This is a genomic window from Variovorax endophyticus, assembly GCF_025376855.1.
GTDB lineage: Bacteria > Pseudomonadota > Gammaproteobacteria > Burkholderiales > Burkholderiaceae_C > Variovorax.
In genome coordinates this window covers 1-110,664 of the sequence record NZ_JAHUTH010000028.1, presented here as the reverse complement: position 1 = coordinate 110,664, position 110,664 = coordinate 1, and the positions used below count along the sequence as shown (strand labels likewise).

General features: G+C 70.0%; 107 protein-coding genes and 3 pseudogenes (1 of these 110 only partly in view). 81 read left to right on the top strand and 29 right to left on the bottom strand.

Annotated features, from left to right (window positions below):
* The 13 genes from KV106_RS30245 to KV106_RS30185 all read left to right on the top strand — a co-directional run.
* On the top strand, nt 1–754 hold the 3' portion of the coding sequence (locus KV106_RS30245) for a 5-oxoprolinase subunit C family protein (RefSeq protein ID WP_261214699.1). The gene continues 239 nt to the left of window position 1, outside the view; 754 of the gene's 993 nt are visible here — the last part of the coding sequence; its start codon lies beyond the left edge, outside the window; it ends in the stop codon at nt 752–754.
* A gap of 5 nt (nt 755–759) precedes the next feature.
* Nucleotides 760–1,545, top strand: coding sequence for a LamB/YcsF family protein (locus KV106_RS30240; RefSeq protein ID WP_261214698.1), 786 nt, complete (start codon nt 760–762; stop codon nt 1,543–1,545).
* 11 nt (nt 1,546–1,556) lie between these two features.
* Complete coding sequence (accB, locus tag KV106_RS30235) at nt 1,557–2,021, top strand: acetyl-CoA carboxylase biotin carboxyl carrier protein (protein WP_261214696.1); 465 nt, start codon at nt 1,557–1,559, stop codon at nt 2,019–2,021.
* Nucleotides 2,014–3,378: an acetyl-CoA carboxylase biotin carboxylase subunit gene (accC, locus tag KV106_RS30230; RefSeq protein ID WP_261214694.1), complete on the top strand. Its 1,365-nt coding sequence runs from the start codon at nt 2,014–2,016 to the stop codon at nt 3,376–3,378. The genes accB and accC overlap by 8 nt, the downstream gene beginning before the upstream one ends.
* The gene (locus KV106_RS30225) at nt 3,375–3,782 is read left to right on the top strand and encodes a hypothetical protein (RefSeq protein ID WP_261214692.1); all 408 of its coding nucleotides are present in this window, start codon (nt 3,375–3,377) and stop codon (nt 3,780–3,782) included. The genes accC and KV106_RS30225 overlap by 4 nt, the downstream gene beginning before the upstream one ends.
* A gap of 104 nt (nt 3,783–3,886) precedes the next feature.
* Nucleotides 3,887–5,176 (top strand): aminotransferase class I/II-fold pyridoxal phosphate-dependent enzyme, encoded by a 1,290-nt coding sequence (locus KV106_RS30220; RefSeq protein ID WP_261214691.1) that lies wholly within the window; start codon nt 3,887–3,889, stop codon nt 5,174–5,176.
* Nucleotides 5,177–5,213: 37 nt separating this feature from the next.
* Nucleotides 5,214–6,134: an amino acid ABC transporter substrate-binding protein gene (locus KV106_RS30215; RefSeq protein ID WP_261214690.1), complete on the top strand. Its 921-nt coding sequence runs from the start codon at nt 5,214–5,216 to the stop codon at nt 6,132–6,134.
* Between the two features lie 117 nt (nt 6,135–6,251).
* Nucleotides 6,252–7,730, top strand: a complete 1,479-nt coding sequence (locus tag KV106_RS30210; RefSeq protein ID WP_261214688.1) for an aldehyde dehydrogenase — start codon at nt 6,252–6,254, stop codon at nt 7,728–7,730.
* A gap of 45 nt (nt 7,731–7,775) precedes the next feature.
* Entirely contained in the window at nt 7,776–8,294 is a 519-nt protein-coding gene (locus tag KV106_RS30205) for a thiamine pyrophosphate-binding protein (RefSeq protein WP_261214686.1), read from the top strand.
* A gap of 8 nt (nt 8,295–8,302) precedes the next feature.
* Nucleotides 8,303–8,908 carry a thiamine pyrophosphate-dependent enzyme gene (locus KV106_RS30200; protein WP_057590186.1) on the top strand — a complete coding sequence of 202 codons (606 nt, stop codon included), beginning with the start codon at nt 8,303–8,305 and terminating at the stop codon, nt 8,906–8,908.
* 22 nt (nt 8,909–8,930) lie between these two features.
* The gene (can, locus tag KV106_RS30195) at nt 8,931–9,623 is read left to right on the top strand and encodes a carbonate dehydratase (protein WP_057590185.1); all 693 of its coding nucleotides are present in this window, start codon (nt 8,931–8,933) and stop codon (nt 9,621–9,623) included.
* Between the two features lie 91 nt (nt 9,624–9,714).
* On the top strand, nt 9,715–10,719 hold the full coding sequence (locus KV106_RS30190; protein ID WP_261214675.1) for a Bug family tripartite tricarboxylate transporter substrate binding protein: 1,005 nt from the start codon (nt 9,715–9,717) through the stop codon (nt 10,717–10,719).
* Nucleotides 10,720–10,738: 19 nt separating this feature from the next.
* Entirely contained in the window at nt 10,739–12,151 is a 1,413-nt protein-coding gene (locus KV106_RS30185; RefSeq protein ID WP_261214673.1) for an FAD-binding oxidoreductase, read from the top strand.
* Nucleotides 12,152–12,170: 19 nt separating this feature from the next.
* On the opposite strand, the gene KV106_RS30180 is transcribed toward KV106_RS30185, so the two are convergent.
* From KV106_RS30180 to KV106_RS30165, 4 genes are read right to left on the bottom strand one after another with little or no spacing between them, the layout of a single operon-like run.
* Nucleotides 12,171–12,803, bottom strand: coding sequence for a Rossmann-fold NAD(P)-binding domain-containing protein (locus KV106_RS30180; RefSeq protein ID WP_261214671.1), 633 nt, complete (start codon nt 12,801–12,803; stop codon nt 12,171–12,173).
* A gap of 45 nt (nt 12,804–12,848) precedes the next feature.
* Nucleotides 12,849–15,869: a bifunctional diguanylate cyclase/phosphodiesterase gene (locus tag KV106_RS30175; protein ID WP_057590117.1), complete on the bottom strand. Its 3,021-nt coding sequence runs from the start codon at nt 15,867–15,869 to the stop codon at nt 12,849–12,851.
* A complete protein-coding gene (locus tag KV106_RS30170) occupies nt 15,866–16,927 on the bottom strand; it encodes a TRAP transporter substrate-binding protein (RefSeq protein WP_261214669.1) in 1,062 nt (353 codons plus the stop codon). Before KV106_RS30170 ends, KV106_RS30175 begins: the two co-directional genes overlap by 4 nt.
* Nucleotides 16,927–18,816 carry a diguanylate cyclase gene (locus tag KV106_RS30165; protein ID WP_261214659.1) on the bottom strand — a complete coding sequence of 630 codons (1,890 nt, stop codon included), beginning with the start codon at nt 18,814–18,816 and terminating at the stop codon, nt 16,927–16,929. Before KV106_RS30165 ends, KV106_RS30170 begins: the two co-directional genes overlap by 1 nt.
* A gap of 217 nt (nt 18,817–19,033) precedes the next feature.
* Here KV106_RS30165 and KV106_RS30160 point away from each other — a divergent pair, with 217 nt between their 5' ends.
* Complete coding sequence (locus KV106_RS30160; protein ID WP_057590115.1) at nt 19,034–19,501, top strand: helix-turn-helix domain-containing protein; 468 nt, start codon at nt 19,034–19,036, stop codon at nt 19,499–19,501.
* Nucleotides 19,498–20,073, top strand: a complete 576-nt coding sequence (locus KV106_RS30155; RefSeq protein ID WP_057590114.1) for a PIN domain-containing protein — start codon at nt 19,498–19,500, stop codon at nt 20,071–20,073. The genes KV106_RS30160 and KV106_RS30155 overlap by 4 nt, the downstream gene beginning before the upstream one ends.
* A gap of 93 nt (nt 20,074–20,166) precedes the next feature.
* On the opposite strand, the gene KV106_RS30150 is transcribed toward KV106_RS30155, so the two are convergent.
* The 7 genes from KV106_RS30150 to KV106_RS30120 are packed head-to-tail and all read right to left on the bottom strand — an operon-like array spanning nt 20,167 to nt 27,837.
* Nucleotides 20,167–20,940, bottom strand: a complete 774-nt coding sequence (locus KV106_RS30150) for an SDR family NAD(P)-dependent oxidoreductase (protein WP_261214655.1) — start codon at nt 20,938–20,940, stop codon at nt 20,167–20,169.
* The gene (locus KV106_RS30145) at nt 20,937–21,731 is read right to left on the bottom strand and encodes an SDR family oxidoreductase (protein ID WP_261214654.1); all 795 of its coding nucleotides are present in this window, start codon (nt 21,729–21,731) and stop codon (nt 20,937–20,939) included. The genes KV106_RS30150 and KV106_RS30145 overlap by 4 nt, the downstream gene beginning before the upstream one ends.
* Nucleotides 21,728–23,119: a transaminase gene (locus KV106_RS30140; RefSeq protein WP_261214652.1), complete on the bottom strand. Its 1,392-nt coding sequence runs from the start codon at nt 23,117–23,119 to the stop codon at nt 21,728–21,730. Before KV106_RS30140 ends, KV106_RS30145 begins: the two co-directional genes overlap by 4 nt.
* Nucleotides 23,116–23,790 (bottom strand): HAD-IA family hydrolase, encoded by a 675-nt coding sequence (locus tag KV106_RS30135; RefSeq protein ID WP_261214646.1) that lies wholly within the window; start codon nt 23,788–23,790, stop codon nt 23,116–23,118. Before KV106_RS30135 ends, KV106_RS30140 begins: the two co-directional genes overlap by 4 nt.
* The gene (locus KV106_RS30130) at nt 23,787–25,031 is read right to left on the bottom strand and encodes a Tm-1-like ATP-binding domain-containing protein (RefSeq protein ID WP_261214644.1); all 1,245 of its coding nucleotides are present in this window, start codon (nt 25,029–25,031) and stop codon (nt 23,787–23,789) included. Before KV106_RS30130 ends, KV106_RS30135 begins: the two co-directional genes overlap by 4 nt.
* On the bottom strand, nt 25,028–26,398 hold the full coding sequence (locus KV106_RS30125; protein WP_261214642.1) for an aminotransferase class III-fold pyridoxal phosphate-dependent enzyme: 1,371 nt from the start codon (nt 26,396–26,398) through the stop codon (nt 25,028–25,030). Before KV106_RS30125 ends, KV106_RS30130 begins: the two co-directional genes overlap by 4 nt.
* A complete protein-coding gene (locus tag KV106_RS30120) occupies nt 26,395–27,837 on the bottom strand; it encodes an NAD-dependent succinate-semialdehyde dehydrogenase (protein ID WP_261214640.1) in 1,443 nt (480 codons plus the stop codon). Before KV106_RS30120 ends, KV106_RS30125 begins: the two co-directional genes overlap by 4 nt.
* Nucleotides 27,838–27,962: 125 nt before the next feature.
* Here KV106_RS30120 and KV106_RS30115 point away from each other — a divergent pair, with 125 nt between their 5' ends.
* Nucleotides 27,963–28,460, top strand: coding sequence for a MarR family winged helix-turn-helix transcriptional regulator (locus KV106_RS30115; RefSeq protein WP_261214638.1), 498 nt, complete (start codon nt 27,963–27,965; stop codon nt 28,458–28,460).
* A gap of 5 nt (nt 28,461–28,465) precedes the next feature.
* Here the strand turns inward: KV106_RS30115 and KV106_RS30110 are convergent, their stop codons facing one another.
* Nucleotides 28,466–28,945, bottom strand: a complete 480-nt coding sequence (locus KV106_RS30110) for an SRPBCC family protein (protein WP_261214636.1) — start codon at nt 28,943–28,945, stop codon at nt 28,466–28,468.
* A 175-nt stretch (nt 28,946–29,120) separates the two neighbouring features.
* Between KV106_RS30110 and KV106_RS30105 the strand changes: the two genes are divergently transcribed.
* The 9 genes from KV106_RS30105 (at nt 29,121) to KV106_RS30065 (ending at nt 38,575) form a co-directional block, all read left to right on the top strand.
* Entirely contained in the window at nt 29,121–30,104 is a 984-nt protein-coding gene (locus KV106_RS30105; protein ID WP_057590106.1) for a helix-turn-helix domain-containing protein, read from the top strand.
* A gap of 104 nt (nt 30,105–30,208) precedes the next feature.
* The gene (locus KV106_RS30100) at nt 30,209–31,666 is read left to right on the top strand and encodes an amidase (RefSeq protein ID WP_261214633.1); all 1,458 of its coding nucleotides are present in this window, start codon (nt 30,209–30,211) and stop codon (nt 31,664–31,666) included.
* A gap of 41 nt (nt 31,667–31,707) precedes the next feature.
* Nucleotides 31,708–32,691: a Bug family tripartite tricarboxylate transporter substrate binding protein gene (locus KV106_RS30095; RefSeq protein WP_057598043.1), complete on the top strand. Its 984-nt coding sequence runs from the start codon at nt 31,708–31,710 to the stop codon at nt 32,689–32,691.
* 104 nt (nt 32,692–32,795) lie between these two features.
* Entirely contained in the window at nt 32,796–34,103 is a 1,308-nt protein-coding gene (locus KV106_RS30090) for an ABC transporter substrate-binding protein (protein WP_261214625.1), read from the top strand.
* Nucleotides 34,104–34,114: 11 nt separating this feature from the next.
* Entirely contained in the window at nt 34,115–34,864 is a 750-nt protein-coding gene (locus KV106_RS30085; RefSeq protein WP_057590103.1) for an ABC transporter ATP-binding protein, read from the top strand.
* Nucleotides 34,851–35,549 (top strand): ABC transporter ATP-binding protein, encoded by a 699-nt coding sequence (locus KV106_RS30080; RefSeq protein WP_261214622.1) that lies wholly within the window; start codon nt 34,851–34,853, stop codon nt 35,547–35,549. Before KV106_RS30085 ends, KV106_RS30080 begins: the two co-directional genes overlap by 14 nt.
* 10 nt (nt 35,550–35,559) lie before the next feature.
* Nucleotides 35,560–36,426 carry a branched-chain amino acid ABC transporter permease gene (locus KV106_RS30075; RefSeq protein ID WP_057590101.1) on the top strand — a complete coding sequence of 289 codons (867 nt, stop codon included), beginning with the start codon at nt 35,560–35,562 and terminating at the stop codon, nt 36,424–36,426.
* Nucleotides 36,427–36,432: 6 nt separating this feature from the next.
* Nucleotides 36,433–37,491: a branched-chain amino acid ABC transporter permease gene (locus KV106_RS30070; RefSeq protein WP_057590100.1), complete on the top strand. Its 1,059-nt coding sequence runs from the start codon at nt 36,433–36,435 to the stop codon at nt 37,489–37,491.
* Nucleotides 37,463–38,575, top strand: a complete 1,113-nt coding sequence (locus KV106_RS30065; protein ID WP_261214618.1) for a class II histone deacetylase — start codon at nt 37,463–37,465, stop codon at nt 38,573–38,575. Before KV106_RS30070 ends, KV106_RS30065 begins: the two co-directional genes overlap by 29 nt.
* 34 nt (nt 38,576–38,609) lie before the next feature.
* Here KV106_RS30065 and KV106_RS30060 read toward each other — a convergent pair.
* Nucleotides 38,610–39,171 (bottom strand): annotated as a pseudogene (locus tag KV106_RS30060) (helix-turn-helix domain-containing protein); the annotation flags it as partial.
* 288 nt (nt 39,172–39,459) lie between these two features.
* Nucleotides 39,460–39,768 (bottom strand): annotated as a pseudogene (locus tag KV106_RS30055) (molybdopterin cofactor-binding domain-containing protein); the annotation flags it as partial.
* Nucleotides 39,769–40,007: 239 nt separating this feature from the next.
* Here KV106_RS30055 and KV106_RS30050 point away from each other — a divergent pair.
* From KV106_RS30050 to KV106_RS30010, 9 genes are all read left to right on the top strand, one after another.
* The gene (locus KV106_RS30050; protein WP_057590097.1) at nt 40,008–41,066 is read left to right on the top strand and encodes a porin; all 1,059 of its coding nucleotides are present in this window, start codon (nt 40,008–40,010) and stop codon (nt 41,064–41,066) included.
* 210 nt (nt 41,067–41,276) lie between these two features.
* A complete protein-coding gene (locus tag KV106_RS30045) occupies nt 41,277–42,518 on the top strand; it encodes an MFS transporter (protein ID WP_057590096.1) in 1,242 nt (413 codons plus the stop codon).
* Complete coding sequence (locus KV106_RS30040; protein ID WP_261214615.1) at nt 42,515–43,426, top strand: dihydroorotate dehydrogenase electron transfer subunit; 912 nt, start codon at nt 42,515–42,517, stop codon at nt 43,424–43,426. The genes KV106_RS30045 and KV106_RS30040 overlap by 4 nt, the downstream gene beginning before the upstream one ends.
* Nucleotides 43,419–44,369, top strand: a complete 951-nt coding sequence (locus tag KV106_RS30035; RefSeq protein WP_057590095.1) for a dihydroorotate dehydrogenase — start codon at nt 43,419–43,421, stop codon at nt 44,367–44,369. Before KV106_RS30040 ends, KV106_RS30035 begins: the two co-directional genes overlap by 8 nt.
* Before the next feature lie 14 nt (nt 44,370–44,383).
* Nucleotides 44,384–45,640, top strand: coding sequence for a hydantoinase/carbamoylase family amidase (locus KV106_RS30030; protein ID WP_057590094.1), 1,257 nt, complete (start codon nt 44,384–44,386; stop codon nt 45,638–45,640).
* A gap of 8 nt (nt 45,641–45,648) precedes the next feature.
* The gene (pyrC, locus tag KV106_RS30025) at nt 45,649–46,719 is read left to right on the top strand and encodes a dihydroorotase (protein ID WP_057590093.1); all 1,071 of its coding nucleotides are present in this window, start codon (nt 45,649–45,651) and stop codon (nt 46,717–46,719) included.
* Between the two features lie 89 nt (nt 46,720–46,808).
* The gene (locus tag KV106_RS30020; protein ID WP_057590092.1) at nt 46,809–47,714 is read left to right on the top strand and encodes a helix-turn-helix domain-containing protein; all 906 of its coding nucleotides are present in this window, start codon (nt 46,809–46,811) and stop codon (nt 47,712–47,714) included.
* 17 nt (nt 47,715–47,731) lie between these two features.
* Nucleotides 47,732–48,424, top strand: coding sequence for an orotate phosphoribosyltransferase (locus KV106_RS30015; protein WP_057590091.1), 693 nt, complete (start codon nt 47,732–47,734; stop codon nt 48,422–48,424).
* Complete coding sequence (locus KV106_RS30010; protein WP_057590090.1) at nt 48,421–48,747, top strand: hypothetical protein; 327 nt, start codon at nt 48,421–48,423, stop codon at nt 48,745–48,747. The genes KV106_RS30015 and KV106_RS30010 overlap by 4 nt, the downstream gene beginning before the upstream one ends.
* A gap of 47 nt (nt 48,748–48,794) precedes the next feature.
* Here the strand turns inward: KV106_RS30010 and KV106_RS30005 are convergent, their stop codons facing one another.
* Nucleotides 48,795–49,745, bottom strand: coding sequence for a PDR/VanB family oxidoreductase (locus KV106_RS30005; protein ID WP_057590089.1), 951 nt, complete (start codon nt 49,743–49,745; stop codon nt 48,795–48,797).
* Between the two features lie 37 nt (nt 49,746–49,782).
* Entirely contained in the window at nt 49,783–52,146 is a 2,364-nt protein-coding gene (locus KV106_RS30000) for a molybdopterin-containing oxidoreductase family protein (RefSeq protein WP_261214613.1), read from the bottom strand.
* A gap of 93 nt (nt 52,147–52,239) precedes the next feature.
* Between KV106_RS30000 and KV106_RS29995 the strand changes: the two genes are divergently transcribed.
* The 9 genes from KV106_RS29995 (at nt 52,240) to KV106_RS29955 (ending at nt 61,540) form a co-directional block, all read left to right on the top strand.
* Entirely contained in the window at nt 52,240–52,905 is a 666-nt protein-coding gene (locus KV106_RS29995) for a GntR family transcriptional regulator (RefSeq protein WP_057590087.1), read from the top strand.
* A gap of 60 nt (nt 52,906–52,965) precedes the next feature.
* Nucleotides 52,966–53,328 (top strand): DUF2946 family protein, encoded by a 363-nt coding sequence (locus tag KV106_RS29990; protein WP_082321667.1) that lies wholly within the window; start codon nt 52,966–52,968, stop codon nt 53,326–53,328.
* 155 nt (nt 53,329–53,483) lie between these two features.
* Complete coding sequence (locus tag KV106_RS29985) at nt 53,484–55,670, top strand: TonB-dependent receptor (RefSeq protein WP_409976571.1); 2,187 nt, start codon at nt 53,484–53,486, stop codon at nt 55,668–55,670.
* A 13-nt stretch (nt 55,671–55,683) separates the two neighbouring features.
* A complete protein-coding gene (locus KV106_RS29980; RefSeq protein WP_261214609.1) occupies nt 55,684–57,222 on the top strand; it encodes a PepSY domain-containing protein in 1,539 nt (512 codons plus the stop codon).
* Nucleotides 57,219–57,833, top strand: a complete 615-nt coding sequence (locus KV106_RS29975; protein ID WP_057590083.1) for an SCO family protein — start codon at nt 57,219–57,221, stop codon at nt 57,831–57,833. The genes KV106_RS29980 and KV106_RS29975 overlap by 4 nt, the downstream gene beginning before the upstream one ends.
* 91 nt (nt 57,834–57,924) lie before the next feature.
* Complete coding sequence (locus tag KV106_RS29970; RefSeq protein WP_064262181.1) at nt 57,925–58,326, top strand: RidA family protein; 402 nt, start codon at nt 57,925–57,927, stop codon at nt 58,324–58,326.
* Nucleotides 58,327–58,330: 4 nt separating this feature from the next.
* A complete protein-coding gene (locus tag KV106_RS29965; RefSeq protein WP_057590179.1) occupies nt 58,331–59,350 on the top strand; it encodes a pyridoxal-phosphate dependent enzyme in 1,020 nt (339 codons plus the stop codon).
* A gap of 109 nt (nt 59,351–59,459) precedes the next feature.
* A complete protein-coding gene (locus KV106_RS29960; protein WP_261214605.1) occupies nt 59,460–60,443 on the top strand; it encodes a tripartite tricarboxylate transporter substrate-binding protein in 984 nt (327 codons plus the stop codon).
* Entirely contained in the window at nt 60,443–61,540 is a 1,098-nt protein-coding gene (locus KV106_RS29955; RefSeq protein ID WP_261214603.1) for a M14 family metallopeptidase, read from the top strand. Before KV106_RS29960 ends, KV106_RS29955 begins: the two co-directional genes overlap by 1 nt.
* Nucleotides 61,541–61,552: 12 nt before the next feature.
* On the opposite strand, the gene KV106_RS29950 is transcribed toward KV106_RS29955, so the two are convergent.
* On the bottom strand, nt 61,553–62,455 hold the full coding sequence (locus tag KV106_RS29950) for a LysR family transcriptional regulator (RefSeq protein ID WP_261214602.1): 903 nt from the start codon (nt 62,453–62,455) through the stop codon (nt 61,553–61,555).
* A gap of 155 nt (nt 62,456–62,610) precedes the next feature.
* Between KV106_RS29950 and KV106_RS29945 the strand changes: the two genes are divergently transcribed.
* The 5 genes from KV106_RS29945 to KV106_RS29930 all read left to right on the top strand — a co-directional run bounded on the left by KV106_RS29945 (nt 62,611) and on the right by KV106_RS29930 (nt 66,273).
* A complete protein-coding gene (locus tag KV106_RS29945) occupies nt 62,611–63,399 on the top strand; it encodes an aldolase (RefSeq protein WP_261214601.1) in 789 nt (262 codons plus the stop codon).
* Nucleotides 63,400–63,418: 19 nt separating this feature from the next.
* Nucleotides 63,419–64,324 (top strand): amino acid ABC transporter substrate-binding protein, encoded by a 906-nt coding sequence (locus KV106_RS29940; protein ID WP_261214599.1) that lies wholly within the window; start codon nt 63,419–63,421, stop codon nt 64,322–64,324.
* Between the two features lie 14 nt (nt 64,325–64,338).
* Nucleotides 64,339–64,863, top strand: a complete 525-nt coding sequence (locus KV106_RS29935; RefSeq protein WP_314733656.1) for an aspartate/glutamate racemase family protein — start codon at nt 64,339–64,341, stop codon at nt 64,861–64,863.
* Entirely contained in the window at nt 64,839–65,072 is a 234-nt protein-coding gene (locus KV106_RS40015) for an aspartate/glutamate racemase family protein (RefSeq protein ID WP_314733655.1), read from the top strand. Before KV106_RS29935 ends, KV106_RS40015 begins: the two co-directional genes overlap by 25 nt.
* 109 nt (nt 65,073–65,181) lie before the next feature.
* Complete coding sequence (locus KV106_RS29930; RefSeq protein ID WP_261214597.1) at nt 65,182–66,273, top strand: hypothetical protein; 1,092 nt, start codon at nt 65,182–65,184, stop codon at nt 66,271–66,273.
* A 115-nt stretch (nt 66,274–66,388) separates the two neighbouring features.
* Here KV106_RS29930 and KV106_RS29925 read toward each other — a convergent pair whose 3' ends face one another.
* From KV106_RS29925 to KV106_RS29915, 3 genes are all read right to left on the bottom strand, one after another.
* Complete coding sequence (locus tag KV106_RS29925) at nt 66,389–67,846, bottom strand: catalase (protein ID WP_057590075.1); 1,458 nt, start codon at nt 67,844–67,846, stop codon at nt 66,389–66,391.
* 163 nt (nt 67,847–68,009) lie between these two features.
* Nucleotides 68,010–68,576: an NADPH-dependent FMN reductase gene (locus KV106_RS29920; protein ID WP_057590074.1), complete on the bottom strand. Its 567-nt coding sequence runs from the start codon at nt 68,574–68,576 to the stop codon at nt 68,010–68,012.
* 43 nt (nt 68,577–68,619) lie between these two features.
* Nucleotides 68,620–69,657, bottom strand: a complete 1,038-nt coding sequence (locus KV106_RS29915) for a Bug family tripartite tricarboxylate transporter substrate binding protein (RefSeq protein ID WP_261214593.1) — start codon at nt 69,655–69,657, stop codon at nt 68,620–68,622.
* A gap of 133 nt (nt 69,658–69,790) precedes the next feature.
* On the opposite strand from KV106_RS29915, the gene KV106_RS29910 reads away from it, so the two are divergent.
* Nucleotides 69,791–70,774: a helix-turn-helix domain-containing protein gene (locus KV106_RS29910; protein ID WP_261214592.1), complete on the top strand. Its 984-nt coding sequence runs from the start codon at nt 69,791–69,793 to the stop codon at nt 70,772–70,774.
* Nucleotides 70,775–70,783: 9 nt separating this feature from the next.
* Here the strand turns inward: KV106_RS29910 and KV106_RS29905 are convergent, their stop codons facing one another.
* The gene (locus tag KV106_RS29905) at nt 70,784–71,806 is read right to left on the bottom strand and encodes a tyrosine-type recombinase/integrase (protein WP_057590072.1); all 1,023 of its coding nucleotides are present in this window, start codon (nt 71,804–71,806) and stop codon (nt 70,784–70,786) included.
* Between the two features lie 299 nt (nt 71,807–72,105).
* On the opposite strand from KV106_RS29905, the gene KV106_RS29900 reads away from it, so the two are divergent.
* From KV106_RS29900 to KV106_RS29880, 5 genes are all read left to right on the top strand, one after another.
* Entirely contained in the window at nt 72,106–72,732 is a 627-nt protein-coding gene (locus KV106_RS29900) for an ATP-dependent DNA ligase (RefSeq protein ID WP_057590071.1), read from the top strand.
* A gap of 196 nt (nt 72,733–72,928) precedes the next feature.
* On the top strand, nt 72,929–73,252 hold the full coding sequence (locus tag KV106_RS29895) for a hypothetical protein (RefSeq protein WP_261214587.1): 324 nt from the start codon (nt 72,929–72,931) through the stop codon (nt 73,250–73,252).
* 5 nt (nt 73,253–73,257) lie between these two features.
* The gene (locus KV106_RS29890; protein ID WP_261214585.1) at nt 73,258–73,503 is read left to right on the top strand and encodes a hypothetical protein; all 246 of its coding nucleotides are present in this window, start codon (nt 73,258–73,260) and stop codon (nt 73,501–73,503) included.
* 90 nt (nt 73,504–73,593) lie between these two features.
* The gene (locus tag KV106_RS29885; RefSeq protein ID WP_261214584.1) at nt 73,594–73,941 is read left to right on the top strand and encodes a type II toxin-antitoxin system Phd/YefM family antitoxin; all 348 of its coding nucleotides are present in this window, start codon (nt 73,594–73,596) and stop codon (nt 73,939–73,941) included.
* The gene (locus KV106_RS29880) at nt 73,941–74,612 is read left to right on the top strand and encodes an AAA family ATPase (RefSeq protein WP_261214582.1); all 672 of its coding nucleotides are present in this window, start codon (nt 73,941–73,943) and stop codon (nt 74,610–74,612) included. Before KV106_RS29885 ends, KV106_RS29880 begins: the two co-directional genes overlap by 1 nt.
* 1 nt (nt 74,613) lies before the next feature.
* Here the strand turns inward: KV106_RS29880 and KV106_RS29875 are convergent, their stop codons facing one another.
* The gene (locus KV106_RS29875) at nt 74,614–75,624 is read right to left on the bottom strand and encodes a transketolase family protein (RefSeq protein ID WP_261214581.1); all 1,011 of its coding nucleotides are present in this window, start codon (nt 75,622–75,624) and stop codon (nt 74,614–74,616) included.
* Nucleotides 75,625–75,640: 16 nt separating this feature from the next.
* Entirely contained in the window at nt 75,641–76,507 is an 867-nt protein-coding gene (locus tag KV106_RS29870) for a transketolase (protein WP_261214579.1), read from the bottom strand.
* Between the two features lie 233 nt (nt 76,508–76,740).
* Between KV106_RS29870 and KV106_RS29865 the strand changes: the two genes are divergently transcribed.
* From KV106_RS29865 to KV106_RS29830, 8 genes are read left to right on the top strand one after another with little or no spacing between them, the layout of a single operon-like run.
* Nucleotides 76,741–77,811 (top strand): ABC transporter substrate-binding protein, encoded by a 1,071-nt coding sequence (locus KV106_RS29865; RefSeq protein WP_057590064.1) that lies wholly within the window; start codon nt 76,741–76,743, stop codon nt 77,809–77,811.
* Nucleotides 77,812–77,822: 11 nt separating this feature from the next.
* Nucleotides 77,823–79,106: an ABC transporter permease gene (locus tag KV106_RS29860; protein WP_064262182.1), complete on the top strand. Its 1,284-nt coding sequence runs from the start codon at nt 77,823–77,825 to the stop codon at nt 79,104–79,106.
* Nucleotides 79,107–79,125: 19 nt separating this feature from the next.
* The gene (locus KV106_RS29855; protein WP_057590063.1) at nt 79,126–79,956 is read left to right on the top strand and encodes an ABC transporter permease; all 831 of its coding nucleotides are present in this window, start codon (nt 79,126–79,128) and stop codon (nt 79,954–79,956) included.
* Nucleotides 79,953–80,888, top strand: a complete 936-nt coding sequence (locus KV106_RS29850) for an aminotransferase class IV (protein ID WP_057590062.1) — start codon at nt 79,953–79,955, stop codon at nt 80,886–80,888. Before KV106_RS29855 ends, KV106_RS29850 begins: the two co-directional genes overlap by 4 nt.
* Nucleotides 80,885–81,637 (top strand): SDR family NAD(P)-dependent oxidoreductase, encoded by a 753-nt coding sequence (locus tag KV106_RS29845; RefSeq protein ID WP_057590061.1) that lies wholly within the window; start codon nt 80,885–80,887, stop codon nt 81,635–81,637. Before KV106_RS29850 ends, KV106_RS29845 begins: the two co-directional genes overlap by 4 nt.
* A gap of 32 nt (nt 81,638–81,669) precedes the next feature.
* Nucleotides 81,670–82,707, top strand: coding sequence for a histone deacetylase family protein (locus tag KV106_RS29840; RefSeq protein ID WP_057590060.1), 1,038 nt, complete (start codon nt 81,670–81,672; stop codon nt 82,705–82,707).
* Nucleotides 82,708–82,752: 45 nt separating this feature from the next.
* Entirely contained in the window at nt 82,753–83,796 is a 1,044-nt protein-coding gene (locus KV106_RS29835; RefSeq protein WP_057590059.1) for an ABC transporter substrate-binding protein, read from the top strand.
* A gap of 11 nt (nt 83,797–83,807) precedes the next feature.
* Nucleotides 83,808–84,851, top strand: a complete 1,044-nt coding sequence (locus KV106_RS29830; protein ID WP_082321661.1) for a histone deacetylase family protein — start codon at nt 83,808–83,810, stop codon at nt 84,849–84,851.
* Between the two features lie 13 nt (nt 84,852–84,864).
* Here KV106_RS29830 and KV106_RS29825 read toward each other — a convergent pair whose 3' ends face one another.
* The 4 genes from KV106_RS29825 to KV106_RS29810 form a co-directional block, all read right to left on the bottom strand.
* Nucleotides 84,865–85,560 (bottom strand): GntR family transcriptional regulator, encoded by a 696-nt coding sequence (locus KV106_RS29825; protein WP_261214560.1) that lies wholly within the window; start codon nt 85,558–85,560, stop codon nt 84,865–84,867.
* 9 nt (nt 85,561–85,569) lie between these two features.
* Complete coding sequence (locus KV106_RS29820) at nt 85,570–86,658, bottom strand: ABC transporter ATP-binding protein (protein WP_057590057.1); 1,089 nt, start codon at nt 86,656–86,658, stop codon at nt 85,570–85,572.
* On the bottom strand, nt 86,655–88,085 hold the full coding sequence (locus tag KV106_RS29815; protein WP_261214556.1) for an aminotransferase: 1,431 nt from the start codon (nt 88,083–88,085) through the stop codon (nt 86,655–86,657). The genes KV106_RS29820 and KV106_RS29815 overlap by 4 nt, the downstream gene beginning before the upstream one ends.
* A 313-nt stretch (nt 88,086–88,398) precedes the next feature.
* The gene (locus KV106_RS29810; RefSeq protein WP_261214555.1) at nt 88,399–88,746 is read right to left on the bottom strand and encodes a hypothetical protein; all 348 of its coding nucleotides are present in this window, start codon (nt 88,744–88,746) and stop codon (nt 88,399–88,401) included.
* Between the two features lie 662 nt (nt 88,747–89,408).
* Here KV106_RS29810 and KV106_RS29805 point away from each other — a divergent pair.
* Nucleotides 89,409–89,618 carry a hypothetical protein gene (locus KV106_RS29805; RefSeq protein WP_261214553.1) on the top strand — a complete coding sequence of 70 codons (210 nt, stop codon included), beginning with the start codon at nt 89,409–89,411 and terminating at the stop codon, nt 89,616–89,618.
* A gap of 24 nt (nt 89,619–89,642) precedes the next feature.
* Here the strand turns inward: KV106_RS29805 and KV106_RS29800 are convergent, their stop codons facing one another.
* Nucleotides 89,643–90,326, bottom strand: a complete 684-nt coding sequence (locus KV106_RS29800; RefSeq protein ID WP_057590053.1) for a GntR family transcriptional regulator — start codon at nt 90,324–90,326, stop codon at nt 89,643–89,645.
* 92 nt (nt 90,327–90,418) lie between these two features.
* Here KV106_RS29800 and KV106_RS29795 point away from each other — a divergent pair, with 92 nt between their 5' ends.
* The 18 genes from KV106_RS29795 to KV106_RS29710 all read left to right on the top strand — a co-directional run bounded on the left by KV106_RS29795 (nt 90,419) and on the right by KV106_RS29710 (nt 109,920).
* Nucleotides 90,419–91,492 (top strand): BMP family ABC transporter substrate-binding protein, encoded by a 1,074-nt coding sequence (locus KV106_RS29795; protein ID WP_261214551.1) that lies wholly within the window; start codon nt 90,419–90,421, stop codon nt 91,490–91,492.
* 9 nt (nt 91,493–91,501) lie between these two features.
* A complete protein-coding gene (locus KV106_RS29790) occupies nt 91,502–92,188 on the top strand; it encodes a Rieske (2Fe-2S) protein (RefSeq protein WP_261214544.1) in 687 nt (228 codons plus the stop codon).
* Nucleotides 92,181–93,995, top strand: coding sequence for a 2Fe-2S iron-sulfur cluster-binding protein (locus tag KV106_RS29785; protein ID WP_261214542.1), 1,815 nt, complete (start codon nt 92,181–92,183; stop codon nt 93,993–93,995). Before KV106_RS29790 ends, KV106_RS29785 begins: the two co-directional genes overlap by 8 nt.
* A gap of 9 nt (nt 93,996–94,004) precedes the next feature.
* Nucleotides 94,005–94,649 (top strand): glutathione S-transferase family protein, encoded by a 645-nt coding sequence (locus tag KV106_RS29780; RefSeq protein WP_261214540.1) that lies wholly within the window; start codon nt 94,005–94,007, stop codon nt 94,647–94,649.
* A gap of 136 nt (nt 94,650–94,785) precedes the next feature.
* Nucleotides 94,786–95,913 (top strand): Gfo/Idh/MocA family protein, encoded by a 1,128-nt coding sequence (locus KV106_RS29775; RefSeq protein WP_093345681.1) that lies wholly within the window; start codon nt 94,786–94,788, stop codon nt 95,911–95,913.
* A 49-nt stretch (nt 95,914–95,962) separates the two neighbouring features.
* Entirely contained in the window at nt 95,963–96,874 is a 912-nt protein-coding gene (locus KV106_RS29770) for a sugar phosphate isomerase/epimerase family protein (RefSeq protein WP_261214537.1), read from the top strand.
* Complete coding sequence (locus KV106_RS29765; RefSeq protein ID WP_261214535.1) at nt 96,871–98,043, top strand: aldose 1-epimerase family protein; 1,173 nt, start codon at nt 96,871–96,873, stop codon at nt 98,041–98,043. The genes KV106_RS29770 and KV106_RS29765 overlap by 4 nt, the downstream gene beginning before the upstream one ends.
* Before the next feature lie 72 nt (nt 98,044–98,115).
* The gene (locus KV106_RS29760) at nt 98,116–99,177 is read left to right on the top strand and encodes a LacI family DNA-binding transcriptional regulator (RefSeq protein ID WP_057590045.1); all 1,062 of its coding nucleotides are present in this window, start codon (nt 98,116–98,118) and stop codon (nt 99,175–99,177) included.
* 41 nt (nt 99,178–99,218) lie between these two features.
* Nucleotides 99,219–99,980 carry an SDR family NAD(P)-dependent oxidoreductase gene (locus KV106_RS29755; protein WP_057590044.1) on the top strand — a complete coding sequence of 254 codons (762 nt, stop codon included), beginning with the start codon at nt 99,219–99,221 and terminating at the stop codon, nt 99,978–99,980.
* A gap of 201 nt (nt 99,981–100,181) precedes the next feature.
* The gene (locus KV106_RS29750) at nt 100,182–101,438 is read left to right on the top strand and encodes an ABC transporter substrate-binding protein (RefSeq protein ID WP_261214531.1); all 1,257 of its coding nucleotides are present in this window, start codon (nt 100,182–100,184) and stop codon (nt 101,436–101,438) included.
* A gap of 22 nt (nt 101,439–101,460) precedes the next feature.
* A complete protein-coding gene (locus KV106_RS29745; RefSeq protein WP_082321663.1) occupies nt 101,461–102,411 on the top strand; it encodes a carbohydrate ABC transporter permease in 951 nt (316 codons plus the stop codon).
* Nucleotides 102,411–103,241: a carbohydrate ABC transporter permease gene (locus tag KV106_RS29740; RefSeq protein ID WP_057590042.1), complete on the top strand. Its 831-nt coding sequence runs from the start codon at nt 102,411–102,413 to the stop codon at nt 103,239–103,241. The genes KV106_RS29745 and KV106_RS29740 overlap by 1 nt, the downstream gene beginning before the upstream one ends.
* 29 nt (nt 103,242–103,270) lie before the next feature.
* Nucleotides 103,271–104,452 carry an ABC transporter ATP-binding protein gene (locus KV106_RS29735; protein WP_261214528.1) on the top strand — a complete coding sequence of 394 codons (1,182 nt, stop codon included), beginning with the start codon at nt 103,271–103,273 and terminating at the stop codon, nt 104,450–104,452.
* 32 nt (nt 104,453–104,484) lie between these two features.
* The gene (locus KV106_RS29730; protein ID WP_261214526.1) at nt 104,485–105,690 is read left to right on the top strand and encodes a CaiB/BaiF CoA transferase family protein; all 1,206 of its coding nucleotides are present in this window, start codon (nt 104,485–104,487) and stop codon (nt 105,688–105,690) included.
* Nucleotides 105,687–106,829, top strand: coding sequence for a type 2 periplasmic-binding domain-containing protein (locus tag KV106_RS29725; protein WP_261214524.1), 1,143 nt, complete (start codon nt 105,687–105,689; stop codon nt 106,827–106,829). The genes KV106_RS29730 and KV106_RS29725 overlap by 4 nt, the downstream gene beginning before the upstream one ends.
* A 32-nt stretch (nt 106,830–106,861) precedes the next feature.
* Nucleotides 106,862–107,629, top strand: a complete 768-nt coding sequence (locus KV106_RS29720) for an enoyl-CoA hydratase/isomerase family protein (protein ID WP_057590038.1) — start codon at nt 106,862–106,864, stop codon at nt 107,627–107,629.
* A gap of 1 nt (nt 107,630) precedes the next feature.
* Nucleotides 107,631–108,827: a fumarylacetoacetate hydrolase family protein gene (locus tag KV106_RS29715; RefSeq protein ID WP_261214521.1), complete on the top strand. Its 1,197-nt coding sequence runs from the start codon at nt 107,631–107,633 to the stop codon at nt 108,825–108,827.
* Nucleotides 108,828–108,873: 46 nt separating this feature from the next.
* The gene (locus KV106_RS29710; RefSeq protein ID WP_261214519.1) at nt 108,874–109,920 is read left to right on the top strand and encodes a LacI family DNA-binding transcriptional regulator; all 1,047 of its coding nucleotides are present in this window, start codon (nt 108,874–108,876) and stop codon (nt 109,918–109,920) included.
* 101 nt (nt 109,921–110,021) lie between these two features.
* On the opposite strand, the pseudogene KV106_RS29705 reads toward KV106_RS29710, so the two are convergent.
* Nucleotides 110,022–110,664, bottom strand: a pseudogene (locus KV106_RS29705) (hypothetical protein); the annotation flags it as partial.

Genomic DNA, 110,664 nt, shown 5'->3' with positions numbered 1-110,664 from the left:
GCTCGATGGCCGCGCGCTGCCGCCGTGGTGGTCGGCGTCGGCCACCGCGGGCCAGACGCTGGAGATCGCGGCGCCGCGGCGCGGCGCGCGCGTCTACCTCGCGTTCTCGGGCGGCATCGACGTGCCCCTGGTGCTGGGCTCGCGCTCGACCGACCTCAAGGGCGGCTTCGGCGGCCTGGAAGGGCGCGGCCTGCGGCGCGGCGACCTGCTGCCGTTGCGCCCGCCGCGCGCCACTCAGGCCACCCACGCCACCGGCGGGCACACCGGCATCCTGCCGGCCTCGCTGCCGCGCTTCTGGCAGGAGCTCGCCGCGGGATGCATCGTCGTGCGCGCGGTCGCGGGTGCCGAACACGAGCACTTCACCGAGGCCTCGCGCGCCGCCTTCGCGAACGAGGCCTACGAGGTGACGCGCGAGGCCAACCGCATGGGCTATCGCCTGTCGGGCAGCGCACTCGCACTGCAGCGGCCGCTCGAACTCTTCTCGCACGGCATCCTGCCGGGCACCGTGCAGGTGCCGCCCTCGGGCCAGCCGATCGTGCAGCTCGCCGAGGCCAACACCTGCGGCGGCTATCCCAAGATCGCCCACGTGATCGACATCGACCTCTGGCGCCTGGCGCAGGCCCGGCCCGGCACGCGCGTGCGCTTCGAGCTGCTCGATCCCGCCGACGCGCTCGCGCAGGCCGCCGTGGAGACCGCGCGCTGCGATGCGTTGAAGCAGGCGCTGCGACGCCCCCATTCCCCCTTTACCGACTGACACCCATGGACTCTTCCATCCCGACTTCCCCACCGCGCAGCATCGATCTGAACTCGGACATGGGCGAAGGCTTCGGCGCCTACCGGATGGGCGACGACGACGCGATCCTCGAGGTCGTGAGTTCCGCCAACGTGGCCTGCGGCTTCCATGCCGGCGATCCCGACGTGATGGCGCGCACCTTCGCGCTGGCGAAGATCCGCCAGGTCGCGGTCGGCGCCCATCCCGGCTACCAGGACCTGGCCGGCTTCGGACGCCGCGGCATCGCCTGCAGCCCGGCGGAGATCGAGCGGCTGGTCGCCTACCAGGTCGGCGCGGCCCAGGGCCTCGCCGCCTACAGCGGCCATCGCCTGACCCATGTGAAGGCCCACGGCGCGCTCGGCAACCTGACGCAGACCGATGCCGAGGTCGCGGCCGCTGTGAGCCGCGCGATCCGCGCGGTCGATCCCTCGCTGGTCTGCCTGGTGATCGCGCGCGGCCACCAGGAGCGCATCGCGCGCGAGCTGGGGCTGCAGGTGCGCAGCGAGATCTTCGCGGACCGCGGCTACACCGAGGACGGCCACCTGGTCTCGCGCAAGATCCCCGGCGCCGTGCTGCACGACGCGCAGGAAGCGGCGGCGCGCGTGCTGCGCATGGTGCGCGCCAACGCCATTGAAACGGTGTCGGGGCGGCTGCTGCCGACCGCCATCGATTCCATCTGCGTGCACAGCGACACGCCCAGTGCCGTGGCCATGGCCCGCGCCGTGCGCCAGGCGCTCGAGTCGGCGGGCATCGCGATCCGTTCCTTCGCCTGAGCCGCGCGACCATGGACATCGATTTCATCGACCGGTTGATCGGCCTCGTCGAGCGTTCGTCGCTCGTCGACCTCGAGTACAGCGAGAACGGCACGCGCGTGCGGCTGACGAAGGGCGCGCCGGAGGCGGCCTCGTTGCCTCCCGTCGTGCGCGAAGCCACGGCGCTGGTGCCCGTCGCCGCGCCGGTGGCGCCACCCACCGCACCCGCTGCAGCCGCACTGCCGCACACGCAGCGTGCCGGCATCGTCGGCACCTTCTATCGCGCCTCCGCGCCCGGGCAGCCGCCGTTCGTGCAGGTCGGCGACATCGTCGCGGAAGGGCAGCCGCTCGGCCTGATCGACGCCATGAAGATGCTCAACCAGGTCGAGGCCGAGCGCGCCGGCCGCATCGTCGCGATCCTGGTCGAGGATGGCGGCGCGGTGGACGGCCAGAGCCCGCTGTTCCAGATCGCGCCCGTGGAGGCCACCGATGTTTGACACGGTGCTGATCGCCAACCGCGGCGAGATCGCGCTGCGCATCCTGCGCGCCTGCCGGATGCTCGGGCTGCGCACGGTCGCGGTCCATTCGGAGATCGATGCCGGGCTGCGCCATGTCGCGCTGGCCGACCAGGCGCTGTGCATCGGGCCCGCGGCCTCCGCGCGCAGCTACCTCGATCCGAAGGCGATCCTCGACGCGGCGGTGCTGACCGGCGCGGGCGCGATCCATCCGGGCTATGGCTTCCTGTCGGAGAACGCGGGCTTCGCGCAGGCGGTGCAGGACGCGGGCCTGGTGTTCGTGGGCCCCGATGCCGCCGCCATGCGGCGCATGGGCGACAAGGTCAGCGCCAAGCAGGCGATGCTGGCGGCGGGCGTGCCCTGCGTGCCCGGATCGCAGGGCGCGCTGCCGCCGGACCCGGCGGCGGTGCAGGCGATCGGCGATGCCATCGGCTATCCGCAGATCGTCAAGGCCTCGGGCGGTGGCGGCGGGCGCGGCATGCGCGTGGTGCGCCGCGCCGACGAACTGCTGCAGGCCGTGGCCATGACGCGCGAGGAGGCCGGCCGCGCCTTCGGCAATCCAGAGGTCTACGTGGAGAAGTTCCTCGAGCATCCGCGCCACATCGAGATCCAGGTGATCGCCGACGCGCACGGGCATGCGGTGTGGCTCGGCGAGCGCGACTGCTCGATGCAGCGGCGCCACCAGAAGATCATCGAGGAATCGCCCGCGCCGGGCATCGACCGGGCCGCCATCGCGCGCATCGGCGCGCGCTGCGCCGAGGCCTGCGTGCAGATCGGCTACCGCGGCGCCGGCACCTTCGAGTTCCTTTACGAGCACGGCGAGTTCCACTTCATCGAGATGAACACGCGCGTGCAGGTCGAACATCCGGTGACCGAGCTCGTGAGCGGCATCGACATCGTGGTCGAGCAGCTGCGCATCGCGCGCGGCGAGCCGCTGTCCTTCTCGCAGGACGACGTGGTGCTGCGCGGCCATGCGATCGAGTGCCGCATCAACGCCGAGCATCCCTGGCGCTTCACGCCATCGCCCGGGCCGGTGCGGCGCTGGCTGCCGCCGGGCGGGCCCGGCGTGCGCGTCGATTCGCATCTCTACAGCGGCTGCGAGGTGCCGCCGAACTACGACTCGCTGGTGGCCAAGCTGCTGACCCATGCGGCGACGCGCGACGAGGCCATCGCACGCATGCGCGGCGCGCTCGACGAGACCCTGGTCGAGGGCATCGAGACCACGGTCGCGCTGCACCGGCGCCTGATGGACGAGCCGGGTTTCGGTGCCGGCGGCTTCGACATCCATCACCTCGAGCGCCTGCTCGAAGCGGGCACGCTGCAGGGAGCGACGGCATGAAGCACGAACGCATCGCCCATTGGGTGCGACGGCTGGAGGCGAGCGGGATTCGCGGCTTCGAGCTCGAGGAGGAGGGCTGCGTGCTGCGGCTGCGCTTCGGCGCGGCCGCAACGGTGCCTGCCACACCGCATGCCGACGTCGCACCTTCGACCGCGCATGCCTGCGTGCGCGCACCGTCGGCCGGCGTGTTCCACGCGGAGCACCCGTTGTCCGGCGATGCCCCGCGCGGCGAGCGGCCCGTGCGCGACGGCGACATCGTCGGCTTCCTCCGCGTCGGCGAGGCGATCGCGGCCGTGCTCGCGCCCTGCGATGGCCGCCTCGGTGCACCGCGGGTGGCCGACGGCACGCTGGTCGGCTGGGGCCACGCGCTGTTCGACATCGTCCCCGCGCCTCGCCTGCCTTGAGGGCTCGCGAAGTGTCCGTTTGCGAATCTCAAATAGCGCGTGGCCCCCGGATACGGGAAGCTTCGCGCGCCGGCATGGAACGTCATGCCCACGACCACAGACCCATGAACGAACTGATCCACGCTTCACCAGCGGCACTCGACACCTTGCATCGACAGTGGGCGCAGGCCCATGAAGCGCTCTGCGCGAATCCGCTGAAGCTCAGCATGGCGCGCGGCGTGCCGTCGGCCGAACAGGTCGCGCTGTCCGAAGGTTTGCTGGCGCTGCCCGGCACGCAGGACTTCCTCGCCGAGGACGGCACCGACTGCCGCAACTACATGGGCCTGCAGGGCCTGCCCGAAGCGCGCCGGCTGTTCGCCTTCATGCTCGGCGTGCCGCCCGAGCAGGTGGTCGCCGGCGGCAACTCGAGCCTGTCGATGATGTACGACTGCGTCTCGCACGCCTGGCGCGCCGGCGTGCCCGGCGGCAGCGAGCCATGGCATGCCGTGCCCTCGGGCGTCGCCTTCCTCTGCCCGGTGCCCGGCTACGACCGCCACTTCGCGATCTGCGAGGCCTTCGGCATCCGCCTGATCCCGGTGCCGCTGCACGACGACGGGCCCGACATGGAGGCGGTGCGCGCCCATGTGCAGGACCCGTCGGTGCGCGGCATGTGGTGCGTGCCCAAGTACAGCAACCCGACCGGCGCCGTGTATTCGGATGCGGTCGTCGAGGCGCTCGCGTCCATGCCCACGGCCGCGCCGGACTTCCGCCTGTTCTGGGACAACGCCTACGGCCTGCACCACCTCGGCGTGGAGGAGGTGCAGATCGCGAACATCGCCGAGCGCTGCGCGGCGCACGGCCATGCGAACCGGCCGCTGGTGTTCGCCTCCACCTCGAAGATCACCTTCGCCGGTGCCGGCGTCGCGCTGTTCGGCGCCTCGCCCGAGAACCTGCGCTGGTGGCTCGGCCATGCGGCGGTGCGCAGCGTGGGTCCCGACAAGCTCAACCAGCTGCGCCATGTGCGCTTCCTGCGCGATCGCGTGGGCCTCGAGATGCTGATGCTGCGCCACCGCGCCCTGCTGGCGCCGCGCTTCGACCGCGTGCTGGATGTGTTCGAGCGCGAACTGGGCCCGCTGGGCATCGCGCAATGGACGCGCCCGCGCGGCGGCTACTTCATCGCGCTCGACGTGCAGCCGGGCGCGGCCCGCCGCGTGGTCGAGCTCGCGGGCCGCGCGGGCGTCACGCTCACGCCGGCCGGTGCGCCGTTCCCGGGCGGCATCGATCCGCTGGACCGCACGCTGCGCATCGCGCCGTCCTCGCCGTCGATCGAGCAGCTGGGCCGCGCCGCCGAAGTGGTCGCGCTGTGCGTGCGGCTGGCTGCCGCCGAACAGCTGGTGGCGGCGCGCGCTGCCTGAACTCCCTTTTTTCCCATCCTCCGCTGGAGCTCCCCGCATGAAGAAGAAACAAGCATCGATCCTGGCCGTCTCCGCGTTGGCGGCACTGGCCGCGCTGACCGCCGGCAGCGCGCTCGCGCAGGCCAACGACACCCTCGCCAAGGTCAAGGCCTCGGGCGCCATCACCGAGGGCGTGCGCGAGTCCTCGGGCCTGGCCTACACGCTGGGCAATGGCCAGTACACGGGCTTCCACTTCGACGTCTGCGCCAACATCATCAAGGACCTCGAGAAGTCGCTCGGCCGCAAGCTCGAGGTCAAGTACCAGCCCGTGACCTCGCAGAACCGCATCCCGCTGGTGCAGAACGGCACCGTCGACCTCGAGTGCGGCTCGACCACCAACAACGCCCCGCGGCAGAAGGACGTGGCCTTCGGCGTGACCACCTACATCGAGGAGACCAAGATCCTCGTGAAGGCGAATTCGAGCATCCATGCGCTTGCGGACCTCAAGGGCAGGACGGTCGTCACCACCACCGGCACCACGCCGCTGCAGACCCTGCGCAAGCAGAAGCGCGCCGAGAACCTGAGCTTCTCCGAGGTCTACGGCAAGGACCATTCCGACAGCTTCCTGCTGCTCGAGTCCGACCGCGCCGACGCCTTCGTGCTCGACGCCTCGGTGCTGGCCTCGCTGGCGGCCAAGTCGAAGTCGCCGAAGGACTTCAGGCTGCTGCCCGACGTGCTGGCCGTCGAGCCCATCGCGATCATGATCCGCAAGGACGACCCCGCGTTCAAGGCCGTGGTGGACGAGAGCATCAAGGCCCAGGCCAGGTCGGGCGAGCTCGCCAGGCTCTACGACAAGTGGTTCCTGAAGCCGATCCCGCCCGTGGGCGTGACCATCAACCTGCCGCTGGGCGAAGCCACGAAGAACGCCTGGGCCAATCCGAGCGACAAGCCGGCGGAAGCCTACGTGGCCAAGGAATAGGCCCGCGCAACCGTCCCATGCCCTGTTCGTCGCGCCGCCTTGATCACTCCTGAAGTGCCTGTTTGCGAATCGCAAATGGCGCCGCGCGCATCGATGTAGGAAGCTTCGTCCACCGATATGAAACGCTACTCACACTGGATCGACGGACAGGATGCCGCCCCCCTCGGCGGTACCTGGTTCGAAACACACAACCCCTACACCGGCGAGGCCTGGGCCGAGATCGCCTCGGGCAGCGCGGCCGACGTGGACGCCGCCGTGCAGGCGGCGCACCGGGCCTTCACCGAAGGCCCCTGGGCCAGGCTCACGGCCACCGAGCGCGGTGCGCTGCTGCGCCGCGTCGGCGACCTGATCGCCCGCGATGCGCGCCGGCTGGCCGAGATCGAGGTGCGCGACAACGGCAAGCTGCTGGCCGAGATGCTGGGGCAGCTCAACTACATCCCCCAGTGGTTCTACTACTTCGGCGGGCTGGCCGACAAGGTCGAGGGGCGCGTGATGCCGCTCGACAAGCCGGGCTACTTCAACTTCACGCGCCGCGAGCCGCTCGGCGTGGTGGCCGCCATCACGCCCTGGAACTCGCCGCTGCTGCTGGCCACGTGGAAGATCGCCCCCGCGCTCGCCGCGGGCTGCACGGTGGTCATCAAGCCCTCGGAGTTCACCTCGGCATCGAGCCTGGAATTCGCCCGGCTGTTCGAGGAGGCGGGCTTTCCCGCCGGCGTGGTCAACGTGGTCACGGGCTTCGGCCGCGAGGTGGGCGCCACGCTCGTCGAGCATCCGCGGGTCGCGAAGATCACCTTCACCGGCGCCGACGCCACCGGCCGCGCCATCAACGAGGCGGCCGCGCGCCAGTTCAAGCACGTGAGCCTGGAGCTCGGCGGCAAGTCGCCCAACATCGTCTTCGCGGACGCGAACCTCGACGACGCCGTGAACGGCGCGGTCTCGGGCATCTTCGCCGCCACCGGCCAGACCTGCATCGCGGGCTCGCGCCTGCTGGTGCAGGACGCGGTGTACGACGAGGTGGTCGAGCGCCTGCTGGCACTGGCGCGCACCGCGCGCATGGGCGACCCGATGTCGATGGACACCCAGGTCGGCCCGGTGACCACGCGGCCCCAGTACGACAAGGTGCTGAGCTACATCCGGATCGCGACGGGCGAGGGCGCCCGGCTGCTGCTCGGCGGCGGTCCCGCCACGGGCGAGGCCTGCGGCACCGGATGGTTCGTGCAGCCGACGATCTTCGGCGACGTCGACAACGGCATGCGCATCGCGCAGGAAGAGGTCTTCGGCCCCGTGCTCTCGATCATCCGCTTCAAGGACGAGGACGACGCCGTGCGCATCGCCAACGACGTGCGCTTCGGGCTCGGCTCGGGCGTGTGGACGCGCGACATGGGCCGTGCGTTCCGGATGTCCGAGCGGTTGCAGGCCGGCATGGTGTGGATCAACACCTACCGCGCCGTGAGCTTCATGTCGCCGTTCGGCGGCTACAAGGATTCGGGCCTGGGCCGCGAGAACGGCATGGACGCGATCAACGAATACCTGCAGACCAAGAGCGTCTGGATCAACACCGGCGCGGCGACGGCCAACCCCTTCGTCATGCGCTGAGCATCGATCCCTTCTTTCCATCATTCACCACCTCCACTCACTCCCATGTCCACCATCGATTGGCCTCAGCAAATCTTCGAAGGCTTCAAGAACCTCGGCGTCCGGCAGGTCGCGTACGTCCCCGACGCGGGCCACAGCCAGCTGATCCGCATGTGCGAGGCGGACCCCGGGATCCACGCGGTCTCGCTCACCACCGAGGAGGAGGGCGTCGCGATGCTGGGCGGTGCCTGGCTCGGCGGCGACCGCGGCGTGCTGCTGCTGCAGTCCAGCGGCGTCGGCAACTGCATCAACATGCTGTCGCTGCAGCACGAGACGCGCATGCCGCTGTTCATGGTCGTGACGATGCGCGGCGAATGGGGCGAGTTCAACCCCTGGCAGGTCGCGATGGGCAAGTCGACGCAGGCGGTGCTCGAGGACTCGGGCGTCTACGTGTACCGCGCCGATACGCCCGAGGAGGTTCCGCCCACCGTGCTCGCCGGCGCGAAGTTCGCCTACCAGACCGGGCGCAGCGTCGCGGTGCTGATCGGGCAGCGCGTCATCGGCACGAAGAATTTCAACAAGTGAGCATCGCCATGTCATCCACAGCAAAGAACCAAGCCGTCCTGAATCGCCGCGAAGTGGTGGCGCGCATCCTTCGCGACCGGGGCGAGGCGCTGGCCATCACCAGCCTGGGAAACCCGACCTTCGACGTGGCCGCCGCGGGCGACGGTCCGCAGAACTTCTACCTCTGGGGCGCGATGGGCGGCGCCGTGATGGTGGGGCTGGGCCTGGCCCGCGCGCAGCCGAAGAAGCGCGTCATCGTGTTCGTTGGCGACGGCGAGATGATGATGGGCCTGGGCTCGCTGGCGACCGCCGCGGTCGACCGCACCGAGAACCTCACGGTCGTCGTGATCGACAACGAGCACTACGCCGAGACCGGCATGCAGCCGGCCCATGCGGGCCGCGGCGTCGACATCACCGAGGTGGCCAAGGCCACGGGCTTCCCGCAGGCGCTGACGGTGCGCACGGCCGCGGAGCTCGAGGAGGCGGTCGACAGGATCCTCCACGGCCAGGGCCCGGTGCTCGCGACCATCAAGGTCACGACGGATCCCGCGCCGACGGCGCTGCCGCCGCGCGACGGCCCGTTCCTGCGCAGCCGCTTTCGTACCGCGCTGCTGGGTGCCGAAGCGCACGTCTGAGGCCCGCGGCCCCGCGCAGACCATGGACGCGCTGAGCAAGCTGCTGGCGAAGAACCGCGACTGGGCGAGCGAGGTCGAGACGAGCGAACCCGGCTTCTTCTCGTCGCTGCTGCGCCAGCAGGCACCCAAGTACCTGTGGATCGGATGCGCCGACAGCCGCGTGCCCGCCAACGAGCTCGTGGGCCTGCGGCCCGGTGAGCTCTTCGTGCACCGCAACGTCGCGAACGTGGTGGCGCATTCGGACCTCAACTGCCTCGCGGTCGTGCAGTACGCGGTCGACCTGCTGAAGGTCGAGCACGTGATCGTGGTGGGCCACTCGGGCTGCGGCGGCGTCGGCGCGGCGCTCCGGGGCCTGCGCATCGGCATCGCGGACGCATGGATCCGCCACGTGGCCGACGTGCTCGAGAAGCATGCCGCCTGGTTCGACGAGGTGCCCGAGGAACGGCGGCTGGACGCGCTGTGCGAGCTCAACGTGGTCGAGCAGACGCTCAACGTCTGCCGCACCGGCGTGGTCCAGGACGCCTGGCGCCGCGGCCAGCCGCTGATGGTGCATGGCTGGGTCTACGGGCTGCACAACGGCTGGCTCAACGACCTGGAGATGACCGTGGCGCGCCCCGAGGACATCGAACGCTTCCATGCGTGCGCGATCGCGTCGATCCGATCGCGCCACACGGCGCCGGCCCGCGTGCCGGAAGCCGCCGTCGAGACGAGCTGATCTTTCTGTTGCCGCGAGGACACCTTGCTGCCGAACCGCCGGCGGCCGGAGCGCGGCCGCCTGCCACACAACAACCAACCGGAGACATCACATGCACCCCATCCAGCGCACACCGAACACGAAGGGCCGCCGCCTCGCCGCCGCGGGCCTCCTGGGCCTCGCGCTCGCCTCCACCTTCGGCCTGCCGGCACGCGCCGACACCGACTACCCCGACAAGCCCGTGCGCCTGATCGTTCCCTTCCCGCCGGGCGGCGGCGGCGACAAGCTGGCGCGCGTGCTGGCGCCGACGCTCGGCGAGCTGCTCAAGACCAGCGTCATCATCGACAACCGCGCGGGCGCCAACGGCAACATCGCGCTGCAGGCGGTGGCGAAGTCCAGGGCCGACGGCTACACGCTCGGCCTCACGCTCACCGATCACATCGCGCTGAGCCCGTCGCTCTACGACAAGCTGCCCTTCGACCCGGTGAAGGACTTCCAGCCGATCGGGCTGATCGCCTCCACGCCCTATGTGTTCACGGTCGACGCGGCCAGCGGCGCGGCCCATCTCGGGGCTGCCATCGCGAAGGCGAAGAAGGACCCGGGTTCGGTGAGCATCGGCTATCCCACCGTGAGCCCGCTGCTGGCGACCGAGCTGCTGCAGAAGCAGTCGGGCGCGAAGTTCAACCTGATTCCCTACCGCGGCATCGCCCAGGGCATGCCCGACATGCTGGGCGGCCGGCTCGACGCCTGGGTCGGGACCAGCGTCACGATGCGCGGCTTCATCGACGGCGGCAAGGTGCGCGGCATCGCCGTCACCTCGGCGCAGCGCTCGCCCGCGCTGCCGGGCGTGCCGACGATCGCGGAGAGCGGCTTCCCGGGCTTCGAGCTCGTGAGCTGGTACGGCATCGTGGCGCCGGCCGGAACGCCGGCGGCGATCGTCGCGGTGCTGAACGCCAAGCTCAACGAGACGCTGCGCACGCCCGACGTGAAGGCCAAGCTCGAGGCCGATGGCGCGCTGATCCTCGGCGGCGCGCCCGAGCAGCTCTCGCGTGCCCTGCGCGCGGACATGGACCGGCTGGGCCCGCTGATCAAGGCCGCCGGCATCAAGCCCGAGTGACGCGCTGGGTGCAGTCCGCATGAACCCGGTCGACCTCATCGCCCATCTGCGGTCCGTGCTCGGGCCGACCCAGGTGCTCAGCGCCGACCTGGCCGTCCACGAGGCCGACTGGCGCGGCATCTGCCGCGGGCGCGCGCTGGCCGTGGCGCGCCCGGACACGACCGCCGGCGTCGCGGCGACGCTCGCGGCCTGCGCGGCCGCGGGCGTGAGCGTCGTGACCCAGGGCGGCAACACGGGACTGGTCGGCGGCGCGGTGCCCGACGACTCGGGCACGCAGCTGGTGCTGAGCACGGCGCGCCTGAACCGCGTGCGCGAACTCGACCGGCACAACCAGACGCTCACGGTGGAAGCCGGTTGCATCCTGCAATCGGTGCAAGAGTCCGCGGCGGCCGCCGGCTTCCTGTTCCCGCTGAGCCTGGCCGCGGAAGGCAGCTGCACCATCGGCGGCAACCTCGCGAGCAACGCCGGCGGCACGCAGGTGCTGCGCTACGGCAATGCGCGCGACCTGTGCCTGGGCCTGGAAGTGGTCACGCCCGACGGCCGCGTCTGGGAAGGGCTGTCGGGCCTGCGCAAGGACAACACGGGCTACGACCTGCGCAACCTCTACATCGGCAGCGAAGGCACGCTGGGCATCATCACCGCGGCCACCTTGAAGCTGTTCCCGCGTCCCGTCGCGCAATCGACGGCGTGGGTGGCGGTGCCGTCGGCGGCGGCGGCGCTCGAACTGCTCGCGCTGGCGCGCGAGCGGCTCGGCGCCTCGCTCTCGGGCTTCGAGCTCATGGGGAGCGAAGCGCTCGCGCTGGTCGCGCTGCACTTTCCGGCTTTCAAGGCGCCGTTCTCCGGCGACACGCCCTGGTGCGTGCTGATCGAGCAGTCGGCCGAGGGCTCGCAGGCGCAGGCACGGGCGCTGTTCGACCAGCTGCTGGAGCAGGCGCTGGTGCTCGAAGTCATCACCGATGCGGTGATCGCCGAGAGCATCGACCAGTCGAACCGGCTGTGGCATGCGCGCGAGTCGATCCCGCTGGCGCAGGCCAGGGAGGGGGCGAACCTCAAGCACGACATCTCGGTGCCGATCTCGCGCATCCCGGCGTTCCTCGAGGCCACCGACCGCGCGCTGCGCGACGCGCTGCCCGCGATCCGCCTGATCACGCTGGGCCATGTGGGCGACGGCAACCTGCACTACAACATCCAAGGCCCGCCGGGAGCGAGCGCCTTCGACGAGGCACAGGCGGCGCTGATCTCGCGCGTGGTCTACGACGGCGTCGCGGCCCACGGCGGATCGATCTCGGCCGAGCACGGCATCGGGCAGTCGAAGCTGCGGGAGCTGCGAAGGACCAAGTCGCCCGTGGCCCTGGCGCTGATGCGGGACATCAAGCGCGCGCTCGATCCCCGCAATCTCCTGAATCCCGGGCGGCTGCTCGAGCCGGACTGACCACGCGGCAGCTTGCCGCTCAATGCATGGCGTCGGAGGAGATGAGGTGGCAGCCGGGCTTCGCGGCGATGGCCGCGTCGAGCAGCGCCGCGGCGATGGCCTGTGCCGGATTGACGCGCCATCGCGCCGGCAGCACCGGTCCCAGGCGCCGCGCCAAGGTCAGCGCCATGCCTTCCGCGCGCCTTTCTTCATGGCGCTCGCCACCGATCAGGCTGGGCCTGCAGATCGTCAGCGAGCGGAATCCGATCGCGCGGATGTCCCGCTCCACCTCGCCCTTGGTGCGCGGGTAGAAGAAGAGGGAGCCGGCCGACGCGCCCATGGCCGTCACGATCGCGAAGGTGCCCGTGCCGGCGGCGTGCGCCGCCTTGCCGAAGGCGACCGGCAGTTCGTGGTCGACGCGGCGGAAGGCCTCCTTCGAACCAGCCTTGGCCTGCGTCGTGCCCAATGCGCAGACCACGGCATCGGGCCGGTGCGCGACGCAGGCCGGCACCAGCTCCTCGAGCTTCAAGGCGACCGGGTTGACCAGCCTGGCGTGGGCCGCGAGTGGCATTCGCGTGGGCGCGATCACCTCGGAGAAGGCGTCGTTCGAGAGCGCGAGCTGCAGTGCCCGGCCACCCACCAATCCCGTCGCACCCAACAGCAGCAGTTTCATGTCGATCGCCTCGCGCGGTTCACCGGGGGCCATTGTGCGGGCCGATCAGGCCTGCGCGTCCAGGTCCTGCTCATAGGCCTGCAGCGCCTTCGGCTTGCCGAACAGGTAGCCCTGGTAGAGGTGGCAGCCGTGGCGCCGGAGGAACTCGCGCTGCGCCTGCGTCTCCACGCCCTCGGCCACGATCTGCAGCTCGAGGTTGAGCGCCATGCCGATGATGGTCTGGATCACCAGCTCCACCTTCGGGTTCAGGCCGATGCCGTGCACGAAGTACTTGTCGACCTTGATCTGGTTGAGCGGCAACTGGATCATGTACGACAGCGACGAGAAGCCGGTGCCGAAGTCGTCCATCGAGAACTGGATGCCCATGCCGGCCAGGGTCTTCATCTTGGCGATGGTGTCGGCGACCTTGAACTGCAGCAGGCTCTCGGTCAGCTCGAGCTTGAGCTGGCGCGGATCGGCGCCGGTGCGCTCGAGCACGCGGGCGACCTGCTTGACGAAGTCGTCGGTGCGGAACTGCCGCGCGCTCACGTTGACCGACAGCTGCAGGTGCGCGCGCCGCGGGTCCTCGCTCCAGGCTGCGAGCTGGCGGCAGGCGGTCTCGAGCACCCACAGGCCCAGCGGGATGATGAGCCCGGTGTCCTCGGCCGCAGCGATGAATTCGCCGGGTGCCAGCAGGCCGCGCAGCGGATGCTGCCAGCGCACCAGCACCTCGGCGGCGACCACGCGGTCCTCGCTCGTGACCTGGCTCTGGTAGTGCAGCACGAACTGCCGCTGCTCGACGGCCGCGTGCAGCTCGTTCTCGAGCGCCGCGCGCGCGGTGATGCTGGTCTGCATGCGGGTCTCGAAGAAACGCAGCGCGTTGCCGCCGGCGGTCTTGGCGTCGTACATCGCGATGTCGGCCTGCTTGATCACCTCGTCGAGCGAGGCATCGGCGGTGTCGAACAGCGCCACGCCGATGCTGCAGGTGCTGTGGTGCTGCTGGCTGCCGAGCTGGTAGGGCCGGTTGAGCTGCTCGAGGATGGCCGCGCCGATGGCCTCGGTCTCCGAGGTCGCGATCAGCCGCCGTTCGTGCAGCTCGGCCAGCATCACCACGAACTCGTCGCCGCCCAGCCGCGCCACGGTGTCGCCGCGGCGCAGGCAGGCGGTGAGGCGCTTGGCCACCTGCTTGAGCATCACGTCGCCGGTGTCGTGGCCGTGCGCGTCGTTCACGGTCTTGAAGTTGTCGAGGTCGAGGAACAGCAGCGCGCTCCAGCGCGAGCGCCCCGGCGCGGCATCGATGGCCTGCTTGATCCGGTCCACCAGCAGCCGCCGGTTGGGCAGGCCGGTGAGCGTGTCGTAGAAGGCCAGCTGCTCGACCTCGTCGGCCGCCCGCTTGCTCTCGGTGATGTTGCGCAGGATCACGATGAAGCGCGGATCGGCCTGCGCGCCGCTGGCCTTGCGCGAGACCGAGATCTCGAACCAGGCCTTGCTGCGCGCGTAGCGGCGCTCGAACTGGCGCCCGCTCGAGCGCCCGGTCTCGTTGGCTTCCTTGAGCGCCGCCATGACCTCCGCGCTCGCCTGCGGCGGCAGCAGCTCCTGCAGTCGCCGGCCGGCCGGCTGGTCGACCTGGATGCCCGGCAGCGGTACGCGCGGCGCATGGTGGCCGTGGCAGATGCCGTCGAGCCCGACCTCGAGCAGCAGGTCGGGCAGCGCCTCGAGCGTGGCCTGCAGCTGCGCCTTGCTCTCGACGATCGCGGCCATGTGGCGCCGTTTCTCGGTGATGTCCTGGTAGACGCAGACGGTGCCGCCGTCGGGCGTGCGGCTGCGCGTGGCCTGCGTGACCCGGCCATCGTCGAACACCGCCTCCTGCTCGGAATGCTCGCGCGCGAGCTGAGGCATGTTCAGGTCGAGCCAGCCGCCCGGCCCGCCTTCGTGCACCACGTGCTTCGCGGTCTCGGCGACCAGCTCGCGAAACGGCACCTGCGGCGCGAGCAGCGGCCGCACCCACGGGAACATCGCGACGAAGCTGTGGTTCCAGGCCAGCACGCGGTCGTCGGCGTCGAGCAGCACGAAGCCGCCGATCATCGACTCGAGCGCCTGGTCGAGCGTGGCCTTGGAGCGGACCAGTTCCTGCCGCGCCTGCCATTGGCGCCGCAGCTGCAGGTGGGTGAAGGCCGCGATCGCGAGGATCATCGCGCCGACCAGGACGCCGGTCCATGCGATGCGGTCGCGCTCCTGGCGCCAGTCGTGCAGCGCCGCGTCCAGCGGGATGCTCGCCACGATCAGCAGGTTGCGGTGCAGCGTGGGGCGCGCCACCAGGATCGCGGGCACGCCGCTCAGGCGCGCGGCCATCTGCACCGGGCGGCCGTCGCTGGTCTGCTCGCTCAGCGGTGGCTCGAGCTGCCGGCCGAGCAGGTCGTCGCGCGCCGGCACGCTCACCAGCAGCGAGCCCGCGTCGCGCTCGAGCGTGACCTCCAGGCCCGGGATGACGGCGCCCTGCATCGTCACCAGCGCCAGCAGCGAGATCTGCACCTCGGCCACGGCGAGGATGCGGCTGCCGTCGGCCAGCGGCACGGCGCGCGCGAAGAACACCACCTGCTGCAGCGTGGCGGGGCTCGAGATCGGCGCGCTCACCGCCATGGTCGACAGCGGCTGCGCCAGCACGTCGTGCGCGAAGCCCTCGGGCAGCGCCATCGGGATCTGGGCGCCGCGCCGGTCCGACGACGCGATGGGCACGCCCTGCGCATCGACGAAGGCGACGAAGCGCACCAGCAGGTTCTGCCGCACCAGGTTGCCGACCAGCCGCCGCACCTCGGGCCGGTTGGCATCCTCGGCGATGCGGTCGCGCGGGGATTCGCGCAACTGCTCGCCCGCGCCGGCGAGCATCATGTCGATGCTCAGCAGCGCGCGGTTGAGCGCCGCCTCCGAGCCGCCGACGAAGCGCGTCGCCTGGGTCTGCGCATTGGCGATGGCCTTGCCGCGCGCGTCCCAGATGATGCTGCTCGCCACGGCCGCCAGCGTGCCCAGCAGCAGCAGGGCCACGCCGTAGACCACGGCCACCACGCGGCGGGAGAAGCGCTGTGTCACCGGGCGAGCGGGGCGCGGATGCCGACCGCGGGGCCGACGGTGTCGTTCCAGACCTGCGCGCAGACCGGGCCGCAGCGCTGCAGCCAGCCGGGCAGCACGCGGGTCGCGAAGATCTCGCGCCGGCGCGCCTCGTCCTGGGGCGAGGGGGCGACCGCCGTCATCCGCCCCTTCACGGGCCGGGTGCAGCCGGCCGCGCCGGTGTTGCAGGCGATGCCCTCGGTGGTCTCGCGCTCGGACTGGTCCCAGACCGCGGCCTCGAGCTTCGGCAGTTCGGTGCGCAGCAGCGCCTGCAGGTCGGGCGGGAGCGCCTCGAGGTTCTCGCGGTTGGCCGCGAACACCGCCAGGCCCCAGCTCAGCGGCATGGTGTAGAGCGAACTCGTCACCGCGTGCAGGCCCAGCGTGTGGCCCGACATGGTGCCGGTGATCGCGCAGTCGGTGTTGCCGGTCGTCATGTTCGACATGATGGCCGCGAATTCGGTGTAGACGGGCGTTGCCCCGAGCGCGCGCATGAAATCGGCCTGCGTCGCGCTCGACACCCGCACGCGCCGGTTCGCGAGGTCGGCCAGCCGCGCCACGGGCCGCGCGCAGAACACGGCCTGCGCCGGATAGGTGTAGATCGCCAGCAGCTCCGCGCCGTAGCGCTCGCGCAGCGTGCGCGCCAGGTAGGGTCGGAAGGCGCCGACCACGCGGCGCAGCGTCGCGATGTCGGGATTGAGCCCGGCCATGTCGGGCGTGCCCAGCTCGGGGAACTGCACCGCCATCTGGCTCATGAGCGCGGTGCCGAAGGGCACCACGCCGAGCTGGATCAGGCTGAGCATCTCCTGGCCCGGCACGCCGGCGCGGTCGAAGGGCACGATGCTGGCGCTGTAGCGTCCGCCGGTTCGCGCGGCGAGCTCGCGGGCCCAGAAGTTCTCCTCGTGCCGCGTGTACTGGGTGACCCCGGCGAGGCCGCCGACGATGCGCAGGCGCTGTGCCGGCACCTGCTGCGGCTGTGCCTGCGCCTGGCAGGCGAACGACGCCGCGAGAAGGAGAAGGAGGGCGTGGAACAGTCGGGGCATCAGGCGGCACCGCTCCCGTCGGCCACGGGCGCGCCCGGCGCCGGGCGCGCCGGTTCCACCGGGGCGTCCGAGAAGAAGGCGAAGCCGGGTCCCTGGCGCTGCTGCTTGACGCGGTACATCGCCTGGTCGGCGCAGCGCAGCAGCTGCGCCAGCGTGCGGCCGTCCTCGGGGTTGCAGGCGATGCCCAGGCTCATGCCGACCGAAACCTCGGCGCCATCGGCCTCGATGGGCTGCAGGCCGGCGTCGACGATGCGGCGCGCCATCTGCGCGAGCGCCGCGCGCGAGGGCCGGCCCGGCACCAGGATCGCGAACTCGTCGCCGCCCAGGCGCGCCACCGTGTCGCTCGCGCGCAGCTGCGAGCGCAGCCGCGCCACCGTCTGCACCAGCACCGCGTCGCCGACCGCGTGGCCGTGGCCGTCGTTGACTTCCTTGAAGCCGTCGAGGTCGAGCAGCATCAGCGCGAAGGGCTGGTCGCGGCGCAGCCATTCCTCGCCGCGGCTCTCCAGGCCGGCGCGGCTGGCGGCGCCGGTCAGCGCGTCGGTGCCGAGCGCTTCCACCAGCTGCTGGGTGCGCGCCGTCAGCGCCTGCTCGGAGCGCAGCACCAGCCGCAGCCGCGAGGCCATCGCCACCGCGAACACCACCAGCTCGACCACCAGCGCCGCCTGCGAGACGTTCATCTGGCCGGGCGCCCACTCGATCCAGCCCCAGCTCGCGAACACGATCGCGCCGATGCCGGCCAGCAGCAGCCCGACCCCGATGCAATAGAGCACGGCCGGCCAGTAGCGCCGACGGATCGCGAACATCGCGCCGATCACCATCACCGCCGTCGAGGCCACCACCGACATCTGCACCAGCCGGAAGGTGATCAGCGGATGGGCGCCCCAATGCGCGTAGGGAATGGCCAGCAGCAGCGCGACCGAGAAGGCCTGCACCAGCCGGTCGAGCAGCGGCGCGAAGTGCGACAGCCGCAGCAGCCGCCGGCCGAACTGCAGCTTGCACAGCGCCCACAACGCGGGTCCGGCCGTGTAGGCGAAGCCGGCGCCGGCCGGCCAGTGCGCGAACGGGTAGCGCAGCGCATGGCCGTTGATGCTCGCGAGCGCGAGCAGGCCGCAGAGGCAGGCCAGCATGTAGTACGCGTAGAGCGCCTCGCCGAACACCACGAACAGCACCAGGCCGTAGACCATGAGCCCGAGCAGCAGGCCGTAGCTGACGCCGTCGAACATGCGCTTGTCCTGCGTCGACTGCAGGTAGTCGGCCGGGTCCCAGAGCGTCACGTCGTAGATGCGCGCGAAGGTCGACTCGACGCGGAAGTACACCGTGTAGACGCCCGGCCCCGGCAGCTCGAAGCGCCAGGCCATCTGCTCGGAGGCGGCCGGCCGCGTGGCCCAGGGATGGCGCATGCCGGTGACCACCGGCTCGGCCAGCGCGTGGCCCGTGGTGTCGAAGGGGCCGTAGAAGCGGATGTCGCGCGTCGACACCGTGGGCACCAGCATCAGCCATTCGCGCGCCGCGTCGGCCGGGTCCTGCAGCTGCATCTGCAGCTTGAACCACAGCACGCGGTCGGATTCCTGGCCGCGCAGCGGCTGGTCGGGCAGGGTGAAGCGCGCTTCCTGGGCCGGGGTGCGGACCTCGTCGATGCCGAGGGCGCGGGTCGTGTCCTCGAAGAACTGGAGCTGCTGCACGGCGGGCAGGCCGGTGGCCTGGCGCGAGAGCGAGAGCACCGGCTGGCGCGCGTCGGCCGGCGCCGCGCCGAAGGCCGGGTTCAGCACGGCGAGAAGCAGCAGCGCCAGCAGCCATTGCCAGAGCGCGCGATGCGCGGCGCGAGGGCGTGCCGGCCCGTACCCTGGCGCGAAGGCGCGAGACGGAACGGACGCGGATTCCAGGGACATGGGGCGAACGAAGGCGCGCCGCTGGCGGGCGGTGTGAATGAGGAAGTTTGCAATTGTGTCCTACGGACTTCGGTGGGTGGGCGGGGCGTGGCCTGGTTGCCACGGGTGGCCGACGAACGGTTTGGATGGCGTGACAAGGCAAGCATTTCGTTCATTTCGATTTTCGTTTGTTTCGAATAAAATCGACGGCACCCTCTCTCCCAAGCAGGAAATCCCCATGCCCACCGCCCCCCCTTCCAACGTGTCGCTGCCCGTCGAGCGGGAGGTCCAGGCCGCCATGGAGGGGCAGCGGGCCCTGGCCGCGTTCCTGGCCACGCGCCTCGAAACGCAGCAGATCCAGATCTTCGACGACAGGAATCAGGCGCATCGCGTGGAACTGCCCACCTCCGCGCTGCGCCTGTTGGTGGACATCCTGGCCGAGCTTGCCGAGGGCAATGCCGTCAAGGTGGTGCCGGTCCATGCCGAGCTCACGACCCAGGAGGCGGCCGACATGCTCAACGTGTCGCGGCCGCACCTGGTCAAGCTGCTGGAAGAAGGTGCGCTGCCCTTCCATCGGGCCGGCAAGCATCGGCGCGTCCGGTTTGCCGACCTGATGCGATTCAAGGCCCGGCGAGACCAGGCCAGCGAGGACGCCATGGCGGCGTTGGCGAAGCAGGCACAGGAACTCGATATGGGCTACGAATGAGGCAGTCGCCATTCACGGTCGTCTACGACGCGTGCGTGCTGTATCCGGCGCCGTTGCGGGACTTCCTCATGTGGCTGGGCCTTTCGGGGCGCTTCCGGGCGCGCTGGAGCACGCGGATTCACGAGGAATGGAAGCGCAACCTGCGCCTCAACCGGCCGGACCTGCATGCGGACCAGATCGACCGCACGTCGGCCTTGATGGACCAGGCGATCCCGGACGCCCTCGTTTCGGGCCATGAAGATCTGGTCGCCGGATTGAATCTGCCAGACCCCGATGACCGGCACGTCCTTGCGGCGGCCATCCGCTGTGGGGCCAGCGTCATCGTGACCTTCAACGAGAAAGATTTTCCGAAGACTGCGCTTTCGCCCTACGGCGTCGAGGCGCAGCACCCGGACCTGTTCATCGACAACCTGTTCGACCTGGATGCGGCCGCTATCGTCACCGCGGCGCAGAAGCAGCGGGCACAGTTGAAGAATCCGCCGCTGGACGTGGACCGTTACCTCGATGTCCTGTTGCGACAAGGGCTGGTGCAGACCGTCAGGGCGCTTTCCACCTATCGGGCCATCCTTTGACCGAGGACGACGCCGCCGCCGCGTCGGTGCGGCGATTCCCGCGCTCTTTCTCCGCATGAATTGCGGAGAAAACCGGTTCCGGCGCGAGGCGGGCTACGCCGACCGCGCCGACGCCGGCACCCGCGCCCCCCCATCCGCCACCAGCGCCGCACCCGTCACGAACGACGCCTCGTCGCTCGCGAGGAACAGGCACGCGCCCGCCATCTCCTCGGCCGAGGCCATGCGCCCGAGCGCGATGCGCGCCACGGTCCGTGCATGCGCTGCTTCCTCGGAGATGCCGTGCTCGGCCGCGAGGTCGCGCATCTCCTGCCGGCTCATCGGCGTGTCGACCCAGCCGGGGCACAGGGCGTTGACGCGCACGCCGCGCGGCCCGTAGGCCTGCGCGGCCGAGCGCGTGAGCGCGACCACGCCGGCCTTGCTGGCGGCATAGCTCGCCATGCCGGCGCCGGCATTGAAGGCCGCCACCGAGGCGATGTTGACGATCGCGCCGCCGCCTTGCGCCACCATGCCCGGCAGCACCGCGCGCTGGCAGCGCATGGTGCCGCCGAGGTTGACCTCGTGCAGCCGCCGCCAGTCCTCGTCGTCGATGTCGGCCGCGTCGTCGTTGCGCACGATGCCGGCGCAGTTCACGAGCACGTCGATGCGGCCGAAGGCCGCGAGCACCGCGGCCACGGCCGCGCGCACGGCGGCGTCGTCGGTCACGTCGCAGTCGAGCGCGGGGCCGTCGCCCACCGGCTGCGGCCGCGGCCAGCCGGCGACCGCGACGCGCGCGCCCTCGCTCGCGAAGCGCGCGGCCACCGCGGCGCCGATGCCGCTCGCGGCGCCGACGACGAGGCAGGCCTTGCCTTGCAACCTTCCGTTGCTCATGCCTGCTCCGCGAAGAATGGGCTCTCGGGCAGGGTCGAGCCGCCGTCGACCACGAGGGTCTGCCCGGTGATGTAGCGCGCGGCGGGGCTCGCCAGGAAGCGCATCGCCAGGGCGATGTCCTCGGGCCGGCCCAGCTCGCCGATCGGGATGTGGCGCGCGATGCGCGCGGCCTTCGCGGGATCGGACAGCAGCGAGCCGCCCTGCTTGGCGATGTAGCCGGGCTCGACGCCGTTGACGGTGATGCCCTCGCGCGCGTACTCGAGCGCGGCGCTGCGGATGAAGCCGTTGACGCCGGCCTTGCTGGCCGCGTAGTGGGCGCTGCCGGGCATCGCGACGCGCGGGCCGGTCACGGAGGAGGTGACGAGCAGCCGTCCGCCGCCGCGCGCGCGCAGGTGCGGCACCGCCGCCTGCGCGAGCCAGAAGCAGGCCTTGAGGTTCACGGCCAGCGTGCGCTCGAGCTGCTCGTCGCTCATGGCATCGATGGCGGCCCAGGGATTGACGGCGGCGTTGTGGACCACGATGTCGAGCGCGCCGAACGCGCGCACCGCCTCGGCCACCGCGCGCTCGGCCTCGTCGCGCCGGCCGATGTCGCAGGCCAGCGCCTGCACGGCGAAGCCGCGCGCGCGCAGCTCGGCCGCCACGGCCTCGCCGGCGCTGCCGGTGCGGTTGGCGATCAGCACCGAGGCGCCGGCCTCGGCGAAGGCCTGCGCGATCGCGGCGCCGATGCCGCGTCCGCCGCCGGTGACCAGCGCGACCTTGCCCTGCAGACCGAAGGGATCGTTGCCGCTCATGCGCTGCACTCCCGCGCGAAATCGGCGAAGGCCGCATCGTGCTCGTCCACTTCGCGTTCGGTGGTGCCGGGGCAGCACAGCATCATGTTGTGGAAGGGCGTGATCAGCACGCCGCGGTTCATCATGTAGAGGTGCAGCAGCGCCTCGAGCTCGCCGTCGCGCGTGCGCCGCACGTCGGCGGCGTTGCGCGGCGCGTCGGGGCAGAACAGGGTCTCGACGCGCGCGCCGACCTGGGTCGCGTGCCAGGGCAGGCCGGCCCTGGCGATGCTCGCGTTCACGCCATCGGCCAGCCGCTCGGCGAGCGCGAGCATGCGATCGAAGGCCTCGGGCGTCAGCACCTGCGACAGCACCGCGCGCATCACGGCCACGGTGAGCGCATTGCCGGCCAGCGTGCCGCCGAAGCCTGCATGCGCCGACTGGCGCTTGGTGGGATGCAGCTTGGGCAGCACCTGCCACACGCGCTCGGCGGTCTCGGCGCTGAGGCCGAAGGCCGCGGCGGGAATGCCGCCGGCAATGGCCTTGCCGATCACGAACATGTCGGGTGCGAGGCCGTGCGCGCGCGTGTAGCCGCCGGGGCCGCTCGAGATGGTGTGGGTCTCGTCGATGACCAGCAGGGTGCCGGTCTCGCGCGTGAGGCGGCGCAGCGCATCGTGGAAGCCGGGCGCGGGCGCGATCATTCCGTAGTTGGTCATGGCCGGCTCGGCCAGCACGCAGGCCACGTCACCCGCGCGCAGCGCGCGTTCGAGCGCGGGCAGGTCGTTGAACTCGACCACGGCCGACAGGCGGTCGTGCGGGAAGCCGTTGGGATGGATGTCGTTGCGCATCGCGACCGCGCCATCGCGCAGCTCGACGTGCGCCTCTTCCACCGAGCCGTGGTAGCAGCCCGAGAACACCAGCACGCGCGGCCGGCCCGTGACCATGCGCGCGAGCCGGATGCAGGCGCGGTTGGCGTCCGAGGCCGAGGTCGTGAGGTTCCAGTAGGGCAGGCCGAAGCGGCGCGCGAGTTCCTCGCCGACCCAGGCCGCGTCGTCGGTGGGCAGCATCAGCGAGCTGCCGATGCGCGCCTGGCGCGCCAGCGCCTCGACCACCGCCGGGTGGCCATGGCCGCACATGCCGCCGGTGTCGCCGAGGCAGAAGTCGGCATAGCCGTGGCCGTCGACGTCGACGAAGCGCGCGCCGTAGGGCAGCTTGGCGTCCTGCACGTAGAGCGGCCAGCCGCCGATCCAGCGGCGCATCCAGTGCGAGGGTGCGCCGTAGAGCCAGGCCTGCTGGCCCTGCGCGAAGAGTTCGCCGGATCGCGCATGGGTGCGCGCGTAGCGCTCCTGCTCGGTGCGCATCAGGGCCTGCACGCGTTCGCGCGGCACGGTGGGTTCGAAGGTCGGGGTCATGGTCGTTGCGAAGAGGAAGAGGGAATGCCCAGCAGCGCGAGAGCCCGCGCGTAGCTCGCGGCCGGCTGCATCACGTCGAAGTGCACGCAGCGCAGGCCCGCGCGCTCGGCGCCGGCGATGTTGCGCAGCTGGTCGTCGACGAACACGCAGGCCTCGGCCGGCAGGCCGAGTTCGTCGAGGCACTGCCGGTAGGCGCGCGCATCGGGCTTGAGGATGCCGGTGTGGGTGGCGTCGACCACCACGTCGAAGGCCGCCATGAATGGCAGGCGGCGGCGGAAGTCGGCGCCGTAGAACAGGTCGAGCTCGTTCGAGAGGATCGCGAGCCGGCAGCCCGCGCGGCGCGCGGCTTCGATCGCGGCCAGCGCCTCGGGCCGGATCGCGGCCTCGGGATCGGCGCCGCGCGCGCGCTGCACGAAGGTCTCCATCGCCTCCCAGCGCTCGCCCACCAGCGCACCGACCTCGCGGGTGCGCGCCATCCAGTAGTCGCGCTCCGAGAGCTTGTCGGCCTGCATGTCGCGCCACAGCGGATCGCTCGCGAGGTCGAAGGGGCCGCGCCAGGTCAGCGTGCCGCGCGGCAGCGCGAGCGCTTCCTCGGTCAGCGCATGGGTCTCGAACAGCGTGCGGCTGATGACGCCGCCGAAGTCGAGCACCAGGGCCTGCGTTGTGCTCATGCCGGCCTCCCCGCGGGCACGGTGCCGTCGGCGACCCAGGCATCGAACACCTGCAGCGCGGCCTCGCAGAAGGCGGCGTCGTTGATGTGCGCGTCGAGCTCGATCATGCGCGTGGCGCCGACGCTGTCGCGCAGCGCGCCGGTGAAGGCGGCCAGGCCTTCGGGATCGTGCAGCGGCTCGCCGGGCCGGTCCCAGCCCTCGATGCCCTGCAGCGGCAGCAGCACGCAGGTGGCGCCTTCGGCGCGTGCCAGGCGGCTGGCAATCTCGGTCGCCACGCCGCGCCGGAATTCGGGCGCGCTGAGCGCCGAGGCCAGCAGCCGGTTGTGCGTGTGGGCCGGCCGGCCTTCGAGGCCTCGGGGCGTGGGTTGCCAGGCCGGGAAATCGAGCATGTCGATGGCGCCCGGCGCCACGATCTGCGGCGTGCCGGCGCGGCCGGCGCCCAGCAGCCGGTCGGGCCCCGCGGTCACGCAGGAGCCGCCGAGCTGGTTCGCCAGTTCCTGCAGGCTGAAGTCCATCACGGCGCAGAAGCGGCCCTCGGCGGCCAGCGCCTCGAAGGCGCGCCCGCCCATGCCGGTGGTGTGGAACACCGCGACCTCGTAGCCGCGCGCCTCGAGCGCGGGCTTGAGCGTCTTCATGTAGGTCAGCGCGCTCGAGCCCAGCGAGGTCATGCCGACCAGCGGCCGCTCGAAGGCCGGCGCGCGCGCCTGGCGGCAGGCGCCGAGCACCGCGCCCGCGGCCTGACTCAGGGCCGAGCGGCACAGGCTGTTGAGGCCGTAGAGGCCGCCGGCCCACAGCACCATGATCAGGTCGGGCGGTATGCGTTCGGGCGGCAGCAGGTGCGAGTAGGCGATAGTCGAGACCACCACCTTCGGCACGCCCAGTGGCAGCGCCTGCGCCACCTCGAGCGCGAGATCGGTGCCCATGGTGCCGCCGAGCGCCAGCAGGCCGTCGATGCGGCCCTCGGCATGCCAGCGCGCGGCCAGCCTGGCGGCGCCGCGCGCCATCAGGGTCATGGCGCTGTTCTCGTCGCCGCTGGCCGCCACCTCGGCCACGCTGCGGCCGGCAGCCGTGGCCACCTCGGCATTCGTGATCTCGGGCACGAAGGGCGCGCCGTCGAGCACGCCCACGTCCATCACCGCCACGCGGCCGCCGCCGGCCTCGATGCACTCGCGCATGAACAGCAGCTCGGCGCTCTTGGTGTCGGCGGTGCCGATCAGCAGGACGGTCGGCACCTTGCTCACAGCGTGGCTTCCACGTCGGCGAAGGCGCCCTCGAGCGCATCGACCATGTAGTCGACTTCCTCGCGCGTGATGACCAGCGGCGGCGACAGGATCAGGTTCGGGCCCGAGATGCGCACCATGAGACCGCGCTTGTAGGCCGCCTGCGCCACCTTCGCGGCGATCGGGTTGCCGCGCGGCAGCGTGGTGCGCGTGGCCTTGTCGGCCACCATCTCGATGCCGAGCATCAGGCCCATGCCGCGCACGTCGCCCACGAAGCTGAAGCGGTCGACGAAGGGCCGCACGCGCGCCTGGAAATGCGCGCCCACGCGCGCCGCGTTGCCGGGCACGTCGAGTGCCTCGATCTGGTCGAGCGTGGCGAGCGCCGCGGCCGCGGCCACCGGATGCGCGCTGTAGGTGTAGCCATGGCCCACCGCGGCCTGGCCCGTGGGGTCGTCGAGGAAGACCTCGGCCACCTTGGCGCCGATGGCGGTGGCGCCCAGCGGCACGTAGCCCGAGGAGATGCCCTTGGCCAGGCACCAGAGGTCGGCCTTGACGTTCCACAGCCGCGTGCCGAACAGCGCGCCGCCGCGGCCGAAGCCGGTGACGACCTCGTCAGCGATCAGCAGCACGCCGTACCTGTCGCAGATCTCGCGCACGCGCGGCCAGTAGTTGGGCGGCGGCACGATCACGCCGCCGGCGCCCTGGATCGGCTCGGCGATGAAGGCGGCCACGGTATCGGGCCCCTGGAACTGGATCTCGCGCTCGAGCAGCGTGGCGCAGATCTCGCCGAGCGCCTCGGGGTCCTGCGTGTAGGGATTGCGGTAGAGCCACGGCGTGTCGACGTGGAAGCAGCCGGGCAGCAGGGGCTCGTAGGCGCGGCGGAAGTTGAGGTTGCCGTTCACGCTCATGCCGCCGAAGTGCACGCCGTGGTAGCCCTGGCGCAGCGCGATGAACTTGTGGCGGTCGGCCTGGCCCTGCAGCTTCCAGTACTGGCGCGCGAGCTTGAGCGCGCCCTCCACCGCGTCGGAGCCGCCGTTGCTGAAGAACACCGCGGCCACGCCGTCGGGTTCCATCGTCTGCACGATGCGCTTCGACAGCTCGATCGCGCGCGGATGCGTGGTGCCGCGGAACACGTTGTAGAAGGGCAGCTCGTCGAGCTGCGCGACGATGGCGTCGCGCACGGCCTGGTTGCTGTGGCCCAGGTTCGCGGCCCACAGGCCACCGACGCCGTCGAGCATCTTGTGGCCGTCCACGTCCCAGATCCAGCAGCCCTGGCCGCGCGCGACGATGTCGGGCTTGCTCTTCTGCATGGTCTGCGGATGGGCCATGGGGTGCCACAGGTAGCGGGCGTTGTCTTCCTTGAGTGCGTCGATGTCTGTTGTCGTCATGCGGGGACTCCCACGGTGATGGTCTTGAGTTCGGTGTAGTGCAGCAGGCCCTCGGCGCCCATCTCCTGGCCGATGCCGCTCTGCTTCCAGCCGCCGAAGGGCATCTCGGGCTGCGAGACGCCGAAGTGGTTGATGCCGACCATGCCGGCCTCGAGCGCTTCGCCCAGGCGGTGCGCGGTCCGCAGGTCGCGCGTGAAGGCATAGGCGCCGAGGCCGTAGGGCAGGGCGTTGGCGGCGGTGATGGCTTCGTCGAGCGTGTCGTAGGGCTGCAGCACCGCGATCGGGCCGAAGGGCTCCTGGCGCATCACGCGGCTGTCGTCGGGCGCATCGGCGATCACCGTGGGCTCGAAGAAGTAGCCGGGCCGCGCGATGCGCCGGCCGCCGCACAGCAGCCGCGCGCCGCGGTCGACGGCATCGTCGACGAAGCGCTGCATGTCCTCGATGCGGCGCGCATGCGCGAGCGGGCCCATCTGCGTCGCGGGATCGGTGCCGGCACCGATGCGCAGCGCGCGCGCGGCCTGCACGAAGGCCTCGGCCCATTCATCGAAGCGCGCGCGCGGCAGGTAGAAGCGGATCGGCGAGGCGCAGACCTGGCCCGCGTTGCGGAACTTGGCGGCGATCGAGTTCCTGAGCGCGAACGCGAAGTCGGCGTCCTCGCAGACGATCACCGGCGCGTGGCCGCCGAGCTCACCCGTGAAGCGCTTGACGTGGCGCGCCGCCTGTTCGCCGAGCAGCTGGCCCACCGCGACCGAGCCGGTGAACGAGACCTTGGCGATCGCGGGATGGTCGATGAGGAACGAGGACACCTCGGCCGGATCGCCGCACACCATGTTGAGCGCATCGGGCGGCACGCCCGCGTCGAGGAAGGCGCGCACCAGCAGCATGCAGGTGCCCGGCGTCTCCTCGGCCGGCTTGATGACCACGCTGCAGCCCGCGGCCAGTGCGCTCGCGAGCTTGCGCGTCGGCAGGTTGGCCGGGAAGTTCCACGGCGTGAAGGCCGCCACGGGGCCGACCGGCTGGCGCGTGACCGCCTGCGAGAGGATGCCCTCGACGCGCGGCGGCACCAGCCGGCCGTACAGGCGCTTGGCTTCCTCGGCCTGGAAGTCGACGATGTCGGCCGACAGCGTGACCTCGCGCAGCGACTCGGCCAGCGGCTTGCCCTGTTCGAGCGTGAGCACCTGCGCGATGGCCTTCGCCCGGTCGCGGATCGTCTGCGCGGCGGTGCGCAGGATGTTGCAGCGCTCGAGCGCACTCTTCGCGCGCCAGAGCGCGAAGCCGCGGCGCGCGGACTCGGCGGCCTGCGCGAGTTCGTCGCGGCTGGCGAGCGGCAGTTGCGCGAGGGTGGCTTCGGTGGCGGGATCGACGACGGCGCGCTGGCCGCCCGCGGTTTGCGTGCGCCATCGGCCGGCGATGTGCAGGGCGAGTTCGGGATAGTCCATGCCGCGACGATAGGGATCGCACCCCCCGCCGCGTTATCGAAAACTGGCAAACCTCGTGCGTCCATCGTCGCGATGCATGAACGCGTTCCTATACTGTCCGCGCACTCCACCTCCTCACTCGCACCGTGCCCCGTTCACGCAACTCCTCGCCGCCGCGCTCGATCGCCGATGCCTTCGACCTCGAGACCTTCCTGCCGTTCCAGCTCTCGGTGGTCGCCAATCGCGTGAGCCAGTCGGTGGGCCAGGCGATCGCCGGCCGCTTCGCGCTGCAGATCCCCGAGTGGCGCATCGTGGTGGTGCTCGGCAAGTACGGCGCGCTGTCGGCGCTCGAGATCGCGCGCAAGACCAGCATGGACAAGGCACGCGTGAGCCGCGCGCAGCATCGGCTGGTCGATCTCGGCCTGGCCAACATGCACCCTTCCGCCGAGGACCGGCGCAAGGTCATCGTCTCGCTGGAAGAGGAAGGCCTCGCGCTCTACCGCGACATGGTGCCGCTCGCGCACGACACCGCGCAGCGGCTGTTCGCGCAGCTCTCGGCCGACGAGCGGCGCGTGCTGCAGGCCCTCGTGCAGAAGCTGTTCGACAGCACCTCGGGTTTCGAGCCCAGCGGCGAGCTCGAGTAGGCGGGTTACAGGCCCTGGAGGTAGTGGGCCTTCTGCGCGGGGTAGTAGTCGCCGAAGGACGGCAGCGCGCGGCCCTCGCGCGCGGCGACCAGCATGTCGAGGTAGTACTCCCAGCCCGGTCCCACCTCTGCCGCGAGCGCGGGATCGCTCAGTCGCTGCACGAAGCGCAGCGTGGTGACGTCGTTCTCCTGCGCGAGCGTCAGCTCCATGCGCCACTCACCGAACTCGTCCACGGTCGCCACCGCGAGGCGATGTGGCGCCTCGCAGGCATCGATCCTCAGGTCGGTCCAGGGCTGGTCCTTTTCGTGCACCAGCTGGAGCCGCACCGTCATGCCCTGGCCGGCCTCGCCTTCCCAGGGTCCGAACCAGAGCGCGGTCTTCTCGGGCCTCGTGATGCTGGCCCAGACGTCGTCGATGGGCGCGCGAAACCTGCGCTCGATGATCAGGTCGTTTCCTTGAAGCCGGCCGGTGGCTTGGGGGCTCATGCAGTCTCCTGGCGTTCGTGGATCGCCAGGCATTCTCTTCGGGTCGCACGGATCCGATGGCATTCGGACCTGGGCGCCGAGGGTTTCTCCCGGTGCTTTGAGATCGTTGTCAACGAAACAATCTGGTCTGGAGCTTGCTTCGGTCCAGGGGATCCCCGTCCCGTGGATATCCGCCATGAACTGCCAGACCGCCTCCACCCCCCGCCTTCCCATCGAGCGCTGGACCCTCACCACGCACGACATCGACGCCTATGCCAGCAGCCAGAGCGGCTGGCACCTGGAGTGCGACATGCTCTCGGGCGGCAGCTTCGCGGGCTTTCTCGACCATGTGCAGCTGCCGGGCCTGCGGCTGGTGCGCGAGACCACCAACCGCGCGCTGCGCCAGCACGGCGAGATGAATCCGGAGTGCTGCGGCTTCGCGCTGACCTGCCGGCAGGAGGGCGAGGCGCGCTTCTCGGGCCAGCGGCTCGACACCGGATCGGTGATGGTCGGGCGCTGCGACGAGCTCGACCTGTGCAGTCCGCCGGGCTTCGAGCTGATGGGCATCGTGGTCGACAACGCGCTGCTGCGCTCGCTGGCCGAGCGCCTCGACGAGCGCGGCCCGCCGGCCTGGCTGGCGCGGCGCGTGGTGCTGCACTTCGACGACGCGACCATGCGCGCGCTGCGCGGCACGCTGCTCGGCGCCTTCGCCGCGCTCGACGCGATGCCCGCTCTGCTCGCCGACCCGACCGCCACCACGCAGCTGCGCGACGACGTGCTGCTGGCCTGGCTCGAGGCGCTGCCCGAGGACGTGGACCTGCGCGAGCTGCGCTCCACCGAGGCGCAGCGCCGCGTGGTGCGCCGTGCCTGCGAGCTGATGATGTCGCGGCCCGACGAGCCGCTGTCGATGCTCGAGGTCTGCAGCCGCATCGGCGCGAGTCAGCGCAAGCTCAACTACTGCTTCCAGGAAACGCTGGGCCTGAGCCCTGCGCGCTACCTCAGGGCGTTGCGCCTCAACGGCGTGCGGCGCGAGCTCAAGCGCCTCGGTGCCGGCTCGGTGCAGGACGTCGCGGCGCACTGGGGCTTCTGGCACCTGAGCCAGTTCGCGACCGACTACCGGCGCCAGTTCGGCGAGCTGCCGTCGCAGACGCTGCGTGGCGCGGCGCTGATGCACCACTGAAGGGCCCACCGGGCGACCCAGGGGAATCCCGGGGGCCGCGGCACGCCAGGTTTGCCAATTCTTGATATCCGCTTCGCGGCGCGATCGCTATCGTCGATCGCCATATGTCGTCCTTTCCGTCCACCTTGCCGAGCGCCCGCGCGCTCGCCGCCGCGCTGAAGCGCCGCGAGCTGTCGTGCCGCGAACTGATGCAGGCCTGCCTGGCGCGCATCGAGAGCCTCAACCCGAAGGTCAATGCGCTGGTCTCGCTGCAGCCGCCCGAACGGATGCTGCGCGAGGCCGATGCCTGCGACGAGCAGCTGGCGCGCGGCGAGCCGGTGGGCCGGCTGCACGGCTTTCCGATGGCGCCCAAGGACTTCGTGGCCACCGCCGGCATTCCCACCACCATGGGCAGCCCGCTGTTCGCCAACCAGCTCGTGCCGCACGACGCGATCATGGTCGAGCGGCTGCGCCGCGCCGGCGCGATCTTCGTCGGGCGCAGCAACACGCCCGAGTTCGGCCTGGGCTCGCACACCTACAACACGGTGTTCGGCACCACGCGCAACGCCTGGAACCTCGACCGCGCGGCCGGCGGCAGCAGCGGCGGTGCCGCGGTGGCGCTTGCGCTGCAGATGCTGCCCGTGGCCGACGGCAGCGACATGATGGGTTCGCTGCGCAATCCGGCGGCCTGGAACCATGTCTACGGTCTGCGGCCCTCGCTGGGCAGCGTGCCGACCGGGCCCGGCCCCGAGCTGTTCTTCCAGCAACTGGGTTGCGAAGGGCCGATGGGCCGCACGCCCGAGGACGTGGCCTGGCTGCTGTCGGTGCAGGCCGGCCACGATCCGCGCTCGCCGCTGAGCCTGGCCGGCGACGGCGAGGCCTTCGCGCAGCCGCTCGATGCCGAGCTGCGCGGCACGCGCGTGGCCTGGCTCGGCGACCTCGGCGGCCACCTGGCGATGGACCCCGGCGTGATGGCGCTGTGCGAGGCGGCGCTGCGCCACTTCGACACCCTGGGCTGCACGGTCGAGCCGGCCGTGCCCGATTTCGACTTCGACGCGCTGTGGACCGCCTGGCTGCGCCTGCGCGGCTTCATCGTGGCCGGCGCGCTGCGGGGCCTGCATGCCGATCCGGCGCTGCGCGCGAAGCTCAAGCCCGAGGCCTGCTGGGAGATCGAGCAGGGCCAGCGGCTGGCCGTGCCCGCGCTGCACGAGGCCGCGGTCACGCGCACACGGTGGCATGCCACGCTGCTGAAGCTGTTCGAGCGCTTCGACGTGCTGGTGCTGCCGGCCGCGCAGGCCTTTCCGCTGCCGGCCGAGCTGCACTGGCCGCGCGAGGTCGGCGGCCGCGCGATGGACACCTACCACCGCTGGATGGAAGTGACCATCGGCCCCTCGCTCGCGGGCCTGCCCGCGATGGCGGTGCCGGCCGGCTTCTCGCCCGACGGCGCGACGCGCGGCCTGCCGATGGGCCTGCAGCTGATCGGCCGGCCCGGCGCCGACCTCGAGGTGCTGCGGCTCGCGCACGGCTGGCACCAGGCCGTGCCCTTCGCCGATGCGCGCTCGCCGCTATTGGCCGTGGCCTGAATTTCCGAGAACAGACAACAACCACCCGAGGAGTAAAGCGCATGCGCAGACGTTCGATGATCGGTGCCGGCCTGGCGGCCGGCCTGTCCACCATGGCCGGCTCCGTCCTGGCCCAGGGGCTGGCCGGCAAGACCCTGAACCTGATCGTTCCCTACCCGGCCGGCGGCGGCTCCGACATCAACGCGCGGCTGGCCGCGCCCGAGCTGTCGCGGCTGCTGGGCCAGCCGGCCGTGATCGACAACGTGCCCGGCGCCAGCGGATCGCTGGGCGTGATGAAGGCCGCCAACGGCGCGGCCGACGGCTCGGTGCTGCTGATGGGCTCGCCGATGGAGCTGATGCTCACGCCGCTCACGCTCGCGAGCGCGCGCTACAAGGCCGAGGACTTCCGCCCCATCGGCATGATGGCCGTGACCTCGATGGTGCTGCTGGCGCGCAAGGACCTGGGCCCGGGCAGCGTCGACGAGCTGATCGCGCAGCTGCGCAAGCCCGACGCCAAGGAGCTGAGCTACGGCAGCATCGGCCCGGGCTCGCTCTACCACCTGCTGGGCGAGCGCTTCACGCAGCAGACCGGCACGAAGATGCTGCACGTGCCCTACAAGGGCTTCGCGCCGATCATCAACGACCTGCTCGGCGGCCAGATCGACCTGGTGTTCGCGCCGCTGGCCGGCAACGTGCCCGACCTGCTGGACGCCGGCAAGGTCAAGGCGCTGGGCATCGCGGCCGCCACGCCGCACGAGCGCTTCGGCGCCATTCCGCTGATCCGCGCCAGCAAGGGGCTCGACGACTTCGTCTACAGCCTCTGGGCCGGCGCGCAGGTGTCGCAGCGCGTGCCCGAGGAGACGCAGCAGCGGCTGCACGTGGCCTTCAACGAGATGATGCGCAAGCCCGAACTGCGCCGCGCCATCGAGCTCGGCGGCAGCAAGGTGGCGCCCGAGCAGACGCTGGCCGAGCTGCGCCGCGGCTACCAGGCCGACGTGGAGCGCTACCGCGCGATCGCCAAGTCGGTCAACCTGCGCCCCGAATGAGGGCGGCGGCTGCGGCCTGCGATTTGCCAGTTTTCGATAACGGCGAGCCGGCGCGCGGAGGGAGGATGCGGCCCTGTCCATCCTCCATCGCCAAGGAGCATTCCATGCCCGCCGCTTTCCCTTTTGCAGCCTCCGGCGCGCTGACGCGCCGCCAACTCGTCATCGGCGGCGGCGCGGCCGCGCTGGCCGGCGTGCCCGCGCTGTCGCACGCGCAGTCTAAGACGATCAAGATCGGCTACCTCACGACCTTGTCGGGCGTGCGCGCCAATTTCGGCGAGGCCGACCCCTGGAGCCTAGAGCGCGTGCGCGCCGCGCTGAAGGACGGTCTCACCATCGCGGGCACCAATTACAAGGTCGAGATCGTGGTGCGCGACACCCAGTCCGATGCCAACCGCGGCGCCACGATGTCGAGCGAGCTGCTGCTGCGCGAGAAGGTCGACCTGCTGCTGGTGCAGGACAGCGACGCCGCGCTCGCGGCCGGCCAGCTCTGCGACGTCAACGGCGTGCCGATGGTCTCGACCATGGGCCCGTGGCAGGCCATCACCTTCGGCCGGGGCTCCACGCCGCAGAAGGGCTTTCCGTTCTCGTTCCATTTCTTCTGGGGCGCCGACGACGTGCTGAAGAACTTCTTTGGCATGTGGGAGCCGCTGAAGGTGGAGCGCTCGCTGGGCACGCTCTACATCGACAACGGCCCGGGCCATGCCTTCGCCGATCCGACCAACGGCATCCCGGGCGGCGCGAAGCAGCGCGGCTACAAGGAGACCAACGGCGGCTTCTTCAAGATCGCGACCGACGACTTCAGCAACCAGGTCTCGAGCTTCAAGGCGGCGCGCGCGAATATCGTCTCGGGCTTCGCCTATGCCAACCACTTCGCCACCTTCTGGAAGCAGGCACAGCAGTCGGGCTACCGGCCCGAGGTGGTGACCATGGCGGCGGCCTTCCTGTTCCCGAGCGCGGTCGAGTCGCTGGGCGCGGCCGGCAACGGCATGTCGACCGAGGTCTGGTGGACGCCCAACTTCCCGTTCAAGTCCTCGCTGACCGGCCAGAGCGCCAAGGCACTGGCGGCCGACTGGGAGAGCTCCACCGGCAAGCAGTGGACCCAGCCCATCGGCTACGGCCATGCGCTGTTCGAGGTCGGCATCGCGGCGCTGAAGAACGCGACCAATCCAAAAGACAAGAAGGCGGTGCGCGATGCGCTGGCCAATCTGCAGCTCGACTCGGTGGTCGGGCGCATCGACTTCAAGGGCAGCCTGATCAAGAGCGTGGCCGTCACGCCGATGGTGGCGGGCCAGTGGCGCAAGACCGCCGCGGGCGCGAAGTTCCCGTACGAGCTGGTGATCACGCACAACAGCACCGCGAAGCAGATCCCGGTGGAAGACGAACTCAAGCTGCTGTCGCAGCTCAAGGCCTGAGCCCGCGACGCATGACCGATTGCCTCGTCATCGACGGCCTGTGCAAGCGCTACGGCGAGATCGTGGTGGCCGACGGCGTGTCGCTCGCGCTCGCGCGCGGCCAGTGCCTCGGCGTGGTCGGCCCCAACGGGGCCGGCAAGAGCTCGCTGTTCAACCTGATCACCGGCGTGGCCGTGCCCGATGCCGGCAGCATCCGGCTCGAGGGCCGCGAGCTGGTGGGCCTGCGCGCCGATGCGCGCGCGCGGCTGGGCGTGGCGCGCGCCTTCCAGATCCCGCAGCCCTTCGCGCACCTGAGCGCCTACGAGAACGCGCTGGCCGCCGCCAGCTTCGCGGCGCGGCTGCCGCGCGCGCAGGCCGCGCAGCTGGCCTGGGAGGTGCTCGAGCGCACCGGCCTGGCCGACCGCGCCGAGTTGCCCGCGGGCCGGCTGCCGCTGCTCGACCGCAAGAGGCTCGAGCTGGCCAAGGGCCTCGCGGCCCGGCCGCACCTGCTGCTGCTCGACGAGATCGCGGGCGGCCTGACCGAGGCCGAGGTGCAGCTGCTGGTCGCGCTCGTGCTCGAGCTCAAGCGCGACGTGGCGATGATCTGGATCGAGCACATCGCGCAGGCGCTGATGGCGGTGGCCGACCGCATCATGGTGCTGAACTTCGGCCGCAAGCTGCTCGAGGACGCGCCGGCCGCCGCGATGGCCAGCCGCGAGGTGCGCGAGATCTACATGGGCGTGGGAGAAGACGCAGAGGAGGCCGCCCATGCCGCTGCTTGAAGTGCGAGACCTCTGCAGCCACTATGGCGACCTGCAGGCGCTGTTCGACCTGTCGCTCGACGTGGGCGAGGGCGAGGCCACGGCGCTGATCGGCGCCAACGGGGCCGGCAAGTCCACGCTGATCCGCGCCATCGCGGGCCTGGGCCGGCGCAGCCGCGGCACGGTGCGCTTCGACGGCCAGGCCATCGAGGCCGAGCCGGCCGAGCGCATCGCGCGCCGCGGCATCGCGCTGGTGCCCGAGGGCCGGATGCTGTTCGCCTCGCTCACGGTGGAGGAGAACCTGCGCATGGGCGCGCTGTGCGGCCGGGCCGGCCACTGGAACCTGGCCACCGTCTATGCCCTGTTCCCGATCCTGCGCGAGTTCAGGCACCGGCCGTCCACGCGGCTGTCGGGCGGCCAGCAGCAGATGGTGAGCATCGGCCGCGCGCTGATGGCCAACCCGCGGCTGATGCTGTGCGACGAGATCTCGCTGGGCCTGGCGCCGGTGGTGGTCGCGCAGATCTACCGCGCCTTCGGCGACATCCAGGCGCAGGGCACGGCGCTGCTGGTCGTGGAGCAGGACGTGACGCGCGCCTGCCGCATCGCGCAGCGCGTGTACTGCCTGCTCAAGGGCCGCGTCACGCTGGCCGGCCCCGCGTCGGACTTCAGCGCGCAGCAGATCGCCAACGCCTACTTCGGGCACTGAGAAAAGCACCATGGCCTGGATCGAAACCCTCATCAACGGCGTGCTGCTCGGCGGCCTCTATGCGCTCTTCGGCCTCGGGCTGGCGCTGGTCTTCGGCGTGATGCGCATGGTCAACCTCGCGCACGGCGAGTTCGTCGTGCTCGCGGCCTACTTCGCGGTGTTCCTGGCCGCGCAGTTTCCGCAGGTGTCGCCGCTGCTGCTGCTGGTGCCGGTGGCGCTGGCCGCCTTCGGCACCGGCTACCTGCTGCAGCGGCTGCTGCTCAACCGCGCGGTGGCGACCGACGATCCGCTCACGCCCGTGCTGGTGACCTTCGGCATCGCGGTGGTGCTGCGCAACCTGATGGTCGAGCTGTTCGGCGCCGACCCGCGCGCGCTCGACGGCGGCGCGCTGGCCACGGCCGGCTTCGAGATCGGCGGCCTGCGCATCGGCTGGTATCCGGTGCTGGTGCTGGGGCTCGCGGTGCTGGCCTTCGGCGCGCTGCAGTGGCTGCTGCGGCACTCGCGCTTCGGCCTGATCGTGCGCGCCACCTCCGACCACCGCGAGATCGTGCGCACCATGGGCGTGCGGCCGCGCCATGTGTATGGCGTGGTCATGGGGCTGTCGCTGGCCTTCGCCTCGGTGGCGGGGCTGCTGCTGGCGCTGCGCAGTTCGTTCACGCCGTTCTCGGGCGTGGAGCGGCTGCTCGGCGCCTTCGAGGTCGTGATCATCGGCGGCATGGGCTCGTTCTGGGGCGCGCTGGCCGGCGGCATCGCGCTGGGCGTGGCGCAGCTCGCGGGGCAGCGCCTCGATTCCAACGCGGGCGCGCTCTATGCGCACCTGCTGTTCTTCATCGTCCTGATGGTGCGCCCGAACGGCATCGCGGGCCAACGGGCCTGACAGCCGATGCGCAACCCGTCTCTTCTTCCCTCGATCGGCTTCCTTGCGGCGGCCCTCGCCATCGCCTTCGCGCCCACGGTGGCTGATGCGGGCCTGCTGCGCCTGCTGAGCGAGGTGCTCCTGGTGCTGGCCATGGCCCAGATGTGGAACCTGCTGGCCGGCTACACCGGCCTGGTGTCGATGGGGCACCAGGCCTTCGTCGGCATCGGCGCCTACCTGGTGTTCGTGGTCTCCGACCGGCTCGAGCTCTCGCCCTACTGGATGGTGCCGCTGGCCGGCGTCGGCGCGGCGCTGCTGGCGGCCGCGGTGGCGCCGCTGATGTTCAGGCTGCGCGATGCCTACTTCTCGATCGGCATGTGGGTGCTGGCCGAGATCGTGCGGCTGCTGGTCGCCAAGTTCCCGCTGTTCGGTGGCGAATCGGGCGTGCCGCTGCAGGCGGTGCGGCTGGTCGATGCCGAGACCTTCCAGCGCAACGCGTTCTGGATCTCGGGCGCAATCGGCCTCGCGGCCGTGGCCGGCGTCTACCTGCTGATGCGCTCGCCCTTCGGCCTGGGGCTGATGGCGGTGCGCGACAACGAGCTGGCCGCCACCAGCATCGGCGTGAACGTCTGGCGCAACCGCTTCATCGCCTTCGTGCTCTCGGGCCTGGGCTTCGGGCTGGCCGGCGGCGCGCATTTCATGGGCACGATGTTCGTCTCGCCCGACTCGGCCTTCGACATCAACTGGGTCGTGACCGCGATGTTCATCGTCATCATCGGCGGCATCGGCACCATCGAGGGCCCGCTGATCGGCACGTTGATCTACTTCGGCCTGCGCGAGCTGTTCAACACCTGGTTCGCGATGTCGGGCGGCTGGTACCTGATCGCCATGGGCAGCATCGCGGTGGCCGTGATGCTGCTGGCGCCGCGCGGCCTCTGGGGCCTGGCGCGCGAGCGCTGGGGCTGGCGCGGCCTGAGCGTGCAGCGCCATCCGCCGCACGGGGCGGCATCGATTTCTTCCTCTTCTTCCATTTCCCACACCATCGAGGACGCAACGCATGAAGAACACCGCCTTCTTTCACGATGAACGCACCTTCTGGCACGTGCCGGGCGGGCTGCACGCCCTGTTCCTGCCGGTCGGCGGCTGGGTCCAGCCCATGGCCGGCAGCGGCATGGCCGAGTCGCCCGATTCCAAGCGCCGCATCAAGTCGCTGATGGACGTGTCGGGCCTGAGCGCGCAGCTCGACCTGCTGGGCGCGCCGATGGCGAGCGAGGAGGACCTGCGGCGCGTGCATCCCTCGAGCTATCTCGAGCAGTTCAAGGCCGCCAGCGATGCGGGCGGCGGCGATCTCGGCGAGGTCGCGCCCTTCGGTCCCGGCAGCTACGAGATCGCCAAGCTCTCGACCGGCCTGGCCATCGCCGCCATGGACAGCGTGCTGCAGGGCCGCCACCGCAACGCCTTCGCGCTCACGCGGCCGCCGGGCCACCACTGCCTGCGCGAGCACAGCATGGGCTTCTGCCTGTTCAACAACATCGCGGTGGCGATCGAGACCATGAAGGCGCGCCATGGCGTCAAGCGCGTGGCCGTGATCGACTGGGACGTGCACCACGGCAACGGCACGCAGGCGATCTTCTACGACCGCCCGGACGTGCTGACCGTCTCGCTGCACCAGGAGAACTGCTTCCCGCCCGGCTACAGCGGCGCCGAGGACCGCGGCGAGGGCGAGGGCCTGGGCTTTAACGTCAACGTGCCGCTGCAGCCCGGCGGCGGCCATGCGAGCTACATGTATGCCTTCGAGCGCATCGTGGCACCGGTGGTCGAGCGCTTCCGCCCCGAGCTGGTCGTGGTGGCCAGCGGCCTCGATGCCAACGCGGTCGACCCGCTCGCGCGCATGCAGCTGCATCCGGAATCGTTCCGCCAGATGATGAAGCAGGTCAACGCGCTCGCGGCGCGGCACAGCGAGGGCCGAGTGGTGGTGGTGCACGAGGGCGGCTATGCCGAGGCCTGCGTGCCCTTCTGCGGTCTCGCGGTGGTCGAGGAACTCTCGGGCCATCGCACCGAGGTGCAGGATCCGTTCACCGACTTCTTCGGCCTGCAGCAGCCCTCGGCGCGCTTCGATGCGTTCCAGCGCGGGCTGATCGACGAGATGGCGGCGCTGCACGGGCTCTGAGCGCGAGGCCGGCCGCGTTTCTCGTTGCCGGCGCTCAAAGCAGATCGGCGCGCAAATCGCGCACGCCGCGGCCCAGGCGTTCGCGCAGCAGCGCGCCGAGCGTGGAGCCGTCGGCATAGCCGACCTCGGCCGCGATGGCCTCGAGGTCGCTGCCATGCACCAGCGAGCGCGCGCGCTCGATCCGCAGGTCCTGGATGTAGGCCAGCGGCGACTTGCCGAGCACGGCCTGGCAGCGTCGCTGCAGCGTGCGCGGACTGGTCGCGAGCGCGCGCGCCGCCGTGTCGAGCGAGAAGCCCTGCTCGAGGTTGTCGCGCGCCCAGCGCTCGAAGCGCAGGATCGCGGGGTCGCGGGGTCGCGGGGTCGGCCTGCGCGAGATGGTGGGGCACGATGTACGGCGCCTGCGAGGAGCGCAGGTCTGCGAGCAGGTAGCGCGAGACCATGGCCGCGAGCTCGGGGCTGGCCTGCTAGATCAGCCACAGTGCCAGATCGAGGTGCCCCATCGCCGCGCCGGCCGTCACCACCCGGCCCGAGGGCACCAGCATGCGCGATTCGTCGAGAGCGACCTTCGGATAGCGCTGGCGGAACAGCGGGCCTAGCCACCTCGCAGGCATCGGGCCGCACGTGCACGGTGCAGTTCACCGGCTCCATCGGCGCCTGCGCGAGCAAGGGTTGCTGGTAGACCGCATCGACTGTCCGCGCGGCGCCGCGCGCGGCGGCCACCGTGTCGCCTTCCTTGCGCGCCACGGCGCCGGTGCGCGACGAGGCGCTGGCCAGCGCGGCGATCAGCTTCTCGGTCGAGTAGTCCGTGTTGGCGCCTTCGTCCCAGCGGATCTCGAGCGCGGCCAGGCCCTTGCGCGCCGCACCCATGTGGTCGGCCACCACCGCGCCTCGACCAGCAGCAGCCGGGCCGTGGCGCCGGCGCGGCGCATCGGCTCCCAGGTGCTGCGCACCGAGGTCGAGCCGCCCGTGATCTGCCCGCCGGTCAGCGGGTTCGAATAGCGCGTCTCGTCGGCGGGCGCGTGTTCGAGGCGAACGTGCCGAGGATCGATCTCGAGCTCCTCCGCGATCAGCAGCGCGAGGGCGGTGTAGATCCCCTGGCCCATCTCCACGCGCGGCATCACCAGCGTGACGAGGCCGTCGGTGCCGATGCGGACCACGGCGTTGGGCGCGAAGGCCTCGGGCCGGCCGGTCTCTTCGTCCCCGCGTCGAGCGCACGCGAATAGCGCGAAAGCGCTCGGCCCCGACCGCTCGAAAACCCTTGGCATCGATCTTGCGGAATCGCGCCAGAATCCAGTCTCGTTTTTGATCCTGGTTTCTTAAATAGTGCTTTTTGGTCGGGAATGCCGATTTTTCGAGGCGATGCGCCTCATGGCGGTGCACCCGCGCCAGAGCCACCGATCCATTCCCTCGAGTTTTGAGAAGTGAGCCACCTATGAAGAGTCTTGTAGTTGCCGCCGTCGCGCTGTCGACGGCTTGCTGCGCCTGCGCGCAGAGCAGTGTGTCGGTGCAGGGATTGATCGACGAGTACGCGGGATCGATGCGTTACGCGGGTGATCTCGGCCGCACCAAGGTCCTCGGAAGCGGCGGCATGACCACCTCGTTCTTCGGCTTCGCCGGCGGCGAGGACCTGGGCGGCGGGCTCAAGGCCTACTTCGCACTCAATTCCTTCTTTCGCGCCGACGCCGGCAAATCGGGCCGCTTCGATGGCGACCCCTACTTCGCGCGCGATGCCAACGTCGGCATCGCCGGTGCCTACGGCAGCCTGCAGCTCGGGCGCGCCGCGGCGCCGAACTTCATTCCGACGGTGCTGGTCAATCCCTTCGGCAACTCCTTCGCGTTCTCGCCGCTGGTGCTGCATGCCAACGTCAACACCGCGCGCTGGCTGTACCGCACCTCGCCGTCCGACACCGGCTGGAGCAACCAGCTCATCTACAGCACGCCGAACTTCGGCGGCCTGCGCGTGAACCTGCACTACCAGTTCGGCGAACAGTCCAGCGACACCGGCTACAAGGGCAAGAACAACACCGGCATCAGCGCGAGTTACGTCAGCGGGCCGCTCACGGTCGCGGGCTTCTACGAGCGCGATCAGATCTCCAACCCGGTCAACCCGGGCGTCATCACCGCCACGGTCGCCGGCGCGGTGGTGCCCACCACGTGCAAGGACTGGATGCTGGGCGGGGCCTACGACTTCGGCCTGCTCAAGGCCTATGCAAGCTACGGCCGGTCGAAGGCCGAGGTGACCGGCTATCGCGGGACCACGACTTCCCTCGGCGCCAGCGTGCCGGTCGGGTCGACCGCGGGGCAGATCCTCGCGGCCGTCGCGAGGACGAAGATCGCCGGCTCCTACGACGGCACCCGCACGACGGTGAGCCTGGCCTACGATCACTACCTGTCGAAGCGAACCGACGTCTATGCCGTCCTCATGCGCGATCTCGCGACCGCCATGGCGGGCGGCAATAGCTTCGGCGTCGGCATCCGCCACCGCTTCTAGCGGCCGCGCGAGCCGACGCCAGGCTCGATCCCCCGGTTTCCCTCGTTCCTTCCATCCATCACAGAGACAACCCGGTAAACTTTTTCTTGATTGATATCTTTTTCGATACTAGTATCGCAAATGAGCGAAACGGACTCCATGTCGAGACCGTTTCCATGGCCCATCCATCCGCCGGCGCCGGGCTTTCCGCGTCGAACCAGGAGTCCTGACGTGTCATCCACACTAGATTCGACCGCCTCCGCGCCGCGCGACGACGCCGTCTCGGGCTACGCCTGGAAGGCGCTGGCCGGTTCCGCCATCGGCTATGCGATGGACGGCTTCGACCTGCTGATCCTGGGCTTCATGCTCACGGCCATCTCGGCCGACCTGCACCTCACGCCGGGCCAGGCCGGCTCGCTGGTGAGCTGGACGCTGGTGGGCGCCGTCGTCGGCGGCATCGTCTTCGGTTCGCTCAGCGATCACTTCGGGCGCATCCGCGTGATGACCTGGACCATCGTCCTGTTCGCGGTGTTCACCGGCCTCTGTGCCTTCGCGCAGGGCTACTGGGACCTGCTGGTCTACCGGACCATCGCGGGCATCGGCCTGGGCGGCGAGTTCGGCATCGGCATGGCGCTGGCGGCCGAGGCCTGGCCCGCCAGGCATCGGGCACGCGTGTCTTCCTATGTGGCGCTGGGCTGGCAGCTGGGCGTGCTGGGCGCCGCCTTGCTCACGCCGCTGCTGATGCCGCACATCGGCTGGCGCGGCATGTTCCTGGTCGGCGTCGTGCCCGCGCTCGTGGCCTGGGTGATCCGCAACAAGCTGCACGAGCCCGAGGTGTTCGTGCGCAAGCCCAAGGTCCGGGGCTCGCGCCTGAGGTCCTTCAAGCTGCTGGTCAAGGACGCGCGGACGACCCGCACCAGCCTGGGCATCGTCGTGCTGTGCGCGGTGCAGAACTTCGGCTACTACGGGATCATGATCTGGATGCCGAGCTTTCTGGCCAACAAGCTCGGCTTCAACCTCACGAAGTCGGCCATGTGGACCTCGGTGACCATCCTCGGGATGATGCTGGGCATCTTCGTCTTCGGCCAGCTGGCCGACCGCATCGGGCGCAAGCCGAGCTTCCTGCTGTTCCAGGCCGGTGCCGTGGCGATGGTGCTGGCGTACTCCCAGCTGTCCGACCCGGTCTCGCTGCTGTGGGTCGGTGCCGTGCTCGGCATGTTCGTCAACGGCATGCTGGGCGGCTACGGCGCGCTGATCTCCGAGGCCTATCCCACGGAAGCACGCGCCACGGCGCAGAACGTGCTGTTCAACCTCGGCCGCGGCATCGGCGGCTTCGGCCCGGTGGTGGTCGGCGCGATGGTCGCCGCCTACTCGTTCCAGATCGCGATCGCGCTGCTCGCCGCGATCTACCTGGTCGACATGGTCGCCACCTACTTCCTCATTCCCGAACTCAAGGGCAAGGAGCTCGAATGATGCTCGCCGCCATCGACCACCAGTCGCCCGCGTGCAGGCCCGTGCATCCGCCGGTGCCTCAGGGTGAAGGCGCCTGCTTCCAGCGCAACGCGCAATCCGTGGCCTCGTATCGCTGCGAGGTCGCCGAGCACCGCTGGGTCAACGACCGGTACAAGTACCTGAAGCTCAGCGCGCCGGCCGACCTGGCGGGCGCGACCAGGCCCGGGCAGTTCTACCAACTGAAGTGCCCGACGACGAACGACCTCCAGCCCTTCCTGCTGCGCCCGATGAGCGTCTACGGCGTGGGGCCGGAGGCGGGCACGATCGAGTTCCTCTACAACGTCACCGGCACCGGAACCCACGCACTGGCCTCGCTGCCCGTCGGCGGCGCGATGGACATCGTCGGCCCGCTGGGCAACACCTTCACGCTGCCGCCGGGCGACGAACGCATCATGGTCGTCGCGCGCGGCGTCGGCCTGGCGACGATGGCGCCGCTGCTGCGGCAGGCGGCCAGGATGGGCATCGCGATCACGGCGGTGATGTCGGCGCGCGCGCCCAAGGACCTGATGCGCGACGAGTTCCTGCGCGGCGCCGAGGCGGACGTGCATTGCGTCTACGACTCCGACGGCAGCTCCTCGGTGGAGGCCATGGACACGCTGGTGCGCCGGCTGCTCGGCGAACGGCACCACGACGCCGTCTACACCTGCGGCTCGCACCGCGTGCTGATGCTGCTGCAACGCATCCTCGCCGACCATCCGGCCACCCGCGGCGAGGTGGCGATGGAACAGCGCATGGCCTGCGGCATGGGCGTGTGCCTGTCCTGCGTCCGGCTGTTCGACCGCGCGGGCGACAAGCAATTCCTGCGCGTCTGCCGTGAAGGTCCCGTGTTTCCCATCGGCGACGTGGTCGGGGAGGTGGAGTTTGGCTGATCTCAACGTCAGGGTCGGCGACGTCGGCCTGCGCAACCCGGTCATGCCGGCCTCGGGCTGCTTCGCCATCGAGTACGCGGAAGCGCTCGACTTCAACCGGCTGGGCGCGCTGGTGATCAAGAGCGTCTCGCCCAAGAGCCGTGCCGGCAACCCGACGCCGCGCGTGGCGGAAACCCGCGGCGGCATGCTCAACGCCATCGGCATTCCGAGCAAGGGCCTGGACTACTACCGCGAGACGGTGCTGCCGCCCTACACGCGCTTCGACACGCCCGTCGTGGTCTCGATCTCGGCGGACACGGTCGACGAGTTCGCCGACGCGGTGGCCGAGATGTCGCTGCCGGAAGTGGCGGTGATCGAGGCCAACATCTCCTGCCCCAACCTCGAGGCCGACGGCATGGCCTTCGCGATGACGCCCGAGACCACCTACAAGGTCGTGAGCGCAATCCGCCGCCGCACCCATCATCCCGTGTGGGCCAAGCTCACGCCCAATGCCTCGCATGTGGCAACGGTCGCGAGGGCCGCGGAAGAAGCCGGCGCCGATGCGCTCGTGATGGGCAACACGGTGCTGGCCATGTCGATCGACGTGCGCACCCGCAAGCCCATGCTCGGCAACGTGATGGGGGGGCTGTCGGGGCCGGCCATCAAGCCGATCGCGCTGCGCATGGTGCACCAGTGCTATCGCAGCGTGCGCATCCCGGTCATCGGCTGCGGCGGCATCGCGAGCGCGCACGACGCGGTCGAGTTCATGCTGGCCGGCGCGAGCGCGGTTCAGGTCGGCACGGCCTCCTTCATCGACCCCGGGGTGATGCAGAAGATCATCGACGGCCTGGTCGTGTACTGCGACGAGATGGGTGTGAAGAAAATCCGCGACCTGACCGGCCAGGTCAAGCTCGATCGCCAGCTCTCGGACCGCTGGCTGCGCTTCGCGCAGCAGTCGGGCTAGGGAGGGCAAGGACGATGAGCCTGCCGGGACTTCGCCCCATGGCCGAGAAGCTGTTCTCCGACGTGCGCGAGCTGACCTTCGACGGGGTCGGCGTCACGCGGCAGAGCTACGGCCGCGGCGAATCGGACACCGCCGACTATCTGCGCGCCTTCGCCGCGAGCGAAGGGCTCGAGGTCCGCGCCGACCGGGCCGCGAACCTCGTGTTCGGCCTGCCGCAGACCGCGGCGGCGAGCGCGGTCACGTGGTGCGGATCGCACATCGACTCGGTGCCGCAGGGCGGCAACTTCGACGGCTATGCGGGCGTGGTCGCGGGCCTCCTGTGTCTCGTCGCGCAGAAGGCCGGCGGCACGCCCTACGCGCGCCCGCTCGAGGTGATCGCGTTTCGCGGCGAGGAGAGCGCCTGGTTCGGCAAGGCCTACATGGGCTCCGGCGCGCTGTTCGGCAAGCTCAGCGAGAGCGACCTCGCGCTCAAGCAGCGCACCACCGGCGAATCGATGGAGGCCTGCATGCGCCGCTGCGGCGCCGACGTGGAGGCGATCCGCGCGCAGCAGCCGCTGCTCGACAAGGCGCGGATCAAGGCCTACCTCGAGCTGCACATCGAGCAGGGGCCGGTGATGGTCGCGCGCCAGCTCCCGCTGGCCGTGGTCTCGGGCATCCGCGGCAACGTGCGGCACAACCGCGTGGTCTGCCACGGCGACGCGCAGCATTCGGGCGTGGTGCCGCGCTGGCTGCGCCACGACGCCATGTTCGCAGTCGCCGACCTGATCATGCGCATCGACGAGCACTGGCGCGTGCTGTTGGAGCGCGGCACCGACCTGGTCGTGACCACGGGCATCGTCAGCACCGATCCGGCCGAGCATTCGATCTCGCGCATTCCGGGGCAGGTGAGCTTCAGCCTCGAGGCGCGCAGCAAGAGCACGGACACGCTCGAGGCCTTCTACCAGCTGATGCGCGCCGAATGCGGCTCGATCGAGCGCGAGCGCGGCGTGCGCTTCGAATTCGATCGGCGCCTGCTCAGCGATCCCGCGACCATGGACGAGGGCCTCTGCAGCGTGCTGTCCGAAGCCTGCGCCGCGCAAGAGGCGGCCTTCGAGCTCATTCCCAGCGGCGCGGGGCACGACGCCTCGCTGTTCGCCAATGCCGGCATCCCGAGCGGCATGTTGTTCGTGCGGAACCAGAACGGTTCGCACAACCCGAACGAAGCGATGGACATCGAGGATTTCATGCTCGGCGTCGGCGCGATGGATGCGGCCTTCGCCCGATTGAAGTGAGCCTTGCCATGACCCACCGTATCACCCTGCGCCGCCCCGACGACTGGCACCTGCATCTGCGCGACGGCGCCATGCTGCAGACGGTGCTGCCCTACAGCGCCGCGCAGTTCGGCCGCGCCATCGTCATGCCGAACCTCAAGACCCCCGTGACGACCACCGCGCTCGCGCGGGCTTACCGCGAGCGGATCGTGGCGGCCTTGCCGCCGGGCGCCGACTTCGTGCCGCTGATGACGGTCTACCTGTGCGACGGCACCTCCGCCGACGACCTGTGCCGGGGCTTCGAGGACGGCGTGCTGACCGCGGCGAAGCTGTATCCGGCCGGTGCGACCACGCAGTCGGAGCATGGCGTCACCTCGATCGCGAAGGTGGCACCGGTGCTCGAGACGATGCAGGCCATCGGCATGCCGCTGTTGCTGCACGGCGAGAGCACCGATCCGGCCGTCGACGTCTTCGACCGCGAGGCGGTGTTCATCGAGTCGACCCTGCGTCCGCTGCTGCACGACTTTCCCGCGCTCAAGGTGGTGCTGGAGCACATCACGACCGAGGAAGCGGCGGACTTCATCATGGCCGATGCGAGCGGCCGTCTCGCCGCGACGATCACGCCCCAGCACCTGATGTTCAACCGCAACGCGATCTTCACGGGCGGCATCCGGCCGCACCTCTATTGCCTGCCGGTGCTCAAGCGCGAGCGTCATCGCCTCGCGCTGCGCAGGGTGGCGACCTCGGGCGATGCACGCTTCTTCCTCGGAACCGACTCCGCGCCGCACCTTCGCACGCTGAAGGAGGCGGGTTGCGGCTGCGCCGGCATCTTCAACGCGCCGGTCGCGCTGCAGAGCTACTGCACCGTGTTCGAGGAGGAGGGCGCGCTCGACAAGCTCGAGGCCTTCGCGAGCCTCAACGGTCCGCGCTTCTACGGCCTCGCGTCCAACGAGGCGCGCGTGACGCTCGAGCGCGCGCCCTGGGAGGTGCCGCAGGACGTGGCACTTGCGGGGGGCGGGGCGCTCCATCCCTTCCTCGGGGGCAGCCGCCTGCCGTGGGCTCTGCGGGACGCGCCCGTGCCCGAGCCGGTCGCGGCGTGAATTCCCGTACCGCCTCGCGCCTCGCCGGTGACCGCGGATGTCGAAACTCGCCTATAGTTTCTTTTTCGATCCATAAAGTGGAAAACGAGATGGAAGCTGCGAATTCGACCTTCAAGTCATCGATCGACTACGTGGCGCTGGGCAACCGCCTGCGTGCCTACCGGGTGGGCGCCTCGCTGCTGGCCGAGGACGTGGCCGAGCGGCTGGGCATCTCGCGCGCGGTCGTGTACCGGCTCGAGAAGGGCGAGATCGTCAAGATCGAGACGCTCGAGCGCCTGGCCCACCTGCTCGACACCACGCTGGCGTCGCTGCTCGGCGTGGAGGTGGAGTACTACTCGACCGCGCTGGGCCTGTTCGAGCGCATGCGCCAGCTCGAGGAATCGTCCGACCGCATCCTCGCGCACTTCGAGCCGATCTCGCTGCTGCTGACCTCCGAAGACTACCTGCCGACCCTGCGCCAGATGCTGATCGAGGCATCGCCCAAGGGCGCGGGCAAGGGGCCGACCTCGGCCGACATCGACAAGATGCTGCAGATCATGCAGGAGCGCCGGGCCTTCTTCCAGCGCCGGCGTCCGCACATCGTGAGCCTGATCGGGCTGCGCGAACTCGAGCGTTTCGTCGATACCGGCCTGGTCGGCCGCATCGACCTGCCCGAGAGCGTGCGCACCGAGCGCCGGCTGGCGGCGCGCCGCGAGGTCGAGCGGATCGCCGACCTGATGGAGAGCGAGCCGATCGACGTGCAGATCGGACTGATCGACGACGCCATGCCGACCGCGACCTTCCAGGTGTTCTCCGGTCGCGCCGGCAGCGTGCTGGCCGTGAGCCCGTTCCGGCTCGGCGAGCTGCCCAACGTGCGCAACGGCATCGCGACCGTGACCGCCTCGCCTGAGGCGGTGCGCATGTACGAAGCCATGATCGGTAGGCTCTGGAAGGCCGCCTACAAGGGCAAGGCGGGTGCGACGCACCTGCGCAAATTGCTCGACCGAATTCACTAGCCAAAGGCTCGACCGCCATGACCATTGCCCCAGACCCGATCCGCCTCGAGGTCGCCGCCCGGCTGCTCGATGCCGGCTGCGTGACCTTGCGCACCGACGAGCCCTTCCGGCTTCCTTCGGGATGGGCGACGCCGGTCTACATGGATTGCCGGCGGCTCGTTTCCTTTCCCGAGGCGCGCCGCGCGCTGGTGGACCATGCCATCGAGCTGCTGAAAACCGATGGCTGCCTGGCCGGTGTCGGCTCGATCGCGGGCGGCGAGTCCAGCGGCATCGCGCTGGCGGCCTGGATCGCGGATGCGCTGGACCTGCCGATGCAGTACGTCCGCAAGCGCGCGATCGGCGCCCGCCAGGTCGAGGGCGTGGTGCGCGCCGGCGAGCGCGCGCTGCTGGTCGACGACATGATGGCGGCCGGCGCATCGAAGGCCAATTTCGCGCGGGCGCTGCGCGGCGTGGGTGCCGAGGTCAGTGATGTGCTCGTGCTGTTCGACTACGGCATGTTCGGCGCCGGCCGCATGCTGGCCGCACTGGGGCTGAAGGTCCACGCGCTGGCGAACTGGCACGACATCCGCGCGGTCGCGGCGCAACGAGACAGTTTCGGCCGCGAGGTGATCGCCGAGTTCGACGATTTCCTGCGCGATCCGGTCGCCTGGTCCGAGGCGCACGGCGGCAAGGGTTTCATCACTGACCACATCGAAGGCAACACACCATGAACTTCCAGGAAATCAGCACCCGCTTCGAGAACGACCTGTCGGGCTCCGACGCCTTCAAGCTGCTGTACCGCGGCGCCTTCGACCTCATGAAGTCGGATCTCGACAACGCGGGCCTCTACTTCGTCATCGGCGTGGCGGCGCAGGCCTTCGTCCAGAAGTACGAGGACCAGGGCATCACGGTGGAGTTCGCCGACAACGCCAAGGCCACGATGGTGGCCCTGAATACCCGGATCCTGGCCGCGCTGGCCGCCGAGCCCGCGCAGCGCTTGCGCATCCTCGGCGAGGTCGCGACCGAGTACGAGTGGAACGTCACGGCGTTCTGAACGCGTTCCGTTGGTCATTGCGCGCGCTTGCGTCATGACCCACTCGCTCAGAGATCGAGGACGAGCCGCGCGGAACAGCTGCGCGACACGCACGGCAGCATCAGCGTGCCCGATGCCTTCTCGGGCTCGGTGAGGAAGGAGTCGCGATGCTCGGGTTGGCCCTCGAGCACCGTGGTCATGCAGGTGCCGCAATGGCCTTCCTCGCACGAGGTCTCGATATGCACGCCGTGGGCGCGCAGCACCTCGACGATGCTCTGGCCCGCTTCCACCCGCGCCGAGATGCCCGAGGCGGCGGCGCAGACCTCGAATGCGGCCTGCGGCGCCAATGCGGCGGGAGGTGTCGAGCCCGCGCCGAAATACTCGAAGCGGACCTGGTCGGCCGGCCAGTTCGCCGCGGCCTGCCGCACGAGCTCCATGAAGGGGCGCGGTCCGCACAGGTAGAGGTACTTGCCCGGCGCCGGATTGCCGACGATCGATGCCAGCAGCTCGGGCAGCGCGTCGGGGCTGTAACCCTGGTGGTGCCGCACGGAAGGGGCCAGTGCCGCGCCCTCGAGCTGCCGACGGAAGGCGACGTGTTCCGCCGACTGCGCAAAGTAGTGCAGCTCGAGCGCTCGTCCGGCGCCGCTCAGGTGCGAGGCCATGCACAGCAGCGGCGTGATGCCGATGCCGCCCGCGACGAGGATGAAGCGCTCGCCGTCCGGCGCGAGCGGGAAGTGATTTCTCGGCGCGCCGATGGTGAGCACATCGCCTTCCTTCACGGACTCGTGCATGAACCGGGAGCCACCGCGCGAGCGCGGATCGCGCTTCACGCCGATGACATAGCGCCCCTCGCCATGGGGCGCGCAGAGCGAATACTGCCGGGTCTCGCCGCCGCCCACATCGACGTCGATGTGAGCGCCGGGCTCGTAGGGCGGCAGCGGCTCGGCGCCGATGGCGACCAGCTCGAAGGAACAGATGTCGGTGGCCTCGGGCACCTTGCGTTGGACTTTGACTTGCATGGGTATCGACGGAGTGGGTGGTGAGTGAATGGGGTATTCAGGCGGCGGGCCCGGCTTCGGCCGCGACCTCGCAGATGTAGGAGCGGTGCGGCGCCGAGCCGCTGATCGGGTCGAGATCGCCGTCGTCGACCAGCAGGTTGAAGTTGGAGCCCTGATCGGAAAGCGGTGCGTGCGCAGGCAGGCCCAGCTGCTCGTTGCCCTGCCACCAGCCGTACTGCGCGCAGACCACGCGCGGATCGAGGCTGGGATCGAGCGTGGCCTTGAAGCGCACCGAGCCGCTCGGCGAGCGCACGCGCACCCACATGCCGGGCTTGATGCCGCGCGCGGCGGCGGTGGCGGGGTTCATGGCCACGAGCGGGTCGGGTGCCTTGCTGCGCAGCGATGCGACCTGCCGGTGCTGGCTGTGGCAGTACTGCGGCAGCTTGGCCGAGGTCAGCACGAGCGGAAAGTCCGGGCTTCCTTCGCGAAGCCGCAGCTTCGGTAGCGGCGGCACGTACACCGGCAGCGGCGACTGGCCATTCCGGTGCAGCAGCGCCGAATAGATCTCGACCTTGCCGGTGTCGGTCGCGAAGCGGAAGCCCGCGCCGTGGTGCTTCTGGTAGCGCGTCTTCAGCGGATAACGGATGCCTTCGGGGTGCTGCCTCAAGGCCTCGAGGCCGATCCCCAGCGGCTCGAGCATGTAGCGCATACCCTCGTCGATGTCGCCGCCCCAGAACCGGTCGGCCAGCCCGAGCCGCTTCGCGAGCTCGAAGACGACCCAGGCATCGGAGCGACTCTCGCCCACCGGCGCCACCATCCGCGGTCGCAGCTGCACCAGTTCCTCGGCACCCTGGTTCACCTCGAAGCCGATGCGCAACGCCTCGCGCTCCCAGGGCGTGCCGATCGGCAGCACCACGTCGGCGTATTGGGCGGTCGGGGTCAGCGTCAGGTCGGCATGCACGAAGAAGTCGAGCTGGCGCAGCGCCTCGGCACCGCGCAGCGGGTTGGCATGCGCGAGCAGCAGGTTGGCGCCGAAGCCGACCACGCCGCGGATCGCATAGGGCTTGGCTTCGAGAATGGCGCGGTACAGCGTGTCGCTGCCGATGCAGCCCTGCGCGGCCGGGCCGAGTGGAAGCTCGTCGATGCCCATGCACTTCGCGAGCTGCGCCGCCGACAGCAGCTCCTTGCCCGATGCCTTGCGCGCCGGCGGATGCGCGAAGTCCACGTTGCCGCCGGCCGCGTCGAAGCTGCCGGTGAGCGCATAGAGCAGCGCGATGGCGCGGTCGGTCTGCGTCGCGTTGGTGTGTTGGCCGACGCCCGACCACGCGTAGTAGCTGACGGGGCGGTGCGCGAACAGCAGCCGTGCCGTGTCGCGCACCTGCTGCGCGGGGACCCAGCACAGTTCCTCGGCGCGTTCGGGCGACATGGCCTCGCACAGCTCGGCATACAGCGCGAAGGCGGGCCGGCATCGAACGGGGCCCGTGGTCGCCTGCAGCGTCCTGGTGCCGAAGAGCGCGAGGGTGCAGTCCTGCGATGCGTAGCTGGCCGTGCCGGTGTCGTAGGGCACGATGGATTCGCTCGCCTCGTCGAAGGCCACGAGCCGCTGCGAGGCGAGGCCCGTGATATCGGCTTCGCGCAGGAACGCGCCCGTGTCCTCGCGCACCAGCAGCGGCCCGTTCGAGTGCCGGCGGATGAAGTCGATGTCGTATTCGCCGTTGCGGATCATCTCGCCGGCGATGGCCAGCGCCAGCGCGCCGTCCGAGCCCGGCCGCACGCGTAGCCATTGGTGGGCACGCATCGCGAAGCCGGCCTTGCGCGGATCGACCACGACGATCTTCGCGCCGCGCGCGAAGGCCTCCGTCACGCCCGTCGCATGGTCGAGCCAGGTGGCCGACGGGTTGTGGCCCCACAGCACGATGCACCGCGTGTTCGAGAAGTCCGGCGCGCCGATGCCGCGCCCGAAGGTGAAGCCGTGGGCGACGTCCTTGTGCCAGTTGCAGATCTCGGTGCCGCGGCACAGGTTCGGGCTGCCGAAGGCATTGACCAGACGTTCGATCCAGACGATGCCGTCGGACAGCGGCGAGCCGCTCGGCGAAGTGATGGCGAAGGACACCGACTCGGGACCGCGCTCGTCGCGGATGCGCCCGATGCGTTGCGCGACGAGGTCCAGTGCCTCGTCCCACGAGGCCTGGCGCCAGAGCGGATCGGCGGCATCCTTCGGCGCCGTGCGTATCAGCGGGTGCAGCAGCCGCTGCGGATTGGCGACCAGCTCGGGCGCCGCGCGGCCCTTCACGCAGAGGGCCTTGCCGGTCGGGTGGGAGGGGTTGGCTTCCTGGGCGATCAGCACGCCGTCCTCCACAACGCTGATCGAACCGCAGCGCGAGCGGCAGAGGGCGCAGAAGCCAGGGATTTTTTCGGCCATAGTTCCAGTGCCCAGGCGGACGCGGAAGTCCGGCCCGGCGCATGATTATATATAAAGTGAAGAAAGTATATATACTTTGAGAAAAGGCGCAACATGAAGGAAAGCAGCTCGCAAGTGGCCGCGGGGTCGGTCTACGAGACGCTCCGCTCCGAGATAGCGATGGCCGTGCTCGAACCCGGCGCGCCGCTGAAGCAGGACCACATCGCGGCGCGCTTCGGCGTCAGCCATGTGCCGGTGCGCGAGGCGCTCTCGCGGCTCGTCGCCGCGGGGCTGGCCACGGCCCGGCTCAACAAGGGCACCTCGGTGGCCTTCCTGAGCGCGCGCGAGGCGGTCGAGCTGATCGAGCTGCGCTGGCTGCTCGAAGGGCGGCTCATCGAGCTGGCCGTGCCGCATCTCTCGCGCGCCGACATCGCGCGCGCCACCGGGCTGCTGGACGAGCTCGGCAAGGCCAGGCAGGTCGAGGAGGTGTTCCGCCTCAACCACGAGTTCCACGCGAGCCTCTATGCCAAGGCCGACCGGCCGCTGCTGTTGCAGTCGGTCGAGTCCGCGCGGCTCAACCTCGGGCGCTATCTCTACCTACCGTGGAAGTCGAAGACCAACGTCGATCGCTCCGAGGCCGAGCACAAGAAGCTGCTGCGCCTGTGCCTGGCCGGCGATGCGCAGGGCGCGAAGGCGATGGTGATGGAGCACGTCATGCACACCGGCCAGCTGATCGTGGAGATCATCGAGCAGCAGAAGGCGAGCATCGCCATCGACTAGCCACAGAGGAAGCACGGGCTGTTGCTTCGCGATCCATGATTCGTCGCGATAATGGCACCCGTGCACGCCCTTCGAAAACTCTCGACCCTGCATCGCCTCGTGCTGGCGTGGTTCGTGCTGTCCCTGTCCGTCGCGGTCGCCTCGCCGATCGTCAAGCCTCAGCAGATCGACATCGTGTGCTCGGCCTCGGGCCACGTCACGATGGTCGTGCAGACCGAGGATGGCGCGGTGCCGATGGGCAGCATGGGCATGGACTGCCCGTTGTGCGTGATCGGCGGCCTGCCGCCAGCGATCGCGCAGGTCGAGGTGCCGATGCCGGCACCGCTGTCCTACGCCCTGCGTTCGATCCCCGCCGCGCGCATCGCCGCGGCCACCGCCGCGCCGCTGCCGGCGCGCGGGCCTCCTTCCTTCCTCTTCGCCTGAACCGCTGAATCCGTCGCGCGACGGACCCTGGCGTCGCCTCGCGGGCGCGCCGGTCCGCGCGCGGCGCCCATCGTTCGTCGACGGCATGCGCGGCCACGCGCCGCCGCGCCGTCAGCGCAGCCATGCGCTGCGAGAAGAGAGATCCCGTGCCTTTCATTGCCATTTCCCACGGCCGTGGTGCCGAGCGCCTGCGCGCGCGTGCGCTGTCCTGCTTCGCGCTCGGCGCCTTCGCCGCGCCGTTCGCGCAGGCCCAGGTCCAGACCACGCTGCAAGCGATCGAGGTCGACCCGCCAGCCGCGCCCGCGCCCAACGGGCGTCTCAACCTCGACACGCCCTCCGACACCGGCAGCCGCCTGGGCCTGACGCCGCGCGAGACGCCGGCCTCGGTCAGCGTGGTCGACCGCGCCACCATCGAGGCGCGCGGCGCGCAGGACACGCAGGAGATCCTGCGCGCGGTGCCCGGCATCACCGCGCACAACGCGCCCGGCAACATCGGCGTGAGCTACCGCGGCTTCGGCGCCGGCTCACTGAGCCAGATGTTCAACGGCATCAACGTGCAGTACTCGATCGCCGCGCGGCCGGTCGACAGCTGGATCTACGACCGCGTCGAGGTCATCGGCGGGCCCTCGAGCTTCCTGTTCGGCGCGGGCGCGGTCGGCGGCTCGATCAACTACATCAGCAAGCTCGCCGAGCCCGGCGACCTCACCGAGGCCCGGCTGCGTCTGGGCACGCAGCAGCTCAAGGAGGCCTCGATCGGGCTCAACCGCCGCATCGCGGGCGACGGCGGCGCGGGCAGCCACTACGCGCGCATCGACCTCAACCGCAAGGACGCCGACGGCTGGACCGACGGCACGCGCACGCGCGCCACGCAGCTCGCGGCTTCGCTGCTGTCGGACTTCGGCGGCGGCGTCACGCACACGCTGGCCTACGAATACCAGGACGAGTGGGTGGACCGCCCGTACTGGGGCACGCCGCTGCTCAATCCCGTGGTTGGCAGTCTGCGCGTGGACCCGGCCACGCGCTTCAGGAACTACAACAGCGCCGACGGCATCTACGCGCAGCGCGTGCAGTGGCTGCGTTCCATTGCGGACTGGCGCGTGTCCGGGGCGCTGCAGCTGAAGAACACCTTCTATGCCTACGACGCGCTGCGCGACTACCGCAACGTCGAGAGTTACCGCTTCAACGCGAGCAACACGGCCGTGATCCGCTCGGGTGCCCTGCTGCAGCGCCATGACCAGCAGGTGGTGGGCGACCGCATCGAGGGCCTCTACAAGGGGCAGCTCGCGGGCCTGCGCAGCGACTGGTCCTTCGGGCTGGACTTCAGCGTCAACAAGCAGACGCGCTTTCCGAACAGCCTGCCGGCCACCGTGAGCACGGTGAATCCGTACCTCTTCGCCACCGAACCTTTCTTCGCGGTGCCGGGCATGCGGCCGGGCTTCAATCCCGACCGCGACAACAAGGTGACGACCACCGCGCTGTCGATCGAGAACCGCACGGCGCTCGCGCCCTCGCTGCACCTCGTGAGCGCGCTGCGCCACGATCGCATCGAGCTCGAGCTGACGAACCGGCGCGCCATCACCGCCGCCGCGCCGGCCAGCTACCGGCGCAACTACAACCCGACCACGGGCCGCGTCGGCCTGGTGTGGGACTTCGCGCCCGGCGCGAATCTCTATGCGCAGTACGCGACCGCGGCCGACCCGCCCTCGGGCGTGCTGTCGACCGCCTCGTTCGCCGACGTGATGAACAACAGCGAGCTCACGACCGGTCGGCAGGCCGAGGTCGGCGCCAAGCTCGACTTCTGGCAGGGCAAGGGCACGGCAACCGTGGCGGCCTACCGCCTCTCGCGCAAGAACATCGCCACGCAGGACCCGAACAACAGCGCGCTGACCGTGCTCGTGGGCGAGCAGTCGTCGAAGGGCGTGGAGATCGCAGTGGGCCTGCAGCCCACGCCGCAGTGGTCGCTGCAGGGCAACCTGAGCCATGTCGACGCGAAGTACGACAACTTCGTGCAGAACGGCGTGTCACTCGCGGGCCGCACGCCGACCAACACCCCGGCCGTGGTGGCCAACCTCTGGGTGTCGTACGCGATCACGCCCACGCTGCAGGCCAGCGTGGGGCTGCGCCACGTGGGCAAGACCTACGCCGACGCGGCCAACAGCGCGCGCTGGCCTTCGTACACGCTGGTCGACCTGGGCCTGTCATGGAAGATCAACCGCTCGGTCACGCTGGTGGGCCGCGTGCGCAATGCCACCGACCGCATCTATGCGGCCAACCTCGGCAGCACCTTCGCCTACCTGGGCGCGCCGCGCACCGGCGACCTCAGCCTGCATGTCGCGTTCTGAGGAGGGCTGGTCGATGGCCCATTTCAAGCGCTGGCTGTTCCTGCTGCACCGCTGGCTCGGCATCGTGGTGTGCGCCTTCTTCGCGATGTGGTTCGTCTCGGGCGTGGTGATGATGTACGTGGGCTATCCCAAGCTCACCGAGTCGGAGCGGCTGCAGCACCTGCCGCCGCTGGCCGCCGATGCCGTGCTGCTCGGGCCGCACGAGGCGCTCGACGCGGCGGGTATCGCGGGGCCGCTCAAGGAGCTGCGCCTGGCCGTTGCGAGCGGCGGTCGCACCGTGTACCTCGCGCAGCCGGCGGACGGCAAGGGCAGCATCGTGATCGACGCGGCCACCGGCACGCCGCTGCGCCATGTCGACCGCGAACTCGCGATGGGCAGTGCCGCGGCCTTCGCCGGGCCGGGCGTGGGCCTGGTGTACGAGGGCACGCTCGACGAGGACGCCTTCACCCATTCGCGCGCACTCGATGCGCACCGGCCGCTGCACCAGGTGGCGCTGGTCGATGCCGCGCACACGCGGCTCTATGTCTCGGGCCGCACCGGCGAGGTGGTGCGCGATGCGCCGCGCGCCGAGCGGCTGTGGAACTACGCGGGTGCGTGGATCCATTGGCTGTATCCGTTGCGCGGCGGCGCGCTCGATCCGTACTGGGCCGACATCGTCAACTGGCTCTCGATCCTGGGCATCGCGGTCACGCTGATGGGCACGGCCGTCGGTCTCCTGCGCTGGCGCTTCGCGGGCCGCTACCGCAGCGGCTCGCGCTCGCCGTACCGCGGCTTCATGATGCGCTGGCATCACATCACGGGCCTGCTGTTCGCGGCCGTCACGCTGACCTGGATCTTCAGCGGCCTGATGTCGATGAACCCCTGGCGCGTGTTCGACAGCGGCGCGCCCGCGCTGCGCACCGAGGCGATGAATGGCGGGCCGCTCGGGCCGCCGGCCGGCGCCGCATCGCCCCAGGCGCTGATCGCGGCCGCGGGCGGCACGGTGCGCGAGCTGCACTGGACCCGCACCGCGGGACGCGATCTCGTGCTCGCGCGCGGCACCGCGCTGCGCCCCACGGTGCTCGATGCCGCGAGCGCCGCGCCCACGGCGCTGGATGCCGATGCGTTGAAGGCCGCGGTCGCGAGGCTCTCGAGCGCGCCGGTCGCGCGCATCGAGGTGCTGAACGCCTACGACAGCCACTACTACACGCGCGAGCCGCACACCATGACCGGCGGCGGCGACAAGCCGCTGCCCATCTGGCGCGTGGTGTTCGCGGACGAGGCCGGTACCTGGGCCCACGTCGATCCGCGCACCGGCGCCTTGCTGAACCGCAGCGACAGCCATCGCCGCGCCAGCCGCTGGCTGTTCGCGATGCTGCACAGCTGGGACTGGCGCCCGCTGCTCGAACGCCGTCCGCTGTGGGACCTGGCGATGGTGCTGCTGAGCCTCGGCGGCGCGGCGCTGAGCCTCACGGGCGTGGTGATCGGCTGGCGCCGGCTGGGCCGCAAGCTGGCACCGAAGCCGGCGGCCCGGCGCATTCCCCCATTCACTCCCTCGAAGGAACATCCATGACCCGCGTACTCCCGACGACCCGCCGCCGCCTGCTGCTGGGCACAGCCACGCTGCCCCTGTGGGCCGCGCTGGCCGCCTGCGGCGAATCCGAGCCGAAGCCGAGCTTCACCGGCACCGACATCACGGGCGCCAACTACGGCCGCGACTTCGCGCTCGCCGATCCCGACGGCAAGCGCCGCACGCTGGCCGACTTCAAGGGCAAGGTGGTGATGATCTTCTTCGGCTTCACCCAGTGCCCCGACATCTGCCCGACCGCGCTGACGCGCGCGGCGGAGGTCAAGCAGCAGCTGGGCGCGGCCGGCGACGACCTGCAGGTGATCTTCGTCACTGTCGACCCGGAGCGCGACACGCCCGAGGTGATGCGCGCCTACACGGCCGCCTTCGACCCGAGCTTCCTCGGCCTGCGCGGCGACCTCGCGCAGACCGAGGCGACCGCGAAGGAGTTCAAGGTGTTCTACGAGAAGGTGCCCACGCGCACCTCCTACACCATGGACCATTCGGCCTTCACCTACCTGATCGACCGCAAGGGCCGCATGCGCGTGGTGATGCGCCATGCGCAGAGCGCGAGCGAATTCACCGCGGACGTGCGCGCGCTGCTGGCGGCGGGCTGAGGGAAAGTCCTCATGCGCGGCGTCGCTCGCGCATAAGTTTTTGCCCGTCGCGCAAAAGACGCGCCGCGCGGCCGTCTATAGACTGCCCCGCATGCAGACCGACCCGACGCCCGCTGTGGCCCCACCGTTCTTCTCCCCCTCGCGCCGCGAGGGCGAGCTCGTCTTCGTCAGCGGCCAGATGGCCTTCGACGCCCAGTGGCGCATCGAGGGCGACACGGTCGGCGAGCAGACGCGGCGCTGCCTCGGTCGCATCGGCGAGATCCTCGCGACCGAGGGCCTGGGGCTCGCCGATGTCGCGAAGACCACCGTGTGGCTCTCGCGCGTGGAGGACTTCGCCGAATTCAACCGCAGCTATGCCGAATGCTTCGACCCCGCCGCGGGCCCCGCGCCCGCGCGCTCGACGGTGCGCGCAGACCTGATGGTGCCGGGCGCGCTGGTCGAGATCGAAGCCATCGCGCATGCACGCCGCGCCCACCGCGCACCTGGAGCCTGACGCCATGAGCACCGTATCCCCCGCCGCCTCCGAGCTGCCCGACCTCGACCTCGAGGCCATCCGCGAGACCGCGCGCGCCAATGCGCAGGCACTGCTGCGCACGCCGGTCGCGCCGCTGCACGGACCCACGGTCGAGCGCCTGCTCGGCCGCGCCGACGTGCACATGAAGCTCGAGCTGTTCCAGCGCACCGGCACCTTCAAGGCGCGCGGCGCGCTCAACGTGGCGCGCCGGCTTTCGCCCGAGCAGAAGGCGCGCGGCATCACCGCGATGAGCGCCGGCAACCACGCGGTGGCCGCGGCCTTCGCGGCGCGCGAGGCCGGCGTCTCCGCGAAGATCGTGGTGCAGGCCTCGGCCAACCCGGCGCGCGTGGCGATGGCGCGCGCCTACGGCGCCGAGCTGCTGATCGCGCCCGACGGCGCCACCGGCTTCGCGATGGCCGAAGCACTGGTGCGCGACGAGGGCCGCAGCTTCATCCATCCCTTCGAGGGCGAGGGCACCTCGCTGGGCACTGCCACCGTGGGGCTCGAGTTCGCCGAGCAGGTGCCGGGCCTCGACACGGTGCTGGTCGCCGTGGGCGGCGGCGGCCTCGGCAGCGGCGTGGCCACGGCGATCCGCAAGCTGGTGCCCGGCTGCCGCGTGATCGGCATCGAGCCCGAGGGCGCCGACGTGATGCAGCGCAGCTTCGAGGCCGGCTCGCCGCAGCGCATGGAGAAGCTCTCGACCATCGCCGACAGCCTGGCGCCGCCGATGACCACGCCGATGGCCTACGGGCTGTGCCGGCGCCACATGGAGCGCATCGTGACCGTGAGCGACGACGAGATCTGCCGCGCGATGGCCGTGATGTTCCGCGATGCCAAGCTGGCGGTGGAACCGGCCGGCGCGACGGCGCTGGCCGCGCTGCTCGGGCCGCTGCGCGAGGAATTGCGTGGGCAGCGCACCGGGCTGATCGTCTGCGGCGCGAACCTCGATGCCGAGACCTACGTGCGCCAGCTCGCGCGCGGCGAGCAGTTGCTCGAGGCCTGAGCGCCGGCTTTTCCTCTTCGTTGCGTTCGTTGTTCCGTGGCCGGTGGGCGCGCGTCGCGCCCGCCAGCCGCCCGTTGCCGTCCGTCCCTTGTCTTTCGGAGATGTCCCGATGAAGCGTCGCGCCTTCCTGCCCCTGCTGCCCGCCGGCGTGATCGCCGCTGCCTTGCCGCCCCTGGCCGCGGCACAGCCTTCCGCCACGGCCGGACGCACCATCCGTCTGGTGGTGGGCTATCCCGCGGGCGGCACGGCCGACGCGGTGGCGCGTCTCTATGCCGAGGAGCTGCAGAAGCGCCTGGGCGCCACCGTGGTGGTGGACAACCGCCCCGGCGCGGGCGGCCAGATCGCGGCCGAGCAGTTCCGCGCGCTGCCGCCCGACGGCAGCGCGCTGCTGCTGGGCAACAGCCACATGTTCTCGACCCTGCCGCTGACCTCGCGCTCGGTGAAGTACGACCCGGTGAAGGACTTCGCGCCGGTGGCGCGGCTCGCGACCTTCGAGGTGGCGCTCGCGGTCAGTGCGGCGCAGCCCGCGAAGACCTTGCAGGAGTACCTCGCGCTGGCGCGCGCGAAGCCCGAGGCGCGCAGCTTCGGCGTGCCCGCCGCGGGCAGCTCGCCGCACTTCGTGGGCTACGTGGTCGGCAAGAAGGAAGGCATCGAGCTGCTGCCCGTGCCCTACAAGGGCGGCGCGCCGCTGCTGGCCGACCTGATGGGCAACCAGATTCCGGCCGCCGTCGATGCGCTTGGCGGCTTCCTGGGCGCGCACCGCGCCGGCAAGATCCGCATGCTGGCCGTGACCGGCCCGCGCCGCGCGGCCAGCGTGCCCGAGGTGCCGACCTTCGGCGAGCTCGGCTTCAGCGCGCTCGGCAGCTCGAGCTGGGTCGGGCTTTTCGCGCCACCCGGCACCTCGCAGGCGCTGGTCGATCGCGTCAGCGCGGCCGTGGCCGAGATCGCGGCGCTGCCGTCCACCACCGCGGGCCTGGCCAACGTGGGCTTCGATCCCGCGGCCGGCAATCCGCAGCAGTTGCGCGAGGCGGTGCGCGGCGAGCTCGCGCTGTGGCAGCCGATCATCCGGGAATCCGGCTTCCAGATCGATTGATGAGCGCAGCGCCGATGATCCCGACCGACACGCTGTTCAGCGCCGATTACGCGACGGCGCGCCGCAAGTTCCTCGCCGCCTGCGCGCTGCGCGGTCTCGCACCCGAGGTGCATGGCCATCCGCTCGCGGGCGCGCAGGGCGAGGCGCTCGCCACCGACGTGGTGCGCATCGGCCCGGCCGACGCGCAGCGCGTGCTGGTGCTGACCTCGGGCGTGCATGGCGTGGAGCTGTTCGCGGGCTCGGGCTGCCAGATCGACTGGCTGCTGACGCAGTCGGCCGACGACCTGCCGCCCGACACCGCGGTGGTGCTGGTGCATGCGATCAATCCCTGGGGCGCCTCCTGGCTGCGGCGCTACACCGAGGACAACGTCGACCTCTGCCGCAACTTCATCGACCACGCGCAGGCGCCGCCCTCGCACAAGTACGCGCCGCTGCATGCGGCGATCGCGCTCGATCCCGGCGATGCCTCGGCCGTGGCCGCGGGCGATACGCTGCTCGCGGACTTCGCGCGAGTCCATGGCAGCGAGGCGCTCTACAACGCGCTGATGGCCGGGCAGTACAGCTTCGCGCAGGGCATGGGCTTCGGCGGCCAGGCGCCCACCTGGTCGCGCCTGACCATCGAGGCCGTGCTGCGCCGCCATGGCGCGTCGGCGCGCGAAGTCTGCCTGGTCGACTACCACACGGGGCTCGGCCCCTACGGCTACGGCTCGCTGGTCGCGCTGCAGCAGGGCGAGGCGCTGGCGCGCATGCGCGCGGCGTTCGGCGAATGGGTGGTGGCGGTGCACGAGAGCGGCGCGCCCGAGGATTTCGCGCCGGTCACGGGCCACAGCACGCCGGGCTACGAGCGCGCACTGCCGCAGGCGCGCGTGACGGCGGCCGTGCTCGAGTTCGGCACCGCGCGGCCGCAGCGCATGCTCGAGCTGCTGGTGCGCGACCAGCGCGAATGGGCGGCGGGCATCGGCCGCACGCAGCTGTCGGACACGCGGCGCGAGCTGCTGCGTTTCTTCTATCCGGGCGAGCCCGCGTGGCAGCGCAGCCTGGTCGACCAGTCGCGGCAGGTGATCGCGAACGCGCTGCGCTGGTTGGGCGAGGCCTGAAGCCTCGGCGTTCTACGCATCGTCGACCTGCGCCAGCGAAGCGCGGAAGGCCTGCAGCAGGTCGTCGAAGTCGGCGCGCCTGCGGCCTTCCGCGACCGACAGCGCCGACACCGTCACCGGGATGCGCGGCGAGACGCTGCGCACCGACAGCGATTCGCCGCGCGAGAAGCCCGCGGTGAAGGAGTCGATCACGCAGGGCCCGAAGCCGTCGAGCGTGAGCAGCAGCGCCGACTGGTAGGTCTGCGCCGAGAGCCGCGTGCCCGCGAACACCGCGCTCTCCGACAGCAGGCCCAGCAGCGCCTTGCCGACGAGGTCGTCCTTGTCGATGCCGATGAAGTCGCGCGCCGCGATCTCGGCGATCGGCATGTCCGCAATGTCGGGGCGTTTTTTCGCCCCGGCTTCGCGGCGCTCGACCCACACCAGGTGGCCCGTGCCCACCACCTCGGCATCGACCGGAGGCGCGTCGATCTCGCCATAGGCGATGCCCAGGTCGCATTCGCGCAGCGCCACCGAGCGCGCGATCTCGTCGGAATGGAGGATCTTGATCGAGACCGCGCTGCGCGGATGGCGGGCCTTGAACGACGCGAGCGCGCGCGACAGGCAGGTGGTGGACAGCGAGGGCACGATCGCGACGCGGAACTGCGCCAGGTGGTCGGGCCGCAGCGACTGCGCGAGGCGCCGCAGTTCGTCGACCTGCTCGAAGATCTTCTGCGCCCGCAGATGCAGCTGCCGTGCCTCGGGCGTCGGCTTCATGCCGCCCTTGTCGCGCACGAACAGCGCATAGCCGAGCTGCTGCTCGGCATGCTTGAGCGTCTGCGTCACCGCGGGCTGCGTGACGTTGAGGATGCGCGCCGCGGCACTCACGCTGCCCGACAGCATGATCGCGTTGAAGACCTCGATGTGCTTGAGTTTCATAGGGGGGCCATTAGAAGACCTTATCGCGTTGCGTCAAATTCTGATTTGACGCTCCCGGGCCCCGGATCGGAGACTTCGATGCATGGAAGACAGACGGGGCGCGCCGATCATGGCGCACGCCGGAAGTCGATGGCAACAACCGGCATCGGGAACCTATGGCGCATTCATTGGCGGTGGACGACACCGCACGACACGAGATCGATCCAGGCCTGTTCGACACGCCCGAGGTGCGGCAGGCCTGCGTCGACCTCGCCGCCTGCTTTCGCATGGCTGCGAGGCTCGGCATGGAAGAGGGCATCTGCAATCACTTCTCGGCGGTGGTGCCGGGCTTCGACCACTGCTTCATCGTCAATCCCTTCGGACTGGCCTTCGAGGAGATTCGCGCTTCCGACCTGATCATCTGCGACTTCGACGGCCGCGTGCTCAAGGGCGACCGGCCGCCCGAGATCACCGCGTACTACATCCATGCGCGGGTGCACAGGAGCCTGCCGCGCGCCCGCGTCGCGTTCCACACGCACATGCCGTACGCGACCAGCCTCGCGATGGTCGAGGGACAGCCGCTGCAATGGGCCGGGCAGACCGCGCTCAAGTTCTACGGACGCACGGCAGTCGACGACTTCAACGGCCTCGCGCTCGATGCGATGGAAGGCGACCGCATCGCGGCCGCGATCGGCGATGCCGACGTGGTGTTCATGCGCAACCACGGCGTGATGGTGGTCGGCGCGACCATCGCCGAGGCCTGGAACGACCTGTACTACCTCGAGCGCGCCTGCGAGGTGCAGGTGCTGGCCGAGTCCACGGGCCGCAAGCTCAGTCCCGTGCCACCGGCACTGGCCGCGGCCACCTATGCGCAGATGCGCAGCGGAGGCAACGAGAGCGCGGTCCAGCATCTCGCGAGCATCAAGCGCCGCCTGCTCAAGACCGACTCCGATTACCTGCTCTGAACGTCACCCCGTACCTCACATGAAATCCCGTCTCCCGCACTTCGCCCTCGCCGCCCTCGCAATCGCCAGCCTGGGCGCGCACGCCGCCGAACTGACCGGCCGCCTCAAGACCATCAAGGAGCGCAACACCATCACCGTGGCCTACCGCGAGTCCTCGATCCCGTTCTCCTACCTCGGCGGCAACGGGCAGCCCATCGGCTATGCGCAGGACATCTGCCAAAGAATCGTCGAGGACATCAAGACCGCCATCGGCAGCCCGGACCTCGTGGTGAAGCGCCAGGCCGTGACCTCGCAGAACCGCATCCCGCTGATCCAGAACGGCGCCATCGACCTCGAGTGCGGCACGACGGTCAACAACCCCGAGCGGCAGGCGCTGGTGAGCTTCAGCACCACCTACTTCGTGGTCGGTACCAAGTTCGTTTCGCGCAAGGCCGACAAGCTCGCCACGCTGCAGGACCTCAAGGGCAAGACCGTCGTGGCGACCACGGGATCGAACACCGTGATGCGCCTGCGCGGCATCGACCGCAAGGAAAGCCTGAACCTCAACCTGATCCAGGCGAAGGATTTCTCGGACAGCATGCTGACCTTCACCTCGGGCCGTGCCGATGCCTTCTTCGAGGACGACATCAACCTGGTCGGGCAGATCTCGTTCTCGCTCAACCCGGCCGATTTCGCCTTGAGCACCGACACCCTGAGCCGCGATCCCTATGCGGTCATGCTGCCGCGCGGCGAGCCCGAGTTCAAGGCCGTGGCCGACAAGGCCATCGCGCGGCTGTTCGCCAGCGGCGAGATCAAGGCGCTCTACGACAAGTGGTTCCAGTCGCCGATTCCGCCGCGCGGCGTGAACCTGCATTTCCCGATGAGCGATGCACTGGCCAAGGTGATCGCGAAGCCGACGGATTCGCCGAATCCCTCGGACTATTGAAGAAAGGGATCCGCATGCCCGGCACCCGCAAGGTCGGCATTCTGGGCGGCATGGGGCCCGCGGCCGGCGCGGATTTCCTGCGGCTCTTCGTCGGCGCCTGCGAGGCGCGGCTGCGGGCCAGCGGCAGTCCCGTTTCCGACCAGGCCTTTCCAGAACACTGGCTCGCGCAGTTGCCGGTGCCCGACCGCACCCTGGCGCTGCTCGAGGACGGCCCTTCGCCCGTCGAAGGAATGACGAGCGGCATCGAGGGCCTGCGCAGCCACGGCGTCGCGAGCATCGCGATCGCGTGCAACACCGCGCATGCGTGGCACGCGAAGCTGCAGCGCTCGCATCCCGACGTGGAGCTGCTGCACATCGTCGAGGAGACCGCGAAGTACCTCGCGGCCCAGCGCATCGAAGCGGTGTGCCTGCTCGCGACCCAGGGCACGTACAGCCTGGGGTTCTATCAGGCAGCATTGGCGGAGCGCGGCATCGACTGCCATCTGCCGACGGAACCGGAGAGAGAGAGCAGGTCATGCGCGGTATCCGCGATGGCGTGAAGGCCGGGGATCTCGGGCTCGCGACGCGGTTGTTTGCCGAGGTGGCGCGGCGGATGGTCGAGCGGCATGGGTGCGACAGCCTGCTGCTGGCTTGCACGGAGATACCGCTGGCGCTGCATGGGGTGCCGGGGCATGCGGGGGTGCGGTTGGTGGATCCGGCGGAGGTGTTGGCGAGGGCGTTGGCGGGGCGGGCCTATGCGGTGGGTTGAGTTCGGACATGGCGCTCCTCCATAAGGAGGAGTGGCAATCCGGAAGTCGGGAACCGCTCATCCTCTGATGTAGCATCCGCGCGCTCGAATCAAGAGGGAGAGGTTTCCGATGGAAAGAGGGTTGCGTTTCTCGCCGGTCGTCATTGGCCTGGCGGTTTTGCTGACGGCATGTGGTGGGGGCGGTGGAGGAGGAGGTGGTGGTTTCCCCTTGGTGGGCGCAGCTCCTTCGACCACACCGACGTCTTCGGATCCGACATCCACGCCAAGTCCCGAAACGCCATCGGGGCCTTCGGAGCCCACGGGGCCTTCAGGTCCCACGCCCGGTACGGATCCCGATCCGGGTTCTCCCAAGCGGACGACTCCCTATTCATACAAGGTCGGAAGCGCCACCTACGAGAACCGCGAGGCGTTCCTGGCCGAATTGAGCAGCCCGACGATGGCGGGAAGTCTCTTTTTCTCGACCACGGGTGCCGTGGAGGGCGGGCAGACGGTCGTCAAGGCGGTCTACGAAAAGAAAGGCAACGCCACGAAGTACGAGCATCGCATGGCATTGGCGACCGAATCCAGGTCCGCCGCAGGCCTCAAGGCGCAGGGGGCCGAAGGCTTTATTCCGACCGCTATCTGGGTGGATCCTCTCAAGCCGTGGATGGAAGCGATTTTCAGCAAATCGCTGGATGTTCCAACGAAGTACGAGTACGTCGAAGTCGACGATCTGACTGGCAAGGTCGATCCCGAAGCCGTGGCGCCGCTGAACGTGCTGGGACAGCAGGGCTACTGCAAGCTGGATTTGACTTTTGATGGGAAGACGGTTCTATCGAGGGAGTCGCCTACATCGGCGCGGTGCACTTTCGAGCTGCAGCCGACGCGTTCATTGGTGTTTCGCGAGTTCGTGGGCCAGTTGAACGATCAAGGCCAGCGAGGCTACAAGTTCGCCTACAACACATCGACGTTCACTTCCACGGGCGCCAAGTACGCGACGATTTTCGTGCGAGACGAATCACAGAAGACGACGTTCCGCTACGAGATCGAAGCCAGTACGCTGGCTGGCCTGGGCACCCAGCAGGCGACGGAAGAATATCTGGCGGTACTGAATCGCCATGGTGCGGCAGGCGCCCGGTGGGTGACCGATTTTTCCGAGGACGGGAAGAGTTTCCGGGTTTTCATGACCGCCTACGATTGCAGTGGCCTCTTGTGCAATTGATTGGAGGTGGTGTTGATCGGCACAGACCTTCTCTGCTCACCGATCAACACCCCTCGGCATGAAACAGACAGGGACCGCAAGCCCCTGTCGTTGACCGCGTCTCTCGCGGGCTGACTCAGAGCCCCAGCGCCTTCGCCACCCCCGCCCCATACGCCGGATCGGCCTTGCTGCAGTTGTCGATGTGCCGCCGCTTGATGAACTCCGGCGCATCGCCCATCGCGCGTGCCGTGTTGTCGAACAGCGCCTGCTGCTGCTCGGGCTTCATCAGGCGGAACAGGTCGCCGGGCTGCTTGTAGTAGTCGGCGTCGTCCTCGCGGAAATTCCAGAAGTCGGCGTCGCCGCGCAGCTTGAGCGGCGGCTCGCGGTAGTCGGGTTGCTCCTGCCACTGGCCGAAGCTGTTGGGCTCATAGTGCAGGGTGCCGCCGTAGTTGCCGTCCACGCGCATGGTGCCGTCGCGATGGTTGCTGTGCACCGGGCAGCGCGCGGCGTTGACCGGGATCTGGTGGTGGTTGACGCCAAGGCGGTAGCGCTGCGCGTCGGAGTACGCGAACAGGCGCGCCTGCAGCATCTTGTCGGGCGACACGCTGATGCCGGGCACGAGGTTGTTGGGCGCGAAGGCGCTCTGCTCGACGTCGGCGAAGAAGTTCTCGGGGTTGCGGTTGAGCTCCATCACGCCGACCTCGATCAGCGGATAGTCCTTCTTGGGCCAGACCTTGGTGAGGTCGAAGGGGTGGTAGGGCACCTTCTCTGCATCGGCCTCGGGCATGACCTGCACGTAGAGGGTCCACTTGGGGAAGTCGCCGCGACCGATCGAATCGAACAGGTCGCGCTGGTGGCTCTCGCGGTCGCCGCCGACGAGCGCGGAGGCTTCGGCGTCGGTGAGGTTCTTGATGCCCTGTTGCGTCTTGAAGTGGAACTTGACCCAGAAGCGCTCGTTGGCCGTGTTGACGAAGCTGTAGGTGTGCGAGCCGAAGCCGTGCATGTGGCGGTAGCTGGAGGGAATGCCGCGGTCGCTCATCACGATGGTGACCTGGTGCAGCGCCTCGGGCAGCGAGGTCCAGAAGTCCCAGTTGTTGGTGGCGCTGCGCATGTTGGTCTTGGGATCGCGCTTCACGGCCTTGTTGAGGTCGGGGAACTTGCGCGGATCGCGCAGGAAGAACACGGGTGTGTTGTTGCCCACCAGGTCCCAGTTGCCTTCCTCGGTATAGAACTTCAGCGCGAAGCCGCGGATGTCGCGCTCGGCATCGGCCGCGCCGCGTTCGCCGGCCACGGTGGTGAAGCGCGCGAACATCTCGGTCTTCTTGCCGACGGCGCTGAACAGCTTGGCGCGCGTGTACTTGGTGATGTCGTGCGTGACGGTGAAGGTGCCGAAGGCGCCGGAGCCCTTGGCGTGCATGCGGCGCTCGGGAATGATCTCGCGGTTGAGGTTGGCGAGCTTCTCGATCAGCCAGACGTCCTGCATCAGCAGCGGGCCGCGCGGGCCGGCCGTGAGGCTGTTCTGGTTGTCGACCACGGGCGCGCCGAAGGCGGTGGTCAGGGGGGTCTTGTTCTGGGGATCGGATGGGTTGCTCATGGGGCGTCCTCTCGTCGTGGGTTGAAAGCGGGTCCACTCTACGAGCATCCGATGACCTTTCCAAACGACCTCCGTGGGGGGACGGGGGATACGATGGAATGATGCGGCGAGGCGCGGAATGGAGTAGGCAATCGGTCCGGCCCTCCGCGCGCCATCGCCGGCCCTAGCCGCGCATTCGTTCGACCGCGTCGATCCAGCGCACGAAGGCCGCCATCTGGTCGGTGACGAACTTGCGCGTGGTGTCGTCGGTGCAGCGGCCGCTCTCGGCATCGAACTTGGTGGGCGCGTGGCCGATGAAGACCTCGGGCTTGACCAGCGGCATGGCGTTGAGGAAGAGCATGACCTTGCGCAGCTCGTACTGCACGCGCGCGCCGCCCAGCGGGCCGGGCGCGGCGCTGACGATCGCCACCGGCTTGGCGTTGAAGGGCTGGTCCTCGCCGCGGCTGAGCCAGTCGATGAGGTTCTTGAGCCCGCCGGGAATGCTGAAGTTGTACTCGGGCGTGGCGATCAGCACGCCGTCGGCGGCGCGGATGCGCTCGCGCAGCGCGGCCACAGGCGCCGGCAGGCCGCGCGCGTAGTCGTCGGCATCGAAGACCGGCACCTCGCGCCATTCGAGCAGGGTGAGGGAGGCGCCCTCGGGCAGGACCTCGCGCGCGAGCTGGACCACGTGGCGGTTCACGGAGGCGGCGCGCAGGCTGCCGCAGAGGGCGACGATGTCGCGGGTTGTCATTCGGAATCCTTGGAGCGTTGGAACGGGGAAGGGATGAGCGGGCTCACTCGAGCGTGATGTTGTTGTCCTTGACGACCTTGACCCAGCGCTTCGACTCGGTGCCGACCAATTGGGTGAAGTCCGCTGGAGAGCCGCCGACGGGGATCAGCCCGAACTCGCCGAGGTAGCGCCGGTATTCGTCGGATTCGGCGATGCGGCGCGACAGGCTGGCAAGCAGGTCGACGATGGGCTGCGGCGTGCCCTTGACCGCGAACACGCCATGCCACGAGTCGCCCTCGAAGCCCGGGAAGGCCTCGGCCACGGTCGGCACCTGCGGCAGCGACTCGAGCCGGTGCGTGCTCGACACGGCCAGCGGCCGGACCTTGCCGGCCTTGATGTAGGGCAGCACGTCGGCAATGGGCGAGAACGCGGTGCTGACGCGGCCGCCGAGCACGTCGGTCAGGCCGCCGTCGCGGTAGGGCACGTGGTTGAGCGCGAGGCCGGCGCTGTTGGCGAAGTAGGCCATCGACATGTGCGGCACCGTGCCCACGCCGTACGAGGCGTAGCTGACCTCGCCGGGGCGGGCCTTCGCGTCCTTGATCAGGTCGGCGAGCGTCTTGTAGGGCGACTGCACCGGCACCGAGACCACCAGCGGGATCGACAGCATGCGCGTCACCGGCACCAGGTCCTGCGGCTGGTAGGGCAGCTTCTTGTAGACGAAGGGGTTGATGGTGAGCGTGCCGCTCGCGGTGTAGAGCAAGGTGTAGCCGTCGGCGGGCGCGGTGGTGACGGCCTGCGTGCCGACGATGGTGGAGGCGCCGGCGCGGTTGTCGATCACCACGGGCTGCTGCAGCTGCTTGGAGATGCGGTCGCCCCAGTAGCGCGCCATCACGTCGGGTGCGGTGCCGGCGGGAAACGGCACCACCACGCGGATCGGCTTGCTCGGGTACTTGTCCTGCGCCTGGGCGCAGACGAAGGCGGCGAGGCCGAGGACCAGCGTCCAGGCGGCGCGTTGGAAGAAGAAGGGACGGATCGCGGTCGGCATGGTGGTCTCCGGTGCGCCGGACTTGGGTGCCGGCTGGTTGAAGCGCGGGGTGCGCACGGTGCCAGCGAATCTAGGTGTTCCATCGCGCGCAATGAAGCGCCCCCGGCGGAAAGCTTTGTTCCGCCTGCAGGAAAACTCGGGTGCGGGAGTATCCTCGGCGCCTCTTCGAACCCGCCCACGGACCCAAGCGATGGACACGCCGTTCAGCCTGCCTTCCGCCTATCGCCTCGCCTCGACCCGCCGCTGGGGCCGCACCCAGGGCCTGACGGTGACGCCGACCGGCGCGGCGCGCGGGCGGCGCGAGTTCCTGTGTTTCCGGCCCGGCTTCTATCTGTCGCTGGGCCATGTCACGCACCTGGAAGAGAGCCGCGAGGTCTACCGCAGCGGCGACTTCATCAAGCTGCATTTCCGCCTCGAGGGCGAGAGCCGGGTCGGCCAGCCTGGCAGCACGGGCGCAGAGACGGTGAGCGCGATGAGCGTGAGCACCCTGCTGCAGCCGCCCGGGGCGGCCAAGGAGGAGTTCTTCGCGAGCGAGGTGCGCGAGCGCTCGGTCACGCTGTGCTGTTCGCGCGATTTCCTGTCGGAGGAACTGGGGCTGCTCGAGCTGCCGCTGGACGGGCCCTTCGGCGCCTTCATGCAGGCGCGGCCCGATCGTTTCGAGCTGCTGCGTTTTCCGCTGAGCACGGCGCAGCACGGGATCGCCGATGCGCTGCTCGACGATGGATCGGGCGATCGCTTTCGAGGGCTCTATGCCGAGGCCAAGGCCTTCGAGCTGCTGCATGGTTTCCTGACGCGCGGTTTCGGCGATGCACCGGTCGATGGCGCCACGGCCGCGGCTCGCGAGCGGCTGGCGCCGCTCAAGGACCATATCGACATGCATTTGGGCGAGGTCTTCGACATGCGCGGCCTCGCGCGCCGTTTCGGGCTCAGCGAGAGCCGCCTTGCGCGCGGCTTCCGGCAGGCCTATGGCAGCTCGCTGTTCGAGTACGTGACCAGGGCGCGGCTGGCACGCGCTCGGGTGCTGCTGGAACAGGGGCGCCAGAGCGTGACCGAGATCGCGCTCGACGCGGGCTACGGGCATGCCGCGAACTTCAGCACCGCGTTCAAGCGCCACTTCGGGTTGAGCCCGCAGGCGGCGCGGCAGGCTTCGCGCTCAGGCCAGCGCGAGCACTGACGCGACGGTTCAGACCACATCGGCCGGGGCGATCAGCACCCGCGTGTACTTGTTCATCGCCTCGACCTCGAGGCCGAGCCAGCGCGCGACCTGTTCGACCGACGTGCCGCGGCGAAGCTGGCGCAGCGCGAAGGTGTGCCGCAAGCGGAACGAACCGCCTTCTGCGCTGTCGAGCCCGGCCTGCGCGAGTAACTCGCGGGCGCAGCGGTATTGCGATTCCTTGCCCCAGGGCTTGCCGGTACGCGTCGAGGGAAAGAGCTGCTCGCCCGGGATGCCCAGTTCGGCGCGGACCTGCAGCCAGTGCTTGAGCAGTTCGGCGGCCCAGGGCGCGATCGGCGTTTCGCGCGGCGGCAGGTTGCCGTTGCCGGGCACGGCGATCTTCCAAGGGCGGTCGGCCACGCGGCCGCCCGCGATGGTGGGTGCGTCGAGCGCCAGCGCGCGCACGTCGCCCGGGGCGAGGCCGGCACCGAGCTGCAATCCGACGGCCGCGTGGTTGCGCAACTGCTGCCAGGTCAGCGGCTGGCCGCGGCCTTCCGACGAAGCGCCCGGGCGCGGGCGCGCGCGCGAGAGAAACAGGATCAGGTGCTTGGCCTCGGACGCCGACAGGAACTCGGGCGGTGGATCGGCACTGGCCGCTTCGGCATAGCGGATCTCGGGATGGGCCAGCAGCCAGTCGGCCGCCGCCGTGCTGGGCGGCAGGTCGTGCATGGCGCAGCGATGGCGCAGCACATGGTCGATCAGGCGCACCAGCCGCAGCGCATGGCGCGGCGAGAGCGACAGGTCGCTGCTCTTGATGCCGTAGCGCGCGGCCTTGAAGGCGTCGAGGTCGGCGGGTGAGAGGGACTCCAGCGTCACCCGCGGCGACTGGCCCAGGCACCACGAGGTGAAGCCGTTCCACATGTCGCGGTAGACCGCCATCGACGAGGCCTCTCGCAGGGTGCCCGCGGCGCTGCGCGCCGCAAGCCATTCCTCGAAAGCCGATTCATGGGGGGTGCCGACGGGGTCGGTATCGAAGAGGGAAGGCGTGACCATGGAAATACGCTAACGGCCTGCGTTTGGGTTTTGAGGAACGGCCTTGGACTTGATGAGCAATTTAGCTCCCTGAAATCCAATTACGGCCGTTAGTTTATTTATAGGGATGGAATCCTGCAGCAACAAGACATCCGGCGCGAGCGCTTTCGCGACCTGTATTTCCGAATTGCCGCGATCCGATGGTTGGACCCACTGTTTTCGGTTGGCAACTTATCGGGCAGCCGTTTTCAAGAATCGCCGTGGGCTGCCGAGGCCCCCGCTGACAGGTCAGGGGCCCGGCACACGGCAATTTCCGCTGCATGCTGAGCCTGAACACCCTGTCACCCATGCTGGCCGCCTCGCGCCCCATCGATCTGCGCGAGGAGGGCTGGGTCTACGAGCAGCGATTGAGTGGCTGCCGCCTCCTGGCGCAGACGCGAACGCCCACGCGCTCGGGCAAGGTGCAACTGCAGACGCGCGATGGGTCGGACGCGACGGGTTGGTTTCCCGAGGTGGTGGAGAGTCTGGCCCAGTTGAAGGAAGGCCCCTGCATCCTCGATGGGGTGGCCTGCGTGCTCGACGACAAGGGCCGCTGCGACGGCGAAGGACTGAGCGAGCGCGCGAGGCGGCGCGGGTGGTATCGCGGTGCCCGGCCCGTGTTCTATTTCGTCTTCGATCTGTTAATGGCGCAGGGCGCGGACGTCACCGGCGAACCGCTGTCGCAGCGCAAGCAAAGGCTCTCGCGACTGCTCGGGACGCCCCTGCTCAATGTGATCCCGGTCCATCACTACGAGCGTTCCGAAGCCATGGCCCTGCTGCGCCAGGGAAGGAACCAGGAGGATTTCGCGGGCTTGATGGCCAAGTGGAGAACGAGCGTCTATCGCCCCGGTGTTCGTTCGGCCGATTGGGTGGCGCTCAATGCGCGGGAATCGCACGCGGGCCTCTAGCGAGGTGTTTGCGCGGAACCAGTCCGGGCTTTCGCGAGTCGCATCCGGCGATCGGCGGGCCACCGGCTTGCGTGTGTCGGCATCTTTTCCGACAGGCGCGTCGAGGGCCGCTGACTACGCTCGTCGGCAGTTCCCGGGTGATACCGGGTGTTCCGATTCCAGCCAGCCTGTTCCTGTGTCACGCGACATGTCCTCGATGCCTCTGCCTCCGTCCCTCCATCCGTTCTTTCTCCGGAAACAGCCGAAGGCGCCCGCATCGGGCGGCACCGGGCGCGATGCGCTGTCGCATTCGGAGCGGCATCAGGACTGGGAATTCCACTACAGCCTCGCACCGGTGCCCGCGCGCGCCACCTTCTCGGGCACCGCGCAGATCCATCGCCAGGGCGAGCGCCATTGCGAACTGCCGATCTTCGAGCCGCAGTGCAATACGCTGGCATCGATCGACCTCTTGCGCGAGCAGTGCCTGGCGTGGATCGAGAGCCGCTCGGCGGCCGCGGGTCCGCCACCTCCCGCCAACTGAAGCGCATGGACTGGATCTCCTGGCTGCAGTGGCCCGCCTTCGTTGCCTCGGTGGGCGCCTCCTGGCTGGTGGCATCGAATGCGAAGGACAGGCGCAACGCGGGGTTCTGGGTCTTCCTCGCGAGCAATGTGCTGTGGGGCATCTGGGGCGTGTATTCGAGCGCCTGGGCGCTGATCGCGCTCCAGGTCTGCCTGGCCGTCATGAACCTGCGCGGTCTCGGCAAGACCAAGGAGGCCTCCTCGCAGAACTGAGCGGCAACGGACTTGGCGCGGAAAACAGCCTCATCGGTCAAAAATAGCCAATAGGGCTAAAATGGCCAGATTCCTCCCTCGGAGAAGTCCATGGCTGCCCTCTGGCCCCCGCTCGATCAATTGCCGCGTCAGAACGCTTCGCAGGTCAAGAACCGCTGGGGCGAGGTCGTGCGTCAGGTGCGCCAGTCGGGCAGCGTGGCAATCACCCACCACGCCAATGTCGAGATGGTGCTGCTCGACGCGGCCACCTACGAGCAACTGACCACCGACCTGCAGGCCCTGCGCTCGCGCGAGGCCAACGTGCTCGAGGAACTCGGCGCGCGCTTCGACGCGCGGCTGGCGGTGCTGCAACAAGAGGACAGCGCTGGCAAGCTCGACAGCCTGTTCGAAGCGCGCGGCAAGCAGCGCCAGCGTCCGCGGGCCGGCGAAAGCTTCTGATGGGCGCCGCCGCGGCACGGCGGCCGTTCATCTTCGTGCTGGCCGGCGTCAATGGCGCCGGCAAGAGCTCGGTCGGCGGCGCGATGCTGGCCGAGCACGGCCTTGACTGGTACAACCCCGACCGCTTCGCGCGCGAGCTGGTGGCCGCGCTGGGCATCGACATCGCCGATGCCAACGGCCGAGCCTGGGAACACGGCCGCGCGCGGCTCGAGGCCGCCATCGAGAGCGGCCGCAACTTCGCCTTCGAGACCACGCTCGGCGCCCGCACCATCCCCGACCTGCTGGCGCGCGCCGCGCGCAGCCATGACGTCTCGATGATCTTCTGCGGCCTGGCCTCGCCCGAGCTGCATCTGCGCCGCGTGCGCGCACGCGTGCTGCGCGGCGGCCACGACATCCCCGAAGCGAAGATCCGCGAGCGCTGGACCGCCTCGCGTGCCAACCTGATCCGGCTGCTGCCGAATCTCGCGCGGCTGCAGGTGTTCGACAACAGCGCCGAGGCTGCGCCGGGCGAGGAGATCGACGATCCCGTGCTGGTGCTCGAAGTCATCGGTGGCCGGGTCACGCATCCGGCGCCCGAGGACACCGCGGCGCTGGCCGCCACGCCCGCGTGGGCGCGAGCCATCGTGCAGGCGGCGATCGAGCGCGCTCGGTCGCCGGACGGCACCGCCTGATTCAGGCAGGCACAGCGCCGGGCCGAACCGTCTCGCCCGCGATCGCGCGCCGCGCGACATGGGCCACGCCCTCGGCATCCAGCAGGTAGTGGCGGTACAGGTGCGTGGGCGGCGCGATCAGGCTGTACTCGTCGTGGATGCCGTGCCGCACGAGCCGCACCGACCCGCCGACATCCGACAGCACCTCCGCCACCGCGGCACCGAGGCCACCGAGCACGTTGTGCTCTTCCACCGTCATCAAGAGCTTCGACCGGCCGGCCGCCTCGAGCACCGCCGCGCGGTCCAGCGGCTTCACCGTGGCCATGTCGAGCACGCCGACCGACAGCCCCTCGGCGCGCAGCGCCTTGGCCGCCTCGAGCGCGGAGTGGACCGGCATGCCGCAGGCCATGATCGTGAGATCGGTGCCCTGGCCGTGCGCGATCGCTTTGCCGATGCGGAAATCGATGCCGCTCGCATAGATCTCCGGATCGCGGCCGCGCCCGATCCGGAAATAGATCGGCTCGGGCCAGTCGACCGAAGCCTTGATCGCGGCCTTCAGCTGGTGGCCGTCCGCGGGCGAGATGATCGTGAGCCCGGCGATCGAGCGCATCGTGCCGATGTCCTCGGTCGCATGGTGCGAGGTGCCGTAGAAGCCGAGCGAAATGCCCGTGTGGTGGCCGATCAGCCGCACCGGCAGCGCGCTGTAGGCCACGTCCATGCGGATCTGCTCGCAGCACAGCAGGCCGAGGAAGGAAGCAAAGGTCGCCACGAAGGGCATCTGGCCCGTGGTCGCGAGGCCGGCCGCGGCCGACACCATGTTCTGTTCCGAGATGCCGAACTGGATGTAGCGCTCGGGAAAGGCAGCCGCGAACTTGTTGAGGCCGTTCGAATACTGCAGGTCGGCCGAGCCGGCCACGACCGGATGGCCGGCCTCGGCGAGTTCGATCAGGGCGTCCGAGAGCATGCTCAATCCGGGCGTGGTGGCGTTGAGCGAGCGGTACTGCCAGCTTTCGGGGGAAAGGGGTTGGGACATCGGGTGGGCCTCGTGGTCAGATTTCGGTTTGCATGATTTCTTCGATCGCGCGCGCGGCGTCGTCGGGCGACAGGTAGCCCAGGTGCCAGCCGGGCTCGGTCTCCATGTACGACACGCCCTTGCCCTTCACCGTGTGGGCGATCACGCAGGCCGGCCGCTCGCGCCGCGCGTCCTGCTTGAGGCGGCGCAGCAGTTGCGTGAGGGCCGAGAGGTCGTGCCCGTCGACCTCGTGCGTCTCCCAGCCGAAGGCGCGCCACTTGTCGGCCAGCCCCTCGATGCCGATCACGTCGTCGACGCGACCGTCGAGCTGGAAGCCGTTGCGGTCGACGATGGCGATGAGCTTCGAGAGCCGGTAGTGGGCCGCGAACATCGCCGCCTCCCAGACCTGGCCCTCCTGCATCTCGCCGTCGCCGAGCATCACGAAGGTGTCGAAGCCGCGCTTCGCGATGCGCCCGCCGAAGGCCATGCCGGCACCGGCCGACAGCGCATGGCCGATCGAGCCCGAGCTGAAGTCGATGCCCGGCACCTTGCGCATGTCGGGGTGGTCGCCCAGCGGATTGCCCAGGCGGGTGTAGCCGTCGAGCGTGGCGCGGTCGATGTAGCCGTACTCCGCGAGGATCGGGAACAGGCCCACGGCCGCATGGCCCTTGCCCATGAGGAAGCGGTCGCGATCGGGCCAGCGGGGCTCGTTGGCGCGGATGTCCATCACGTCGTAGTAGAGCGAGGCGAACAGCTCGGCGGCGGAGAACACCGAGCTGTAGTGGCCGACCTTGGCGATCTCGATCAGCCGGATCGTTTCGAGGCGGATGAAGCGGGCCTTCTCGCGCAGGCGTTTCAGTTCGTCGGCGGACGGGGCGGGCGGTGATTCGGACGGGAATGGCATATCGGTTGCGTGGCTAAGAGGGTGAAAGAAGCCCGCGCGCATGGGCATGCGCCGCGGGCGGGCGTGGGGTTCGGGAGCGTCGTGCCGGGCCTGCGTCCTCCATCGGGTTTTCCATCAACGGGTCGGGCGAAAAAAGACTTGTCTCGCTCGAAATCAACATATAGGATATATCCTACATCACCGATCGGGACCTGCAAAGTCCGATTTCCCACCCACTGTCCAGAAGGTCGTCCATGACAGTCGTATCCGCGCGCTCCCGCTGTCGCGCAGGCATTTCCAAACTCGCCGCGCTGCTCGCGCTGGCCGCTGCCGCCACCGCGTCGATGGCGGCCGATCTCACGGTCGTCGGCTTCGGCGGCGCCTTGCAGGAAGCGTTTCGCAGCGCCTACTTCGAGCCGTTCAAGAAGCAGGGCGGCATCGCGCTGGTCGAGGACAGCTACCCCGGCGGCTATGCGCGGCAGAAGGCCATGGTCGAGACCGGCAACGTGACCTGGGACCTGGTGCAGATGGACGAGAACGAGATGGCCTCGGCCTGCGAGCAGGGCCTGCTCGAGCCCATCGACCGCAAGCAGTTCGCGAAGGCGCAGGACATCAACCCCGCCGCCTTCGCCAAATGCGGCGTGGGCGCCTTCGTCTGGTCGAAGGTGCTGGCCTACGACGGCCGCAAGTTCGGCGACAACGGGCCGCGCACCTGGGCCGAGTTCTGGGACACCCGGCGCTGGCCCGGCAAGCGCGGCCTGCGCAAGCAGCCGCGCATGACGCTGGAGATCGCGCTGCTCGCGGACGGCGTGCCCGCCGCCGATGTCTACAAGGTGCTCGCCACCAGGGCCGGCCAGGACCGCGCCTTCGCCAAGCTCGACCAGCTGCGGCCTTCCATCGTCTGGTGGGAATCGGGCGCGCAGCCGCTCGAATGGCTCGAGAGCGGCACGCTGGCCGCCACCGCCGCCTACAGCGGACGCATCGCCTCGGCCAACCAGCAGGGCAAGCAGTTCCGCTTCAGCTGGGACGGCCAGCTCTACAGCATGGATTACTGGACCATCGTGAAGGGCAGCCCGCACCGCCAGCAGGCCTACGCGCTGCTCGACTCGATGTTCGACGCGCAGCGCCAGGTCGCCTTCGCACAGGCCATTCCCTACGGCGTGACCAACACCCGCGCCGCCGCCGCGATGCCCGAGGCGCTGCGCCCGCTGCTGCCGACCTCGCCGCAGAACCTGCGCAACGCGCTGCTGCTCGACACCGCCTTCTGGGTCGACCACGAGGAAGAGCTGCTGCAGCGCTTCACGCGCTGGGTGTCGCAACGTTGAGGCCCGCGACGATGTCCACCGGTTCCTCCGCCGCCTCGCTCGCCGTTCCCGCCCTGCCGGCGGGTGCCGGCGCGGCCCTCAGGCGCTCGACCCACCGCGCAGGCCGGCGCCAGCGGCTGGTGTCGCTGCTGCTGGTCGCGCCGCTGCTGCTCTACGGCGCCGTCTTCTTCCTGCTGCCGCTGGCGATGATGGTCCATCGCGCCATCGACAACCCCGAAGTGCGCGAGGCGCTGCCGCGCACCGCGCAGGTCCTGGCCGACTGGCAGCCCGCGGCCGCTTCGCTGCCCGGCGACCCCGCCTTCGCCGCGCTGGCCGCCGACATGGCGCAGGCCCAGGGCACGCGCGCCATCGGCGAGCTCGGCCGTCGCATGAACTACGAGATCAGCGGCTACCGCACGCTGGTGATGAAGACCGCGCGCCGCGCCGGCACCGACGCGCCCGCCGCACCCGATGCCAGGGCCTGGCTGCTCGAGGTCGATCCGCGCTGGGGCGAGTCGGCCTACTGGAGCGCGCTGCGCCGCGCCGCCACGCCCTACACCGGGCGCTACCTGCTGGCCGCGCTCGACATGGCGGAGAACGACGAGGGTCGCATCGTGCGCGCCGAGCCCGACCAGCGCATCTACCTCGACATCCTCTGGCGCACCCTGTCGATCGCGGGCGCGGTCACGCTGGCCTGCCTGCTGCTCGGCTATCCGCTCGCGGCATTGCTCGTGAAGGCACCGAAGCCGATCGCCTTCGCGATCATGCTGGCGGTGCTGCTGCCCTTCTGGACCTCGCTGCTCGCGCGCACCACGGCCTGGATCGTGGTGCTGCAGGAGAACGGGCTGATCAATGCGCTGCTGCAGGCCATCGGCGTCGTGAACCAGCCGCTCGCGCTGATCTTCAATGCCACCGGCCTCTACATCGTGATGGTGCACATCCTGCTGCCCTTCGCCGTGCTGCCGATCTACAACAGCCTCAAGAGTATTCCGCCGCACCTGATGCGCGCCTCGTCCTCGCTCGGCGCGCACCCGGTGCGCGGCTTCCTGCACGTCTACCTGCCGCTGAGCCTGCCGGGCGTGGCGGCCGGCGGCCTGCTGACCTTCATCGTGGCCGCGGGCTACTACATCACGCCCTCGCTGGTCGGCAGCGCGCGCGAGCAGATGCTCGGCTACTTCGTCGCCTTCTACGCCAACAACACCGTCAACTGGGGCATGGCCTCGGCGCTCGGCCTGATGCTGCTGGCCTGCGTGATGGCGGTGTACCTGGTGGCGGCTTCCACGCTCGGCGTGAAGCAGCTCGCGGGCATCAAGTGAAAGACGGGAACCCCTTCGCATGACCCACCGCCAATTCGCCCGCGCCGCCGGCGCCGTGCACTACCTGTACGGCGCGCTGATGGTGTGCTTCCTGCTGCTGCCGCTGCTCGCGATGACGCCGATCTCGCTGAGCGCCGGCTCCTTCCTGTCCTACCCGCTGCCGGGCTTCTCGACCCAGTGGTACCAGCGCGTGTTCTCGCCCGGCCCCTGGCTCGACTCGCTGCGCAACAGCCTCGTGGTCGGCGTGTGCTCGACCCTGATCGCCACGGTGCTCGGCACGCTCGCGGCCTTCGCCTTCGCGCGGCGCAACCTGCCGGCACGGCGCACGCTGCTGGGCTTCCTGATGGCGCCGATGATCGTGCCGCCCGTCATCACCGGCCTGGGCATGTACTTCCTGTTCTCGCGCATCGGGCTCACGGCCTCGCTGCCGGGACTGGTCATCGCGCACGCGGTGCTGTCGACTCCCTTCGTCGTCATCACGGTCACGGCCACGCTGCAGCAGTTCGACATGGGCTTGCTGCGCGCCGCCTACAGCCTGGGCGCCTCGCCCGTGCGCGCCTTCTTCACCGTGGTGGTGCCGATCGTCATGTCGGGCATCGTCTCGGGCGCGCTGTTCGCGTTCATCACCTCGTTCGACGAGGTCGTGGTCGCCATCTTCATCGGCGGTCCGGGTCAGCGCACGCTGCCGCGCCAGATGTTCGACGGCATCCGCGACACCATCGACCCCTCGATCATCGCCATGTCGACCTTCCTGATGGTCGTCGCGGCGGTGGCACTCACGCTGTCGGCCTGGCTGAGCCAGCGCTCGGCCCCCGTTCAACGCCCCCAGGACCCCGGAAGCTCCACATGAACCCAGACTTCTCCGCCGGCGTCGCCCACGTCGACGGCCAGTACGTCGCGCTGCGCGACGCCCGCATCCCCCTCGTCGACCGCGGCTTCGTGCGCTCCGACGCCACCTACGACGTGGCCCACGTCTGGCAAGGCCGCTTCTTCCGGCTCGACGACCACATCGACCGCTTCCTGTGGTCGATGGGCGAGCTGCGCATGAGCCTGCCGCTCTCGAAGAAGGAGATGCGCCACATCCTCGAGCAATGCGTGGCGCTCAGCGGCCTGCGCGACGCCTACGTGCAGATGACCTGCACGCGCGGCGTGCCGCCGCCGGGCTCGCGCGATCCGCGCGAATGCCAGAACCGCTTCTATGCCTTCTCGCAGCCCTTCGTGTGGATCGGCACGCCGGCGCAACAACGCACGGGGCTCGCGATGGTGATCAGCCAGGTGCAGCGCATCGCGAGCGCGGCGATCGACACGCGCGTGAAGAACTTCCACTGGCTCGACCTGACCATGGGCATCTTCGAAGCCTACGACCGCGGCGCGCTGGTCGCGGCGCTGCCCGATGCGCAAGGCAACGTGACCGAGGGCGCGGGCTTCAACATCTTCGGCGCCAAGGACGGCGCGCTGTTCACGCCGCGGCGCAACGTGTTCGAGGGCATGACGCGGCGCACCGTGATCGAGCTCGCGCGCCAGCTCGGCATCGGCTGCGAACTGGCCGACATCCCCGTGCAGCGGCTGCGCGAGGCCGACGAGATCTTCATCACCAGCACCGCCGGCGGCGTGATGCCCGTGACCCGGCTCGACGGCGCCAGCGTGGGCAACGGCGAGGTCGGTCCGCTGACGCAGCAGCTGCAGCGCATGTACTGGCAGCGCGCGGCGGACGACCCGCGCAACACCCCCGTGCCCTACGAAAACGTGGCCGCCGCGCGCGGCGGCAAGGAGCTCGCATGATCGTCGTCACTGGAGGCACCCATGGCATCGGCGCGGCCATCGTCGCGCAACTGGCCGGCCATGGCGAGCAGGTGCTGTTCACCGGCCGCGACACCGCGGCCGGCGAGGCGCTGGCGCAGCACACCGGCGCCCATTTCGCGGCCGCGGATGCGTCCGACCCCGCGGCCGTCGCCGAAGTCGTCGCGCGCGCCGAGGCGCTGGGCGGCGGGGTCATAGACGGGCTGGTCAACAACGCGGGCGCCGGTTCGCGCAGCGCCTTCCTCGAACTGGGCGTCGACGACTGGGACCGGCTGATGGCGGTCAACATGCGCTCGGTGTTCCTGTTCAGCCAGAAAGCGCTGCCGGCGCTGCAGAAGTCGCCGCGCGGCGCCGTCGTCAACGTGGCCTCGATCGCCGGCAAGGTCGGCGAGGAGGGGCTCGCGGCCTACTGCGCCTCGAAGGGCGGCGTGATCGCGCTCACGCAGGCGCTGGCGCTGGAGTTCGGCGAGCGCGTGCGTTTCAACGCGGTGTGCCCCGGCCAGATCGCCACGCGGATGATGGCGCGCGTGATCGCCGACGCCGACCGCCTGGCCGCGCTCACGCGGCGCATTCCCGCCGGCCGGCTCGGCGAGGCCGGCGAGGTGGCCGACACGGTCTGCTGGCTGCTCTCGGCGCAGGCCAGCTTCATCAACGGCGCGGTGCTCACGGTCGACGGCGGCGAAACCGCCGGCTACCGCACGCCGCCGCTGCCCGGCGCAGCGCGCGCCTGAACGCTCCTTCCTTCGACAGCAAGACACACGCAATGCTTCCCGTCCTCTACACCCCCATCCACCGCGAGCACGAGCCCTCGTTCTTCTTCGTCACCGGCCGCTTCACGCCCGCGCAGGAGCGCATCGACCGCGCGGAGCAGCTGCGCGACGCGGCCGTGCAGGCCGGCTGCGAACTCGTGACCGCCGCCGAGCATGGCCTGGGCCCGGTCGCCGACGTGCACACGCCCGACTACCTGTGCTTCCTGCAGGACGGCCATAGCCGCTGGTCCGAGATCCCGGGTGCCGCGCCCGAGATCGTGCCCAACGTGTTCGCGGTGCCGGGCCTGCAGCACGGCTATCCCGAGCGCGTGGTGGGCCAGGCCGGCTACCACATGCAGGACCTGGCCTCGCCGATCGGCCCGGGCACGGCCGCCGCGGCCTTCGCCTCGGCCAACCTCGCGGCCGACGCCGCGCAGCGCGTGCTGCAGGGCGCCAAGGCGGCCTACGCGATCTGCCGGCCGCCCGGCCACCATGCCTACCGCGAGCGGGGCGGCGGCGTCTGCTATCTCAACAATGCCGCGATCGCCGCGCAGCTGCTGCGCCGCCATGGGCGCCGCGTGGCCGTGATCGACATCGACGTGCACCACGGCAACGGCACGCAGGGCATCTTCTACGAGCGCTCCGACGTCTATTTCGTCTCGCTGCACCGCGACCCGGCGAACTACCACCCGTACTTCTGCGGTTACGCGCAGGAGCGCGGCGCCGGCGCGGGGCTGGGCTACAACCTGAACCTGCCGCTGCCGGCCGAGACCGGCGACGACGCCTACCTGGTGGCGCTCGAGCACGCCTGCCGCCGCCTCGCGGCCTACAGCCCCGACGCGCTGGTGATCTCGCTGGGCCTCGATGCGCACGAGCACGATCCGTTCAAGGGCCTCAAGGTCACGACCGAGGGTTTCCGCCGCATCGGCCAGCGCCTGGGCCGGCTCGGCATGCCGAGCGTGATGGTGCAGGAGGGCGGCTACGACTGCGACCACATCGGCGCCAACCTCGTGCACTTCCTCGACGGCTTCACGGGCGGCCTGCGCGCCTGAGCCCGTTTCTCTCTTTCCTCCCCGTTCCTTTCTCCCGGAGTTCCCATGAACCTTTCGCTTTCCCTGCGCGGCCTCGTCCTGGCCGGCCTCGCTTTCGCCGCCCCGTGGACCGTTGCGCGCGACCTGACCGTCGTGAGCGTCGGCGGCGCGCTGCAGGAGTCCTTCCGCAAGGCCTACTGGCAACCCTATGCCACCGCGAAGTCCGAGAAGCTGGTGGAGGACAGCAACGTGGTCGGCCTCACCAAGGTCAAGGCCATGGTCGAGTCGGGCAACGTGATCTGGGACCTGGTGCAGATGGACGAGGAGGACGTGGTGGTCGGCTGCGACTCGGGCCTGCTCGAGAAGATCGACTGGGCCAGCGCGGCACCCGCCACGCGCGACCTGCCCAGGGAGCTGATGAATCCCTGCGGCGTGCCGGCCATGCTGTGGGCCAAGGTGCTCAGCTACGACAGCAAGCGGCTGCCCGACGGCCCCAAGTCGTGGGCCGACTTCTGGGACACCAAGCGCTGGCCCGGCAAGCGCGCGCTGCGCAAGCAGGCCAAGCAGACGCTAGAGATCGCGCTGATGGCCGACGGCGTGCCGGCCGCCGAGGTCTACAAGCTGCTGGCGACCAAGGCCGGCCAGGACCGCGCCTTCGCCAAGCTCGACCAGATCAAGAAGGACGTGCAGTGGTGGGAGGCCGGCGCGCAGCCTATCGAGTGGCTGGCCTCGGGGGCGGTGGTGATGGCCTCGGCCTACAACGGCCGCATCGATGCCGCGAACAAGGAAGGCCGTTCGCTGGCCATGGTGTGGAAGAACCAGGTCTACGGGCCGACCGACTGGGTGGTGGTGAAGGGCAGCCCGAACAAGGCCAAGGCGCTCGCGCTGATCGACTACATGAGCGCGCCGGCGCAGCAGAAGCTCTTTGCCGAGACCATTCCCTACGGCCCGGCCAATCCGAAGGCGCAGGCCCTGCTCTCGAAGGCCGTGCTCGACAAGCTGCCCAACGCGCCGCAGAACATCGACCAGCCGCTGCTGCAGAACACCGCCTTCTGGGCCGACCATCTCGACGAGCTGCAGCAGCGCTTCGCGAAGTGGGTGTCGAACTGAACGGCACTGCGATGGCGGCTGACGCCAGCGGGTTGCAGATCCTGCACACGCCGCTGCATGCCCTGCACCGCCCCGGGCTGCTGGGCGCGCGCGGCGGATGGCGCACCTCGCGCGACGTGTCCGAACGCGTCGACGCGATGCGCGCCGCGCTCGGCGAGGCGGGCTTCACGGTGCAGGACAGCACGGTCTCGCACGGACTGGCGCCGCTGGCGCGCGTGCACGATGCGCGCTATCTCGACTTCCTGGCCACCGCGCATGCCGAGTGGTCGGCGCTGCCGGGTGCTACGGCCGAGGTGCATGCCAACGTGTTCGCGATGCGGCGCCACGGCGGCGGCTATCCGCGCTCGGTCGAGGGCCGCGCGGCCTTCCACTTCCACGACCAGCTGGCCCCGATCGGGCCCACGACCTGGGAGGCGGCGCGCGCCGCCGCGGACCTGGCCGTCGAGGCCGCCGAGCGCGTGCTGCGCGGCGCGCGCTGCGCCTATGCGCTGTGCCGGCCGCCCGGCCACCATGCCTATGCCGACATGGCCGGCGGCGGCACCTACCTCAACAACGCGGCGATCGCCGCCGAGCATCTGCGGCAGCGCTTCGCGCGCGTCGCGGTACTCGATCTCGACGTGCACCATGGCAACGGCACGCAGGACATCTTCTGGCGCCGCGCCGACGTGCTCTTCGTCTCGCTGCATCGCGACCCGGTCGACTACCACCCGTTCTTCGCAGGCCATGCCGATGAGCGTGGCGAAGGGGAGGGCGAGGGCTACACGCTGAATCTGCCGCTGCCCGCGGGCACGGGCGACGCGGACTACCTGCTGCAGCTCTGGTCCGCGCTCGAGCGCATCGACCGCTTCGCGCCCCAGGCGCTGGTGGTGTCGCTGGGCCTCGACGCCCACGAGTCGGACCCGGCCGCGGGACTGCGGCTCACCGAGACGGGTTTCGCCGGCATGGGCCGGCAGGTGGCATCGCTGGAGTTGCCGACGGTGCTGGTGCAGGAAGGTGGCTACAACCCCGCCGTGGTCGGAGCGTCGCTGGTGGTGTTCCTCGACGCCTGGCGCTGAGCGCGCGGGCCGATCAGGCCTCGGCGGCCTCGAGGCTCTGCTCGTATTCCTTGAGGAAGCGCTCGATGCTCGGTCCGGCCGACATCAGGTCGGCCCGGATGGCCGTCACGGCGGCGGCCGGGTCGCGGCGCGCGAGCGCGTCGAGCAGCGCATCGTGCTGGCCGTAGCCCTGGTCGTACGAACCGTCGGACTTCTCGTAGAAGGCGCGCAGGATCGGGCCCATCGAGGCCCACATGTTCTCGATCATCGACAAGAGCCGCGGCAGGCCGCAGTGCTCGTAGACGCCGAAATGGAACTCGCGGTTGTAGCGCAGCTGGTTCTCGGGATGGTGCGCCGCCTCGGCCTGCGCGAACTTCTTGTTGATCCGCACCAGCTCCGCCACGTCCTTGCCGCTGACCTTGAGCGCGGCCTGCTCAACCGCCGCGCTCTCGAGCGCCACGCGCACCGTGCGGATCTCGATGTAGCGCTCCAGGCTCAGCGGCGGCACGATGATCTGCTTGGCCGTCTCCATCTCGAGCGCATGCTCGCTGACCAGCCGCAGCAGTGCCTCGCGCACCGGCGTGTCGCTGGTGCCGAACATCTGCGCCGCCTCGCTGATGCGGATCCGGTCGCTGGGCATGAAGCGCCCGGCGATCAGCGATTCGCGCATCTCCGAGTACACGCGCGCGGCGAGATTGGTCTTGTCGATGGGTTTGATCTTGGGTTTCACGGGTTCTTTTCAGGCGGGTCGCGCGAAAACGAGCATATCGCGGGATTGCCATCCCAGAGCGACGTCCGCGCCCACCACGGTATCGCTGGGCAGCGTGCCGTGGCCGAGCTTGGCCACGATCTGGTCGCCGTTGCGCAGCCGCGCGATCAGCCGCGTGTGGTCGCCCAGGTAGACCAGGTCGACCACCTCGGCGCTGACCTGCACGCCCTGGCCGTCGGCCAGCCGCACGCACTCGGGCCGCACCAGCGCGCAGCCCGCGCCCGCCGGATGCGCTGCCTGTCCCTGGCCGGTCTCGGGCAGCGGGATCCGCAGGCCGTCGCGCAACTGCAGCACGCCCGCGGCCTCGATGGTGCCGTCGAGCCGGTTGTTTTCGCCGATGAAGGTGGCGATGTAGTCGGTGGCGGGCGCGTCGTAGATGGTGCGCGGCGGCGCCAGTTGCTCGATGCGGCCGTCGTGGAAGACCGCGACCCGGTCGGACATCGTCAGGGCCTCGCCCTGGTCGTGCGTGACGTAGACCACCGTCACGCCCAGCTCGCGGTGGATCTGCTTGATCTCGTACTGCATGTGTTCGCGCAGGTTCTTGTCGAGCGCGCCGAGGGGCTCGTCCATCAGCACCAGCTCGGGGTCGAACACCAGCGCGCGCGCCAGCGCCACGCGCTGCTGCTGGCCGCCCGAGAGCTGGCCCGGCTTGCGCTCGGCCATGCCCGCGAGCCGCACCAGCTGCATCGCGCGATCGACCTTGTCGCGCAGCGCCTGCCCCGAGATGCCGCGCATCTTGAGCGGATAGGCCAGGTTCTGCGCCACGCTCATGTGGGGGAACAGGGCGTAGTTCTGGAACACCATGCCGATGCCGCGCTTGTGCGGCGGCACGTCCTGGATCGGCCGGCCGTCCATGAGGATGCGCCCGCGCGTCGGGTTCTCGAAGCCCGCCAGCATCATCAGCGTGGTGGTCTTGCCCGAGCCCGAGGCGCCCAGCAGGGTGAGGAATTCGCCGCGGCGGATCGCCAGGTTCAGGTCGGGGATGACGAGGTGCTCGCCGTCGTAGCTCTTCTGGACGCCGATCAGCTCGATCAGCGGACGTTCGGCCGTGGTGTTCACGCTGCTTCCTTTCGCGCCGCGGCGGGTGTCTTCCAGGGATCGCGCGCGGCCACCGCGTCGAGCGCGGCGCCGAGGGTGCGCGCCATCCATTCGACCTGGGCCTCGTCGAGCACGTAGGGCGGGCTCAGCGCGATCACGTCGCCCATGTTGCGCACGATCAGGCCGCGCTCGCGCGTGGCCTGCTCGACCTGGGCGCCCACGCCCTGCGCGGGATCGAAGGCCTCGCGCGTGTCGCGGTTGCGCACCAGCTCGATGCCCGCGATGAAGCCCTTGCCGCGGATCTCGCCGACCAGCGGATGCGCGGCCAGCGGCGCCAGGCTCGCGTGCAGCCGCTCGCCGAGGCGGCGGGCATGGGCCGGCAGGTCCATCTGCTCGTAGATCGACAACGCCTCGAGTGCCACGGCCGCGCCCAGCGGATGGCCCGAGTAGGTGAAGCCGTGGCCGAAGCCGCCGGTGCGGCCGCTCTCGGCCTCGATGACCTCGTACACCCGCGGCGCCACCACCACGCAGGAGATCGGCGCGTAGCCGGCCGACAGCCCCTTGGCGCAGGCCATCATGTCGGGCTCGAAGCCGAAGGACTGCGCGCCGAACCATTCGCCGGTGCGGCCGAAGCCGCAGATGATCTCGTCGGACAGCATCAGGATGCCGTGGCGCCGCAGCACCGCCTGCACGCGCGGGAAGTAGCCCTCGGGCGGCACCAGCACGCCGCCGGCGCCGATGATCGGCTCGGCGATGAAGGCCGCGATGGTGCCGGCGCCCTCGCGCTCGATGGTGTGTTCCAGGTCGGCCACCAGCCGGTCGACGAAGGCCGCGTCGCTCTCGCCGGGCAGGGCGTGGCGGTAGGCGGAAGGGCATTCGAGCCGCACGATGCCGGGGATCGGCAGGCCGAAGGCGGCATGCATGTTCGGCAGGCCCGAGAGGCTCGCGCCCATCACCGTCGAGCCATGGAAGCCGCGCTGGCGCGCGAGGATCTTGCGGCGCGCCGGCTCGCCGCGCGCGATGTGGAAGTTCCAGGCCAGCTTGACCATGCTGTCGTTGGCCTCCGACCCCGAGGTGGCGAAGAACACGCGTGCATCGCGCATCGGCGCCAGCGCCGCGACCTTGGCCGCGAGCAGCGAGGCGACGTCGGTCGAGCGGTGATTGAAGGTGTGGTAGTAGGGCAGCCGGCGCATCTGGCGCAGCGCGGCGTCCACCAGCCGCGACTCGGAGAAACCCAGCGAGGCGCACCACAGGCCGGCCATGCCCTCGAGGTAGCGCTGGCCGTGCTCGTCGAACACATAGGCGCCTTCGCCGCGCACCATCACGAGCGGGCCGCGGCTGCGATGGGTCTGGAGGTTGGTCTGGGAATGCAGGTGGTGTGCCGTGTCGGCCTTGCCGACGGCGCTGTGGAGCGCCGTGTCCGGGGAGAGGGTTTCGATGTCGGTCATGGTCTGGGTTTGGATGCAGGATATATCCTATATGACGAATCGAAACGGTGCAAGCCGATGGCTGGCGGCGTGAAAATGCTGCTCGTCGAGGTGTTGCGGGCACGCGAGGGCCCATGCGCGGCGCTCCCGGGCCGAAGCCGACCGGGCGGAGGGAATACCAAAGGATGAAGGGATTCGGCGCTTGCGCCCTCAGCGGTGGAGGGCGTTCGTCAGGGAAAAGATGGCGCCAGGAACCTGCCAGACAAAGCTGTGCACCGCACAAACTTTAAGCAGACTGTTGTTTCCCCTTTGAAAACAACAACTTAAATCGCTTTTACAACGCAGTACCTGAGTTATCCACAAAGTTGCCCACGGAAAATGGGGAGCACTTGGACATCATCAGCTCGCGCGCGGAGAAGGCACGGCGCAGGTGGGGCCGCGGCAACGCGAAGGTCGGGCGGTCGCGCTCCTCGATCCAGTGCGAGCCCGCGCCATAGACCGCGTTCTGCACCTCGCACACGATGCGCGCCTCGCGCCGCGCCGCGGCCGTGGCCGGCACCCACATGCCGCCATCGTGATGCTCGTCGTCCTCGTGGTGGCGCACATCCCAGCGCCAATGGACGCGGATCTGGGCGGTCTCCACACCCGGAAAGATCTCGGCGATGAAATTGTTAAAAATCATTAACTGCATGCTAGGCAGGCCCGGCAGAGGCACAAGGGCCGCCGGCGAAAGCTGCCGTCAAGGCTGTGCAGTTTTCCTCACTTTTTGACACAAGTTTGTTCCCGTCACGTCCGATTTGTTTCGATGGGAACGTAACGCCCGTAACGCCGGCGACCAGGAACACGGGTTACGAGGACGCCGGGCGCCCCAAAAAAAACACCCGCCGAAGCGGGTGTGCATCCCTTGCGGGCCCGGAGGGAGGTTCTTCTTGCTCTTCTTGGCGCCCTGGTGCGTGACAGCAACGCCATGTTCGACGCCAGGCCGTAAGAGACGCGTCAGCCTTTGGCCAGCAGTGCGTGTAGGCCATTGAAAGATTCGTGAAGAATTGCTCATGATTCTTCATATGGGATGCCAAAAACCGCTGCCTCCCATAGAAATGTCGGTGTCGTCTGACGTGAGACGACTGTTTCAGGGTCGAACATCCTTGTGTCCGGCCGTTCCTCCCTCGGCTGGGCGCCTAGTGTGTGACAGCAACTTAGGCTTCGCGCCCGGCCTCGTGCCGGGCGCTTTTCTTTGTGCCGCCCGCTGTCGACCCGATCCCAGGTAAAGCTTGTGTGAAATCACGCCAATAAGAATCATTCTTATTAAAATGATTTCAATAGTGTTACAGCCGAGGATCAGGCATGGACAAGTTCATGGCACGTGCCGAGTGCGAATGGCTCGCACAGTTTTTCTCCGATCCGCAGACGGATGCTGCGCCGGCGTCGCCGGGCCAATGCGGGGAGGCCCGTCCCAAGGAAGAAGCGGCTGCGGGCCGCGCGCCCTGGCATCGGGCGATCCTGTCGTCGGTCGCGCGCGTGCTGCGCCCCGGCATGCCCAAGGCGGGCACCTGAGCCACCGCGGGCCCGGCGCCGCACTCAGCGCCGGCGCAGGGCCCGGCTCAGGTGCGGATCGGCTTCCTCGTCGTCGGGCGCATCGGCACCCAGGCTGACCTCCACGGTGTGGAGGTGGCTGCGCAGCAGGGCCAGCGCCTCTTCGGTCGAGCCGCTTTCGATCAGGGCGATGAGTTGCGCATGCTCGTCCTGCAGGCACTCGGTGTGCTTGTCGTATTCGTGCTGGTAGAGCAGCAGGATCAGCGCGATCCGTCCGACCAGTTGATCGAGCGTCTGCGCGAGCAGGTCGTTGCCCGCGAGCCGCGCGAGCAGCACGTGGAATCCCGCGCCGAGCCGGCGCACCTCCTCCATGTCGTTGCCCACGCGCGCCGCGCGCTCCTGCTTGACGTGTGCGCGCAGCGCCGCCAGGTCCTTCCTGGTATGGGCCTGCGACAGCTTCTCCAGTGAGTGGCGCTCGATCGCCCAGCGCAGATCGAAGGTGTCGCGCGCCTCCTTCGGCGTGGGCTTGGCCACCGAGGCGATCTTGCCCGGCGTGAGATCCACCAGCCCTTCGCGCGCCAGGCTCTGCAGCGCCTGCCGCACCACCGTGCGGCTCACGCCGTAGAGCTTGCCCAGGCTCACTTCTCGCAGCTGCGTGCCCGGCAGCAGGCGATGGGCGGCAACCGCTTCCCGGATGCTGTCGCTGATCTCTTCGTTCTTGGTAGACATGGTCCGGGATTGTAATTAGACTAAATCGGTATACCGATATAGAGTACCGACTCGGAATTCAGACTCCCCACCACCCTCGAGGACAACGCCCCATGATCGAATTTCGCCCGGCTGTCGCAGCCTTCGCGGCCTTCTTCTGCGCCGCATCCGCAATCGCGGCCGAGCCGCTGCAGGTCGGCTTCGTCTATCAAAGCCCCGTGTCCGACGTCGGCTGGGTGGCCGTGCACGAAAGCGCGCGCAAGCAGCTCGAGAAGGAATTCGGCAACCGCATCAAGACCCAGGTGGTGCAGGACGTGAAGGCCGGCCCCGATGGCGCGCGTGTGATCCGCGAGCTGGTCGGCAACGGGGCCGGGCTGATGGTGCTCGGCAGCTTCGGCTACATGAACGACGGCCTGAAGGCGGCCGCCGAGAACCCCAAGGTCAACTTCGTCCACGCGAGCGGCTTCAGGCAGGCCGCCAACTTCGGCACCTACAACGCGCACTGGTACGAGGCCGCCTATGTGGCCGGCCTGGTGGCGGGCAAGGTCACGAAGTCGAACAAGCTCGGCTACGTGGGCGCGCTGCCGATCCCCGACGTGGTCTCGACCATCAATGCCTTCGCGCTCGGCGCGCAGAAGAGCAACCCGGCCGCCAGGGTCTCGGTGGTGTGGGTCAACGAGTGGTTCAACCCCGGCAGCGAGCGCGACGCCGCCAACACGCTGATGCAGCAGGGCGCCGACCTCATCGGCTCGGGCTTCCAGGACAACCCGGCCGTGCTGCAGGCGGCCGAGGCCAAGGGCGTCTGGTCGATCGGCATGTTCTCCGACCATCGCAAGTCCGCGCCGCAGAAGCTGCTGACCTCGCTCACGCACGACTGGACGCCCTACCTGCGCCAGGCCGTGCAGGACACGCTCGACGGCAGGTTCAAGGGCACGGCCTATGCCGCGACCCTGGCCAACGGCGGCGTGAACCTCGCGGACTGGAACCCCGGCGTGCCGGCCGAGGTGGTCCAGATGGCGAAGCAGGCGCGCGCCGACATCGTGGCCGGCAAGCTCAAGGTGTTCGCCGGACCGCTCAAGGACAACACGGGCAAGCAGCGCGCGGCTCCGGGTGCGGCGCTGTCCGATTCGGAGATCGCCGGCATGAACTGGTTCGCCGAGGGCATCCAGGGCGCGATCCCGCGCTGAGGCCCGGCCATGAACCAGACCGCAGACGCGACGGCGGCGAGTTCCGCCGACTGGTTTCCCGTGGAGTTCTCGCGCAACCTGCTCCCGGGGCAGGTGCTGCAGTCCACGCTGCTCGGCCATGAACTGGCGCTCTGGCGCTCGGCCTCGGGCGCGATGGAGGTGTGGGAGAACCGCTGTCCGCACCGCAGCGTGCGACTCAGCCTCGGCTTCGTCGTCGGGGAAGAACTGGTCTGCCGCTACCACGGCTGGCGCTACGGCCGCGACGGCCACTGCGTGTCGGTGCCTTCATCGCCGAAGGACGCGAGCCCGCCGGCCGCCTGCGCGCGCACCTACCTCAGCCGCGAGAGCGACGGCATCGTCTGGGCCAGCCTCGCGCGCATGCCGGCCGGCTATCCGCCGCGCCTCGGCGACGACCTCGTGCCGTCGCGCGGCTTCACGGTCGATCTCGATGCCGACACCCTCGTGCCGCGGATCGAACGCGCGGGCTGGTTGCAAGGGCAGAGCACTTGCGTCTGGCAGGAAGGTGCATCGGCCCTGCTGATCCAGCCGCTGTTGCCCGGCACCTCGATCGTCCACCTGCTCGTCGCGCGCGGCTCATCGAGCCTCGACAAGCAACGGGCCATCGCAAGCATCAAGACGCACATCGCCCAATGGACGACCGAGGCCCGCGCCCCGAGGGAGACCGAACATGCCTGAGACCATCGACCCCGCGATCGCGTCCGACTGGCTCGCCATCGGCGACAGCCTCGGCCTCGTGCCCGGCACGGGCCGGCGGGCCCGACTGCTGGGCCACGACCTGCACGTGCGCCGCCGGCCCGACGGCGCGCTCGAGGCCCGGTTCGAAACCGAACCCACGAGGCCTTGCCACGCCACCGACCACTGCGGCTTCATCCTGCTGTGCCTCGGCGACGAGCCCAGGCCGCTGTTCGAACTGGCGGCCTTCGCGAACCCCGCGCGCCGCTTCCTCTACATGGGTGGCTTCGGCATCCACAGCGGTCCGCTGCGGGTGGTGGAGAACTTCCTCGACATGGCGCATTTCCCCTTCGTCCATGCCCACATCCTGGGCTCGGAAGAAGCGACCGAGGTGCGCGGCTACGAGGTCGAGCTCGACGCCCGCCAGGAGCTCTGGGCCCGCGACTGCAAGTTCATCCAGCCGCTGGCCTCGGCGGACGCGAAGGGCGGGGCGGACGTCGACTACGTCTACCGCGTCGTCAACCCGTTCTCGCCGATGCTCTACAAGCACCCGGCGGGCCGTTCGGCCGAGCTCGCCGACATCATCTTCCTGTTCATCCAGCCCACCGACGAAGAGCGCTGCATCGCGCACTTCGCGATCAGCCTGTTCGATGCCGAAAGCTCGAGTGGCGAAATCATGGCCTTCCAGCAGAACATCCTCGGGCAGGACAAGCCGATCCTCGAGAACCACGTCCACAAGAAGCTGCCGCTCGATCCGCGCATCGAGGTGCCTTCGCGCGCCGACGCGGCCTCGAGCACCTTCCGCCGCTGGCTGCGCGACATCCATCTGCGCTGGGGCATCGAAGCGCAGAGCACCGAGCCGCGGCCGCGGCTCAGCGTGGAGGTCTCCGCCAAGCGAACCGTGGCGCAGGATATCGTCGAGTTCAAGCTGCGCTCGCCGCGGCGCGGCCCCTTGCCGAGCGCCACCGCGGGCTCGCACCTCGACGTGCACCTGCCGAACGGCCAGATCCGCCAGTACTCGGTCTGCGGCCAGGACGAGGAGGGCTACACCATCGCCGTCAAGCGCGAGGCCGATTCGCGCGGCGGTTCCATCGCCTTGCACGAGTCGGTGCAGGCCGGCATGCAGCTCGAGATCGGACTGCCCAAGAACAACTTCCGGCTCGACCCGCGCATCGAACACGCGGTGCTGATCGCGGGCGGCATCGGCATCACGCCGATCCTCGCGATGGCGCGCGATCTCGCGGCAAGGGGAAAGCGGCCGGCTCTGCACTACTTCTGCCGTTCGGCCGAGCATGCCGCGTACCGCGCCGAGCTCGAAGCACTGTTGGGCACGAACCTGCATCTGCACCTGGGCCTGTCGCCGCAGCAGACCGAAGACCAGGTACGGCAGGCACTGCAAGCCGGTGGCGACGCGCATGCCTTCGCCTGCGGGCCCGCGCCGCTGATGCAATGCATCGAGCGCGTCGCGGCAGAACGCCATTGGCCCGCCGATCGCGTGCACTTCGAATACTTCCGACGCACCACGCCCGTCGAGGCCACCGGCCCCGCATTCACCGTCGAACTCGCGCGCAGCGGCCGCCGCGTGCAGGTGGCGAGCGACACCACCATCGTCGAAGCACTGCGCGCGATCGACATCCACCTCGACACCAGCTGCGAGCAAGGCGTGTGCGGCACCTGCCTGTGCACCGTCATCGACGGCGAGCCCGATCACCGCGACCAGTACCTGAGCGCGGGCGAGAAGGCGTCCCACATGCAGATGCTGCCCTGCGTCTCGCGGTCGCGCTCCGCGACGCTGGTGCTCGATCTCTGAGGGCGCGCGATGATCAAGCTCTACAACGAACAGCTGTCCGGCAACTGCTACAAGCTGCGGCTCTTCATGGCCTTGCTCGGCATCGCCCATGAACGCGTGCCGGTCAACTTCCACCCCGGACGCGAACACAAGCAGGCCGAGTTCCTCGAACTCAACCCCTTCGGCCAGTTGCCCGTGATCGACGACAACGGCTTCGTGCTGCGTGACGCGCAGGCCATCCTCGTCTACCTCGCGAGCCGCCACGACAGCGCCGGCACCTGGTTTCCCGCCGATCCGAAGCGCCGCGCCCGGGTCATGCTGTGGCTCACCGTGGCCGAGGACATCACGCGCAGCGCCTCGGCCGCGCGCCTGCACGATGCCTTCGGCTACGACCTCGACGCACCGGCCTGCCGCGCGGCCGCGCACAGGCTGTTCGCGCACATCGAGGACCACCTGGGCGACCGCGAGGCCGCGGAGGAGGGCTGGCTGGTCGGCGCCACGCCCACGCTCGCCGACATCGCGTGCTTCCCCTACATCGCGCTCGCGCCCGAGGGCGGCATCGCGCTGACGCGCTATCCCGCGCTCAGGCGCTGGATCGCCCGCGTCAAGTCGATCCCAGGCTTCATCGGCATGCCGGGCATCTTCGCCCTCGGCATCGACGCCGAAGCCACCTGACGCGTCGCGGGGTGCCCCGCTGATTCGCCTCAAAAAACCTCATCCCGGTCGATTGGTCCGGGTCGCCGCGTCCCTTAACCTCGGTTGCAAGGCAGCAAAGCACTGCCTCGATTCGACCCAGGACAGGAGACAAGCCATGACCCCAACGAGCGCGACCGCCGCGCCGGCCGCCGATGCCCGCGGCTTCGAACCCGACGCGCCGATCCGCTGCCGCGACTTTCGCATCGGTGCCATCGGCGCCGGCTTCATCATGGCGGACGTGCAGCTCGCGGCCTACCGCGAGGCCGGCTTCCCCGTGGTGGCGATCGCCTCGCGCACCCGTTCCAAGGCGGCCGATGTGGCGCAGCGCTGGAACATCCCCACGGTGCATGACACGCCCGAGGCGCTGATCCGCGATCCGCAGGTGCAAATCGTCGACATCGCCTTCCCGCCCGACCGCCAGCCCGAGCTGATCCGCCTCGCGCTCGCGCAGCCGCACGTGAAGGCGGTGCTCGCGCAGAAGCCGCTGGCGCTCGACCTCGACACGGCGCGCGCGCTGGCCGAGGAGGCGCGCGCGGCCGGCAAGCCGCTGTCGGTGAACCAGAACATGCGCTTCGACCAGTCGATGCGCGTGCTCAAGCAGCTGCTCGATCGCGGCGAACTCGGCACGCCGGTACTCGCCACCATCGAGATGCGCGCCATCCCGCACTGGCAGGAGTTCCTGCGCGGCTACGGCCGCCTCACGCTGGCCAACATGAGCGTGCACCACCTCGACGTGCTGCGCTTCCTGTTCGGCGAGCCCGAGGACATCTACACCGCCGCGCGGCCCGATCCGCGCACCGGCTTCGAACACAGCGACGGCATCGTCTGCTCGACCTTGCGCTTTCGCAGCGGCGTGATGGCGCTCAGCATGGAGGACGTCTGGACCGGCCCGCACGGCGAGGGTTTCGATGCCGGCATCTTCATCAAGTGGCGCGTCGAGGGCACCGAGGGCGTGGCCGAAGGCACGATCGGCTGGCCCGACTATCCCGAAGGCAGCCCGAGCACGCTGCGCTACAGCTCGCGCCACGGCACGGACGGCCAATGGGTCGAACCTAGCTGGTCCACGCGCTGGTTCCCGCAGGCCTTCGCGGGCGTGATGGAGCAGCTGCAATGGGCGCTCGCCCAGGGCGAGGCGCCGATGCTCGACGTCGCCGACAACGTGAAGACCATGGCGCTGGTCGAGGCCGGCTACCGCTCGCTCGCCGAGCGGCGCGCCGTGCCGCTGGCCGAGTTCGGCGTCTGAGCCGCGCGCTTTCCCCGCATCCCCACCCACAAACCATCGGAGACAACCCATGATCCAAGTCGGCATCTTCAGCGGCTACTTCCCCTATGCCCTCGAGGAGTCCGCGCGCCGCATCAAGGCGCAGGGCTTCAACACCGTGCAGCTCGACCTCGCGTTCAAGGACATCGACTTCTCCACGCCCGAGGCCATCACGCGCGAGAAGTGCCACCGCGTGCGCGACACCTTCCGCCGCCACGACCTGCCGATCAGCTGCGTGTCGGCCTACACGAACATCGTCCACCCCGACGCCGGCGAGCGCAAGCGCCGCAACGACTACCTCAAGGCCACCTTGCGCCATGCGCGCGACTGCGGCACGCCCTACGTGATCAGCGAGACCGGCACCGTCAACCCCGACAGCGACTGGTCCTCGCATCCCGACAACAAGAGCGAGCGCGCCTACGCCGACTGCGTGAAGGTGGTGCGCGAGCTCGCGCAGGAGGCGCACGACCACGGCGCGGTGTTCCTGGTCGAGACCTACGTCAACAACATCATCGGCTCGGTCGAGGAAACGCTGCGCCTGTTCGCCGACGTCAACCATCCGGGCCTGGGCCTGCTGATGGACCCGACCAACTACTTCGAGACCCACAACATCGACCGCATGGACCAGGTGCTCAACCAGATGTTCGACGCGCTCGGCGACAAGGTCCGCATCGCGCATGCCAAGGACGTGAAGCGCGCCGCGGGCGACGACAAGGGCGAGAAATTCGCCGACATCGACGCCTCGGAGGCGCACCAGTTCCGCGGCGTGGGCGAGATCGAGCTGCCGGCGCCGGGCCTGGGCGCACTGAACTACGACCTCTACCTCAAGCGGCTTGCGCAGCACCATCCCAACATCCCGATCATCATCGAGCACCTCGACGAATCGGACGTGCCGCGCGCCAAGCGCTTCCTCGACGACAAGCTGCTGGAGGCCGGCGCGTGACCCAGCTCTACGGCCGCCACTGGAGCCGACGCGAGTTGCGCGAACACGCGGGCACGCTCGCGCAGTTCGCGGGCGTGCGACTGGTGACGCTGGGCGACGGCGTGGAACGCGGCATCCGCTGCCTCGAGTTCCGCACCGGCACCGGCTTCGCGTTCCAGGTGCTGGTCGACCGCGCGATGGACGTGGGAGCCTGCGAATACCGCGGCGCCGCCATCGGCTGGCAATCGCCCACGGGCTTCCGGCATCCGGGGCTGCACGAGAACGCCGACGAGGGCGGCCTCGGCTGGCTGCGTTCCTTCTCGGGCCTGCTCGTGACCTGTGGCCTCGACCACACGCTGTTCATGGACAGCGACCCGGCCGGCCACTACCACTACACGCCGCGCCAGAGCGTCGACAGCGGCCTGCACGGCCGCATCGCGAACATTCCCGCGCGGCTCACCGGTTACGGCGAGCGCTGGGAGGGCGACGACTGCATCCTCTGGTGCGAAGGCGTGGTGCAGCAGTCGGCCGTGTTCGGCGAGGACCTGCACCTGGTGCGGCGCATCGAGGCGCGCGTGGGCGAGCATGGCTTCACGCTGCACGACCGCGTGGTCAACCACGGCTTCTACCGCACGCCGCACATGTTCTGCTACCACATCAACGCCGGCCATCCGGTGCTCGACGAGGGCAGCCGCTACATCGCGCCGATCCGCCACACGCCCTGGGCCGCGCATGCCGATGCATTGCGCAGGCAATCAGTGGGCTATCGCACCCAGCCCGGGCCGCAGTCGGACTTCCATGAGCAGGTTTACGAGCATGCGATGGCGGCCGATGCGCAAGGGCGCATCCCGGTCGCGCTGGTCAACGAGGGCTTCGACGGCGGCCATGGCATCGGCCTCGCGGTCGAGGTCAACCGCGACGAGTTCCCGTGCCAGTTCCAGTGGCAGAACTACCAGCGCGGCCAGTACGCGATGGGCATCGAGCCGAGCACCAACCACGTGCTGGGCAAGCCCTTCGCGCGCGAGCGCGGTGAGCTGATCTGGCTCGAGCACGGCGACGAGCGCCGCTACACCACGCGCTTCTCGGTGCTCGACGGGCGCGGCGAGATCGCGGCCTTCGAGGAGCGCGTGCGCGCCATCTGCGCGCAGCCCGCCGACGAGTACCCGGCCATCACCGGCCGCTGGGACTGAGGCGCGAAGAAGATGGGCGAGCCGGTGCGGACATCGCGGCAGGGCGTCTCGTTGCGCGGAATACTCGGCGACATGAAGACGAAGACATCGACGCCCCCCGCCGAGGCCCCCGGCCGCTCGCGCCTGGCCGACGTCGCGCGCGTGGCCGGCGTTTCCAAGGCCACGGCCGACCGCGCGCTGCATGCGCGCAAGGGCGTGCGCTCGGCCACGGTGCAGCGCGTGGTGCGCGCGGCCGCGCAGCTGGGCTACCTGCCCGACGAGAGCCTGCACCAGGTGCTGCGGCCGCGGCCGATGGAGCTGATCTTCCTGCTGCCGGCCGGCACCAACCAGTTCATCCGCATGCTCGGCGACTACGTCGGCATCGTCGAGAAGCAGCTCGAGCCCTTCAACGTGCGCTGCCGCCGCGTCGAGATCGAGGGCTTCGATGCCGAGGTGCTGGCCGCGCGGCTGCTGCGCCATGGCCGGCAATGCGACGGCATCGCCTTCGTGCCGCTCGAGCATCCTGCCGTGCGCGAGGCCGTCGCCTCGCTGGCCGACCAGGGCGTGCACCTGCTCACGCTGCTGTCGGACCTGCCGGGCTCGCGGCGCGCCGCCTACGTGGGCATCGACAACCATGCGGCCGGCCGCACCGCGGGCTACCTCATGGGCCGCATGCTCGACCGCAAGTCGGGCAAGGTCGGCCTGATCGCGGGCAGCCTCAGCTACCGCGGCCACGAGGAGCGCGAGGTCGGCTTCCTGCAGGTGCTGGCCGAGCAGTTCCCGGGGCTGCGCGTGGTGGGCCTGCGCGAGGGCCACGACGACGTGGCGCAGAACTACCGCCAGGCGCGCACCTTGCTGCGCCAGCACACCGACCTGGTGGCGCTCTACAACATCGGCGGCGCCTCCGAGGGCATCGGCCGCGCGCTCAAGGAGGCCGGTCTCGACCGCAAGGTGGTCTTCATCGGCCACGAGATCACGCCCGACACCCGCGCCATGCTGATCGACGGCACGCTCGACGCGGCCATCAACCAGAACCCGCAGACCGAGGTGATGAACTGCGTGCGCATCTTCGCCAACCTGCGCGCGGGGCGCGATGCGCTCGCGGGCGTGGAGCCGGTGCGCGCCGGCATCGCGGTGCGCGAGAACCTGCCCTGATCCCTTCTTTCCTCCTACGACTTCAAAGACACGACACGACCATGGACATGACAGGCAAGAAGGTGCTGGTGACCGGCGCCGCCGGCGGACTCGGCACCAGCATCTGCTGGGCTTTCGCGCGCGCGGGCGCGCAGGTGCTGGCGCTGGACATCGATCCGGCCAAGGGCGAGCGCCTGGTCGCGGCCGGGGAGGGCGAGGGCGCCGAGGTGCGCGCGCGGCTGCGCTTCGTGCAGGGCGACCTCGCCGACCTCGGCGCGCTCGCGGCGCAGCTGGCCGCGCTGTTCGAGGCCCAGGGCGGCATCGACGTGCTGATCAACAACGCCGCCATCTATCCCTCGCGCAGCATCGAGGAGTTCAGCATCGAGGAGCATCGCCGCGTGCAGGGCGTGAACGTCGACGCGGCGCTGGTCTGCGTACAGGCCGCGCTGCCTCACATGAAGCGCCAGCGCTTCGGCCGCATCGTCAACGTCGTCAGCATCACGATGTACGGCGGCTGGCCGCTGCTGCTGCCCTACGTCACCTCCAAGGGCGCGCTGCTGGGCATGACGCGCGCGATGGCGCGCGAGCTCGGGCCGCATGGCATCACGGTCAACGCGGTGTCGCCGGGCGCCTTCCCGACCGATGCCGAGAAGATCCATCCCGACCCCGAGGGCTACGAGCGCTTCGTGCTCGAGCACCAGTCGGTCAAGCGCCGCGGCGCGCCCGAGGACATCGCGAACGCGATGCTGTTCTTCGCGGCCGAGGGCAGCGGCTTCGTCACCGGCCAGACGCTCAACGTCGATGGCGGCTGGGTGATGCAGTAGCCGCCGAAGCCCCCGCCTTTCCGCTCGATACCACCACCAGCTAGGGAAATCCCGCGATCGCAGCCACGGGCTGCAACGCTAAAGTCGTACTTGTTAGCGCTAACAGTTAGCGCTAATAATCTCGCCAACAGCAGCGCGACGGTTTCGGCCGGACGCCTCGAATCCCACGGCAGGGCCTGCCGTCATCGGAGACAGACACACATGAAGCAACGCCTTTTCACCGGCCGCCGCGCGGCCCTCGCCGCGATCGCCATCGTTCCGGCCCTGCAGCTGCTCGCCGCGGGCAGCGCCCAGGCGCAGGCCGCCGGCAAGCAGGTCGTGACCTTCGCCGCATCGAGCTTCGCCGAGCCCGGCCGCGGCGAGAAGATGCGCGCCTGGATCGGCAAGTTCAACCAGAGCCAGGACAAGGTCGAGATCCAGCCCGTCACGATCCCGTTCTCGTCCTTCGCGAGCACCGTCTTCACGCAGATGGGCGGCAATGCCGGCCCCGACCTCGTGCGCTTCGACCTGCCCGAGTTCTATGCCGCGGTCGATGCCAAGCGCCTCGTGCCCATCGACGACGTGATCGCCGACGGTGCCTTCCCGCTCACGGGTCCCGACAAGTACATGAAGATCGGCGGCAAGCGCTACGGCGTGGTGTTCGAGGTCAGCAACTACGCGATGGTCTACAACAAGGCGCTGCTCAAGGGCACGCCGCCTTCGAACTTCGACGAGTTCCTGTCCGCCGCCAAGGCCGCGACCGCCGCCGGCAACTACGGCTATGCCTACCGCGCCACCATGGCCGAACGCGGCGGCTTCTGGTATGACCTGTGCAACTACGTCTACGGCTTCGGCGGCCGCTGGTCCGACGAGCAGGGCAACCCGACCATCAACAGCGCCAAGGTGATCGAGGGCGTGGCGGCCTACAAGAAGGTCTACGACGCCGGCGCGATCCCCAAGGGCGCCGACGCCGCCACCTACCGGCGCATGTTCGCCGAGGGCAAGATCGCGATGCAGGTCGACAACGGCGGCGTGGCCGCCAACCTCGCGACCCAGGCCAAGGGCTTCGAGTTCGGTGCCGCACCCTCGCCGTTTCCCACCAAGGCGCAGGGCATGATCCTGGCGCCGATCAGCATCAACGCCAACAGCAAGAACAAGGCCGCGGCCGGTGCCTTCCTGCAATGGATGCTGACGCCCGAGGCGCAGCGCGAGCTGCAGCTGATCCACGGCGCCTCGAGCGTCGCGATCGCCGTGCCGCGCTCGGCCGATGAGGTCGCCAAGTGGCCCTGGATCTCGGTCTACGACCAGCAGACCGCCAACAGCGTGCCCGCGCTGCCGCAGGGCCTCGAGGTCAAGGCGCCCGAGATCCAGCAGATCGTGATCGAGCAGGTCATCAAGGTGCTGCAGGGCGGCGTCGATCCCGCCAAGGCGATGAACGACGCGCAGCAGACCGTGCTGAGCCGCGTGCTCAAGCGCTGAACCCGCGCCGCATCCCGTGACGATGAACGCCACGCTGTCCTCCGCCGCCGCGGTGGCCCGCCGCGAGGGTGCGCGCCGCCGCGCGCGCCTCGACGGCCACCCGCTCGCGCCCTATGCGCTGGTGCTGCCGGCCACGCTCTATCTGCTCGTGTTCCAGGGCTATCCGCTGTTGCGCGAACTGGTGCTGAGCTTCACCTCGACCTCGCTGCTCGCGGCCTCGCAGGGCGAATGGGTCGGGCTGCGGAACTACGCCGACCTCTGGAACGATCCCGACTTCCACCGCGTGATCTTCACCACGCTGCTCTACACCGTGGCCTGCGTGGCCTCGGCGATCGGGCTGGGCCTGGCCTCGGCGCTGCTGCTCGACGCGCCGTTCCGCGGCCGCGGCATCGCGCGCGCCGCCGTCACCATCCCGTGGGCCGCGCCGCCGGTCGCGGTGGCGCTGATCTTCATCTGGATCTACAACGCCCAGTACGGCGTGTTCGGCCACACGCTGCGCTTCTTCGGCATCGCCGCGGGCAGCGAGAACTGGCTCGACAGCATGCAGCTCGCCATGCCCGCGGTGCTGCTCACCACCATCTGGCAGATCTTCCCGTTCGCCTCGGTGGTGCTGCTGGCGGCGCTGCAGGGTGTGCCGTCCGAGCTGCGCGAGGCGGCCGTGATGGACGGCGCCGACCGGCTCAGCGTGTTCAAGGCGGTGGTGTGGCCCACCATCCGGCCCTCGGTCGCGCTGCTGGCGCTGTTCTCCACCATCTGGTCGCTGCGCCGCTTCGACCTGATCTGGCTGCTCACGCAGGGCGGGCCGGTGGGCGCCACCAATACGCTGGTGATCGATCTCTACCGGCGCGCCTTCGTCAACCACCACCTGGGCCAGGCCGCGGCCGTCGGCATGGTGGGCGTGGCGATCGCGCTGGCCGTGACGCTGGTGTACTTCCGCTACACCGCGCGCGCCGAACGCGAAGGAGAGCGCTGATGCACGCCGCCATGAGCCGACAGGCGCTGCGCATGCTCGCGGTGCTGGTGCTGCTGGGCGCAGCGGCCTTCCCCATCTACTGGATGCTGGTGACCTCGCTCACGCCGACCGAGGCGCTGTTCGCCGACCGGCCGCAACTGCTGCCGTCGCTGGGGCAACTGCCGGTGTATGCGAGCGTGTTCGCCATCAAGCCGGTGGCGAGCTGGCTCTTCAACAGCGCCTGCGTCGCGATCGGCACCACGGTGCTGAGCATCGCGCTGGCCGTGTTCCCGGCCTATGCGCTGTCGCGCTTCCGCTTCGGCGGCAAGGGCGCGATCGGCTTCGGCCTGTTCGCCACCCAGATGCTGCCCGAGGCGATGCTGGTGGTGCCGCTGTACGCGATCTTCGCGCAGATGCAGCTGCTCAACACCCTGAGCGGCCTGATCCTCGCGAACACCGCCTTCACCGTGCCGGTGATCACCTGGATCCTCAAGGGCGCCATCGACGGCGTGCCGATCGAGGTCGAGGAGGCCGCGCGCGTCGACGGCTGCTCGCGCATCGGCATCGTGCTGGGCGTGGTGGTGCCGCTGATCGCGCCCACGCTGGCCGCGGCCGCGGTGATTTCCTTCTTCCATGGCTGGAACGAGTACGTGTTCGCGCAGACGCTGATCACCGAGGAGCGGCTGCACACGGCCTCCGTCGGCCTGGCCGGCTTCATCGGCGAGCTGAGCACGCCGCTCGATGCCGTGATGGCGGTGGGCGTGATGTACACGCTGCCGGCCGTCGTCTTCTACCTGATCGTGCAGCGCCACGTCGTCTCCGGCATGACGGCCGGCAGCGTCAAAGGCTGACCCCGAACCATCGAACCGAACACACAGCCATGGCTTCCATCAAGCTCCAGGACATCACCAAGAACTTCGCCGACAAGCATGTCGTCAAGGGCGTGTCGATCGACGTGCCCGACGGGGAATTCCTCGTGCTGCTCGGCCCCTCCGGTTGCGGCAAGTCGACCCTGCTGCGCATGCTCGCCGGCCTCGAGAGCATCAGCGGCGGCGAGATCCACATCGCCGAGCGCCGCGTCGACGAACTGCCGCCGACCGAACGCGACATCGCCTTCGTGTTCCAGTCCTATGCGCTCTATCCGCACATGACGGTGCGGCGCAACATCGCGTTTCCGCTGATCATGCGGCAGCACCGCTGGTGGTTCCACATCCCGCTGCTCGGCGGCATGGCAAAGCGGCGCATCGAGCGCTCGCCCGAGGTCTCGCAGCTGGTGGAGCGCACCGCGCGCACGCTGGCGCTGACCGACTGGCTCGACAAGTACCCGCGCACGCTCTCGGGTGGCCAGCGCCAGCGCGTGGCGCTCGGCCGCGCGATGGTGCGCGAGCCGCAGGTGTTCCTGATGGACGAGCCGCTGTCGAACCTCGACGCGAAGCTGCGCACCACCATGCGCGCCGAGATCTCGAAGCTGCATCAGCGCGTGGGCGGCACCTTCGTCTACGTCACGCACGATCAGGTCGAGGCGATGACCATGGGCACGCGCATCGCGCTGCTCAAGGACGGCGCGGTGCAGCAGTTCGGCAGCCCGCGCGAGATCTACGAGGCGCCCGCCAACCTCTACGTGGCGCGCTTCATCGGCACGCCGCCGATGAACCTGCTGCAGGCCACGGTGAACGCCGACGGCAGCGCGCTCGCGCTCGGCGGCGAGACCACGATGCCGCTGCCCGCGCACCTGCGCGGCCTGGCCGCGTCCGGCGCCGCCGTGGTGCTCGGCCTGCGGCCGAACGCGCTGACGGTGGCGCGCGGCGGCCAGGGCCTGGCCGGGCGCATCGCGCTGGTCGAGCACGTCGGCGCCGAGTCGCTGGTGGCGGTCGCGCTCATCGACGCCCGCACGCTGCACGACGAGGAGGGCGCCGCGAACGCCGACCTGATGGTCACGGTGCCGGGCTACACGGACCTCGCGAACGGCGATCCGGTCGCAGTCGGCTTCGATGCCACGCAGGCCGTGCTGTTCGACGCCGCCACGGGCCGCAACCTCGCCGCCGCGCCGCGCACGCACTGAATTCTTCCCCCACCTCATCGCCAACACACTCCATGAACAAATCCTCCGCCATCCTCGAGGGCTTCCGCGTCCTCGACTGCTCCATCGCCATGGCCGGCCCCTTCGCGGCCCAGCGCCTGGGCGACCTGGGCGCCGACGTCATCAAGGTCGAGCCGGTCGCCGGCGAATGGCAGCGCCACGTCTCGGCCGGCGGCGCGCGCGGCAACCGCATCAACGTCTCCTTCCTCTCGCTCAACCGCAACAAGCGCAGCCTCGCGGTCGACCTCAAGAGCGACGAGGGCCGCGACGCGCTCTACGAGCTGGTGCGCGGCTCCGACGTGTTCCTGCAGAACTACCGCCCCGGCGTGGCCGAGCGCCTGGGCGTGGACTACGCCACGCTCTCGAAGATCAACCCGCGGCTGGTCTACGTCTCGATGTCGGGCTACGGCGAGGACGGCCCCTACAAGCTCTGGCCCGGGCAGGACCTGCTGCTGCAGGCGATGAGCGGCGCCATGCTCTCCACCGGCCGCGCCGGCGAGCCGCCGTCGCCCGCGGGCCAGTACCTGGTCGACGCCATCACGGCCTCGACCGCCTTCGAGGCCGTGATCGCCGCGCTGCTGCACCGCGAGCGCAGCGGCGAGGGCCAGCTGGTGCAGGTCAACATGCTCGATGCGATCGTCGCGCTGCAGATGCAGGAGCTGTCGGTGTTCAGCGTGGCCGGCAAGCCGCAGGAGCGCACGGCCGAGTCTCATGCCCACGTCTACATCCGCGCGCCCTACGGCGTGTTCGCCACGCAGGACGGCTTCCTCGCGCTGGCCTTCCCGAAGATGGCGGCGCTCGCGCAGGCCATCGGCGCACCGGTGCTGGCCGACTTCGACGACGAGCGCGACACCTTCGCGCGGCGCGACGAGATCTTCTCGATCACGCGCGAGAAGCTGCGCCACCGCCCCACCGCCGAGTGGCTCGCGGTGTTCCGCGCGGCCGACATCTGGGCCGGCCCGGTGTACGGCTATGCCGACGTCATGAACGATCCGCAGATCGTCCACAACGGCACCTTCGTCGAGTACGAGCATCCGACCGAGGGCAAGGTGAAGACCCCGGGCTTCCCGATCAAGTTCACGCGCACGCCCTCGAGCGTGCGCCGCGGCGCGCCGCTGGCGGGCCAGCACACGCGCGAGATCCTCGGCGAGCTGGGCTGGAGCACCGAGCGCATCGACGGCCTGCTCGCGGCCAAGGTGATCGGGGAAGATACGCTGTGAGCGGCGCGCCGATCAAGGGCCTGACCTGGGACCATCCGCGCGGCTACGTCGCGCTCGAGCGCGCGGCCGAACGCGCGCGCGCCGAGGGCCTCGACCTGCACTGGGAGCGCCAGCCGCTCGAGGGCTTCGAGTCGCATCCGATCGAGGACCTCGCCGAGCGCTACGACCTGATCGTGCTCGACCATCCGCACATCGGGGACGCGGTGGCCGGCGACTGCCTGCAGCCGCTCGAGTCGCTGTTCGCGGCCGACGAGCTCGCGCGCTGGCGCGCGCAGAGCATCGGCCGCTCGTTCGACAGCTACCGCTATGCCGGCGTGCACTGGGCGCTGCCGCTCGATGCCGCCACGCAGGTGGCGGTGGCGCGCACCGACCGGCTCGAGGGCCCGCTGCCGCGCAGCTGGGCCGAGGTGCTCGCGCTGGCCGCGCGCCAGCCTGTGTGCCTGTCGCTGGCCGGCCCGCATGCGGCGCTCTCGCTGTTCAGCGTGGCGGCCGCGCACGGCGACGCGCCCACGGGCAGCGAGCCCGGCCGCCTGTTCACGGGGCAGGGTGCCACCACGGCCTGGGAGCTGCTGTCGGAGCTGCATGCGCTGGCCTTCCGCGGCTGGGCCGGGCTCAACCCGATCGGCATCCTCGATGCGATGTCGCGCGATGCGCGGGCCGTGTACTGCCCGCTGGTCTACGGCTACGTCAACTACGCGGTGGCCGGCGCCGGCACGCAGCCGCTGCACTTCGCCGACGTGCCCGCGGGTTCGCACGGCCTCGGCTCGACGCTCGGCGGCACCGGCCTCGCGGTGAGCCGGCGCGCGACGGTCGGCGATGCGCTGCGCGCCCACCTCGTCGCGCTGATGAGCCCGGCGATGCAGGAAGACTTCATTCCCTTCGCCGACGGCCAACCGAGCGCGCGCAGCGCGTGGAGCAACGAGCGCGTCAATACCGCCTGGAACGGCTTCTTCGCGCAGACCCAGGCCACGCTCGAGGCCGCGATCGTGCGGCCGCGCCATCCGGGCTACATCCCGTTCCAGACCGCGGCCTCGGCGCTGGTGCGCGAGATGCTCGCCGACCGGCTCGCGGCCAGGGCCGCGCTCGAGCGGCTGCAGGCCCTCTACCAGGCCCACCGGCCCGCGGGCAGCGAAGTCTGAGCCCGTCTTTTCTCCTCCAGTCCACCTCCGCCATGAACCACATCCTCTTCGAGGTCCGCGACCGGGTCGCGACCCTGATCCTCAACCGCCCCGAGAAGCTCAACGCCGTCACGCCAGAGATGGCCGATGCGCTGGTCGCCCACGTGAAGGACTGCAACGCGCGCGCCGACGTGCGCGCCGTCGTCATCACGGGCGCCGGCGAGAAGGCCTTCTGCGCCGGCAGCGACATCGCCGAGCTCGACGGCTACGACACGCCCTGGACCTTCCGCAACCGGCCCGACTACTGCGACGCGATCCGCGCGCTGCGCAAGCCCGTGGTCTGCGCCATCAACGGCTATGCGCTCGGCGGCGGCCTCGAGACCGCCATGTCCTGCGACATCCGCATCGCGGCCGAGCACGCGCGCTTCGGCGCGCCCGAGGTCAAGCTCGGCTGGATCGGTGGCGGCGGCATGTCGTACATGCTCGCGCACAGCATCGGCGCCTCGAACACCGCGCTGATGCTGATGGGCGGCGATCCCATCGGCGCGCAGCAGGCGCTGCAGTGGGGCCTGGTGAGCGAGCTGGTGCCGGCCGCCGAGCTGCTGGCGCGCGCGCAGGCCATTGCCGCCACCATCGCGAGCCGCCCGCCGATCGCGGTCGAGACCGCCAAGGCCAACCTGCGCGCCGCCTATGCGATGCCGCTGGAGACCGCGATCCAGTACGAACGCGACCTGCAGACCGTGTGCTTCGCGACCGAGGACGCGAAGGAAGGCCGCGCGGCCTTCAAGGCGCGCCGTCCGGCCGTGTTCGAGGGGCGCTGAGATGCAGGCGATCCCCGACATGGTCGATGCCACGGCCACGCTGCCCGTCGATGCGGAAAGGGCGCTGCTCGTGGGCCGCGCCTGGTTGCCGGGCGGGAACGGCGAAGAGGGCGGCCCGACGCTGGTGACGGTGCGCGAGGGCCAACTGGTCGACATCGGCGCGTTCGCGCCCACCGTCTCGGCGCTGCTCGAGCGCGCGGACGCGGCCGCCGCGGTGCGCGATGCCGAGGGCGTGCCGCTCGGCACGCTGGCCGACTGGCTCGCGAGCACCGCCGCGCACGGCCCCGATCCCGCGCGGCGCCATCTGCTCGCGCCCAACGACCTGCAGGTGGTGAAAGCGGCAGGCGTGACCTTCGCGGCCAGCATGGTCGAGCGCGTGATCGAGGAACAGGCGCGCGGCGACGCGAGCCGCGCCGAGGCGGTGCGCCGCCAGGTGGTGGCCGTGGTCGGCGACGACCTCTCTGGCATCGTGCCGGGCTCGCCCGAGGCCATGCAGCTCAAGCAGGTGCTGCTCGCGCAGGGCCTGTGGTCGCAGTACCTCGAGGTCAGCATCGGGCCCGACGCCGAGGTCTTCACCAAGGCCGCGCCGCTGGCCTCGGTGGGCACCGGCGTGCAGGTGGGCCTGCATCCGGGCTCGACCTGGAACAACCCCGAGCCCGAGGTCGTGCTCGCCGTCGACAGCCGCGGCCGGACCGTCGGCGCCGCGCTCGGCAACGACGTCAACCTGCGCGACTTCGAGGGCCGCAGCGCGCTGCTGCTGGGCAAGGCCAAGGACAACAACGCCTCGTGCGCCATCGGCCCGTTCATCCGCCTGTTCGACGCCCACTACGGCATCGACGACCTGCGCGCCACCGTGGTCGAGCTGCGCGTGGAAGGCGAGGACGGCTTCGTGCTCGAGGGCTCGAGCTCGATGGCGCAGATCAGCCGCGATCCGCTCGAGTTGGTGCGCCACGCCATGGGCGCGCACCACCAGTACCCCGACGGCATCCTGCTGTTCTGCGGCACCATGTTCGCGCCGATCCAGGACCGCGACGCGCCGGGCGCCGGCTTCACCCACCACGAGGGCGACCGCGTCGCCATCCGCGCCGAGCGGCTGGGCACGCTGTTCAACCGGGTCGGGCGCAGCGACCGCATTGCGCCGTGGACCTTCGGCATCGGCGCGCTGATGCGCAACCTCGCCGCGCGCGGGCGGCTTTGAGCGCGGCGGTGGCCGGGCGCGCTTGGCGGCAGAATCCGGGCCACCCATGACAGAACCCGAAAAAAGACAGGGCCGCCGCCGCTTCGGCACCAACTCCGTCACCATGGCCGACGTGGCCCAGGTGGCGGGCGTGTCGGCACAGACCGTGTCGCGCGTGCTGCGCGACCCCGAGGGCTGCACGCCGCAGACGCGCGAGCGCGTGGAGGCGGCGATCCGCAGCACCCGCTACGTGCAGAACCTCGCGGCCAGCCACCTGGCCTCGAACCGCAGCATGACGGTGGCCGCCGTGATCCCGCAGATCGCGGCCTCGGTCTTCGCCGAGACGCTGCAGGGCCTGTCGAACGTGCTGCTGCAGGCGGGCTACCAGGTGATCATCGGCCACACCGACTACAGCCACGAGCGCGAGGAGGCCGTGGTGCGCAGCCTGCTGGGCCGCCGGCCCGACGCCTTCTTCCTCGTCGGCACGCGCCACACCGACGCGGTGCGCGAGATGCTCGCGCGCGCCGCCATTCCCGTGGTCGAGAGCTGGGCCTGGACGCGCAAGCCGATCGACCAGCTCGTGGGCTTCTCGAACCAGGAGGCGCTGGCCGCGGCCGTGGCCTATGCGCAGCGGCGCGGCTACCGCCATCCCACCTTCGTGGGCGCCGCGCGCCCCGGCGACGACCGCGCGCGCGAGCGCCTGGACGGCTACACCACCGGCATGGCGCGCCACTACCCGGGCCAGGCGTCGCGCAGCCTGGTGGTGGAGAACCTGCCCTACACCATGGGCAGCGGCAGCACCCTGCTCGAGGCCGCGCGCGCGCGCTTCCCCGACAGCGACCTGCTGCTGTTCTCGAGCGACCTGCTGGCCTCGGGCGCGCTGCTGGCCTGCCAGCGGCTGGGCATCGCGGTGCCCAGGCAGCTCGCGATCATGGGCTTCGGCGACTACGAGATCGCGCGCGAGCTCAACCCCGGCCTCACGACCATCGCGGTGCCGACCGTGCGCATGGGCGAGGAGGCCGCGCGCATGCTCGTGCAGCGGCTGCGCAGCGAGACGCCGGCGGCGCGCAAGCGCGACCTGGGTTTCGAGCTGATCGAACGCGGCAGCGCCTGAGCGGCCGGGCGCCCCGCGGGGCGCCATGAGAAAAGGGGCCGACCGTCGCCGGTCCGCCCCTTTTTTTCGTGGCGAGCCGCGGCCGAGGCCGCGGTGCGCGATCAGCCCAGCAGGCCGTGCAGGATGTTGGCGACCGGGGTCACCGCACTGCTCACGGTGTGCTCGACCTGGCTGGTGATCGGGGTCACCACGTCGGTGACCACCGAGCCCACCGAGTGATCGACGTTCTCGACCACGTTGGACACGGTCTCGACCACCGGTGCCGCCGCCGCGGTCGCGCCGGCCAGGATGTCGGTCACCGGGGCCAGGGCACCGGAACCGGCGCTGGTCAGCGTGTCCACCACCGGAGCGAGGGTGTCGCTCAGGCCGCTGGCAATCTCGGTCACCGGCTGCAGGATGTTGGCCACCGGGCCGTCGCCACCCAGCGCGCCGAGCAGGCTGCCGACGAGGCCGTCGTTGCCGAGCAGGCCGCCCACCAGGCCACCGACCAGTCCGTCGTTGCCCAGCAGGTTGCCGACCAGGCCATCGTTGCCGAGCAGGCCGCCCACGAGGCCGTCGCTGCCGAGGACGCCACCGAGCAGGCCGCCTTCGCCACCGCCGAGCACGCCGCCGAGGAGGCCACCGTCACCGCCGAGCACGCCGCCCAGCAGGCCGTCGTCGCCGAGGATGCCGCCGAGCAGGCCGCCTTCGCCGCCGCCGAGCACGCCGCCCAGCAGGCCGTCGTCGCCGAGGATGCCGCCGAGC

What these genes read in the sequence shown, in the direction of transcription:
- KV106_RS29945 (WP_261214601.1), top strand. Translation starts at nt 62,611, where the DNA reads ATGGCGCATTCATTGGCGGTGGACGACACCGCACGACACGAGATCGAT.
- KV106_RS30015 (WP_057590091.1), top strand. Translation starts at nt 47,732, where the DNA reads ATGACCATTGCCCCAGACCCGATCCGCCTCGAGGTCGCCGCCCGGCTG.
- KV106_RS30050 (WP_057590097.1), top strand. Translation starts at nt 40,008, where the DNA reads ATGAAGAGTCTTGTAGTTGCCGCCGTCGCGCTGTCGACGGCTTGCTGC.
- KV106_RS29905 (WP_057590072.1), bottom strand. Translation starts at nt 71,806, where the DNA reads ATGGTCACGCCTTCCCTCTTCGATACCGACCCCGTCGGCACCCCCCAT.
- KV106_RS29900 (WP_057590071.1), top strand. Translation starts at nt 72,106, where the DNA reads ATGCTGAGCCTGAACACCCTGTCACCCATGCTGGCCGCCTCGCGCCCC.
- KV106_RS30080 (WP_261214622.1), top strand. Translation starts at nt 34,851, where the DNA reads ATGCCGCTGCTTGAAGTGCGAGACCTCTGCAGCCACTATGGCGACCTG.
- KV106_RS30100 (WP_261214633.1), top strand. Translation starts at nt 30,209, where the DNA reads ATGTCGTCCTTTCCGTCCACCTTGCCGAGCGCCCGCGCGCTCGCCGCC.
- KV106_RS30040 (WP_261214615.1), top strand. Translation starts at nt 42,515, where the DNA reads ATGATGCTCGCCGCCATCGACCACCAGTCGCCCGCGTGCAGGCCCGTG.
- KV106_RS29800 (WP_057590053.1), bottom strand. Translation starts at nt 90,326, where the DNA reads ATGTCTACCAAGAACGAAGAGATCAGCGACAGCATCCGGGAAGCGGTT.
- KV106_RS29890 (WP_261214585.1), top strand. Translation starts at nt 73,258, where the DNA reads ATGGACTGGATCTCCTGGCTGCAGTGGCCCGCCTTCGTTGCCTCGGTG.
- KV106_RS29720 (WP_057590038.1), top strand. Translation starts at nt 106,862, where the DNA reads ATGAACCACATCCTCTTCGAGGTCCGCGACCGGGTCGCGACCCTGATC.
- KV106_RS29870 (WP_261214579.1), bottom strand. Translation starts at nt 76,507, where the DNA reads ATGCCATTCCCGTCCGAATCACCGCCCGCCCCGTCCGCCGACGAACTG.
- KV106_RS29805 (WP_261214553.1), top strand. Translation starts at nt 89,409, where the DNA reads ATGGACAAGTTCATGGCACGTGCCGAGTGCGAATGGCTCGCACAGTTT.
- KV106_RS30170 (WP_261214669.1), bottom strand. Translation starts at nt 16,927, where the DNA reads ATGCCCCGACTGTTCCACGCCCTCCTTCTCCTTCTCGCGGCGTCGTTC.
- KV106_RS29910 (WP_261214592.1), top strand. Translation starts at nt 69,791, where the DNA reads ATGGACACGCCGTTCAGCCTGCCTTCCGCCTATCGCCTCGCCTCGACC.
- KV106_RS30150 (WP_261214655.1), bottom strand. Translation starts at nt 20,940, where the DNA reads ATGAGCAACGGAAGGTTGCAAGGCAAGGCCTGCCTCGTCGTCGGCGCC.
- KV106_RS29735 (WP_261214528.1), top strand. Translation starts at nt 103,271, where the DNA reads ATGGCTTCCATCAAGCTCCAGGACATCACCAAGAACTTCGCCGACAAG.
- KV106_RS30190 (WP_261214675.1), top strand. Translation starts at nt 9,715, where the DNA reads ATGCACCCCATCCAGCGCACACCGAACACGAAGGGCCGCCGCCTCGCC.
- KV106_RS29730 (WP_261214526.1), top strand. Translation starts at nt 104,485, where the DNA reads ATGAACAAATCCTCCGCCATCCTCGAGGGCTTCCGCGTCCTCGACTGC.
- KV106_RS30180 (WP_261214671.1), bottom strand. Translation starts at nt 12,803, where the DNA reads ATGAAACTGCTGCTGTTGGGTGCGACGGGATTGGTGGGTGGCCGGGCA.
- KV106_RS29865 (WP_057590064.1), top strand. Translation starts at nt 76,741, where the DNA reads ATGACAGTCGTATCCGCGCGCTCCCGCTGTCGCGCAGGCATTTCCAAA.
- KV106_RS30065 (WP_261214618.1), top strand. Translation starts at nt 37,463, where the DNA reads ATGAAGAACACCGCCTTCTTTCACGATGAACGCACCTTCTGGCACGTG.
- KV106_RS29785 (WP_261214542.1), top strand. Translation starts at nt 92,181, where the DNA reads ATGCCTGAGACCATCGACCCCGCGATCGCGTCCGACTGGCTCGCCATC.
- KV106_RS29740 (WP_057590042.1), top strand. Translation starts at nt 102,411, where the DNA reads ATGCACGCCGCCATGAGCCGACAGGCGCTGCGCATGCTCGCGGTGCTG.
- KV106_RS29775 (WP_093345681.1), top strand. Translation starts at nt 94,786, where the DNA reads ATGACCCCAACGAGCGCGACCGCCGCGCCGGCCGCCGATGCCCGCGGC.
- KV106_RS29925 (WP_057590075.1), bottom strand. Translation starts at nt 67,846, where the DNA reads ATGAGCAACCCATCCGATCCCCAGAACAAGACCCCCCTGACCACCGCC.
- KV106_RS30220 (WP_261214691.1), top strand. Translation starts at nt 3,887, where the DNA reads ATGAACGAACTGATCCACGCTTCACCAGCGGCACTCGACACCTTGCAT.
- KV106_RS30240 (WP_261214698.1), top strand. Translation starts at nt 760, where the DNA reads ATGGACTCTTCCATCCCGACTTCCCCACCGCGCAGCATCGATCTGAAC.
- KV106_RS29715 (WP_261214521.1), top strand. Translation starts at nt 107,631, where the DNA reads ATGCAGGCGATCCCCGACATGGTCGATGCCACGGCCACGCTGCCCGTC.
- KV106_RS29780 (WP_261214540.1), top strand. Translation starts at nt 94,005, where the DNA reads ATGATCAAGCTCTACAACGAACAGCTGTCCGGCAACTGCTACAAGCTG.
- KV106_RS30075 (WP_057590101.1), top strand. Translation starts at nt 35,560, where the DNA reads ATGGCCTGGATCGAAACCCTCATCAACGGCGTGCTGCTCGGCGGCCTC.
- KV106_RS29850 (WP_057590062.1), top strand. Translation starts at nt 79,953, where the DNA reads ATGAACCCAGACTTCTCCGCCGGCGTCGCCCACGTCGACGGCCAGTAC.
- KV106_RS29955 (WP_261214603.1), top strand. Translation starts at nt 60,443, where the DNA reads ATGAGCGCAGCGCCGATGATCCCGACCGACACGCTGTTCAGCGCCGAT.
- KV106_RS30000 (WP_261214613.1), bottom strand. Translation starts at nt 52,146, where the DNA reads ATGGCCGAAAAAATCCCTGGCTTCTGCGCCCTCTGCCGCTCGCGCTGC.
- KV106_RS30020 (WP_057590092.1), top strand. Translation starts at nt 46,809, where the DNA reads ATGGAAGCTGCGAATTCGACCTTCAAGTCATCGATCGACTACGTGGCG.
- KV106_RS30010 (WP_057590090.1), top strand. Translation starts at nt 48,421, where the DNA reads ATGAACTTCCAGGAAATCAGCACCCGCTTCGAGAACGACCTGTCGGGC.
- KV106_RS29745 (WP_082321663.1), top strand. Translation starts at nt 101,461, where the DNA reads ATGAACGCCACGCTGTCCTCCGCCGCCGCGGTGGCCCGCCGCGAGGGT.
- KV106_RS29835 (WP_057590059.1), top strand. Translation starts at nt 82,753, where the DNA reads ATGAACCTTTCGCTTTCCCTGCGCGGCCTCGTCCTGGCCGGCCTCGCT.
- pyrC (WP_057590093.1), top strand. Translation starts at nt 45,649, where the DNA reads ATGACCCACCGTATCACCCTGCGCCGCCCCGACGACTGGCACCTGCAT.
- KV106_RS30140 (WP_261214652.1), bottom strand. Translation starts at nt 23,119, where the DNA reads ATGACCCCGACCTTCGAACCCACCGTGCCGCGCGAACGCGTGCAGGCC.
- KV106_RS30085 (WP_057590103.1), top strand. Translation starts at nt 34,115, where the DNA reads ATGACCGATTGCCTCGTCATCGACGGCCTGTGCAAGCGCTACGGCGAG.
- KV106_RS30125 (WP_261214642.1), bottom strand. Translation starts at nt 26,398, where the DNA reads ATGACGACAACAGACATCGACGCACTCAAGGAAGACAACGCCCGCTAC.
- KV106_RS30185 (WP_261214673.1), top strand. Translation starts at nt 10,739, where the DNA reads ATGAACCCGGTCGACCTCATCGCCCATCTGCGGTCCGTGCTCGGGCCG.
- accB (WP_261214696.1), top strand. Translation starts at nt 1,557, where the DNA reads ATGGACATCGATTTCATCGACCGGTTGATCGGCCTCGTCGAGCGTTCG.
- KV106_RS30135 (WP_261214646.1), bottom strand. Translation starts at nt 23,790, where the DNA reads ATGAGCACAACGCAGGCCCTGGTGCTCGACTTCGGCGGCGTCATCAGC.
- KV106_RS29810 (WP_261214555.1), bottom strand. Translation starts at nt 88,746, where the DNA reads ATGATTTTTAACAATTTCATCGCCGAGATCTTTCCGGGTGTGGAGACC.
- KV106_RS29710 (WP_261214519.1), top strand. Translation starts at nt 108,874, where the DNA reads ATGACAGAACCCGAAAAAAGACAGGGCCGCCGCCGCTTCGGCACCAAC.
- KV106_RS30095 (WP_057598043.1), top strand. Translation starts at nt 31,708, where the DNA reads ATGCGCAGACGTTCGATGATCGGTGCCGGCCTGGCGGCCGGCCTGTCC.
- KV106_RS29885 (WP_261214584.1), top strand. Translation starts at nt 73,594, where the DNA reads ATGGCTGCCCTCTGGCCCCCGCTCGATCAATTGCCGCGTCAGAACGCT.
- KV106_RS29960 (WP_261214605.1), top strand. Translation starts at nt 59,460, where the DNA reads ATGAAGCGTCGCGCCTTCCTGCCCCTGCTGCCCGCCGGCGTGATCGCC.
- KV106_RS29855 (WP_057590063.1), top strand. Translation starts at nt 79,126, where the DNA reads ATGACCCACCGCCAATTCGCCCGCGCCGCCGGCGCCGTGCACTACCTG.
- KV106_RS30200 (WP_057590186.1), top strand. Translation starts at nt 8,303, where the DNA reads ATGTCATCCACAGCAAAGAACCAAGCCGTCCTGAATCGCCGCGAAGTG.
- KV106_RS30110 (WP_261214636.1), bottom strand. Translation starts at nt 28,945, where the DNA reads ATGAGCCCCCAAGCCACCGGCCGGCTTCAAGGAAACGACCTGATCATC.
- KV106_RS29760 (WP_057590045.1), top strand. Translation starts at nt 98,116, where the DNA reads ATGAAGACGAAGACATCGACGCCCCCCGCCGAGGCCCCCGGCCGCTCG.
- KV106_RS29940 (WP_261214599.1), top strand. Translation starts at nt 63,419, where the DNA reads ATGAAATCCCGTCTCCCGCACTTCGCCCTCGCCGCCCTCGCAATCGCC.
- KV106_RS29755 (WP_057590044.1), top strand. Translation starts at nt 99,219, where the DNA reads ATGGACATGACAGGCAAGAAGGTGCTGGTGACCGGCGCCGCCGGCGGA.
- KV106_RS29995 (WP_057590087.1), top strand. Translation starts at nt 52,240, where the DNA reads ATGAAGGAAAGCAGCTCGCAAGTGGCCGCGGGGTCGGTCTACGAGACG.
- KV106_RS29970 (WP_064262181.1), top strand. Translation starts at nt 57,925, where the DNA reads ATGCAGACCGACCCGACGCCCGCTGTGGCCCCACCGTTCTTCTCCCCC.
- KV106_RS29860 (WP_064262182.1), top strand. Translation starts at nt 77,823, where the DNA reads ATGTCCACCGGTTCCTCCGCCGCCTCGCTCGCCGTTCCCGCCCTGCCG.
- KV106_RS30165 (WP_261214659.1), bottom strand. Translation starts at nt 18,816, where the DNA reads ATGTCCCTGGAATCCGCGTCCGTTCCGTCTCGCGCCTTCGCGCCAGGG.
- KV106_RS30090 (WP_261214625.1), top strand. Translation starts at nt 32,796, where the DNA reads ATGCCCGCCGCTTTCCCTTTTGCAGCCTCCGGCGCGCTGACGCGCCGC.
- KV106_RS30210 (WP_261214688.1), top strand. Translation starts at nt 6,252, where the DNA reads ATGAAACGCTACTCACACTGGATCGACGGACAGGATGCCGCCCCCCTC.
- can (WP_057590185.1), top strand. Translation starts at nt 8,931, where the DNA reads ATGGACGCGCTGAGCAAGCTGCTGGCGAAGAACCGCGACTGGGCGAGC.
- KV106_RS29795 (WP_261214551.1), top strand. Translation starts at nt 90,419, where the DNA reads ATGATCGAATTTCGCCCGGCTGTCGCAGCCTTCGCGGCCTTCTTCTGC.
- KV106_RS30155 (WP_057590114.1), top strand. Translation starts at nt 19,498, where the DNA reads ATGAGGCAGTCGCCATTCACGGTCGTCTACGACGCGTGCGTGCTGTAT.
- KV106_RS29750 (WP_261214531.1), top strand. Translation starts at nt 100,182, where the DNA reads ATGAAGCAACGCCTTTTCACCGGCCGCCGCGCGGCCCTCGCCGCGATC.
- KV106_RS29965 (WP_057590179.1), top strand. Translation starts at nt 58,331, where the DNA reads ATGAGCACCGTATCCCCCGCCGCCTCCGAGCTGCCCGACCTCGACCTC.
- accC (WP_261214694.1), top strand. Translation starts at nt 2,014, where the DNA reads ATGTTTGACACGGTGCTGATCGCCAACCGCGGCGAGATCGCGCTGCGC.
- KV106_RS29770 (WP_261214537.1), top strand. Translation starts at nt 95,963, where the DNA reads ATGATCCAAGTCGGCATCTTCAGCGGCTACTTCCCCTATGCCCTCGAG.
- KV106_RS29930 (WP_261214597.1), top strand. Translation starts at nt 65,182, where the DNA reads ATGGAAAGAGGGTTGCGTTTCTCGCCGGTCGTCATTGGCCTGGCGGTT.
- KV106_RS29880 (WP_261214582.1), top strand. Translation starts at nt 73,941, where the DNA reads ATGGGCGCCGCCGCGGCACGGCGGCCGTTCATCTTCGTGCTGGCCGGC.
- KV106_RS30205 (WP_261214686.1), top strand. Translation starts at nt 7,776, where the DNA reads ATGTCCACCATCGATTGGCCTCAGCAAATCTTCGAAGGCTTCAAGAAC.
- KV106_RS29815 (WP_261214556.1), bottom strand. Translation starts at nt 88,085, where the DNA reads ATGACCGACATCGAAACCCTCTCCCCGGACACGGCGCTCCACAGCGCC.
- KV106_RS29845 (WP_057590061.1), top strand. Translation starts at nt 80,885, where the DNA reads ATGATCGTCGTCACTGGAGGCACCCATGGCATCGGCGCGGCCATCGTC.
- KV106_RS29895 (WP_261214587.1), top strand. Translation starts at nt 72,929, where the DNA reads ATGCCTCTGCCTCCGTCCCTCCATCCGTTCTTTCTCCGGAAACAGCCG.
- KV106_RS30225 (WP_261214692.1), top strand. Translation starts at nt 3,375, where the DNA reads ATGAAGCACGAACGCATCGCCCATTGGGTGCGACGGCTGGAGGCGAGC.
- KV106_RS29935 (WP_314733656.1), top strand. Translation starts at nt 64,339, where the DNA reads ATGCCCGGCACCCGCAAGGTCGGCATTCTGGGCGGCATGGGGCCCGCG.
- KV106_RS30105 (WP_057590106.1), top strand. Translation starts at nt 29,121, where the DNA reads ATGAACTGCCAGACCGCCTCCACCCCCCGCCTTCCCATCGAGCGCTGG.
- KV106_RS29950 (WP_261214602.1), bottom strand. Translation starts at nt 62,455, where the DNA reads ATGAAACTCAAGCACATCGAGGTCTTCAACGCGATCATGCTGTCGGGC.
- KV106_RS30070 (WP_057590100.1), top strand. Translation starts at nt 36,433, where the DNA reads ATGCGCAACCCGTCTCTTCTTCCCTCGATCGGCTTCCTTGCGGCGGCC.
- KV106_RS30030 (WP_057590094.1), top strand. Translation starts at nt 44,384, where the DNA reads ATGAGCCTGCCGGGACTTCGCCCCATGGCCGAGAAGCTGTTCTCCGAC.
- KV106_RS29980 (WP_261214609.1), top strand. Translation starts at nt 55,684, where the DNA reads ATGGCCCATTTCAAGCGCTGGCTGTTCCTGCTGCACCGCTGGCTCGGC.
- KV106_RS29830 (WP_082321661.1), top strand. Translation starts at nt 83,808, where the DNA reads ATGGCGGCTGACGCCAGCGGGTTGCAGATCCTGCACACGCCGCTGCAT.
- KV106_RS29790 (WP_261214544.1), top strand. Translation starts at nt 91,502, where the DNA reads ATGAACCAGACCGCAGACGCGACGGCGGCGAGTTCCGCCGACTGGTTT.
- KV106_RS29920 (WP_057590074.1), bottom strand. Translation starts at nt 68,576, where the DNA reads ATGACAACCCGCGACATCGTCGCCCTCTGCGGCAGCCTGCGCGCCGCC.
- KV106_RS30215 (WP_261214690.1), top strand. Translation starts at nt 5,214, where the DNA reads ATGAAGAAGAAACAAGCATCGATCCTGGCCGTCTCCGCGTTGGCGGCA.
- KV106_RS30160 (WP_057590115.1), top strand. Translation starts at nt 19,034, where the DNA reads ATGCCCACCGCCCCCCCTTCCAACGTGTCGCTGCCCGTCGAGCGGGAG.
- KV106_RS30120 (WP_261214640.1), bottom strand. Translation starts at nt 27,837, where the DNA reads ATGGACTATCCCGAACTCGCCCTGCACATCGCCGGCCGATGGCGCACG.
- KV106_RS30005 (WP_057590089.1), bottom strand. Translation starts at nt 49,745, where the DNA reads ATGCAAGTCAAAGTCCAACGCAAGGTGCCCGAGGCCACCGACATCTGT.
- KV106_RS40015 (WP_314733655.1), top strand. Translation starts at nt 64,839, where the DNA reads ATGCGCGGTATCCGCGATGGCGTGAAGGCCGGGGATCTCGGGCTCGCG.
- KV106_RS29875 (WP_261214581.1), bottom strand. Translation starts at nt 75,624, where the DNA reads ATGTCCCAACCCCTTTCCCCCGAAAGCTGGCAGTACCGCTCGCTCAAC.
- KV106_RS29840 (WP_057590060.1), top strand. Translation starts at nt 81,670, where the DNA reads ATGCTTCCCGTCCTCTACACCCCCATCCACCGCGAGCACGAGCCCTCG.
- KV106_RS29975 (WP_057590083.1), top strand. Translation starts at nt 57,219, where the DNA reads ATGACCCGCGTACTCCCGACGACCCGCCGCCGCCTGCTGCTGGGCACA.
- KV106_RS30145 (WP_261214654.1), bottom strand. Translation starts at nt 21,731, where the DNA reads ATGAGCGGCAACGATCCCTTCGGTCTGCAGGGCAAGGTCGCGCTGGTC.